Source organism: Streptococcus sp. AM43-2AT, from assembly GCF_003603405.1.
Classification (GTDB): Bacteria; Bacillota; Bacilli; order Lactobacillales; family Streptococcaceae; genus Streptococcus; species Streptococcus ilei.
In genome coordinates, this window is the sequence record NZ_QTND01000001.1 from 288,712 (window position 1) to 404,054 (window position 115,343).

At 40.5% G+C, this 115,343-nt stretch carries 108 protein-coding genes, 1 pseudogene, 1 riboswitch and 1 other annotated feature (2 of these 111 only partly in view); of the genes and pseudogenes, 96 read left to right on the plus strand and 13 right to left on the minus strand.

Annotation, left to right across the window (positions count from 1 at the left end):
* Together DW930_RS01390 and DW930_RS01395 are read right to left on the minus strand one after the other, a co-directional pair.
* Positions 1-342, minus strand: partial view of an amino acid ABC transporter ATP-binding protein gene (locus tag DW930_RS01390; protein WP_123159131.1) — the start only. Its footprint begins 399 nt before the window's first position; only the first 342 of its 741 coding nucleotides appear in the window; the start codon lies at positions 340-342; the stop codon falls past the left edge of the window.
* Positions 342-2,546, minus strand: a complete 2,205-nt coding sequence (locus DW930_RS01395) for an ABC transporter substrate-binding protein/permease (RefSeq protein WP_123159132.1) — start codon at positions 2,544-2,546, stop codon at positions 342-344. Before DW930_RS01395 ends, DW930_RS01390 begins: the two co-directional genes overlap by 1 nt.
* A gap of 261 nt (positions 2,547-2,807) precedes the next feature.
* Between DW930_RS01395 and DW930_RS01400 the strand changes: the two genes are divergently transcribed.
* Entirely contained in the window at positions 2,808-3,755 is a 948-nt protein-coding gene (locus DW930_RS01400) for a CPBP family intramembrane glutamic endopeptidase (protein ID WP_123159133.1), read from the plus strand.
* A gap of 110 nt (positions 3,756-3,865) precedes the next feature.
* On the opposite strand, the gene DW930_RS01405 is transcribed toward DW930_RS01400, so the two are convergent.
* Positions 3,866-4,939, minus strand: coding sequence for a HAMP domain-containing sensor histidine kinase (locus tag DW930_RS01405; protein ID WP_123159134.1), 1,074 nt, complete (start codon positions 4,937-4,939; stop codon positions 3,866-3,868).
* Positions 4,924-5,595, minus strand: coding sequence for a response regulator transcription factor (locus DW930_RS01410; protein WP_049514999.1), 672 nt, complete (start codon positions 5,593-5,595; stop codon positions 4,924-4,926). Before DW930_RS01410 ends, DW930_RS01405 begins: the two co-directional genes overlap by 16 nt.
* Before the next feature lie 158 nt (positions 5,596-5,753).
* Here DW930_RS01410 and DW930_RS01415 point away from each other — a divergent pair, with 158 nt between their 5' ends.
* From DW930_RS01415 to DW930_RS01495, 15 genes are all read left to right on the plus strand, one after another.
* On the plus strand, positions 5,754-6,464 hold the full coding sequence (locus DW930_RS01415) for an ATP-binding cassette domain-containing protein (protein WP_003007544.1): 711 nt from the start codon (positions 5,754-5,756) through the stop codon (positions 6,462-6,464).
* A gap of 1 nt (position 6,465) precedes the next feature.
* Entirely contained in the window at positions 6,466-7,275 is an 810-nt protein-coding gene (locus DW930_RS01420; RefSeq protein ID WP_123159135.1) for a hypothetical protein, read from the plus strand.
* Entirely contained in the window at positions 7,259-7,948 is a 690-nt protein-coding gene (locus DW930_RS01425) for a hypothetical protein (protein ID WP_123159136.1), read from the plus strand. Before DW930_RS01420 ends, DW930_RS01425 begins: the two co-directional genes overlap by 17 nt.
* Positions 7,949-8,245: 297 nt before the next feature.
* Positions 8,246-10,234, plus strand: coding sequence for an excinuclease ABC subunit UvrB (gene uvrB, locus DW930_RS01430; RefSeq protein ID WP_123159137.1), 1,989 nt, complete (start codon positions 8,246-8,248; stop codon positions 10,232-10,234).
* 12 nt (positions 10,235-10,246) lie between these two features.
* Positions 10,247-10,870 carry an NAD(P)H-dependent oxidoreductase gene (locus DW930_RS01435; protein WP_123159138.1) on the plus strand — a complete coding sequence of 208 codons (624 nt, stop codon included), beginning with the start codon at positions 10,247-10,249 and terminating at the stop codon, positions 10,868-10,870.
* A 101-nt stretch (positions 10,871-10,971) separates the two neighbouring features.
* Positions 10,972-11,325: a diacylglyceryl transferase gene (locus DW930_RS01440; protein WP_123159139.1), complete on the plus strand. Its 354-nt coding sequence runs from the start codon at positions 10,972-10,974 to the stop codon at positions 11,323-11,325.
* Between the two features lie 1,514 nt (positions 11,326-12,839).
* On the plus strand, positions 12,840-13,307 hold the full coding sequence (locus tag DW930_RS01455; RefSeq protein WP_174705355.1) for an 8-oxo-dGTP diphosphatase: 468 nt from the start codon (positions 12,840-12,842) through the stop codon (positions 13,305-13,307).
* A gap of 105 nt (positions 13,308-13,412) precedes the next feature.
* Positions 13,413-13,817, plus strand: coding sequence for a PaaI family thioesterase (locus DW930_RS01460; protein WP_120701885.1), 405 nt, complete (start codon positions 13,413-13,415; stop codon positions 13,815-13,817).
* A complete protein-coding gene (locus DW930_RS01465; RefSeq protein ID WP_123159141.1) occupies positions 13,792-14,544 on the plus strand; it encodes an HAD family hydrolase in 753 nt (250 codons plus the stop codon). Before DW930_RS01460 ends, DW930_RS01465 begins: the two co-directional genes overlap by 26 nt.
* 126 nt (positions 14,545-14,670) lie before the next feature.
* Entirely contained in the window at positions 14,671-15,006 is a 336-nt protein-coding gene (locus DW930_RS01470; protein WP_009731127.1) for a zinc ribbon domain-containing protein YjdM, read from the plus strand.
* A gap of 43 nt (positions 15,007-15,049) precedes the next feature.
* Positions 15,050-15,691: a Pr6Pr family membrane protein gene (locus tag DW930_RS01475; protein WP_123159142.1), complete on the plus strand. Its 642-nt coding sequence runs from the start codon at positions 15,050-15,052 to the stop codon at positions 15,689-15,691.
* Positions 15,692-15,930: 239 nt separating this feature from the next.
* Positions 15,931-16,452, plus strand: a complete 522-nt coding sequence (gene pyrR, locus DW930_RS01480) for a bifunctional pyr operon transcriptional regulator/uracil phosphoribosyltransferase PyrR (RefSeq protein WP_123159143.1) — start codon at positions 15,931-15,933, stop codon at positions 16,450-16,452.
* A 93-nt stretch (positions 16,453-16,545) separates the two neighbouring features.
* Positions 16,546-17,463: an aspartate carbamoyltransferase catalytic subunit gene (locus DW930_RS01485; protein ID WP_023023366.1), complete on the plus strand. Its 918-nt coding sequence runs from the start codon at positions 16,546-16,548 to the stop codon at positions 17,461-17,463.
* Positions 17,464-17,551: 88 nt separating this feature from the next.
* A complete protein-coding gene (locus DW930_RS01490; protein ID WP_120701888.1) occupies positions 17,552-18,649 on the plus strand; it encodes a carbamoyl phosphate synthase small subunit in 1,098 nt (365 codons plus the stop codon).
* Positions 18,646-20,373 (plus strand): ATP-grasp domain-containing protein, encoded by a 1,728-nt coding sequence (locus DW930_RS01495; protein ID WP_243635751.1) that lies wholly within the window; start codon positions 18,646-18,648, stop codon positions 20,371-20,373. The genes DW930_RS01490 and DW930_RS01495 overlap by 4 nt, the downstream gene beginning before the upstream one ends.
* Positions 20,374-20,581: 208 nt before the next feature.
* Here the strand turns inward: DW930_RS01495 and pepT are convergent, their stop codons facing one another.
* From pepT to DW930_RS01515, 3 genes are read right to left on the minus strand one after another with little or no spacing between them, the layout of a single operon-like run.
* Positions 20,582-21,802 (minus strand): peptidase T, encoded by a 1,221-nt coding sequence (gene pepT, locus DW930_RS01505; protein ID WP_123159145.1) that lies wholly within the window; start codon positions 21,800-21,802, stop codon positions 20,582-20,584.
* A 14-nt stretch (positions 21,803-21,816) separates the two neighbouring features.
* Complete coding sequence (locus tag DW930_RS01510; protein WP_123159146.1) at positions 21,817-22,635, minus strand: Cof-type HAD-IIB family hydrolase; 819 nt, start codon at positions 22,633-22,635, stop codon at positions 21,817-21,819.
* On the minus strand, positions 22,632-23,384 hold the full coding sequence (locus tag DW930_RS01515) for an XRE family transcriptional regulator (RefSeq protein ID WP_023023357.1): 753 nt from the start codon (positions 23,382-23,384) through the stop codon (positions 22,632-22,634). Before DW930_RS01515 ends, DW930_RS01510 begins: the two co-directional genes overlap by 4 nt.
* 192 nt (positions 23,385-23,576) lie before the next feature.
* Between DW930_RS01515 and lepA the strand changes: the two genes are divergently transcribed.
* The 48 genes from lepA (at position 23,577) to DW930_RS01775 (ending at position 80,295) form a co-directional block, all read left to right on the plus strand.
* Positions 23,577-25,400 carry a translation elongation factor 4 gene (lepA, locus tag DW930_RS01520; protein ID WP_023023355.1) on the plus strand — a complete coding sequence of 608 codons (1,824 nt, stop codon included), beginning with the start codon at positions 23,577-23,579 and terminating at the stop codon, positions 25,398-25,400.
* 139 nt (positions 25,401-25,539) lie between these two features.
* Positions 25,540-26,199, plus strand: a complete 660-nt coding sequence (locus DW930_RS01525) for a hypothetical protein (RefSeq protein ID WP_123159147.1) — start codon at positions 25,540-25,542, stop codon at positions 26,197-26,199.
* Between the two features lie 283 nt (positions 26,200-26,482).
* Positions 26,483-27,124, plus strand: a complete 642-nt coding sequence (locus tag DW930_RS01530; RefSeq protein WP_123159148.1) for a hypothetical protein — start codon at positions 26,483-26,485, stop codon at positions 27,122-27,124.
* Between the two features lie 234 nt (positions 27,125-27,358).
* On the plus strand, positions 27,359-27,853 hold the full coding sequence (locus DW930_RS01535; RefSeq protein ID WP_023023349.1) for a YkgJ family cysteine cluster protein: 495 nt from the start codon (positions 27,359-27,361) through the stop codon (positions 27,851-27,853).
* A complete protein-coding gene (locus tag DW930_RS01540; RefSeq protein WP_023023347.1) occupies positions 27,853-28,539 on the plus strand; it encodes a YjjG family noncanonical pyrimidine nucleotidase in 687 nt (228 codons plus the stop codon). Before DW930_RS01535 ends, DW930_RS01540 begins: the two co-directional genes overlap by 1 nt.
* A gap of 50 nt (positions 28,540-28,589) precedes the next feature.
* Positions 28,590-29,339 (plus strand): hypothetical protein, encoded by a 750-nt coding sequence (locus tag DW930_RS01545; RefSeq protein WP_123159149.1) that lies wholly within the window; start codon positions 28,590-28,592, stop codon positions 29,337-29,339.
* A 124-nt stretch (positions 29,340-29,463) separates the two neighbouring features.
* On the plus strand, positions 29,464-29,736 hold the full coding sequence (gene rpsP / locus DW930_RS01550) for a 30S ribosomal protein S16 (protein ID WP_123159150.1): 273 nt from the start codon (positions 29,464-29,466) through the stop codon (positions 29,734-29,736).
* 19 nt (positions 29,737-29,755) lie between these two features.
* Entirely contained in the window at positions 29,756-29,995 is a 240-nt protein-coding gene (gene kphA / locus DW930_RS01555; protein WP_003001620.1) for an RNA-binding protein KphA, read from the plus strand.
* A 150-nt stretch (positions 29,996-30,145) separates the two neighbouring features.
* On the plus strand, positions 30,146-30,928 hold the full coding sequence (locus tag DW930_RS01560) for an alpha/beta hydrolase (RefSeq protein WP_123159151.1): 783 nt from the start codon (positions 30,146-30,148) through the stop codon (positions 30,926-30,928).
* Between the two features lie 36 nt (positions 30,929-30,964).
* Positions 30,965-31,483 (plus strand): ribosome maturation factor RimM, encoded by a 519-nt coding sequence (rimM, locus tag DW930_RS01565; RefSeq protein WP_123159152.1) that lies wholly within the window; start codon positions 30,965-30,967, stop codon positions 31,481-31,483.
* Positions 31,473-32,189, plus strand: coding sequence for a tRNA (guanosine(37)-N1)-methyltransferase TrmD (trmD, locus tag DW930_RS01570; RefSeq protein WP_023026860.1), 717 nt, complete (start codon positions 31,473-31,475; stop codon positions 32,187-32,189). The genes rimM and trmD overlap by 11 nt, the downstream gene beginning before the upstream one ends.
* 132 nt (positions 32,190-32,321) lie before the next feature.
* Positions 32,322-34,529 (plus strand): CAP domain-containing protein, encoded by a 2,208-nt coding sequence (locus DW930_RS01575; RefSeq protein ID WP_123159455.1) that lies wholly within the window; start codon positions 32,322-32,324, stop codon positions 34,527-34,529.
* A 530-nt stretch (positions 34,530-35,059) separates the two neighbouring features.
* A complete protein-coding gene (locus DW930_RS01580; RefSeq protein WP_023026859.1) occupies positions 35,060-36,877 on the plus strand; it encodes a cell wall protein in 1,818 nt (605 codons plus the stop codon).
* A 435-nt stretch (positions 36,878-37,312) separates the two neighbouring features.
* Positions 37,313-38,056, plus strand: coding sequence for a DeoR/GlpR family DNA-binding transcription regulator (locus DW930_RS01590; protein ID WP_023023334.1), 744 nt, complete (start codon positions 37,313-37,315; stop codon positions 38,054-38,056).
* Positions 38,053-38,964 (plus strand): 1-phosphofructokinase, encoded by a 912-nt coding sequence (gene pfkB / locus DW930_RS01595; RefSeq protein WP_023026858.1) that lies wholly within the window; start codon positions 38,053-38,055, stop codon positions 38,962-38,964. Before DW930_RS01590 ends, pfkB begins: the two co-directional genes overlap by 4 nt.
* Positions 38,961-40,928: a fructose-specific PTS transporter subunit EIIC gene (locus tag DW930_RS01600; RefSeq protein ID WP_123159153.1), complete on the plus strand. Its 1,968-nt coding sequence runs from the start codon at positions 38,961-38,963 to the stop codon at positions 40,926-40,928. Before pfkB ends, DW930_RS01600 begins: the two co-directional genes overlap by 4 nt.
* A 198-nt stretch (positions 40,929-41,126) precedes the next feature.
* Positions 41,127-41,501, plus strand: coding sequence for a DUF1149 family protein (locus tag DW930_RS01605; RefSeq protein ID WP_048788860.1), 375 nt, complete (start codon positions 41,127-41,129; stop codon positions 41,499-41,501).
* A 3-nt stretch (positions 41,502-41,504) separates the two neighbouring features.
* Entirely contained in the window at positions 41,505-42,353 is an 849-nt protein-coding gene (locus DW930_RS01610) for a DegV family protein (protein ID WP_123159154.1), read from the plus strand.
* Between the two features lie 9 nt (positions 42,354-42,362).
* Positions 42,363-43,130, plus strand: coding sequence for a 4-hydroxy-tetrahydrodipicolinate reductase (dapB, locus tag DW930_RS01615; protein ID WP_123159155.1), 768 nt, complete (start codon positions 42,363-42,365; stop codon positions 43,128-43,130).
* A complete protein-coding gene (locus DW930_RS01620; protein WP_123159156.1) occupies positions 43,127-44,347 on the plus strand; it encodes a CCA tRNA nucleotidyltransferase in 1,221 nt (406 codons plus the stop codon). Before dapB ends, DW930_RS01620 begins: the two co-directional genes overlap by 4 nt.
* Entirely contained in the window at positions 44,344-46,215 is a 1,872-nt protein-coding gene (locus DW930_RS01625) for an ABC-F family ATP-binding cassette domain-containing protein (protein WP_123159157.1), read from the plus strand. Before DW930_RS01620 ends, DW930_RS01625 begins: the two co-directional genes overlap by 4 nt.
* 10 nt (positions 46,216-46,225) lie before the next feature.
* Positions 46,226-46,756 carry a DUF308 domain-containing protein gene (locus DW930_RS01630; protein ID WP_123159158.1) on the plus strand — a complete coding sequence of 177 codons (531 nt, stop codon included), beginning with the start codon at positions 46,226-46,228 and terminating at the stop codon, positions 46,754-46,756.
* Positions 46,757-46,889: 133 nt separating this feature from the next.
* Entirely contained in the window at positions 46,890-47,849 is a 960-nt protein-coding gene (locus DW930_RS01635; RefSeq protein WP_117744290.1) for an ROK family glucokinase, read from the plus strand.
* Between the two features lie 94 nt (positions 47,850-47,943).
* Entirely contained in the window at positions 47,944-48,783 is an 840-nt protein-coding gene (locus DW930_RS01640) for a thymidylate synthase (RefSeq protein ID WP_117744289.1), read from the plus strand.
* 245 nt (positions 48,784-49,028) lie between these two features.
* The gene (locus tag DW930_RS01645; protein ID WP_123159159.1) at positions 49,029-55,724 is read left to right on the plus strand and encodes a CshA/CshB family fibrillar adhesin-related protein; all 6,696 of its coding nucleotides are present in this window, start codon (positions 49,029-49,031) and stop codon (positions 55,722-55,724) included.
* A 149-nt stretch (positions 55,725-55,873) separates the two neighbouring features.
* Positions 55,874-56,386 (plus strand): dihydrofolate reductase, encoded by a 513-nt coding sequence (locus tag DW930_RS01650; RefSeq protein WP_123159160.1) that lies wholly within the window; start codon positions 55,874-55,876, stop codon positions 56,384-56,386.
* Between the two features lie 210 nt (positions 56,387-56,596).
* A complete protein-coding gene (gene clpX, locus DW930_RS01660) occupies positions 56,597-57,829 on the plus strand; it encodes an ATP-dependent Clp protease ATP-binding subunit ClpX (protein ID WP_117744285.1) in 1,233 nt (410 codons plus the stop codon).
* An 11-nt stretch (positions 57,830-57,840) separates the two neighbouring features.
* Entirely contained in the window at positions 57,841-58,437 is a 597-nt protein-coding gene (gene yihA, locus DW930_RS01665; protein WP_120701913.1) for a ribosome biogenesis GTP-binding protein YihA/YsxC, read from the plus strand.
* 173 nt (positions 58,438-58,610) lie between these two features.
* Complete coding sequence (locus tag DW930_RS01670) at positions 58,611-59,282, plus strand: glucosaminidase domain-containing protein (protein ID WP_243634249.1); 672 nt, start codon at positions 58,611-58,613, stop codon at positions 59,280-59,282.
* A gap of 190 nt (positions 59,283-59,472) precedes the next feature.
* Positions 59,473-60,270, plus strand: coding sequence for a formate/nitrite transporter family protein (locus DW930_RS01675; protein ID WP_123159161.1), 798 nt, complete (start codon positions 59,473-59,475; stop codon positions 60,268-60,270).
* Positions 60,271-60,333: 63 nt separating this feature from the next.
* Positions 60,334-60,469, plus strand: a sequence feature (ribosomal protein L10 leader region).
* Between the two features lie 38 nt (positions 60,470-60,507).
* On the plus strand, positions 60,508-61,008 hold the full coding sequence (gene rplJ, locus DW930_RS01685) for a 50S ribosomal protein L10 (protein ID WP_006596316.1): 501 nt from the start codon (positions 60,508-60,510) through the stop codon (positions 61,006-61,008).
* Between the two features lie 76 nt (positions 61,009-61,084).
* On the plus strand, positions 61,085-61,453 hold the full coding sequence (gene rplL, locus DW930_RS01690) for a 50S ribosomal protein L7/L12 (protein WP_001196965.1): 369 nt from the start codon (positions 61,085-61,087) through the stop codon (positions 61,451-61,453).
* 638 nt (positions 61,454-62,091) lie between these two features.
* Positions 62,092-62,268, plus strand: a complete 177-nt coding sequence (locus DW930_RS10430) for a hypothetical protein (RefSeq protein ID WP_165851206.1) — start codon at positions 62,092-62,094, stop codon at positions 62,266-62,268.
* A 370-nt stretch (positions 62,269-62,638) separates the two neighbouring features.
* Positions 62,639-65,209 carry an SEC10/PgrA surface exclusion domain-containing protein gene (locus tag DW930_RS01695; RefSeq protein ID WP_123159162.1) on the plus strand — a complete coding sequence of 857 codons (2,571 nt, stop codon included), beginning with the start codon at positions 62,639-62,641 and terminating at the stop codon, positions 65,207-65,209.
* A 498-nt stretch (positions 65,210-65,707) separates the two neighbouring features.
* Positions 65,708-66,772 carry a hypothetical protein gene (locus DW930_RS01705; protein WP_123159163.1) on the plus strand — a complete coding sequence of 355 codons (1,065 nt, stop codon included), beginning with the start codon at positions 65,708-65,710 and terminating at the stop codon, positions 66,770-66,772.
* 291 nt (positions 66,773-67,063) lie between these two features.
* Positions 67,064-67,420, plus strand: coding sequence for a hypothetical protein (locus DW930_RS01710; protein ID WP_117281336.1), 357 nt, complete (start codon positions 67,064-67,066; stop codon positions 67,418-67,420).
* Positions 67,407-68,678, plus strand: a complete 1,272-nt coding sequence (locus tag DW930_RS01715; RefSeq protein ID WP_123159164.1) for an FtsK/SpoIIIE domain-containing protein — start codon at positions 67,407-67,409, stop codon at positions 68,676-68,678. Before DW930_RS01710 ends, DW930_RS01715 begins: the two co-directional genes overlap by 14 nt.
* A gap of 164 nt (positions 68,679-68,842) precedes the next feature.
* Positions 68,843-69,688 carry a replicative protein gene (locus tag DW930_RS01720; protein ID WP_347736319.1) on the plus strand — a complete coding sequence of 282 codons (846 nt, stop codon included), beginning with the start codon at positions 68,843-68,845 and terminating at the stop codon, positions 69,686-69,688.
* Positions 69,675-69,899, plus strand: a complete 225-nt coding sequence (locus tag DW930_RS01725) for a DUF3173 family protein (RefSeq protein WP_123159165.1) — start codon at positions 69,675-69,677, stop codon at positions 69,897-69,899. The genes DW930_RS01720 and DW930_RS01725 overlap by 14 nt, the downstream gene beginning before the upstream one ends.
* A gap of 18 nt (positions 69,900-69,917) precedes the next feature.
* Positions 69,918-71,096 carry a site-specific integrase gene (locus DW930_RS01730; protein ID WP_123159166.1) on the plus strand — a complete coding sequence of 393 codons (1,179 nt, stop codon included), beginning with the start codon at positions 69,918-69,920 and terminating at the stop codon, positions 71,094-71,096.
* Positions 71,097-71,340: 244 nt separating this feature from the next.
* A complete protein-coding gene (locus DW930_RS10545) occupies positions 71,341-72,240 on the plus strand; it encodes a hypothetical protein (protein WP_243635752.1) in 900 nt (299 codons plus the stop codon).
* Between the two features lie 233 nt (positions 72,241-72,473).
* Positions 72,474-72,926 carry a hypothetical protein gene (locus DW930_RS01745; protein ID WP_023023308.1) on the plus strand — a complete coding sequence of 151 codons (453 nt, stop codon included), beginning with the start codon at positions 72,474-72,476 and terminating at the stop codon, positions 72,924-72,926.
* 185 nt (positions 72,927-73,111) lie between these two features.
* Positions 73,112-74,848, plus strand: a complete 1,737-nt coding sequence (locus DW930_RS01750) for an ABC transporter ATP-binding protein (RefSeq protein ID WP_123159167.1) — start codon at positions 73,112-73,114, stop codon at positions 74,846-74,848.
* Positions 74,849-74,861: 13 nt separating this feature from the next.
* A complete protein-coding gene (locus tag DW930_RS01755; RefSeq protein WP_123159168.1) occupies positions 74,862-76,643 on the plus strand; it encodes an ABC transporter ATP-binding protein in 1,782 nt (593 codons plus the stop codon).
* A gap of 121 nt (positions 76,644-76,764) precedes the next feature.
* The gene (locus DW930_RS01760; protein ID WP_023023302.1) at positions 76,765-77,319 is read left to right on the plus strand and encodes a GNAT family N-acetyltransferase; all 555 of its coding nucleotides are present in this window, start codon (positions 76,765-76,767) and stop codon (positions 77,317-77,319) included.
* 194 nt (positions 77,320-77,513) lie between these two features.
* Complete coding sequence (gene brnQ, locus DW930_RS01765; protein ID WP_123159169.1) at positions 77,514-78,833, plus strand: branched-chain amino acid transport system II carrier protein; 1,320 nt, start codon at positions 77,514-77,516, stop codon at positions 78,831-78,833.
* Between the two features lie 159 nt (positions 78,834-78,992).
* Entirely contained in the window at positions 78,993-79,700 is a 708-nt protein-coding gene (gene ccdA2 / locus DW930_RS01770) for a thiol-disulfide oxidoreductase-associated membrane protein CcdA2 (protein ID WP_023023299.1), read from the plus strand.
* Positions 79,701-79,722: 22 nt separating this feature from the next.
* Positions 79,723-80,295, plus strand: a complete 573-nt coding sequence (locus DW930_RS01775; protein ID WP_123159170.1) for a TlpA disulfide reductase family protein — start codon at positions 79,723-79,725, stop codon at positions 80,293-80,295.
* Between the two features lie 32 nt (positions 80,296-80,327).
* Here DW930_RS01775 and DW930_RS01780 read toward each other — a convergent pair whose 3' ends face one another.
* The 3 genes from DW930_RS01780 to DW930_RS01790 are packed head-to-tail and all read right to left on the minus strand — an operon-like array spanning position 80,328 to position 83,144.
* Positions 80,328-81,572 carry an NAD(P)H-dependent oxidoreductase gene (locus DW930_RS01780; protein WP_123159171.1) on the minus strand — a complete coding sequence of 415 codons (1,245 nt, stop codon included), beginning with the start codon at positions 81,570-81,572 and terminating at the stop codon, positions 80,328-80,330.
* A gap of 18 nt (positions 81,573-81,590) precedes the next feature.
* A complete protein-coding gene (locus DW930_RS01785; RefSeq protein ID WP_006596326.1) occupies positions 81,591-82,196 on the minus strand; it encodes an NADPH-dependent FMN reductase in 606 nt (201 codons plus the stop codon).
* A gap of 24 nt (positions 82,197-82,220) precedes the next feature.
* The gene (locus DW930_RS01790) at positions 82,221-83,144 is read right to left on the minus strand and encodes an FAD:protein FMN transferase (protein WP_123159172.1); all 924 of its coding nucleotides are present in this window, start codon (positions 83,142-83,144) and stop codon (positions 82,221-82,223) included.
* A gap of 215 nt (positions 83,145-83,359) precedes the next feature.
* Between DW930_RS01790 and DW930_RS01795 the strand changes: the two genes are divergently transcribed.
* The 14 genes from DW930_RS01795 to DW930_RS01855 all read left to right on the plus strand — a co-directional run bounded on the left by DW930_RS01795 (position 83,360) and on the right by DW930_RS01855 (position 97,478).
* Positions 83,360-84,736: an FAD-dependent oxidoreductase gene (locus DW930_RS01795; protein ID WP_123159173.1), complete on the plus strand. Its 1,377-nt coding sequence runs from the start codon at positions 83,360-83,362 to the stop codon at positions 84,734-84,736.
* Positions 84,737-84,843: 107 nt separating this feature from the next.
* Positions 84,844-86,385, plus strand: a complete 1,542-nt coding sequence (locus DW930_RS01800) for a ClC family H(+)/Cl(-) exchange transporter (protein ID WP_123159174.1) — start codon at positions 84,844-84,846, stop codon at positions 86,383-86,385.
* A 94-nt stretch (positions 86,386-86,479) separates the two neighbouring features.
* Positions 86,480-87,349, plus strand: a complete 870-nt coding sequence (gene efeO, locus DW930_RS01805; RefSeq protein WP_123159175.1) for an iron uptake system protein EfeO — start codon at positions 86,480-86,482, stop codon at positions 87,347-87,349.
* Positions 87,350-87,351: 2 nt separating this feature from the next.
* The gene (gene efeB / locus DW930_RS01810; RefSeq protein WP_123159176.1) at positions 87,352-88,560 is read left to right on the plus strand and encodes an iron uptake transporter deferrochelatase/peroxidase subunit; all 1,209 of its coding nucleotides are present in this window, start codon (positions 87,352-87,354) and stop codon (positions 88,558-88,560) included.
* Positions 88,538-90,220: an FTR1 family protein gene (locus DW930_RS01815; protein WP_123159177.1), complete on the plus strand. Its 1,683-nt coding sequence runs from the start codon at positions 88,538-88,540 to the stop codon at positions 90,218-90,220. The genes efeB and DW930_RS01815 overlap by 23 nt, the downstream gene beginning before the upstream one ends.
* A complete protein-coding gene (gene tatC, locus DW930_RS01820; RefSeq protein WP_123159178.1) occupies positions 90,210-90,929 on the plus strand; it encodes a twin-arginine translocase subunit TatC in 720 nt (239 codons plus the stop codon). The genes DW930_RS01815 and tatC overlap by 11 nt, the downstream gene beginning before the upstream one ends.
* 2 nt (positions 90,930-90,931) lie before the next feature.
* Positions 90,932-91,132, plus strand: a complete 201-nt coding sequence (locus DW930_RS01825; protein ID WP_123159179.1) for a twin-arginine translocase TatA/TatE family subunit — start codon at positions 90,932-90,934, stop codon at positions 91,130-91,132.
* Between the two features lie 251 nt (positions 91,133-91,383).
* The gene (locus DW930_RS10635) at positions 91,384-91,509 is read left to right on the plus strand and encodes a hypothetical protein (protein ID WP_023023285.1); all 126 of its coding nucleotides are present in this window, start codon (positions 91,384-91,386) and stop codon (positions 91,507-91,509) included.
* Between the two features lie 57 nt (positions 91,510-91,566).
* Positions 91,567-92,127, plus strand: a complete 561-nt coding sequence (locus tag DW930_RS01830) for a sugar O-acetyltransferase (RefSeq protein WP_123159180.1) — start codon at positions 91,567-91,569, stop codon at positions 92,125-92,127.
* Complete coding sequence (locus DW930_RS01835) at positions 92,124-92,846, plus strand: alpha/beta hydrolase (protein ID WP_123159181.1); 723 nt, start codon at positions 92,124-92,126, stop codon at positions 92,844-92,846. The genes DW930_RS01830 and DW930_RS01835 overlap by 4 nt, the downstream gene beginning before the upstream one ends.
* A gap of 179 nt (positions 92,847-93,025) precedes the next feature.
* A complete protein-coding gene (gene guaC, locus DW930_RS01840; RefSeq protein ID WP_123159182.1) occupies positions 93,026-94,009 on the plus strand; it encodes a GMP reductase in 984 nt (327 codons plus the stop codon).
* Positions 94,002-94,097: riboswitch (purine riboswitch) on the plus strand. Its footprint overlaps the gene before it by 8 nt.
* Before the next feature lie 74 nt (positions 94,098-94,171).
* Entirely contained in the window at positions 94,172-94,753 is a 582-nt protein-coding gene (locus DW930_RS01845) for a xanthine phosphoribosyltransferase (RefSeq protein ID WP_123159183.1), read from the plus strand.
* Positions 94,753-96,015 (plus strand): nucleobase:cation symporter-2 family protein, encoded by a 1,263-nt coding sequence (locus DW930_RS01850; RefSeq protein ID WP_123159184.1) that lies wholly within the window; start codon positions 94,753-94,755, stop codon positions 96,013-96,015. Before DW930_RS01845 ends, DW930_RS01850 begins: the two co-directional genes overlap by 1 nt.
* A 116-nt stretch (positions 96,016-96,131) precedes the next feature.
* Positions 96,132-97,478, plus strand: coding sequence for an MATE family efflux transporter (locus tag DW930_RS01855; protein WP_123159185.1), 1,347 nt, complete (start codon positions 96,132-96,134; stop codon positions 97,476-97,478).
* 37 nt (positions 97,479-97,515) lie between these two features.
* On the opposite strand, the gene DW930_RS01860 is transcribed toward DW930_RS01855, so the two are convergent.
* Positions 97,516-97,698 (minus strand): 4-oxalocrotonate tautomerase, encoded by a 183-nt coding sequence (locus DW930_RS01860; RefSeq protein ID WP_001117401.1) that lies wholly within the window; start codon positions 97,696-97,698, stop codon positions 97,516-97,518.
* Positions 97,699-98,121: 423 nt separating this feature from the next.
* Between DW930_RS01860 and DW930_RS01865 the strand changes: the two genes are divergently transcribed.
* The 9 genes from DW930_RS01865 (at position 98,122) to DW930_RS01905 (ending at position 105,872) form a co-directional block, all read left to right on the plus strand.
* Positions 98,122-98,703 (plus strand): thymidine kinase, encoded by a 582-nt coding sequence (locus DW930_RS01865; RefSeq protein WP_023023272.1) that lies wholly within the window; start codon positions 98,122-98,124, stop codon positions 98,701-98,703.
* A gap of 15 nt (positions 98,704-98,718) precedes the next feature.
* On the plus strand, positions 98,719-99,798 hold the full coding sequence (prfA, locus tag DW930_RS01870; RefSeq protein WP_023023270.1) for a peptide chain release factor 1: 1,080 nt from the start codon (positions 98,719-98,721) through the stop codon (positions 99,796-99,798).
* On the plus strand, positions 99,798-100,634 hold the full coding sequence (gene prmC, locus DW930_RS01875) for a peptide chain release factor N(5)-glutamine methyltransferase (RefSeq protein WP_123159186.1): 837 nt from the start codon (positions 99,798-99,800) through the stop codon (positions 100,632-100,634). Before prfA ends, prmC begins: the two co-directional genes overlap by 1 nt.
* The gene (locus DW930_RS01880; RefSeq protein WP_123159187.1) at positions 100,621-101,220 is read left to right on the plus strand and encodes an L-threonylcarbamoyladenylate synthase; all 600 of its coding nucleotides are present in this window, start codon (positions 100,621-100,623) and stop codon (positions 101,218-101,220) included. The genes prmC and DW930_RS01880 overlap by 14 nt, the downstream gene beginning before the upstream one ends.
* Position 101,221: 1 nt before the next feature.
* The gene (locus DW930_RS01885) at positions 101,222-101,653 is read left to right on the plus strand and encodes a GNAT family N-acetyltransferase (RefSeq protein WP_123159188.1); all 432 of its coding nucleotides are present in this window, start codon (positions 101,222-101,224) and stop codon (positions 101,651-101,653) included.
* Between the two features lie 11 nt (positions 101,654-101,664).
* Positions 101,665-102,921: a serine hydroxymethyltransferase gene (gene glyA, locus DW930_RS01890; RefSeq protein WP_123159189.1), complete on the plus strand. Its 1,257-nt coding sequence runs from the start codon at positions 101,665-101,667 to the stop codon at positions 102,919-102,921.
* Positions 102,922-102,929: 8 nt separating this feature from the next.
* Positions 102,930-103,904 carry a nucleoid-associated protein gene (locus DW930_RS01895; RefSeq protein WP_123159190.1) on the plus strand — a complete coding sequence of 325 codons (975 nt, stop codon included), beginning with the start codon at positions 102,930-102,932 and terminating at the stop codon, positions 103,902-103,904.
* Positions 103,904-104,506 carry a lysozyme family protein gene (locus tag DW930_RS01900; protein WP_042507458.1) on the plus strand — a complete coding sequence of 201 codons (603 nt, stop codon included), beginning with the start codon at positions 103,904-103,906 and terminating at the stop codon, positions 104,504-104,506. Before DW930_RS01895 ends, DW930_RS01900 begins: the two co-directional genes overlap by 1 nt.
* A 346-nt stretch (positions 104,507-104,852) precedes the next feature.
* Complete coding sequence (locus tag DW930_RS01905; protein ID WP_123159191.1) at positions 104,853-105,872, plus strand: DUF1002 domain-containing protein; 1,020 nt, start codon at positions 104,853-104,855, stop codon at positions 105,870-105,872.
* A gap of 177 nt (positions 105,873-106,049) precedes the next feature.
* On the opposite strand, the gene DW930_RS01910 is transcribed toward DW930_RS01905, so the two are convergent.
* Both DW930_RS01910 and guaA read right to left on the minus strand, forming a co-directional pair.
* Entirely contained in the window at positions 106,050-106,355 is a 306-nt protein-coding gene (locus DW930_RS01910) for a hypothetical protein (RefSeq protein WP_120701939.1), read from the minus strand.
* Between the two features lie 299 nt (positions 106,356-106,654).
* Positions 106,655-108,220, minus strand: coding sequence for a glutamine-hydrolyzing GMP synthase (guaA, locus tag DW930_RS01915; protein ID WP_006596353.1), 1,566 nt, complete (start codon positions 108,218-108,220; stop codon positions 106,655-106,657).
* Between the two features lie 138 nt (positions 108,221-108,358).
* Here guaA and DW930_RS01920 point away from each other — a divergent pair, with 138 nt between their 5' ends.
* From DW930_RS01920 to ffh, 9 genes and pseudogenes are all read left to right on the plus strand, one after another.
* On the plus strand, positions 108,359-109,057 hold the full coding sequence (locus DW930_RS01920) for a GntR family transcriptional regulator (protein WP_117744249.1): 699 nt from the start codon (positions 108,359-108,361) through the stop codon (positions 109,055-109,057).
* Positions 109,058-109,100: 43 nt separating this feature from the next.
* Positions 109,101-109,241: pseudogene (locus tag DW930_RS01925) on the plus strand (glycosyl transferase); the annotation flags it as partial.
* A 65-nt stretch (positions 109,242-109,306) separates the two neighbouring features.
* Positions 109,307-110,284 (plus strand): NAD(P)-dependent oxidoreductase, encoded by a 978-nt coding sequence (locus DW930_RS01930; protein ID WP_123159192.1) that lies wholly within the window; start codon positions 109,307-109,309, stop codon positions 110,282-110,284.
* Positions 110,259-111,074 (plus strand): MBL fold metallo-hydrolase, encoded by an 816-nt coding sequence (locus tag DW930_RS01935; RefSeq protein ID WP_123159193.1) that lies wholly within the window; start codon positions 110,259-110,261, stop codon positions 111,072-111,074. The genes DW930_RS01930 and DW930_RS01935 overlap by 26 nt, the downstream gene beginning before the upstream one ends.
* Complete coding sequence (locus tag DW930_RS01940; RefSeq protein ID WP_123159194.1) at positions 111,052-112,320, plus strand: F390 synthetase-related protein; 1,269 nt, start codon at positions 111,052-111,054, stop codon at positions 112,318-112,320. The genes DW930_RS01935 and DW930_RS01940 overlap by 23 nt, the downstream gene beginning before the upstream one ends.
* A gap of 11 nt (positions 112,321-112,331) precedes the next feature.
* Positions 112,332-113,276, plus strand: coding sequence for a 3-oxoacyl-[acyl-carrier-protein] synthase III C-terminal domain-containing protein (locus DW930_RS01945; protein ID WP_123159195.1), 945 nt, complete (start codon positions 112,332-112,334; stop codon positions 113,274-113,276).
* A 101-nt stretch (positions 113,277-113,377) separates the two neighbouring features.
* Positions 113,378-113,710, plus strand: coding sequence for a putative DNA-binding protein (locus DW930_RS01950; protein WP_003001435.1), 333 nt, complete (start codon positions 113,378-113,380; stop codon positions 113,708-113,710).
* A 2-nt stretch (positions 113,711-113,712) separates the two neighbouring features.
* Positions 113,713-113,928: a 2-oxoglutarate:acceptor oxidoreductase gene (locus DW930_RS10550; RefSeq protein WP_123159196.1), complete on the plus strand. Its 216-nt coding sequence runs from the start codon at positions 113,713-113,715 to the stop codon at positions 113,926-113,928.
* 17 nt (positions 113,929-113,945) lie between these two features.
* A protein-coding gene (gene ffh, locus DW930_RS01960) for a signal recognition particle protein (RefSeq protein WP_009731038.1) crosses the window boundary here: on the plus strand, positions 113,946-115,343 show its 5' portion. It continues 174 nt past the right edge of the window; the window shows 1,398 of its 1,572 coding nt (coding positions 1-1,398); it begins with the start codon at positions 113,946-113,948; its stop codon lies off the right edge, out of view.

Below are 115,343 nucleotides of genomic sequence, written 5' to 3' on the forward strand. Positions count from 1 at the left end.
ACGACTCATCCGTTTGTGCTCTACGGGAGCAAACATGATGTTTTCGATGACACTCATATGGGGGAAGAGGTTGAAGTGCTGGAAGACCATCCCGACATTTTCACGAACGATATCAATATTAGTTTTAGGATCAGTAAGGTCATAGCCGTTCACGGTAATTTGTCCCTTGGTTACTTCCTCAAGAAGATTGAGACTGCGTAGGAAGGTTGACTTACCAGAACCAGATGGACCGATAATACAAACTACATCTCCTTCGTAGAATTTTGTTGAGATGCCTTTTAGGACCTCATTTTCACCGTAATATTTATGGAGGTCATGGACATCAATTTTTAATTTAGCCATTAGTTAGCCCTCTTTTCTAATTGTTTTGCAAAGCGTGTCAATAAAGTAATGATGACGAGGTAAAAGACAGCAAGGATTGCGTACATCTTGAAACTTTGATAGTTTCGAGCGATGATAATCTTACCAGTCTGGAAGAGCTCGACCAAACCGATAGCTGACACGATGGTCGTATCTTTTAGTGCAATGACAAATTGGTTGACAAAGTTTGGAAGCATCAATTTCGTCGCTTGAGGCAAGATGATCTTGCGCATGGTCTTGCTGTAAGAGATTCCGAGGCTTCGACTGGCTTCCATCTGACCAGCTGGCACCGCTTGAATCCCTCCGCGAACAATCTCAGCGATATAAGCAGCAGCATTGAGGGAGAGAGCGATGGTACCTGCAAGGAAGTCATTGATTGGGGATTGGTGGCCAGTCATGGACTCGATCAAATTAGGAATTCCCCAGAAGATAAAGGCAGCGAGGATCATTAGTGGAATACCGCGGATGACATCGACAAAGATCTCAGCAGTCCAACGAAGCCATTTATAGGGACTAACACTAAACATTCCAAAGATGATCCCAATCACCATCGCGATCGCGAAGGATAGAAGGGCTAGTGCAATAGTGACACCTAATCCACTTAACAATTGTTTGTAGTTGTTTTGGAGCAAGCCCCAGATAGTCGTTTCATCTACCGAAGTAGAGTCTGTAGTTTCTTCACTATCACTTGAAAGGTACTTATCCAATATTTTTTGGTACTGGCCACTTTCTTTTAAGTTAGCTAAGCCGTTGTTAAACATTTCAATCAATTCGGGATTCGAATCTTTTTGAACTGCAAAGGCAATTTGACCACTTGGAGTTCCTTCGATAGGCGTTTTGAATTTACGTCCTTGTTTGATGGCGTATTTAATAACCGGTTCGTCATCCATGATGGCGGCTACAGAACCAGAGTTCAAGCTGTCGTACATAGAAGCACCATCTGAGAAGGTTTTGATCTTATAGCCATACTTACTCTTGTTTTCTTCGAGGAAGGTTTGTGAAGCCGTACCATTTTTGACACCTACTGTTTTTCCTTTTAGGTCTTCGTAGGAAGAAATGGTACTACTGTCTTGAACAGCTAGGATCGAATTCGTTGTATAGTATGGATCTGAGAAGTCAAATGTCGCCTTTCGTGCATCTGTAACAGTCATCCCTGCAATCATTCCATCGGCATTACCATTCTGAACATCACTAACGGCAGCATCAAAACCAGGGTTGCTGATTTCTAGTGTAAATCCTTGGTCTTTGGCAATGGCCTTAATCAATTCCATATCAATCCCAGTGTATTTACTTTGATCATTTTGGAAGACGAAGGGAGCAAAAGAGGAATCACTAGAAATCTTGTAGGTTTTCTTCTTAGGAGTTGCCTTTTGTCCTGCTTCAGTGGTCGTTTCTGGAACAGCAGAAGTACTTGCGGTGGTTGTTGCTGAAGAGGAAGATTGGCTACTACCAGTCCATTTCTCAATGATTTGGTCAAGTGTACCATCTTTCTTCATTTGAGCAAGAGCAGTATTGAACTGTTTGATGAGATTTTCATGGGAACCATCTTTCTTGACCCCAAAGGCAAAGCTTCCAACGGCTTCCCCTTCCATATTAATAGAAAGATCTTGTCCTTGCTTAATCGCGTATTCGATAACAGGTTGGTCATCCATCACAGCATCTACTGCACCAGTCGATAAACTGTTGTTCATCAAATCACTGGTATCGAAGGTTTTAATGGTATAACCGTACTTGTCCTTGTTCTTTTGAAGGAAGCGTTGAGCGGCAGTCCCGTTTTTCACTCCGACTGTTTTGCCTTTGAGCTGGTCATAGGAAGTGATCTTGTTAGCTTTCTTGGTTGCGATCACGACTTTTGTATCATAGTAGGTATCGGACATCGCAAAGACTTGTTCGCGCTCTTTGGTCTTGGTCATCCCTGCCATAATGGCATCGGCTTGCCCGGATTGGACCATGTTGACGGCTGCGTCAAAGCCTGGGAAAGACTTTTCTAAGGTCCAACCGTTGATTTCAGCGACCTTATCCAAGATTTCAACATCAATTCCTTTGTATACTTGGTCTGAGTCTTTGAATTCGAAGGGCGCATATGCCGTATCGAAAACGACTTTAACAGTTTCAGCCTGTGCTTGACTTGCAAAGGTGAATAGTGGAAATAAGAAAAGCAAACATGCTAATAGTTTTTTCTTCATTTCGTTCTCCTTTATATCTAATCCATTGTCTAATGAAGAGCAATGGAAGGAATACCCTAAGAGGGTTTAAAAAAATAAAGAATTCATACCGAAAACGAGTATGAATTTCATCATTTATTTTTTACAAGAACCATTATATCATAAATAAATCTTAAAAACAAGAATCTCCACCACTTCATGTTAGGTTTTCTGACATACATTGGTGTTGCAGTCCCAGCCTTTCTTTGCTACAATGGATCTATTAAATAATGGAGGTTACTGATGAAGAAAGGAAAGATTATTCAGGATATAAAAACTAACACGTCTATATCAGCCTTTGTTTCTACGCTATTTTATGTCTTTTTAACCTTCCTCTTTGTTGAAGGTGGGCTTTGGTTTGGGAGTGAGTTTGTGGGACCATTTTCTTTGGTCATAGAGTTTTTAACAGAGCTCTTTTCACCAGGAAATGGAGGCGCAAGTGTTCAAGAGTTCTTCTATCATTATTTTCTTTATTATGAGCTCTTCAGTTTTGTATTTATTCTGTTACTCTTTATTTTTTGGGTGAAGTTCATTGAGAAGAATCCCTTATCGACTTTAGGTTTTGTAAAAAAGAACTGGCTTAAATACCTAGGTTGGGGGATCTTGCTTTCCATTCTTCAAATGGGGCTCATTGCTCTTGTCTACCAGGTAGGTGGAATCGGAACTTTTGAGCTAAATGAATTAAGTTTAGAACCTATCCTCTTTATTCTAGGTTTATTTCCATTTTGGCTCCTTCAAGGAGGAACGGAAGAAGTAGCGACCCGGGGTTGGCTCCTAACTCGGATTGCTGCAAGAACTAATCTACCCTTAGCGATCGCGATTTCTAGTAGTCTCTTTGGCTTTCTCCATCTGGGAAATTCAGGAGTGACCTTTTTATCCGTCCTGAATATTGTCCTTGATGGGGTGCTAGCTGCTCTGCTCCTTATCTACACAGATAGTATCTGGCTAGTGGTCGCCCAACACGGGACTTGGAACTATGTACAAGGGAATCTCCTTGGTTTTCAAGTCAGTGGGACGGGAGCAGATACCTCTATATTTAGCTTTACCATGGGATCAGGACCTGATTGGCTGACCGGAGGAGCATTTGGAGCAGAAGGGTCGATCATCACCACTCTGGTTCTTCTTTTATCCCTAGTGATTGTTTATCGCTTAGGGGAAAGAAATGAAAGAGTTGTTAAAGAACAAAAGTGAAATGGCTGATAGGACATGATGATGAATACGAAAACAGGCTCAAGAGCCTGTCTTTTTTATCAATTATAAATGAAGGAAAGCCGAACACATATTGATGAGTTCGGCTTGTTCTATATAATGGGAATGATTAGCTGGACTTGTGCACCATGATTAATATTTTCTAAATGCATCGTTCCATTATGAAGTTTCATGACGCGTTTCACGAAAGATAAACCAAGTCCATAGTGACTTTCTTGAGAGGGTGTTCTTGCTTGGTCATCTTTATAGAAAAGATTTCCAGCATTCTGTAATATATTTTTTGAAAAACTAGATTGGTTATTCCATATAGTTAGAACTAATTGACTATTTTCTTGTGAAATTGTTAGGTTGATTTGTGCATCATTTTCTTTTTGATGTTGTATTGCATTATTAATAATATTTGTGATTGCTCGGAAAAATAGATTGGAATGAATTGCAATATGTGTCGATGGAGTTACTGTATTTGAAAAAACAAATTGTGTATATCTAGGGAGTAAGGGAGTGATGTGTTCTTTCAATTGATAAGTTACTTGTTTAATTGATATCTTTTCAAGTTGAATATCATGGTCGTAAAAGGTTTTGGAGTATTGGATGAAGTCGTTAAAATAATCGTTTAATTGAATACTTGCTTGCTCAAGATCTTTTAGACATTCTATTACTTGAGGTGTTTGCTCGGTGGATTGTAAGAATTCAGCATTTCCTCTGATGACAGTTAGAGGAGTTCGAAGATCATGTGCAGCGCTAGATACTTGAAACATGAGTTCTTTTTTTTGTTCTTTTTCATGTTCAATCCTATTTTTTATATCAGATTGCATTTTTTCGATCAGATCGTTTGTTTCAATGAATTCTTTAATCTGCAAATGGTGATGTTCATTTTTGGTGAAATATAGACCACTATGATAAACCATGTTCATTTCTTTTTGAATCTTGGTTAATAACTGTCTAATATTTATTACAATGATAACAATTAAAATGATGCAAAGATAAATCCAAGAACTGACGCTAAAAAATAAAGCAAAGCGATTGGCATTTTTCTCATTGATTCCAGACACAGAAGATAGAAGAGCTGGAACTATGTAAAAAAGTATAAGACATAGAAGAAATTGCCAAATAATTGTAAGGTAGGTACGCTTAATGAGTCGCTTGATCGTCAATTCTTTTTCCATTTGTATCCTCCTCCCCATACTGTTTTGATTGGATCAATTTGATGAGTTTTAAATTTTTGTCTAATTTGATAGATGTATTCGGTGATTGACCGTAGTTGAGCATCAGAGCTTACAGGATAAAGATAATTGTAAAGTTCTTCTATGCTAAATATTCGGTTTTCATTTTTGGCTAAAAGATAAAGTAAATCAAACTCTCGCTTAGTTAGTGATATTCTCTTTGATTGATAATAAACTTCTTGACGATCTCGATAAAAAGTAATATCTGAATTCATTTCTTCTTTAGAGGCAGGATGAGATCTTTCTTCTCTACGAAGATGCATTTGAATTCTTGCAATCAATTCTTTAATGCTGAATGGTTTTGTGATGTAATCATCGGCTCCGGCTTGTATTCCTTTTAGTAAATCTTCTTCAAAATCTTTAGCGGTTAGAAATAAGATTGGAGTAGCAATTTGTGGACGAATGGAACGACAAATTTCTAAACCAGAAATAGGCATCATGACGTCAAGTAAAATTAGATCAAATCCAGTAAAGTCACAGATATTGATCTCCTCTATATTTTTACGAGTTTCCACGTGAAAGTTGTTTGCTTCTAATGCATTCCCTATTAATCGTAAGATTTTTTCATCATCGTCAATGGCTAAAATTTTATACTTCATAGTTCCTCCAATTATATGAGCATATTATAGCAAATATAGAATGTAATTTGTTGAAAATAAAAAAAATAATTATTCTGAGAATTTCCTGATTTTCTCCTGTTATACTTGCTCCAAGTGAAGGTGGAATTTCACTAAAAGTCAGAAGGGAAAAAGAATGAATGATAACAATTCAAAAGCTACATAAGGAATATAATAATAAAATTGTCCTTCAAAACGTGTCTTTCAAAGCTAAGAAAGGTGAGATTACTGGATTGATTGGACCGAATGGGTCTGGAAAATCAACTTTAATCAGAATTTTACTTGGTTTAGAAAATAGTCAAATGGGAATGGCGTTGATCGATGGAAAAAAATACTCTCAATTGGGAGATAATCCTTTTTGTATTGTTGGATCGTTCCTTGACAGTTGCCAACCTTACCCAACCAGAACTGGATTTCAGCATCTTCGGTGGATTGGCTTGGCCTGTGGGGTTGATAGAAATAGGTGCAAGGAATGTTTAGAGTTGGTGGGGTTAAGTGAAGCTAAAAATAAAAAAGTAAAAGACTATTCATTAGGAATGAAGCAACGTCTTGGTTTAGCAACAGCCTTATTAGCAAATCCTGACATCTTAATTTTAGATGAACCAATCAATGGACTAGATCCAGAAGGAATTCGCTGGGTACGTAATTTTTTACAATCTTTTGTCAATGAAGGTAAAACTGTCTTAATGACAAGTCATTATATGAGTGAGTTAGAATTAACTGTAGATCATTTGGTTGGTATTTCTAATGGGAAAATCGTTATTGATGCTCCTACAAAAGACATTTTGAAAGAGTTTGGATCTTTTGAGGAAGCATATTTTAAGGCGCTCGAAGGGAAAGAAGGTGCATAATATGTTGAAGCGTTCCTTTTTTAGTGACCTCTATAAATATTGTAGTTTACCTACTTTTAAAGTTACTTTTTTTCTTATTTTGGGAGTCAGCATATTTTTTACAATTCAAAATATCCAGGTGATAAATGCCTTAGCAGAAGGAAATGGCCAAGCGGTTAACCTTGATCCATCTATGTTATCATCGAATCCAGTGTATACAGTCAGGGATGCTCTCTTATCTTCACCCTACCAAGCAAGTGTTATTTTCTTGCCAATTCTTGTTTCACTTGTTTATTCAACCCATTATCAATTTGGTGATGATTTTTTTAGCCAGTTATTGATTCCTAACTGGAAAGTTCGTCTTACTGGGTTTATTGCAAGTTCGATTGTCCTATCGTTACTCTCTACTTTAATATTTTCTATAGTAAACGCTGTTATTTTATTCGTTTTTCTAGATTCAACTCTAAAGAATTTTTTAGAATTGACATTGTTTTTAGACGTCACGGTAAGAGTTATGATATTTGCAATCGTTCTTACTTTATTAGCTTTACTTTTCGTAATCGTAACGAAAAAATCAATGACTGCATTAATTGCAGACGTTTTATTATTGGTAATCACCTTATCAGGTATTCTAAGAGGAATTTCTTCTAACATAGAGAATCTGTTACCTTTGATTGGGGCTAAATCATTTGCTTTTGGTCGAATTGAAGGGACTCAAATGAGTCAATTGTATGGATTTACTCTTCTAGTTGTTGAAGGAGTCGTATTCTTAGTATTGATAATTGTTGTAGAAAAGATTCGAATGGGGAGGAAGAATGGCAAGTTTATTTAGAAGTCTTATCATCAAAAAATATAGTTTAAAACCCGTGAAGTACCAGATAACTATACAGTCATTTTTGATAGGTTTTGTGTGTCTTTTAAGTGTTTTACCAGTTACAATCAATGATACTGTTGTACAATTATCTATAAAGCAAGCTCTTGTTTTTGCATCAATGCTTTCTGTTGGTATTGGATGTGTTAATGCATTTGTTGAGTTACAATCACACGAAACAAAACTAGTTTATTTGGTAAGCGGAAAAAGGATCTTAAGTTCAATTAGGATCCTGTTCATAGAGTTATTTGATGTATTACTACAATCAACCTTATATTACATTGTACTGCTTATATGGTTTCATTTTTTTAGGAGCGAAAATGGTGTCAGTTTAGAAATTTTCTGTTTCTTTTTGATTGGCTCCATCCAATACTTTTTGATTTCTTACTTTTTAAGTTATTTTTTCAAAAGTCCAATGGGGAGTTTAGCTATCTTGCTGCTATTTCCTATTTTGGTACAACCATTCATAGAAAGAGTGGTGGAACCGTTGACCAGTTACCTATTTTATAATATTGTTGCAGATACCATTTTAGGTAGTACTTCCAATTTGCAACTCTGTACTTACATTATTGGACTGGTATGTTCACTTGGAGCAACTCTCTACCTCTTGGTAAGGAATCAAGAAGTTAAGTAGTAAAGCGATTCCGAAAAATTGTTACTGATGTGTAAGCCTTAATCATTTGTAAGTTATTGATAATACAGTTTATTACATATTGCATTGTTTTATAATAAAAGACAAGACTTTCGAATTAATTTCGAGAGTCTAATTTAGTTTTCATGCTAAGATGTTTCCAATTTATAATTTTTTAAATTAAGCAGTACTGAATTAATGGATTATGTTGTTACATCTTGTATCTCCCTGTCATTTCCCATCTCAGAGAAATTTGGTAATTTATGGTAAAATAAGGTCTATATATGTGAGGACAAAGAGATGATTAACCGAATTACAGACAACAAATTTAAACTCGTCTCCAAATACCAACCTTCTGGGGATCAACCGCAGGCCATCGAACAGTTGGTGGATAATATCGAGGGGGGCGAGAAAGCCCAAATCCTGATGGGGGCAACTGGTACAGGGAAGACCTATACCATGAGCCAGGTCATTGCCCAGGTCAATAAGCCGACCTTGGTCATCGCCCATAATAAAACCCTAGCTGGCCAGCTTTATGGGGAGTTCAAGGAATTTTTCCCTGAAAATGCGGTCGAGTATTTCGTCTCTTACTACGATTACTACCAGCCAGAAGCCTATGTGCCATCGAGCGATACCTACATCGAAAAAGATAGTTCGGTCAATGATGAGATTGACAAGCTTCGTCACTCAGCAACCTCCGCTCTTTTAGAACGAAATGACGTCATTGTCGTCGCGTCTGTTTCCTGTATCTATGGTTTGGGTTCGCCTAAGGAATACGCGGATAGCGTAGTGAGCCTGCGTCCAGGTCTGGAAATCTCTCGTGATAAATTGCTGAACGACTTGGTGGATATCCAGTTTGAGCGCAATGACATCGACTTTCAACGGGGGAAATTCCGTGTCCGTGGGGATGTGGTGGAGATTTTCCCAGCCTCTCGTGATGAGCATGCCTTTCGGGTTGAGTTTTTCGGGGATGAGATTGACCGTATCCGTGAGGTTGAAGCTCTGACTGGTCAAGTCCTTGGTGAAGTGGACCACTTGGCGATTTTCCCAGCCACTCACTTTGTGACCAATGACGACCATATGGAAGTAGCTATTGCCAAGATTCAGGCTGAGTTGGAAGAGCAGTTAAAGGTCTTTGAAAAAGAAGGCAAGCTTTTGGAAGCCCAACGCCTGAAACAACGGACTGAGTACGATATTGAAATGTTGCGGGAGATGGGTTACACCAATGGGGTGGAGAACTATTCCCGCCATATGGATGGACGAAGCGAAGGAGAGCCACCGTACACCCTCCTGGACTTCTTCCCAGAAGATTTTCTTATCATGATTGACGAAAGCCACATGACCATGGGACAGATCAAGGGCATGTATAATGGAGACCGCTCGCGCAAGGAGATGTTGGTCAACTATGGCTTCCGTTTGCCATCTGCCTTGGACAACCGGCCTTTGCGTCGGGAAGAATTTGAAAGCCATGTCCATCAGATCGTCTATGTGTCTGCGACACCAGGTGACTACGAGATGGAGCAAACAGACACCGTGATCGAGCAGATTATTCGTCCGACTGGCCTTCTGGATCCCGAGGTGGAAGTACGCCCTACCATGGGGCAAATGGACGATCTCTTGGGTGAGATCAATGCACGTGTGGAACGTGGAGAGCGGACCTTTGTCACGACCCTGACCAAGAAGATGGCGGAAGACTTGACGGACTACTTCAAGGAAATGGGCGTCAAGGTCAAATACATGCACTCGGACATTAAGACCTTGGAGCGGACAGAAATCATCCGTGATTTGCGTCTGGGTGTTTTTGATGTCTTGGTCGGAATCAATCTCCTTCGTGAGGGAATTGATGTGCCAGAAGTCAGTCTGGTTGCCATTCTCGATGCTGATAAGGAAGGCTTCCTCCGTAATGAACGCGGATTGATTCAGACCATTGGTCGTGCTGCCCGTAATAGTGAAGGCCATGTCATCATGTATGCGGACACCATAACCCAGTCTATGCAAAAAGCCATTGATGAAACGGCTCGTCGTCGTCAGATCCAGATGACCTATAATGAAGAGCATGGCATCGTCCCACAAACCATCAAAAAGGAAATCCGAGACCTTATCTCCGTCACCAAGGTGGTGGCTAAGGAAGAGGACAAGGAAGTGGATATCACCAGTCTTAATCGCCAAGAGCGCAAGGAACTGGTCAAGAAACTGCAAGGCCAAATGCAAGAAGCTGTCGAAGTGCTTGACTTTGAATTGGCAGCCCAAATCCGTGATATGATGTTGGAAGTCAAGGCCTTGGATTAGAGAAGGAAATATATGAAAATTTTAGTCATCCATGGGCACCCTGATAAGGAAAGTTACTGCCAAGCGATTTTTCAGACAATTGTAAGCAATTTGGATACAAGCCGTCATGAGATTATAACTATTAATCTTAATGAAGAGGATTTTGATCCTGTTTTACGTTATGGTTACCGAAAACGGATGGAGGAAGATCCTTTTATCCTTCGTTCCCAAGAATTGATCCAGTGGGCGGATCACCTGATCTTTGTTTATCCCATCTGGTGGAGTAGTATGCCCAGTCTCCTGAAAGGTTGGATTGATCGGGTCTTTACACCGGGGATTGCCTACTCGGCCAATGATCAGGGCAGCTTTATCTGGAATTACCTCAGAGGCAAACAATTTAAGAAGTTGCTCAAAGGGAAAACAGCCAGTATTTATGCGACTTCCATGGCCCCTACTTGGTGGTACAAGATTTTTTCGGGACCTCTTAACATTCCTGATAGTTACGGCATTTCTGTCTTGAAAAATGCTGTCTTGAACCATTGTGGGATTAAAACCAAGCGTGTCTGTATTTTGGGAGAAGTCGGCCGGGATGTTAATACAGCTAGCGTCCGTGAACAGCATCTCCAAAAGGTAGCAGTAGAAGTGAAGAAACTCTGATGAAAAGTCAGTTTCTTCTTATAAGTTAGTGTCTTTAGTTGTGTTTTGAATAGGATTTAGTTAAACTATCAATATAATATAAAAAATAGGGATGATCCAATATGTTGCTATTTATCTATATAATCTATGTCATTTCTTCAATTTCAAAAATGAAAAGAGAAGGTCAAAGGGTTTCTATTTTTACTTATTTGATTGTTTATGGCCTATTGATTCTATCTACGTTTATGCTCTATTTTAGTTTATTGTCATTTTTATTTAGCCCATTGCCATTTTTTGGCTTTGTAGCTGCTCTTGCTATTGGTGGTATGATGCTATCGCTTAAAATAGTTATTGCTCTTGCTTTGCTTTTGTTATCTCTTAGCCTATACTTAGATAGCAAAAAAAGTGATCCGGAAGCGCCTCTCGTTGATCATTGGTTGCGATTGGGAGTTCATATCTTATTGATCATTATTTAAGGCAGAACTCTACTTTCAAGCCTGAATGTGGAGTTCTTGTCCCTTGAAATTTGCGACCCAGTAGAAAAGGAAGTAAAAAATCTCAAATGAAGATATTCATTTAATGTACATTGACGTTGTTATGGATTAGCTTTATAATATGGTTAGTTATAGCATTTCTAAATAAGGAGCCTTCTCTATGCTTAAGCAGTTAAATGGTTTTAAAGTCTTTTATATCTGTTGGTTGGCCTTTTTAGTGATTGAATTGATTTTAATTGTCTTTGGTCTATCATTTACCCCTCTACTTAGTTGTCTCTGGTTTGATTTCTTATTTCTAGTTCTTTTTTTCCATCTTTGGTCTATCTTTTATAAAAAGAGAGAGTTCAAGTTTTTTCATCTAATCTTACAATTTTTGAGTGTCATTCTAGCATTTTTCATTTGGCTCATTCTCCAAGTGTCTTTTACAGATTCAGCTGATACCATAATCCCTCCAATCCATCATAATGCGGAGATACGAGGGAATTATGTTGAAATTCCCCATGGAGCGATCCCTATACGGAGTCGTGATTACTATGAACTAGTCAATCCCTTCATCATGAAACTAGAAGTGAAATATACTCATGAAGGGTTCTAATCAGAAAGCTGTTTTTTTCTAATTCATTATTTCTACTATCTCATTGATAACTAAATGTTCATCTTTAGCGCTTTTGTTGGAAACTAAGGGATAGTAGAAAAATTTTTTAAACTATTTCTGTCGTTCCCCTCAGGGAATTGCTGTATAATGAAACACCTAATTAATTGTATTTTTGAGGAAGATTCATGTTGAAACGATTAAATGGTTTTAAAAAGTTTTATTTATTCTCTCTAGTTTTTTTCGTCCTTGAATTACTATTAGTAGTTTTTGGTCTATCCTTTATTCCGATTATCTGCTGTTTGTGGTTTGACTCTCTAGTTTTAGCATTATTTTGGCTTTTTTGGACCTGCGTTATAAAGAGAGAAACTGAATCAAATCATGTTTTCTCATTGATTTTTAGTTTTATTTTGCTTTTGTTTTTTGGTTTCATGTTAAACATGTCAATATCTATGTCGCCTAATACAATAATCCCACCAATTTATCACAACGCAAGAATGGAAGGGAACTACGTGATTATCGACCACGGCTCTTACGAACATGGCATTGGCTCATGGAGTGTCTATAGAACTATGTATCATAAGCTAGTTAATCCTCTCATCATGGAGTTGTAATGCCTTTCGCTATGAATCTGGTACTAGAATATTTGGGAAAAGTAGAAATGAAGACGGTATTTTATTCTCATTTCTTATTTTCAACTATCTTATTTGCATGTACAAGTTCCGGTTAATACAGTTAATGGCAACCAATAGAAAGTATTTTTTAAACTTTTGCTGTTGTTTTCCTTTAAAGGACGGTAGCATGCCGAAAAATCAAAGCATTGTAAAAAGGAGTTTCAATCCCTTTATTATGTAAAAAGAAACGATGGACACATTTTAAAAATTAAACGAGAAGAAAGGTTTCTATGTCACGCGCAACATCTACTATTCTAACAAATCTATGTCTGATCGAAGACTGTACATCGAATAAAGTAGTCCTCCAATACCGCTCACCTGAAAAGACTCACTGGGCTGGCTATGCTTTTCCAGGGGGCCACATTGAAGAAGGAGAGAGTCTGGTCGAGTCTGTCATTCGAGAGATTAAGGAAGAAACCGGCTTAACAATCTCCAATCCCCAACTAGCAGCTGTGAAAAACTGGCAGTTGGAGGATGGAACTCGCTACATCGTCTTTTGCTACAAAGCGACAGAATTCACAGGCCAGCTAAGATCGTCTGAAGAAGGGGAAGTATCTTGGGTTCCTAAGGACCAATTAGAAAAGTTGGACTTGTCCTATGACATGCTTCCTCTGCTGGAGGTCATGGAAGACCCAGACTTATCCGAGTACTATTATCGCAAACGGACAGATGATGGTTGGGAAAAATTTCGCTATTAAGGAGTTGGCTTCCACCAGCTCTTTTCTTATTCTTGTAAGAAGTGGAAAAAAGTAGTATGATGGAAGGGTTTAGGAATACCTTATATAGATGGAAGAGGGTTTAACATGAAGGATTTTCACTTTGACGCCATAGCAGCATTTGAAAATTATGAGATCGAAACCATGAGAGATGGTCATGTCGTTGTGACTACTAAGGTGGTCGAGTCGTCTCTCAATTATTATGGAAATGCGCACGGCGGCTATCTCTTTACCCTGTGTGATCAGATCAGTGGCTTGGTCGTTATTTCACAGGGAGTAGATGGTGTGACTTTGCAATCGTCGATCAATTACTTGAAAGCCGGACGTCTAGGAGATGTCTTGACCATCCACGGGGAATGTGTCCACAGTGGGCGGACGACTCGAGTTGTGGATGTCGATATTACCAATCAGGAAGGTACCAATGTCTGTAAGGCCACCTTTACCATGTTTGTAACGGGAGAAAGAGATGAATCAGCAAAAGTACGCATTTAAAAACTATATTTTTGATTTTTATGGAACCTTGGTCGACATTGAAACTGATGAGTCGAGTCCAGTCTTATGGGATACCATGGCCCAAATCTACCAATCCTATGGGGCTCATTATACAGGAGAAAGCCTGCAAGTCCGTTATAAGGAGTTGGTGCGGCAAGCTGAGGAAAGTATCGCGAAAGAAAAACAAGTGACCTATCCGGAGGTTGATTTGACAGTGATCTTTGTTCAACTCTATCTAGAGAGTCATCCAACTGGAGCAAGTGTCCATCATCTCAAAGAGTGGGGACGCTTGATGGCACGGACCTTCCGTGTCCTCTCTCGCAAACGCTTGGAGCTTTACCCACAAACGAAAGAAGTCTTAGAAGATATGAAAGCTGCAGGTTGTCGAATCTATCTCTTATCTAATGCACAAGCTGATTTTACCAATCCAGAGATTGATTTGCTTGGCTTGAGAGAAATTTTCCATGATATTTATCTGTCGTCAGATGCAGGGATTCGCAAACCTCAGCAGGAATTCCTCGTGAAAGTGATCAAAGAACACCAGTTGAATCCTGATAAAACGGTCATGGTAGGGAATGACTTCAGTACAGATGTCGCTGTAGCGAAAAGTATTGGCATGCAAAGTATCTTGATCAATACCTTCCCGTACTCTGACGAAGAACTACGAGACAAGAGACAAGCAGGTGTGCGCGTGATTCATGAGATTCAAGAATTACAAGAAGATTAAAGTTTATCATCGATTTTAGGAGGCCAAGTTGCCTCCTCTTTTAAAAAATGTTGCAGTTAAGCTGAATTTGTCAAAATTCCCCTTTCATGGTATACTATGGGAGTTAATTTTGCTAAGGAGATTGAAATGAATAACCTACCAAATTGTCCAAAGTGTAATTCTGAATATGTTTATGAAGATGGTGCCCTCTTGGTCTGTCCAGAGTGTGCTTATGAATGGAACCCAGCTGAAGTCGTAGAAGAAGAAGGTGTCGTAGCGATTGATGCCAACGGAAACAAATTGGCTGACGGTGATACTGTTACCTTGATCAAAGACTTGAAAGTCAAAGGTGCACCTAAGGATTTGAAACAAGGAACGCGCGTGAAAAATATCCGTATTGTTGAAGGCGACCACAACATCGATTGTAAGATTGATGGCTTTGGCGCAATGAAACTCAAATCAGAATTTGTGAAGAAGATCTAAAAATAAGAAGAAGGGCCTGGCCCTTTTCTTTCAGGAGAATACTATGAAATTCAAACTATTGTTTAGCTATCGTTTTCTATTGTTTATCTTGAGTGTCATTGGCGTTTATCTGCAACTCACCAAGCATGGTGGCTTTGGGATGATGCTCTATTACACTATTTTATCCAACATGTTGGTCATGGTCTTCATGGGTGACATGGTTTGGCGCATGCTTCGTGGTCGTTCGACCCAAACCCAGGGCTATCTTCGCTTGAAGGGTGGGGTTACCATGTCTATCATGATTACCTGTGTCATCTACCACTTTATGCTAGCACCAATTGCGACACCTGAGAAGTTTTACCGTTTGGAAAACTTCCTCTGTCACTACATTGTTCCTTTGATGTTCTTCTTTGACACTCTGGTGATTGATAAACCAAAACAGTACCGGAAGTTAGATCCTTTGGCTTGGACTGTTCTTCCCGTTCTTTATATGCTTTTTGCTCTTCTCAACGGTTTGGTTCTTAAATGGCCAGTACCTGGCGCGAAAGACAGTCCTTTCCCTTATTTCTTTATCAATGTCAATCGTTTCGGCTGGCTCTATGTCGTTAAGATGGCGTCTATCATTTTTGTCGCTTATTTAGTCGCTGGTTTTGGTTTGTTTGCCTTGAAGAAAATTGGTAAAAAGGAACGGACCATCATTGAATAGAAGGATTGTGACCATAAATCCGAACATTACAAGAAAAAAATAAGTTTTTTCTTGCATCGCTCTATAAACTGTGATATAGTATGGATAATTAAATAGTCCTTTAATCCTGTCCCGTGAGGCAGGCAAGGAGTCTGATCAAAATAAGGGGTAGACTGGATGCGTTCTAGATACTATCTCTTAGCATTTTTCTGAAGCCTCCTTGCAAAGGGAGGCTTTTTTCTATCAATTAGGAGGAAAAGATGAAGATCAAAGAAGTCGTTGATGATTTAACGATGAAACGGGCCATCACCCGTATCACCTATGAAATCATCGAACGGAATAAGGATCTGAGCCAAATTGTTTTGGTAGGGATCAAAACTCGTGGCGTATTCATTGCCAATCGCATCAAAGAACGGTTAGCACAGCTAGAACAAATAGAAGTTCCAGTCTGTGAATTGGATACCAAGCCTTTCCGTGATGATATTAAAGTAACAGAAGATTCAACCTTTTTACCAGTAGATATTACTGGCAAAGATGTCATCCTGATTGATGATGTCCTTTATACAGGTCGGACTATTCGAGCTGCCATCGATAATCTTGTCAGTCGTGGACGTCCATCGCGCGTCAGCCTGGCTGTCCTAGTGGATCGTGGTCATAGAGAATTGCCGATCCGACCAGATTATGTTGGGAAGAACATTCCAACAAGTCGATCAGAGGAAATCATTGTCGAAATGACGGAGCTAGATGGTCAAGATCGTATCTTGATCGAGGTGAGTGAATAAGGTAGTTTTCAAATCGTCGCTATATACAGGAGCGACTGAGGGAGCTTCCTGTATCGTTTTCACATATGCATATCTTTGGAATGGAGTTACAACATGTCTACAAATCAAATCGCACTTAAAAACCTTGTCTCAATGGAAGCTTTATCAAACGAAGAAGTTATGGCCTTGATTAAGCGTGGGATTGAGTTTAAAAATGGAGCAAAAGCTCATTATGACGAGCAACATATCGTGGCTAACCTCTTCTTTGAGTCGTCAACACGTACGCACAAAGCATTTGAAGTGGCTGAGTTGAAATTAGGTTGTGATCTCCTTGACTTTGATGTGAAAACGAGCTCTGTAAACAAGGGTGAAACTCTCTACGATACAATTTTGACCATGTCAGCTCTCGGAGTTGATATCTGCGTCATCCGTCACCCAGAAGTAGACTACTACAAGGAATTGATTGAAAGCCCAACCATCACAGCCTCTATTGTTAACGGGGGCGATGGATCTGGTCAACACCCAAGCCAAAGTTTACTAGACTTGATGACCATCTACCAAGAGTTTGGTCACTTTGACGGTTTGAAGGTTTGTATCGCTGGTGACTTGGATCACTCACGGGTTGCAAAATCCAATATGCAAATCTTAAAACGCTTGGGGGCAACCCTTTACTTCGCTGGTCCAGACGAGTGGAGAAGTGAAGAGTTCGAAGAATATGGTACCTTTGTGACCATTGATGAAGTCATTGAAGAGGTTGATGTGATGATGTTCCTCCGTGTTCAACATGAACGACATGATTACGAATCACTCTTCTCAAAAGAAAACTACCATCGTTTGCATGGCTTGACACAAGAACGCTATGATCGCATGAAAGACACAGCCATCTTGATGCACCCAGCTCCAGTAAACCGTGATGTGGAGATTGCCGACCACTTGGTAGAAGCTCCTAAATCACGTATTGTGGAGCAAATGACCAACGGTGTCTTCGTCCGCATGGCTATCATTGAAGCAGTATTAGCTGGACGTAAATAATAGATTAGAAAAAGAAAGGAGAAGTGAGAGGGTCTACAATCTGGTGGTCTTTTCTCACTTTTCTTTTTGGAGTTTGTAAGGAGAATTTATGGTAAAACGTCTCTTGGTATTAGAAGATGGGACGGTTTTTGAAGGAACTGGTTTTGGAGCGGATACCTATGTTAGTGGCGAATTGGTCTTGAATTCTGCCATGACGGGTTATCAGGAGTTGATCACCGACCAGTCCTATAAGGGGCAAATTTTAGCCTTTACATTTCCAGTTATCGGTACAACAGGGATTAACCGAGATGATTATGAATCGATTTTTCCAGGTTGTCTAGCAGTGGTAGTGCACCAATTAGCAAGCCATCCAAGTAATTGGCGCAAACAGCTGTCCTTAGATGCTTACCTGAAAAAACACAACATTCCAGGGATTCAAGGAGTGGATACTCGAAAGCTAGCTAAAATTGTTACAGAACATGGAAGCATGAAGGCTACAGTGGTTAATGAAGGGGATGCGATTGAGCATATCCTAGATCAACTTCGGGCAACCGTCTTGCCTTTTGACCAAGTCCGTCAAGTATCGACTAAAACCCCTTATGCTGCACCAGGATTTGGAAAGAGTATTGTCTTGATCGACCTGGGCTTACGCCATTCCGTTTTACGTCAATTAATCGCGAGAGGATGTAATGTAACAGTCGTTCCCTATTCCGTTAAATTAAAAGAATTGAAGGATTTGCAGCCAGATGCGATCATTCTATCGAGTGGTCCAGGGAATCCCCATCATATTGATAGTATTTGCCAGGTTATTGCTAATATCGATCCACATATTCCGATCATGGGGATCGGCTTGGGGGCAGAATTACTGGCCCTTGCCCACGGAGGAAGCCTCACCAAACTAAAAAGTCCTCATCGAGGACTCAACATTCCTGTAAAAGAGGTTGCTACTGGGAAAGTCGAAATCACTAGCCAAAATCATCAGTACAACATCGAACGCGATACTCTTCCACGTGATTTTCTGATCACGCATGAGGAGCTTCATGATCACTCTATTGAAGCCTTTCGTCATCGCTACCTTCCTTTAATTGGTGTCCTCTACCATATTGAGTCCAGTCCAGGACCAAGGGAAAGTCTCTATTTCTATGATGAATTTATGGATCTGATTGAAAGTAAATCGGACGAAAGAAGGGAGGAGATATGGTCATGAATCAAGTAACGCTTTTGTGTGCAGAATCTTTTAACGATGTCAGTTTGCTCGGAGCACTCACTTCTTGTCCCTTATTAAAAGAACGTGGCTACCATACTGAAATCCTCTATTGTGGAGACGAGAATGGTATCACCAAAGAAGCAGGGGAAGATGTTAGAGTCATCCGTTTAAAGTTAGACAGTCTGAAAGGTGCTCTTCTAGCGACGAAAACAAAGAATCTACTGTTATCTTTTGCGGATAAGCAACTTCTTGGGCTTTTATTCAGATTGGAGGAAATCGGATTTCTTAAAGAGCATAAAATTCGTATTTTAGGAACTTCGCTTAGGCAGTACCGAACTTTTTATCATCAGGCAGACCAAAAGTCATTTTTACAGGATCTGGGTTATCAAGTTCCTTCCTCTTCCTTGGTTTCAACAGTCAGAGAGGCCATTGAGTTTTCGGAACAGATCCAATTTCCAATTGTTGTTTGGCCACTTGCCAGCAAGCATGGGCAAGGTCGTCGGATCGCTAATAACTTGGATGATCTATGTGATGCTGTCGAAAATGGGCTAGAAGTATCGCCACAAGGCCAGTGTTTGTTGGAGTTCTCGACAGTTGGCTTCAAGGAGTTGGAATACATCGTCGTCCGAGATCGCCAGGATAATTATTATCTTGCGGGTAACATTGAAAGTGTCGACCCGGTGGGGATCCACTCCAGTGATTCCTATCAAGTCATCCCTAGTTTGACCTTGACGGATACAGAGCACCAGGCATTGAGAGAGGCAGCTTTGTCTATTGTACGCCATTTGAGATTGGTTGGAGCGACCTCTATCAAGTTTGCTCTAGATCCAAAGAGTTACCAATTTTATATTCTTGAGGTCAATCCTTTTGCATCCGATTCTTTCTCGACCATGTCGACGGCTTTGGGTTATTCGATCTACCATCAGGCTCTATGCTTAAAATTAGGCGACCATCTGTTAGATCTTCCTCACCCTACCATGAAGGGTCTGACAGCCCTATTTGAACCCACTCTAGATCGTATTCTCTTTAAACTCCCTGTCTTTCCAATTGAGAAAGTTTCAAGAGTCCTCAATACTCAGATTCATTCAATCGGTGCTCTTTATGGATTTGGAACGAGTCTAGAAGAAGCCTATCAGCAAGCTGTTGAAAATTTTGGTTCGGATCAGTGGCCTAAGAATATTCTGAAGGATGTTTCGGACGATGAATTGATTCAACGGATTGCCAAACGGATGCCCTATCGTTTCTCATCAATCTTAGAGGCTTTCCATAGAGGCTTCGAAATGGAAGAAGTAAGTGACCTGAGTCGAATGGATCCTTTCTATCTCCAGTTTTTGTATAATATCTACTTGTACGAGAGACAAGAACAGCCCCAAACAAATCATTCTTTAAAGTTTCACCCTTTGGATTTAACTGCTGGATTTGGGCAAGTTGGAGAAGGAGTGACCTTCTTTAGTTCTATTTTTGGAGACGACGAGGCATCAGATTGGAGTGACTGGACATTGTTGGTTGATCGAGGATCTCTAGACGAACCTAGAAGGATTCTACAAATCATTGAACGTTTAAGAATAGAGAAGGAAGCTGGAAGAAAAGTAGCCCTTCTTAGTAATCTACCTTTCGTTGGCCAAGTGGCTCATGCCTGCTTGCGAATCCCTCTTTCAGTTTATGAAAGTTACCAGAGTCAAATCGATGGACAGTTTGCTAGGGTAGAATACATGAATGAATAGAATGAAAAATGAGGCTGGGACAAAAGTCCTAGCCTCTAAATTGTCTTTGGATTGTCGAGTAAGACGCAGTGGTTGAGTGGGCTCTACTACGCTGATTTCATCAGCTTTTAAAGCCCTACTCAACTGTGCGGAGGTGGGACGACGAAATCGAATTCTAACGAAGTACCGATTTCTGTCCCACTCTCATTTTTTTGAACAATATAGTGAATTAGGAATGGCTAACAATACCGATAATGGTATCAACTGCACGTTCCATAGTTTGAAGGCTGACGTATTCAAAGCGACCATGCATATTTTCGCCACCAGCGAAGAGATTTGGAGTTGGAATTCCCATGAAGGAAATCTTAGAGCCATCTGTCCCACCACGGATTGGTTCGATAATAGGTGTGATGCCCAGATCTTCCATAACTTCCTTAGCCAAGTTAACAGGTGTCATATCTTTCTCAATAACCTGTTTCATGTTGTAGTACTGGTCTTTAAGGGTCAAAAGGACTCTTTCTGCACCAAGTTCTTGGTTCATCTTGTTTGCAATCTCTTCCATCTTTGCCTTACGAGCTTCGAAATTCTCTGTCTCGAAGTCACGAATGATGTAGCTAGCATGAGCTTCCTCAACAGTTCCATCCACATTCATCAAGTGGTAGAAACCTTGGTAGCCATCCGTTTTTTCAGGTCGGTCTTCTTCAGGGAGTTGATTGTGGAAGTCAATTGCTAACTGAAGTGCATTAACCATTTGGTTCTTAGCGGTCCCTGGATGAACATTACGCCCTTTGAAGGTGATTTCAGCGCCTGCAGCAGAGAAGGTTTCGTATTGCAATTCACCAAGAGGCCCACCGTCTACAGTATAAGCGAAATCAACATTAAAGTCTTCTGCATCAAATTTGTCCGCTCCAATCCCAATTTCTTCGTCAGGTCCAAAACCAACTCGAATTTCACAATGTTTGATTTCAGGATGTGCAGTCAAGTATTCAATGGCTGTCATGATTTCAGCGATCCCTGATTTGTCATCAGCACCAAGCAGGGTCGTACCGTCTGTCGTAATCAAGGTTTGACCTTTGTAGTTATGGAGGTTAGCAAAGTCAGCAGGATCTAGTGAATAACCAGAATCACCAAGAGCAATAGTGCCACCATCATAGTTTTCGATAACTTGGGGACTGATGTTTTCCGCATTGAAATCAGCTGTATCCATATGTGAGATAAAGCCAATCTTTCGTGTGAGACTTGGATCGTTTGCTGGAAGAGTTCCAATAGCAAAACCGTTTGGAAGATAATAAACATTTTGCAGTCCAACTCTTTCCATTTCAGGAAGTAACACATTCTTTGCAAACTCTACTTGTGATGGTGTGCTAGGAGTTGTTGTTGAAGTCTCATCAGATCGAGTATTGACTTTGACATAGGTTAAAAATCGTTCTAGTAATGTTGGGTATTTCATCTGTTTTTCCTTTTCTAGTTCTGTGCTTGTAAAACATAGCGCTTGATAGCAGTGGCGACGCCGTCTTCTTCGTTAGAAGTTGTTGTGACATCAGCCAAGGCTTTGATAGCATCTGGAGCATTGCCCATAGCTACTCCAAGACCTGCGTACTCAATCATTTCAATATCGTTGTTCTCATCGCCGATAGCCATGATCTGTTCTCTAGGAATACCGAGGTGTTCAGCAAGAGCTTTTAAACCAGTCGCTTTGTTTACGCCTTTGGGAAGAATTTCAAAGAGAATAGGTTGAGAGCGAATGGTGTGGAAGCGCTGGGCTAATGCTTCCTCATAGGTCTCTTGAAAGGCATCAATCTGCTCTTTCTGATCAATAAACATCCCTTGGAAAATTGGTTGTGCCTCAAGGACTTCTTGCAATCCCAATGATACAGGCACAGCAGAAACGATACTAGCGTCCATTTTGGCTATTTCTGAAGGATCCCGATTCAAAATGATATAGCGATTTAAATCGAATAAACTTAATTGAGGATGAATTTCCTGAGTCAATTGATCGAGATAAACCAAATCTTCTTCAGATAAGGCATCATAGGTAATGACGGACCAATCTGAAGATTTGACAGTGGTACAACCGTTATTAATCACCGAATAGGAATGGTTGCTTTTGAAACCAATTTCTTCAAAGATTGGACGGACACCAGATAGGGGGCGTCCCGTACAAATGACGACGTCTACGCCAGCAGCTTCAGCGTTTAAAAGAGCCTGCCGATTAGCAGGGCTAATGGTTTTATCTGGTGATAAAAGAGTTCCATCTAAATCGATAGCAATCAATCGGATCATAACTCATCCTCCTTAGCAGGAAGAAAGCTAGCAATGACTTTTCCAATTACTCTTGGTTCCTCTTCTAAGGGGATGACCTTGTCACTATACTTTTTATTAAGGGAAACAAGACGGATTCCTTGGGCTTCACGGAAGACACGCTTAATCAAGGTCTGCCCATCGTACTCAATAGCATAGATGGCACCAGCAGTATCATAGAAAGTTTGCTTGATTAAGGCAACAGATCCTTTTGGATATTTTGGCTCTAGCGAGTCAGTATGAATCCAAAGTGCTAAATCATAGGCTAGTTTTTGATCAAACCAAACTAAATCTCCCTTAGAAGCACTTTGACTCGCAGCATAACTGTCAAAGACTGTATAGGGTGTATATTTCTTCTCAATACGCTTGCGCTCCGCTTGTAAAACCAATAAGCGATTGGCTTCCTCTAAGAGAGAGTCTTGAAAATCCTCATCTAGTTGCTTATAGATAAACTCAATCTTAGAATCCTCCAAGGTATCTGGTTGACCATAACGTGGGTCTAAATCAGAAATAGGAATTTCAAAGAAGCTAGCAATCTTTTCTAAGTTCTCACTAACTGGGAGAGAAGTTCCTTTAACATAGCCCGTCAAGGTACTAGCTGGAATACCAGTTGTACGAGATAAATCGACCTGTTTCTTATTTTGAACCTTTAATAGTTCTCTTATTTTTTCGGAAATAATGCGCAAAGCCTCTTTATCCTGTGGGCTTGCTTTTCCACGTCCTCTTGCCAAGAGCTTCACCTCCTTTTACATTACAATTCATTATAGCGAATTAAATCGAAAAAGTAAATAAAAACCTTATCTAAATAAAGATTTTATTAAACTTCGATATAAATCAAAATTCAGGTGATTTGATTCATTAAAACTAGCCAAGAAACAGGCTTTTTGTTATAATATACTGAATAGTTTTATAAGGATGAAAAAATGAATTTAGAAGAATTAAAGAAACGACAAGAGAAAATTCGGAACTTCTCGATTATCGCCCACATTGACCACGGAAAGTCAACCTTGGCGGACCGAATCTTAGAGAAAACCGAGACCGTTTCTAGTCGGGAAATGCAAGCTCAGCTCCTAGATAGCATGGATCTAGAACGGGAACGTGGGATTACTATCAAGCTTAATGCTATTGAGTTGAACTATACGGCTAAAGATGGGGAAACCTATATCTTCCACTTGATTGACACACCGGGACACGTGGACTTTACCTATGAGGTTTCTCGGTCGCTCGCAGCCTGTGAAGGGGCGATTTTAGTAGTTGATGCAGCTCAGGGGATTGAGGCCCAGACCCTAGCCAATGTTTATCTGGCGCTAGACAATGACTTGGAGATTCTGCCAGTCATTAACAAGATTGACTTACCAGCTGCTGATCCAGAACGCGTTCGCACAGAAGTGGAAGATGTCATTGGTCTGGATGCCAGTGAGGCAGTCCTAGCTTCTGCCAAGGCTGGAATTGGGATCGAAGAGATTTTGGAACAAATCGTCGAGAAGGTTCCAGCTCCTACTGGGGACGTTGCTGCTCCATTGCAAGCCCTGATCTTTGACTCGGTTTACGACCCATACAGGGGAGTCATTCTTCAAGTCCGTGTGGTCAATGGCCTAGTGAAGCCAGGCGACACCATCCAGTTGATGAGTAATGGTAAGACCTTTGATGTGACTGAGGTTGGGATTTTTACTCCTAAAGCAGTGGGTCGTGACTTCCTTGCGACTGGAGATGTTGGTTATATTGCAGCCTCTATTAAGACGGTTGCGGATACTCGTGTCGGGGATACTGTGACCTTGGCTACTAATCCAGCAGCTGAGCCTCTTCATGGATATAAGCAAATGAACCCAATGGTCTTTGCTGGTCTTTACCCGATCGAATCCAACAAATACAATGATCTTCGGGAAGCACTGGAAAAGTTGCAACTCAATGACGCCAGTCTTCAATTTGAACCTGAGACTTCTCAAGCCCTTGGTTTTGGTTTCCGTTGTGGTTTCTTGGGTCTCCTTCACATGGATGTTATCCAAGAACGTTTGGAGCGCGAGTTCAACATTGACTTGATCATGACGGCACCGTCAGTTATCTACAAGGTCAATTTGACAGATGGAGAAGTGCTGGATGTGTCCAACCCATCTGAGTTTCCAGATCCAACCAAGATCGCTTCGATTGAAGAACCATATGTTAAAGCACAAATCATGGTACCACAAGAGTTTGTCGGAGCTGTGATGGAATTAGCCCAACGCAAACGTGGGGACTTTGTGACTATGGATTACATCGACGAAAATCGGGTCAATGTCATCTATCAAATCCCACTAGCAGAAATTGTCTTTGATTTCTTTGATAAATTGAAATCCTCTACTCGTGGCTATGCAAGCTTTGATTACGAGTTGTCTGAATACCGTCCTTCTAAATTGGTTAAAATGGATATCCTTCTCAATGGCGATACCGTCGATGCCCTCAGCTTTATCGTTCACAAGGACTTTGCCTATGAACGTGGTAAGTTGATTGTTGAGAAACTCAAGAAGATTATCCCTCGTCAACAGTTTGAAGTGCCTATCCAAGCAGCGATCGGTCATAAGATCGTGGCCCGTACAGATATCAAGGCCCTTCGTAAGAACGTCTTGGCCAAGTGTTATGGTGGGGACGTCTCACGGAAACGCAAGCTTCTTGAAAAACAAAAAGCTGGTAAGAAACGGATGAAAGCGATTGGATCTGTAGAAGTACCACAGGAAGCCTTCTTATCTGTCTTGTCAATGGATGAAGAATAAGCTATTCTCTTAAATCATAGAACAAATCGAACGTCCCGATAGGGGCGTTTTTCTATCGGGTTAGACAAATAGCGCTTTCAAATCTAAGTAGAACATGTTAAACTAGAGGTATCAAAATCCATCACAAAGGAGAGAAAAGATGAAAAATAAGTTCCTACTAGCGACCGTTTCGGTCTTGTCAGCTCTTGCTCTTGTAGCTTGTAGCACTCCTAAAAAAGAGTCTAGAAAACCGTTGTCATCTGAATCTAGTTCCACTGAGGTGGTAAAAAAGAGCAAAAAATCCTCTAGTAAAAAAACCTCTAGCAAGGTGGAGTCGAAATCATCGGATGATACCAAGAGTACTGTCGAAACCAAACGGGTTGGTTCGGCTGATTATGGCTATATCGATATCCCGAGCAAGTGGATTAAATTTACAGACATAGACGGTGGAGATAGCATTCAATTTACGGATGGTAGTGCCTATAATATCGTAACAATGAACGGGTATACCAAAGAGAAAGCGAATGTCGGTGAAGGAGAAGTCTTCAACGCAGAGTTGATTGCGAACCGTATTGCTTACTATTGGAAGGACAATAAAGAAGTAGACAAAATGTGGGGAGCTAAAACCACTGTCTCAGGTAATGAAGCTTTGCAGCTGAATATTATCCTCAAATCTGGGCAGTACCTCATTACTTGGGTCTTCCAAAAGGATGATAAGGTATACTTGATGTCTTTTGAAGGGGATAAAGAGACTTTGGCTCAATTCATTCCTTACATTGAGGAAACTTGGAGTTTGGATGAGAAAGGTCCAAAAGCCTAATGCATTCGTGAGGAAGTTGGTAACATTATCACCAATTTTCAATACATGATAGAATAAGATTTGGACGCAGTCATTAAGTTCTATTTCTTGGAATAATTAACTTCTTACAACCTGGTTAGCAAAGAATTTCTCAGGTTGTTTATCCTTAAGAAAGCAGGGACTAATTCAAACAGTTCGTCAGTTTGAATTAGTTCTTTTTTTGGTAAGAAATTAAACTGGTCCTTTTAAAATAGAGTATAAGATGTTAGACTAGTGTATATAATCTATCATATAGGAGAGAAATATGAAAAATAAGTTCTTACTGGCGTCAGTTACTTTTTTGTCTGTTGTCAGTCTCTTTGCTTGTACTAGCCCAAAGAAAGAGTCTAGTAAATCGTCAGCACCATCTAGTTCCACGAATGTGACAAAAGAAACAACAAAATCAGGTAGCAAGGTAAGGGAAGAAATATCAGATAATGATAAGAGTTTCGCAGAAACGAAACGAATTGGATCAGCAGATCAAGGGTATGTCAATATTCCAAGTGACTGGGTAAAATATACAAATGAAGAAGGTGGAAATAATATCCAATACTCAGATAAAAGCGTGGATAATGCGATTATTTTGAACGCTACTACTAGAGAAAGAGTGGGTGTCGCCGAAGAAGAAGATTTTAATGAAGTGATGGCTCAAAGATTTGAGAATGACTTGAACAAAATAAATAAAGTAGTAAAATCGTGGAGATCTACTAGCAAAGTTGGAGGAAATGTAGCCATCCAATTAAACATGATTCTTGAGTCGGGTCGATATGTTACTTGCTGGTTTTTTCAAATAGATGGGAAGTTGTATTACATTGCCTGTCTTGGAGATGAAAAAACATTAGCTCAATTAACCTCCTATGTAGAAAACACTTGGAGCCTTGATGGAACAGGTGCCGTGACGGATTAATCAAGTGAGAGTTTGGCTTAAACTATTCAGTAATTAATGTTTAATAGAAATAACTACATGACGCAGTGGTTGATTGGTATCTTTGTTCGCTTTTTAGCTCCAAAGATAACCTAATCAACTGTGCGGGGGTGGGAAAACGAACTCTTCTTAATTAGTCGGAGTTCTGTCCTATTCCCTTTTTTACGACCCCTATGGTATAATGCTCTTATCCATTTAGCAATTAGAAAGTAGTTTATGTCTCAAGAAATTGACTTAGAAAAATACCATCAGTTAGCGCTCCAAAAACAAAAGGAGCACCGCAAGGTATTGGCGAATCTGAAAAAGAAACCCCCTAAAAATCTAGATAAAATAGCCCAAGAGATTCACGATGAAGTCTTTCAAGAAATTGATTGTACCGCCTGCGCCAACTGCTGTAAGACCCTAGGACCCGATTTTAAAGAAGCTGATATCACGCGCATTGCCAAGTATTTCAAGATGAAGTTGCCTGCCTTTGAAGCAGAGTTTTTAGAAGTCGATGAAGATGGAGATAAGGTTTTTAAATCCATGCCTTGCCCTTTCTTGGGTGGCGACAATCTCTGTTCCATCTACGATGTTCGGCCTAAAGCTTGTCGAGAGTTTCCTCATACAGACCGCAAGAAGATCTACCAGATCAATCATTTGACCATCAAGAATACCCTCACTTGCCCAGCAGCCTATTTATTTGTAGAAAAATTAAAGGATCGTTTGTAATGACATATTCATTTTTACTATTTGACCTAGACCACACCTTGTTGGACTTTGATACAGCGGAGGAAGTGGCCTTAACGCAATTCCTCCAAGATCAAGGGGTTCAAGATATTCAAGCCTTTAAGGATTACTACAAACCCATGAACCAAGGCCTCTGGAAAGATTTGGAACAAAAGAAAATTAGCAAAAAAGACTTGATTAACAGCAGGTTTGCGATCGCCTTTGCCCATTTTGGTAGAGAGGTAGATGGTGAAGAGATGGCTCTTCGTTACCAGGACTACATTAGTCAACAGGGACAGAGTTTCCCAGGAGCAGAAGACATGTTAGCCAAGCTAGTAGAAAGGGGTTGCCAGCTCTATGGTGCTACCAACGGCGTTACCGCTATTCAGCAAGGACGCTTGAAGCAGTCAGCCATTACCCCTTATTTCAAGGAGATCTTTATTTCTGAACAATTAGGAACTCAAAAACCGGAAGTAGCCTTTTATGAAAAGATCGGCAACTTGATACCTGGTTTTACCAAGGAGCAAGCCCTCATGATCGGAGATTCTTTGACAGCGGATATCGCTGGGGGCAATGCTGCGGGGATTGATACCGTCTGGTATAATCCGGATCACAAAGAAAATACCAGTCCAGCAGTACCGACATATGTCGTTGCTGACTATCAAGCGTTACTGGATATCCTTAAGTAAAAACTTATTTCAAACTAGCTGTTAAGCTAGTTTTTTGGTATCATGGTGGAATGAATAAATTTAAATCAATAAGGGTTACCATCAAAAGATGGCTTCGCTATCTGCTTCTTGCATTCGCCACAGTGGTCGCTCTCTTAATTTGTTTTCTCTTTTATTTTACTAATCAAGAAGAAAAAGAAATCCAAGAGCAAATTTCTGGCTTTTATCAGGAAGCGGGATTTAAAGGAGACATAAGGTTTAAAGCAGCTGAACTCCATGGGATGTCGACTAAATATGCCTATAGCTATCAAGAAAGGGTTGAGGGAAAAACGGTTCAGTTTGACTTTCCCTATGCAAGTCTCCTATCCAAAGAAGAAAGTGGGGAAAACTATGACACGGCAGAAGAACTAGCCCACCGTTCCAAAAGCTGGCTTGTGGCACCATTTTTTGAAAGAGCCTTTACAGAATCTCAAGGTTTTCAAAAACTGACTCAGGAAATAAAAGAAGAGCTTCGTAAACAGGGCTTAGAGGTAAGCGAGGTTCGTCTCCAGTTCCCAATCGAAAATCCCGATTTCGAAAATCAATTGGCAACAGATTTACTAGCTGCTGAAAAAGCTGGAGAAACAGATCTTAGAGGGATTCTGACCTTGGATTATGCTAACTACCGCCATATAAAGGGCTTCTCCTTTACCATCACAGTGACGTCTCTCTCTAAAGAATTTGAAGGGAAGCGCTTGGATGTAACCGGACTTCCTTCTGGAAACTATGTGATTGAATCTAATTCCCCAAAGGCTGAATCTTATAGCTTTGAGATCGAATAAAAAAAATTTTAATAGTGTCAAGTTTTTTTCTTGACAGGTCCTTAAAATGTGTTATAATAGATTATGTGCTAAATAGCTAGTCTATTTCACCGAAAATTAAAATATAGAAAAGAGACTTATAAAAATGGCAGTTAAAATTCGTTTGACTCGTATGGGTTCTAAGAAAAAACCTTACTACCGTATCAACGTAGCAGATTCACGTTCACCACGTGATGGACGCTTCATCGAAACAGTTGGAACTTACAATCCACTTGTTGAAGAAAACCAAGTAACTTTGAAAGAAGACCGCGTTCTTGCATGGTTGGCTAACGGAGCTCAACCTTCAGATACAGTTCGTAACATCCTTTCAAAAGAAGGTGTATTGAAGAAATTCCACGATTCTAAATTCTCAAAATAATCATAAAGTAGGTTGATGTATGGATACGATTGAAAATCTTATTATTGCAATTGTGAAACCTTTGATTTCACAACCGGATGCCTTAACCATCAAGATCGAAGATACTCCTGAATTCTTGGAGTACCACCTTGACCTTGATCCTAGCGATGTTGGTCGAGTGATCGGTCGGAAAGGTCGCACCATTTCTGCGATAAGAACGATTGTCTACTCTGTCCCAACTGAAGATAAAAAAGTAAGAATCGTTATTGACGAAAAATAAAAGGCGGGACTCTGTCCCGTTTTTTTGTTGCAAGGAAAGGTTTTGGAGAAGTTTCTGGGTGGGAAGTCCATTTGAGAAAATCCTATGAACGTGATAAAATAAAACGTAAGGTTGTTAAGTGAATTGTTGTTTAGAAAGAGTTGTTTTGATATGAACCGATTTGAAGTAACTACAAAGATTGGTTGTTTCTCTGTTACTTATAAAAAGAGAAATAAAGTTCTAGTTTGTTTAAATGGTGCTGGTTTGATACCGAGTTATGAAAATTTTCTACCAATTCTTGAAAAACTTCCTTCTTCAATAGGTTACCTAGCGATTGATTTTCCGAATACAGGTAGGAGTCCGATTCATAGTCAAACAGGAATTAATTTGGATAATCTTGTTGAAGCGATATACGAAATCTTGAAAGGATTGGAAATTTCCGATTATATACTTTGTGTTCATAGTTTAAGTGGTATTTTGGCTTTAAAGTTAATGAGTCAACCAATTAAGTGTCAAGCCTTGATAGCAATTGAACCAACAACAAAAAATATAATGTTTGCTGATTTTTCAATAAATCCTTATCCAGAAATGGAAGAGCAAATCAGGATGATTGAAGAATGTGGTCAGGAAAAATATTTTAAGGGACTAACTCAAGCAACATTTGAACCTGAAACTGATAGACTGATTTGGGGATTGATGGAAGAAAAGGGCTTGGAATTGGAAAAGCAAGTTCCTGGATTTCAGATATCTGTAAATATTACTGCTGAAGATTTTGATAGTTTGTCCTTAGCAGATAATATTCCTGTTTTCATATTTTGTCAGGCGTACAGAGAAAAAGAGTACAGAGATTCAGAATATTGGAATTCTAATACAAAACTCATTCTAGGTGGTAACCACCACTATCTACACTGGTCAGAATCGGAAAAAATTGCAACTCTTATTAGAAAACTGTAAAGATAGATTAATCAAAAGAGGAATGTAAAGAATAAAATGAATTATTATAACGTTGGGAAAATCGTCAATACGCAGGGTTTGCAGGGTGAGATGCGGGTCTTGTCTGTGACAGACTTTGCGGAAGAGCGCTTTAAAAAAGGAGCAGAGTTGGCTCTCTTTGATGAGAAGGATCAGTTTGTCCAAACGGTGACCATTGCCAGTCACCGCAAGCACAAGAACTTCGATATCATCAAGTTTAAAGATATGTACCATATCAATACCATTGAAAAATTCAAGGGTTTTAGCCTCAAGGTTGCCGAAGAAGCCTTGACTGATTTGGATGAGGGCGAGTTTTACTACCACGAGATCATTGGCCTTGATGTTTATGAAAATGACCAACTCATCGGTCAGATTAAGGAGATCCTTCAACCGGGTGCCAATGATGTTTGGGTGGTGAAGCGCAAAGGAAAACGCGACCTTCTCTTGCCTTATATCCCACCAGTAGTCCTCAATATTGATATCCCAGGAAATCGGGTGGATGTGGATATCTTGGAAGGGTTAGACGATGAAGATTGATATTTTAACCCTCTTTCCAGAGATGTTTTCACCCCTGGAGCACTCCATCGTCGGAAAGGCGCGTGAAAAGGGACTCCTTGAGATTAACTACCATAATTTCCGCGAAAATGCAGAGAAGGCACGACACGTGGATGATGAACCCTATGGTGGCGGGCAAGGCATGCTCTTACGTGCGCAGCCGATCTTCGATGCCTTTGATGCCATTGAGAAAAAGAATCCGCGCGTGATCTTACTAGATCCAGCTGGGCGGACTTTTGATCAAGGTTATGCAGAAGAGTTAGCTCAAGAAGAAGAATTGATCTTTATCTGTGGCCACTATGAAGGCTACGATGAGCGGATCAAGTCCCTGGTGACAGATGAGATTTCTCTTGGAGACTATGTCTTAACCGGTGGTGAGCTAGCTGCTATGACCATGATTGATGCGACAGTACGCTTGATTCCAGAAGTGATCGGAAAAGAGTCCAGCCACCAGGATGATAGTTTCTCGTCCGGCCTTCTAGAATACCCTCAATACACACGGCCCTATGAATATCGAGGGATGACAGTTCCAGATGTCCTCATGAGTGGGCATCATGAAAATATCCGTCAATGGCGTCTCTATCAGAGTTTGAAAAAGACACTAGAGCGTCGTCCAGACCTGCTTGAAAACTATGACTTGACTCCAGAAGAAGAGAAGATGTTGGAGCAAATTAAACAAGAAGAATAACAGCATTTGCTGTTTTTCTTTTGCCCTAAAATTAATAGAAAAAATCTTCCTCATCCTACTAGTTATTGGTAACAAAATGTGGTATCCTTATGGAGAGATAACAGATATGAAAAAGTGTTGGTGGTGTTTGCAATGGGCAAAAAAATAGGAAAATCAGTCTTTACAACGGGTGTCGCAGCGACAACCCTCTTTTCAGGTTTGTCCGGCCATAAGGCACAGGCTGAAGAGATTGTCCAGAACGATCCTGCCGATCAGCAATCGACGGATGTGACTGAAATGGATTCAAGTTTTATGGATAAAAATATCTTACATGACCAATTGCAAAAAGCTGAAAAAAGAGTCGAAGACCAACGGTTACGGCTGAACCAGGCTCAATCTGAATACAATGTCGCCAAATCAGGTCTGGAAGCTGCTGAAGCAAACCTAGAGACAACTGAAACGATGATTGAAGAATCCAATCAAACATCCCTTGGCAAAACTGAAAATGAAATTGCGGTTGCTGAGGCAGTTGTTACTCTAGAACAAGAAAAGGTACGCCAAGCAAGTGAGGCTGATAGTCAAGTTCGTTCTGCCATAAAGAGTCAAGAGAATAAAATTGCTGCCCAGCAGTTACTTGTTGATATCGCAGGAAATGAATTAAGAAAAGCCAAACAACCCATCCAGAATGATGAGGCAGTATTAGCACAGGCACAGCTAAAAGAGGAGCAGGCGCAAAACGAATTAAAAATAGCTCAAACCTTAGTGCTAAATCTGACAGAAACTCAATCCAAAGCGCCCTATGTCTTAAAGCAAGTTTCCAGCGAAATTGCGGGAGTACAGAAAAAAGTTGAAAAATTAACTTATCAAATCTCCCAAAAATTAGTAGAGTTAGAAAAAGTCCGTGAAGCGGCCATGGCTAGTCCAATCAATCTTCAAGAGACAAGCTATGAGACTTTGTTAGAGGAGTGGGCCAAGGCTGGTGACCAAGGTGCTGTTGAAGTTATGTCGCTTTATCATCGTGGGCGTGTAGAGGACCAGCTGACAGGTGGAAAGGCCACTAGATTAGATAACGTCCTAAAAGCGTTAGAAATTGTAGATACCATTAATCAGTACCGTCGCCAGGCAGGTTTAGGTGAGCTCTTGGTCGCTCCTTATCAATTACCGGTTAGTCAACTTCAAACGCACTATCATCAAAACCATGGACAAGCCCTGTCCAACTGGCAAGAGAATGAATTGATTGCTTGGGGCTATCGGCCTAGGGAGGCTGTTGCCTTCTGGTATAGTGAAAAGGAACTGTATCATCAAATTGCTCATCAATACGGTTTACCAATAGATGAAAGTCAACTAGATCCTAGCCAAATCTCTAAGAAAGTGGGAGCGGAGTTATTTGCTAAGATTGGACACTATGTCCAAATGATGGGGAATCAATATAAGGCCATTTCAGTTGCCTATGATCCAGATTTAGAGGTATCTCAAGTAGCTTTCTTTGAAGAGTCATCCCCCCTTTATACCAGTGAAGAACTGACAAAGTGGGTGAGAAACGTTGCCAATGCAAGGACGACAAAAGCGGATGTAAAGACTGTCAAAAATGCTTTGGAGAGTCTAAAAGTTGAAAGAACAAATCAAGAATCCCGCATCAATATCCTTTCTGGTCATTTATTCGATGTCAAGACTTCTCTTGCAAGTCATGAGCAACTATTAGCGCGTGCTCAAAGTAACCTAGCTTTAGCGATGAAGAAATGGCAGGCTGCGTCGACAGAGGCCAAGGAAGCAGCAAGCTCACTGGCGGTTTCACGAGCTCGGATACAAGGAGCGATTATCCCAAAAGAAGAGGCCTTAAAAAATGCCACTCTAGCATTAGAAGAAGATAAAAAGCAATTAGAAGTTTTACAAAATGCGGCGAGAGAGACTGCATCTAAGCTTGAAGGAGCACAGGCACAACTTCAACTTGCAAAAAATCAATTAGCACAAGTCAAAGGGCATCTGAAACTGTTCACCGATGCATCTGAATTGCTAGTAGATGCGCAAGCCTTGGTTGCCTCTGCTAAAACTGAAGTCGAGGAGAAAAAAGTACAATTTGAGGCAGAGTTTGAAACCTTTATGGCTTATCAAAAAGAGGCTAGAGATTTCAGGAGTCGGATAGAGAAGATTCAGTCAATTGAGGATGGAGAAAAAACTGCAGTAGGAGAAGAGGAGGAAGCAATTGATCCGGCTCAACTTTCTCTAGCTGATTCTAGTCAAACAGAGTATCCGTTACAAGTCGAAGATGACTTACCAGAAGTTGCAGGAAGAGCAGAACACAAGAGTAAAAAAGGCTTATCCAAATGGTTCCGAGGACTTGGGTTTAAAAAAGACCAATAGCTGTAAAAATGTCATCTAGCAACTGCTTAAAAGAGAGAGCGAATTCGTTCTCTCTTTTTGTATATTCTAGATGATTGTAGAAACAGCAAAAAATTACATAGGCGTGAAGCCTAATCTGCTCTTCTAAAACAATAGTATAATACTATCCTATTGTTTTATCCTTTATAACCATACCATTTGAAAGGCTAAAAATGAAGTAAATAATAGCTGTATAAAGAATGAGTATAGTTCTATGAGTAAAATAAGAAGGTTCTCAAATTATTTGCTATTCAAAACTTTCTGTGTTATAATTCTCACAAAGGAAGAAAAAGTGTCGATACTAAATATGCTGTTGTTATCAGTTTTTTAGGCAAAAATATGTGGGAATCTGACTGAAGTGTTCATTTTAAAAATAGGCCTTAGAAATAAATGAATATCTCATTCAGGAGCTCTCAAACCCTATATAAACTGGAAAAACAGCCAAATTAAACTTATGCATAGGTATTTTCATCCTTTTTATTTATAATACTATCCTAATGGAGATTATTGATATGGATAAAAAATATAGATATGTAACTCGGGCTATCTTGGCCTCTGCTGTAGCAGTTCCAGTTTTTGCTGCGTCAAACGTTCAAGCTGAAAGCTATAGCTGGAATACAAGTCGTTATGCCTATAGCTACTATACCCCAAGCTACAGTAACTATGGATATAATAATTACAACTATAACTATGGGTATAATAATTATGATTATTACTATGGTTACAACAATTATAACTATGGAAATTACGGCTATAACTATGGAAATTACGGCTATAACTATGGTTATAACAATTGGAATAACTACTATGGCTACAACAATCTCACACGTGATGAAAACTACATCTACTGGAATGGTAATCACTACTATCGCATGAATGATGGCACTTACCGGATCTACCGTAATGGCCAGTGGCAACCGTTGACCAATCGTAATAACTCTAGAAATAATCTAGCCAACGACCCGCATTACCTTTATGAGAATGGTTACCATTATTATTTATTAGAGAATGGGGATTACTATTACTATGAGAATGGTAAATGGGTATTTGTAAAAAATTCTAGTGAAACAGAAAACCCTGTAACGCCGGATACTCCAACACCTACTCCAAATCCTACTCCAACACCAGAGGAACCAAACCCAACTGATAAACCGGACCAACCGGTGGAACCTTCAGAACCGGCTACACCAGAAGATACTGGTAACTTGGTCTTCCCTGAGAATCCTCCATTTGTAGGTGCAGATGGTGAGTTTGATCCATTCACCCCAACTCCAGAGAATCCAGCGGATCCGAAGCCAGAAGTGCCGGTTCAACCTGAAGTACCTGGTAATGATGGTTTAGTAACAACAGATCAGCCAAGTGAAAACCAAATTCCACCATATGTTGAAGCACCAGCAGAAGGATTAGAACACCTTCCTTGGGCACCAAACGGACGTGTTCCTAAGTTGGTCTACCCACCTGGTAAGCCTGGATCAGCTGCATTGCGTAATGATAAGAACTATTACTTTGATGGGACAACTCATTACTACTATGTACCATCTGATACTGAAGCTACAGGATATTCTGCGTACTGGAAGTGGATTGATGGAAAATGGAAACTTCAAGGTATGACTGATCCAACTGACCCTGCCATCGATCCAAAATTCCACGAAGATGCAAAAGATGACGAGTATGCTTATAGCGATCGCGACTCAAGCGTGAAACTATACTCTACCAATGTGGTGGAAACAGTCAAAGCCGGCCAACCTTTACCGTTTAAAAACGTCGAAGAGTTTAAGGACTATGTCATTAAGAAAATGAATCCTAAGTTCATTGACAATGCTGGCTGGGATGCAAAAGTAGAATGGGAAATTGAAGACCCTGAACTCTTTGAACAATCAAAAGATAACCCATGGGCAAAAGACTATGTCTTAATTGCTAATCTAAAGAGTGGTGTTGACGAAAAAGAATACAAAGACGTTGAATTCGGCTATGTGAAATTCGTATTCCGTGTAGAAGCAACAGACGACACTAACTATATTTCTTTAGATAAGGCTAAAGAAGCATTTACCAAAATTAATGAACTAAGAAAAGCTCAAGGCTTGAAAGAGTTGACTTGGTCTGATGATATCTACAACAATCTTGCTCTTCCAAAAGCAAATCAAATCTCAAGACAGTACGATAGTACTGGATTTGTAGCTCGCCGTGAAGAAGATTCAGCAACTGTGGCAACAAAATGGTTCAACAGTGGCTTGCGTGAATTGTTACTAGATCCAAACGCAACTGAAGGAGCTGTAGCAGCAGTTGTAAATGGAGATGGATACTATTATTGGGCTTACAATTATAAATAATAGTCATGATGGATCATAACTTCCAATGGAAGAAGGATTATTCTGATGACAAAAAGAGGCTGGGACAAAAGTCCTAGCCTCTTAATTGTCTTTGGATTATCGAGCAAGACGCAGTGGTTGAGTGGGCTCTATGACGCTGATTTCATCAGCTTTTACAGCCCTACTCAACTGTGCGGAGGTGGGACGACGAAATCGAATTCTAACGAATTACCGATTTCTGTCCCACTCTCTTTTTCACGTGAAGAAAGTTGAAATTGGAGATTTTTAAAAGGATTTACAGGACTATGATAATGGTTAAATAGGTAGTTTAAAAGAGATAATGAAAGAAATTGATAGAAAAAATGATAGAAAATGAAAGAAAATGATATTTAATGCTTGACTTTGAAAGATAATAGAGTATAATAGTCCTTGTAATCGTTTCCGAAAGGAGCTTGTATGTTAAAATCTGAACGAAAACACATCATTTTAGAAAAGGTTATCAAAGAGCGAATCGTCTCTATTGAGGATTTGGTTCAAGAGTTAAACTCTTCGGAATCAACCATTCGACGCGATTTAGATGAATTAGAAGCAGAGAATAAACTGAGACGAATTCACGGTGGAGCTGAAAGTCTTCATTCCTTGCAGGAAGAAGAAAGCAATAAAGATAAAGCAATCAAAAACGTGCAAGAAAAATCTGCCATTGCAAAAAAAGCAGCAGAATTGATCAAAGATTTTGAAGTTGTCTTTATCGATGCAGGAACCACCAATGAATTATTGGTTCATGAATTGGCCAATCCAACCGTTACAGTTGTGACCAATTCCATTCACCATGCAGCTAGTTTAGTAGAGAGAGACATTCCAACGGTCATCATCGGCGGGATGGTCAAGACTTCGACTGACGCTAGCATCGGAGGAATGGCTTTGAATCAAATCGGCCAGTTGAGCTTTGATCGAGCTTTTATTGGAATGAATGGCGTAGACCTAGAGTCGTATAGCACACCGGATCTTGAAGAGGGGGCCGTTAAACGTGCCATTCTAGAGAATGCAAAGAATACTTATATTCTTCTAGACTCGTCGAAACTTGGACGGACATCTTTTGTCAAGGTAGCTCCGGTTAAGAGAGCAACCATTATTACTAATACTTCGGATACGGAAATCCTTTCTAAATTAAAAGAGAAAACGGAGGTTATAGAGGTTTGATTTATACAGTAACACTGAATCCTGCCATTGACTATATTGTCCGTCTCGATCATGTAGAGACAGGGGCGGTCAATCGGATGGCTTCGGAAGATAAATTCGCCGGTGGTAAGGGAATCAATGTCAGTCGTGTCTTGAACCGACTCGATATCGAGAACACAGCAACTGGGTTTATAGGTGGTTTCACAGGACGCTTTATCGAAGACGTGCTAACAAGCGAAGCTATTTCAACTAACTTTGTGACCGTGGACCAAGACACCCGGATTAATGTCAAGATCAAAGCCGATGAGGAGACAGAGATCAATGGCAATGGTCCAGAAGTGACAGAAGGTCAGTTGCAAGAACTACTCAGTATCCTATCCAACTTGACAGCAGATGATGTGGTAGTATTTGCAGGCTCTGCCCCATCTTCACTTGGAAATGCTGTTTACAAACAATTGATTGCAGCAACCCGTGCGACAGGCGCACAAGTGGTTTGCGACTTTGAAGGGCAGACCTTGATTGACTCCTTGGAGTTCAATCCCCAATTGGTCAAACCAAACAACCATGAATTGGGAGCCATTTTTGGAGTGACCTTGACGGAATTGCCAGAAATTGAACGCTACGCCAAAGAAATCTTGGCCAAAGGAGCACAAAACGTCATTATTTCCATGGCGGGCGATGGAGCACTTCTAGTCAGTCCAAGTGGTACTTATTTCGCAAAACCAATCAAGGGTCAAGTGAAGAATTCGGTCGGGGCTGGCGATTCTATGGTAGCAGGCTTCACTGGGAAGCTCGCAACGACAGGAGATGTCATCGAAGCCTTCAAATGGGGCGTGGCTTGTGGAACAGCGACCACCTTCTCAGATGATTTGGCGACAGCGGACTATATCAAAGAAATTTATGAAAAAGTAGAGGTAGAAAAACTATGAAAATTCAAGACGTTTTAAATAAAAACGTGATGTTGTTTGATCTTCAAGCAACAGATAAAGAAGGCGTGATCAATGAGATGGTCCAATCGCTCGTCGACAATGGTGTGGTGAAAGATTTTGAAGCTTTCAAAGCTGGCATCATGAACCGTGAAGCGCAAACTTCCACTGGTTTGGGTGAGGGGATTGCTATGCCTCACAGCAAAAACGAAGCTGTAAAAGAAGCAACGGTCTTGTTTGCAAAATCAAATAAGGGTGTTGACTATGCATCGCTTGATGGTCAACCAACTGACTTGTTCTTCATGATCGCGGCTCCAGAAGGGGCAAACGACACTCACTTGGCAGCTCTTGCTGAATTGTCTAAGTACTTGATGAAGCCAGGATTTGCAGACAAACTTCGCCAAGTAAGCACTCCTGATCAAGTGATCGCAGTTTTCGACGCAGAAGAGCAAGAAGCTGCAGCTGAAGAAGCTAAAAAAGCAGAAGCTGGCAAAGAAGCAGCCTCATCTGACAAACCATTGATTGTTGCTGTTACAGCATGTACAACAGGTATCGCCCACACTTACATGGCAGAAGAAGCCCTCATCAAAAAAGGTGAAGAAATGGGTGTTACAGTCCGTGTTGAAACCAACGGGGCATCCGGTGTCGGCAACCGCTTGACAGCAGAAGAAATCGCCAAAGCTGAAGGAGTGATCATTGCAGCAGATAAAGCAGTTGAAACGGCTCGTTTCAATGGCAAAAAATTGATCTCTAAACCAGTCGCAGCCGGTATCCGCCAGACAGAAGAATTGATCCAAACCATCTTAGACGGCAAAGCAGATGTCTTCCACGCTGAAAATGCAGCAGAAGCTAGCGCTAGCCAAGAAAAATTGAGCTTGGGTGGAGCCTTCTACAAACACTTGATGAGTGGGGTTTCTCAAATGCTTCCATTCGTAATCGGTGGTGGTATTTTGATCGCCCTTGCCTTCTTGATTGACCAAATTCTTGGAGTTCCTCAAGATCAATTGTCTCAACTTGGTTCATACCATGAATTAGCAGCTCAATTTAAAACAATCGGTGGTGCAGCCTTTGGCTTTATGCTTCCTGTACTTGCAGGTTACATCGGATTCTCCATCGCTGAAAAACCTGGTTTTGTAGCAGGGTTTATTGCAGGATCTATTGCTAGCTCAGGGTCAGCCTTTGGTAACATCGCTTTCGGTGCTGCTAAAGGTGAATTACCAGCAGCCGTATCATCTGGCTTCCTTGGCGCTTTGGTTGGTGGTTTCCTTGCAGGTGGAGTCGTTCTCTTCCTTCGTAAAGCACTTGCAGGTCTTCCACGCTCACTCGATGGGATCCGCTCTATCCTTCTCTTGCCATTACTTGGTGTTGGTTTGACAGGTTTCTTTATGTTCCTCATCAATATTCCAATGGCTGCTATTAATACTGGTCTTAACAACTTCCTTTCAAGCTTGTCAGGTAGCTCAGCTGTCCTTCTTGGACTTCTTGTCGGCGGTATGATGGCTGTCGATATGGGTGGACCAGTTAATAAAGCCGCTTATGTCTTCGCTACAGGTACACTTGCTGAAACTGTTGCTTCAGGTGGTTCTATTGTGATGGCAGCCGTTATGGCAGCTGGTATGGTTCCTCCATTGGCAGTATTTGTGGCAACCGTCTTGTTCAAAGATAAATTCACACAAGAAGAACGCGATTCTGGTTTGACAAACATTGTTATGGGTCTTTCCTTCATCACAGAAGGTGCCATTCCATTTGGTGCAGCTGATCCAGCTCGTGCTATCCCAAGTTTCATCGCAGGTTCAGCCTTGACAGGTGCCCTTGTTGGTCTCGCAGGTTTGAAACTGATGGCTCCTCACGGAGGAATCTTCGTCATCGCCCTTACTTCAAATCCACTTCTTTACATCTTGTTTGTATTGATTGGTGCAGTCGTAAGTGGTATCTTGTTCGGCTTGCTTCGCAAACCTAAAAACTAAATATACATAAAAGAGGCTGGGACAAAAGTTCTAGCCTCTCAATTGTATTTGTATTGTCGGGCAATACGCAGTACTTGAGTGGGCTCTACTTTCTTGTTTCTTTGATAGAAAACAGAGTGAAAAGACATGGTTCTGCAATAGAATCTTGATTTAATTTGTGGTATAATTTTCATAACGCTTATTTTTAGGAGAACAAGTATGGATATTCAACGTGAAAAAGAATTTGTCAGCCAGTATCATTATGATGCTCGTAACTTTGAATGGGAAAAAGAAAATGGTACTCCCGAGACAAAAGTAGACGTCAACTTTCAATTGATTCAACGCGATACAGAGTTAAAGACAACCTCTTTAATCGTTATTTTAACCTATATGATTGTCTTTGATGGCTTTGTCATCAGCGGGACCATTACCCAAATCAACCACATTCACAATCGTTTAGTCAACGAGCCAAGCGAATTCAGCAAAGAAGAAGTAGAAGAATTAGCTCGTCCTTGCTTAAATATGCTGAATCGTTTGACTTATGAAGTTACTGAAATCGCACTTGATTTACCAGGGATCAATTTGGAGTTTTAATGCATGAAATTAGCAGTCATCACAGATTCTTCTGCTTATCTATCAGATGAATCGAGAGGACACGATAATTTATTTGTCCTAGATATTCCAGTTATCATTGATGGAGTATCTTACGTAGAAGGTAAAAACCTAACAGCAAAAGAGTTCTATCAAAAGATGGAATCTTCTTCTGAACTTCCGAAAACTAGTCAACCTAGTATCGCGGAATTAGAAGAACTCTTAGCGAAACTAGAATCTAAAGGCTATACCCATGTTTTAGGAATTTTCCTATCTTCAGGTATTTCTGGTTTCTATCAGAATATCCAGTATTTGAAGGATGAGTTCCCGAACATGACCATCGCTTTTCCAGATTCTAAGATTACCAGTGCCCCACTTGGGTGGATGGCTGAAGAAGCTGTCAAATGGTCAGGAGAAGGTCGGTCATTTGATGAAATTCTAGCTAATATCCAGATGCAAATCGATGGGACTTCTGCCTACATCATGGTAGATGATCTCGACCATTTGGTCAAAGGGGGCCGTCTTTCTAATGGAGCTGCGATCCTTGGGAATCTTCTCAGCATCAAGCCAATCCTCTATTTTAACGAGGAAGGCGTGATTGAAGTGTATGAGAAAGTTCGTACCGAGAAAAAAGCGATCAAACGCTTAGCTGAGATTATCAAAGAAGGGACTGCGGAAAAAGACTATCAGATCATTATCATTCATGGGAATGCACTGGATAAAGCAGAAACTCTTCGCGATATTCTTCATCAAGATGGTTTTGCTGGTGAGATTCCATTTGCGACCTTTGGCAGTGTCATTGGTACGCATTTAGGAAATCATAGCGTTGCTATTAGTTTTGTACCGAAAATATAAGGAGAAAACATGCCAATTAAAGTAGTGATTGCGGGTTTTAAAGGTAGAATGGGCCAAGCGGCTTATCACATGGTGTTAGAAGATCCTGAGCTTGAACTAGTTGGCTTGATTGATCCCCATGCCTCTGAGAATGAGTTGGCGGGTGTTCCAGTCTTTCATGACAAGGAAGGGATTTTGAACCTGGATGCGGATGTGTGGATTGACTTCACCATCCCTAAAGTTGCCTATGAGCATACCCGTTTTGCTTTGGAGCATGGACTGGCGCCTGTGGTCGGGACGACAGGATTTACAACAGAAGAAATCACTGACTTGATTGATTTGTCTCGTGAGAAGAATATTGGAGGGCTCATCGCGCCAAACTTTGCCATTGGGGCGGTCTTGCTCATGCAATTTGCAGCGCAGGCAGCTAAGTACTTTCCAAATGTAGAAATCATTGAGTTGCACCATGATAAGAAGAAGGATGCTCCTAGTGGGACTGCTGTGAAGACGGCTGAGCTTATCAGTCAGGTCCGTCAACCGCAAGAGCAGGGTGCACCGGACGAAGAAGAAAGTCTGCCAGGAGCTCGTGGTGCCAACTACCAAGGGATGCATATCCATTCAGTTCGCTTGCCTGGTCTGGTAGCCCACCAAGAAGTGATTTTCGGTAGTCAAGGAGAAGGATTGACCTTACGCCACGATTCCTATGATCGGGTGTCCTTCATGACAGGGGTTAATCTAGGAGTAAAAGAAGTAGTCAAGCGTCATGAGCTTGTCTATGGTTTAGAACATCTATTATGAGATTAAAAAAACTGCCTTCTGAATTTCAGGAGGCTTTGCCAATATTAGAAAAGATTCGAAAAGCTGGGTATGAAGCTTATTTCGTAGGAGGCTCTGTGCGAGATGCTATTTTAGGTCGTCCAATTCACGATGTAGACATCGCTTCTTCCTCTTACCCAGAAGAGACTAAGGCTATTTTCGAGCGGACCATTGATGTAGGGATTGAACACGGGACGGTCTTAGTTTTAGAGAACCATCAGGAATATGAAATTACCACCTTTCGGACAGAGGATGTCTATGTGGATTATCGGAGACCCAGCTCGGTAAGTTTTGTGCGCTCGCTAGAGGAAGATCTTAAGCGCCGAGATTTTACTGTCAACGCCTTTGCTTTGAGTGAAGAAGGGGAAATCATTGATCTGTTTAATGGTCTGGAAGATTTGGAGAATCGGATTTTAAGAGCTGTTGGAGTGGCAACAGAACGCTTTAACGAGGATGCTCTTCGGATCATGCGTGGATTTCGTTTTCAAGCCAGTCTTGGCTTTGATCTAGAAGAAGAGACCTTTAAAGCTATGACAGATTGCGCCCCCTTGCTAGAAAAGATCTCTGTCGAGCGCGTCTTTATTGAGTTAGATAAGCTCCTCTTAGCCCCTTATTGGCGTAAGGGCTTAGAAGGGCTGATTGCTAGCCATAGCTATCAGTATCTTCCTCTCTTGCAGAATAGTCGCTCTTCACTAGAGAAACTTTTCCAGCTAAGGATGGACTATAACTTTACGAGTTCCGAGCAAGCATGGGCTGCCTTACTCTTGACCTTAGATGAGAATAAGGTTTCTGCTTTTTTCAAGAAATGGAAAACGTCTCGTGACTTCGCTAAGAAGGTCGAGCAGTTGGTTGAAATCTACCGCTTACGAGAAAAAGCTCGTTTAAATCGTCGGGACGTCTACCGCTATGATAAGTCTCTGCTCTTATCAGCGGAAGAACTACGTCAGGCTCATGGATTGTCCGTAGATTTTCAAGTCATTGAGGAATTGTATGATTCTCTAGCTATTCATGATAAGCATGAAATTGTAGTCAATGGTGGGATGTTGATCAAGGAATACGGCCTAAAACCAGGTCCAGCTCTAGGACAAGTGCTTTCTGCCATTGAATGGGCCATTGTAGATGGAATATTAGAGAATGACATTCAAGCGATTGGAGATTTTTTGAGCGACTATCTTGAAGCTAAGAAGGGGGAAGCATGAGCGATTTTATCGTTGAAAAACTAACCAAGTCCGTCGGGGACAAAACGGTCTTTAAGGATATTTCTTTTATCATTCATGAGCTAGATCGGATTGGCCTAATCGGGGTTAACGGGACAGGGAAAACAACTCTCTTAGATGTTTTATCTGGTCGTTCAGGCTATGACGGAGATCGTTCTCCTTTTTCTGCAAAGAATGATTATAAGATTGGCTATCTCACCCAAGAACCTCAGTTTGATGATAACAAAACTGTCCTCGATACAGTGCTGTCAGAAGATGTGAAAGAACTCCAATTGATTCGTCAGTATGAACTGTTGACGAGCCAGTACGATGAGAGTCAGCAAGCTAAACTGGAAAAAGTGATGGCAGAGATGGATTCTCTCAATGCATGGGAAATTGAAAGCCAGGTCAAAACAGTTTTAACTAAACTGGGGATTCAGGATCTATCTGCTAAGGTTGGTAGTTTGTCTGGAGGGTTGCGTCGCCGTGTCCAGCTAGCACAGGTTCTCCTAGGAGACCATGATTTGCTCCTGTTAGATGAACCGACCAACCATTTGGATATTGATACCATCGAATGGTTGACCAATTTTCTAAAGAACTCTAAGAAAACCGTTCTTTTCATCACCCATGACCGTTATTTCTTGGACAATATTTCAACTCGAATTTTTGAACTGGACCGTGCTGGTCTAGTCGAATATCAAGGGAACTACCAAGATTATGTCCGCTTGAAAGCTGAGCAGGATGAGCGAGATGCGGCTCTTCTTCATAAGAAGCAGCAACTGTATAAGCAGGAATTGACCTGGATGCGTCGGCAACCGCAGGCGCGTGCTACTAAACAACAGGCGCGGATCAATCGTTTCCACGACCTCAAGAAGGACCTATCTCACCAGACTACAGAAACAGATCTGGAAATGTCCTTTGAAACCAGTCGGATCGGTAAGAAAGTCATCGAATTTCAAGATGTCGATTTCGCCTATGACCAGAGCCCTATTCTGCAGCAGTTTAACCTTTTGGTTCAAAACAAGGATCGAATTGGAATTGTGGGAGATAATGGTGTTGGGAAATCGACCCTGCTCAATCTCATTGCTGGGAAACTCCAACCGACTGCTGGCAAGGTTGTTATTGGAGAAACAGTGAGAATTGCTTACTTCTCGCAGCAGATCGAAGGTTTGGATGAAAGCAAGCGGATGATCAACTTCCTGCAAGAAGTAGCGGAAGAGGTCAAGACTAGCGCAGGCTCTACGTCGATTGCTGAGTTGCTGGAGCAATTTCTCTTTCCACGTTCCACTCACGGTACCTTGATAGAGAAACTTTCTGGTGGTGAAAAAAAACGCCTCTATCTCTTGAAACTTCTCATCGAAAAACCAAATGTCTTGCTCTTGGACGAGCCGACCAATGATTTGGATATCGCGACTTTGACGGTGTTAGAGAACTTCCTACAAGGCTTTGGTGGACCAGTCATCACGGTTAGTCATGATCGCTATTTTCTAGACAAGGTCGCTTCTAAGATTCTAGCTTTTGAAAATGGTGGTATCCGCGAATTCTTTGGAAATTATACGGATTACCTAGATGAGAAAAAGTTTGAGCTAGAAATGGCTACAGAAAATAGAAAGCCAGAAAAAGAAAAGGTAGTCAAGATCCGGGAAGAAAAGAAACGGATGAGCTACCAGGAAAAGCAGGAGTGGGCAACCATTGAGAGTGAGATCGAAGCGATTGAAAACAAGATTGCAACTATCGAAGCTGAGATGAATGAGAATGGTTCTGACTTCGGGAAGTTGGCCAGTCTTCAACGTCAGATGGATGAAGAAAATGAGCAACTCTTAGCCAAGTATGAACGGTATGAGTACTTGAGTGAGTTGGCAGAAAACTAAAGGAGGCAGAATGCAGCATATTAGTAAATACAGTCTATTATTGTCATCATTTTTATTTTGTGGCATTGGATTTATTCTCTTTGTAAATCCAATCGAAAAGATTGCCACCTTTAGCTGGTTGATTTCACTGGGCTTTTTCTTGATTTCAGTTTCGCGTTTGTCACGTTACTACCGTCTACGGACCCAAGCGAGCTTGTCAGATCCCTATTTGTTCCAAAGTGCGGTTTCACTGGTCTTTGCAGTCTATCTTTTGCTCTATGGCTACAAGACCTTGCCAATTGTCTTTCCGATGACACTTGGTATTTGGCTCTTGTATAAGTCTGCTTTGAGTTTGAAAAAGGCCCATTACCTTTCCAAACGATCTGAAGAATTATCCAAGAAATTTACATTTTGGGGGCTTATTCAACTGTTTACAGGATTGTTTCTCATTGTTAGTCCTCTATCTATTAGTATCTTCTTGTTACATATTTTGGGATTGTTCTTCTTCATAATTGGCGTTCAATCCTTGAGACTCTTTTTAAAACTTCATAACGAAGAGTAAAGAAATCTGTCTGTGTTTTTGCAGACAGGTTCTTTTTTGCAAATGAAATTGAGAGAATTCTTGAAAAATGATTGAAACCCTTTTCACATTTTGGTATACTAGTGTCAAGAGAATAGGAACAAAGGAGTGTAAAATGTCCAAGAAAATTATTGGTATTGACTTAGGTGGAACATCTGTCAAATTTGCCATTTTGACGCAAGAAGGTGAAATTCAAGAAAAGTGGTCTATTAAGACCAACATCCTCGACGAAGGAAGCCACATCGTTCCTGATATCATCGCTTCCATTCAACATCGCTTGGAACTATTAAACCTTTCAGCAGAAGATTTCATAGGAATCGGAATGGGATCACCTGGTGCAGTTGATCGCTTCGAAGGAACGGTTATCGGGGCCTACAACCTTAACTGGAAGACTCTTCAGCCAATCAAGAAAGATATTGAGTCTGCCTTGGGAATTCCTTTCTTCATCGACAATGACGCTAACGTTGCTGCCCTTGGTGAACGTTGGAAAGGTGCTGGCGAAAATCAACCAGACGTCGTCTTCATGACACTTGGTACAGGTGTTGGTGGCGGTATCGTGGCGGAAGGAAAACTCTTGCACGGTGCTGGTGGTGTAGCTGGTGAACTTGGCCATATCACAGTAGACTTCGATCGTCCATTTGATTGTACCTGTGGTAAGAAAGGTTGCTTGGAAACAGTAGCTTCAGCAACTGGTATTGTCAATTTGACTCGTCGCTATGCAGATGAATATGCAGGAGATGCGGAGTTGAAACGCTTGATTGACGATGGAGAAGAAGTCACAGCTAAGACTGTCTTTGATTTGGCTAAAGATGGGGATGATTTGGCCTTGATTGTCTACCGTCATTTCTCTCAATACTTGGGTATTGCTTGTGCCAACATCGCAAGTGTCTTGAACCCAGCAAACATCGTCATCGGTGGTGGTGTATCAGCAGCAGGTCAATTCCTCTTGGATGGGGTTCAAAAAGTCTTTGATGAAAATACCTTCCCACAAGTTCGTACTTCAACCCAACTGGTGCTTGCTAATCTTGGAAATGATGCAGGAGTTATTGGAGCTGCGTCACTTGTCCTACAATAGAATCATACAAAAAGAGTTCTAAATTGAATCATTTAGAACTCTTTTTATTTATCCTATGTTATAATGAAAGTATTAAAGTATTTAAGGAGAATGAATGACAAAAGCAGATATCCTTTTTAAAGAAAATATTCGAAGAATTATGGAAGAAGGCGTCTGGTCTGAGCAGGCTCGGCCTAGGTACAAGGATGGTACAACTGCCAATTCCAAGTACATTACTGGGGCTTTTATGGAATTTGATCTAGCCAAAGGCGAGTTCCCTATTACGACGCTTCGTCCTATCGCCATTAAGTCGGCTATCAAGGAGATGCTCTGGATTTATCAGGACCAGTCTAATAGTCTGGAACTCCTAAATGACAAGTACCAAGTCCGCTACTGGAATGACTGGGAAGTGGGAGATACGGGAACAATTGGAGAGCGGTATGGTGCCGTCGTTAAAAAGCACGACATCATCAACAAGATTCTCAAACAGTTAGAGGAGAATCCTTGGAATCGTCGCAATATCATTTCCCTTTGGGACTACCAAGCCTTTGAGGAGAGCGAAGGACTCTTACCTTGTGCTTTTCAAACCATGTTTGATGTGCGTCGTGTCGATGGGGAAATCTATCTGGATGCAACCTTGACCCAACGTTCCAATGACATGTTGGTAGCCCACCACATCAATGCTATGCAGTACGTGGCTCTTCAAATGATGATTGCCAAGCACTTTGGCTGGAAGGTTGGCAAGTTCTTTTACTTTATTAACAACCTACACATCTATGATAACCAATTTGAACAGGCAGAAGAATTACTTCGGCGTGAGCCATCTGATTGCCAGCCTCGTTTGGTATTGAACGTACCAGATGGCACCAATTTCTTTGAGATTAAAGCTGAGGATTTTGTACTGGAGGACTATGATCCTGTCAAACCTCAATTGAAGTTTGATTTGGCTATTTAGGCTTTAAACAAAAAAATCACTATATAGATATATAGATAGGAAGAAAGTTTAATTTTTTCATAAAAATGAACCATACTTCCTATTATTTAAATTTAATGATTAGTAATATCATCAAAAATTTTAAAAATGATTAGTTTTTGAGTCATTTCACTTTGATATTTTTAACTAATCTGATAGAATATATAAGGTTTAAAAAATAGGCCAATAAATTAGCTTATTAATTGTAAAAAATTATGGAGGAGAATATGGGCAAAGATTTATTTAATGATCGCATTAGCAGATTTTCGATTCGTAAATTGAACGTCGGAGTTTGCTCTGTCCTTTTAGGAACACTCGTTATGGTTGGTACAGCGTCTAGCGTAGCAGCCGAAGAAAACGCAGAGAACCCAGCAACTGTTGCAAAGGTAACAGAAGAAGGGGCTCAACCTGCTACACCAACTGAAGCTCCAGCTTCTACGACAACTGAAGCACCCGCTACAACAAGTGAAGCTCCAACTTCAGCTACCACTTACAATGCTGAAGCACCAGTAACTCCAGCAGGTGCAACACCAACAACAACTACTGAACCAACAACTGCAGCTACGACTGAAGAAAAACCAGCAGCAACTCCTGCAGCAACAGAAGCTTCAACAAACCCTAACAACAAGGCAACTGAAGCAGCTGCAACAGATAAGAAAGAAGAAGTGGCTGCTGGTGTCGTAGCACCAGCAACTGAAACTCCTGCTGTAACAGCAGAAACTTCTGGCAAACGCCGTACTCGTCGTGCTCTCGGTGACGCAAATGATCCAAGTTTGATTGGGGATGACGTTGAAGACGCAACATCAACTCCAAAGGTTGAAAAACCAGGATATACAACAGACCTTGACGCAAAATCTTTGACTAGCCAGATTACATGGTTGGACTTTGGAGATGTAGCCAACTGGACAGGAACCACTACGACATTAGTACCTGCCGCCGAAACTAAACCAACTGAAAACTTACAAGAGAAAATGGCTCTTCAAGTTGGGGCTACCTATACTAAGGAAATCATGCCTGGATATGTGGTAACCATCAAAGTTAAGTCTTTGAAACCCTTCCAAGCAACAGAAATCTATAAGAAGCGACTAGAAAGCCAAGGAGCTACTGACGCAGAAAAAGCAACCTATGATCCAAATGCTCGAAACGGTTTTGTCAATAATTCAAGTTCACCTACTTCTAAGTTACATTTCAATAACGGTGATGAGGCCATGATTACCGCAGAGCCTCAAAATGGTTATACCGAAATTAGACATGAAGGAATTGATACCAAAGCCAAGAAGACAACCATTGCTTCAGCGATAAATGGTGGAAATATCGGAGTTCAGTTTGAAATCTCTGCAACCTTCCGTGGTAAGACAGTTAAGCCAGCTATTGTTATGGCTGATGGAGAGTCTGCCAACCCTGGTGAATTTGTTATGTTCACTACCAACGGAGAAGGTTGGCAACATCTTGGAGAATGGAAAAAAGATTATAAAAGAGATAGTGTACCGTACATGATACAAGATACGGATAATCTTTTTGGCCCTAACCCTACTACTACTATTAATGGTAAATCATTCTACGGAATTAACCTTAACCAACTTCGCGGGTCTACTTTAGTTGGCCCAGATAAGAAACCAGTCGCTTGGAAGTATTTTGGAAACCCTGACCAAGTAACTGGTGGTCTTGGGACTGGTGTCTTTGGGCCAAATATTTCTGCAGGCGTTTCCTCTGTTCCCCTTGTTATGACGCGTGGAGCATCTGAAGTGGGACTTTACATCGCTTCGGGTGGTAAACAGTCTGCTATGCTAGGGTTCTTCCCACTTGATGAAGGGGATGCTCCTGAGTCATATGGTAAAGCAGTCCATACCATTGCAACTGTTGACGGTGTTACTGGAGCTAAAGTAAATCAACCGTATCTTGGTAACGTGAGTCCTGATATGGATGAAAACACGACTCTTGACTGGTTCGGTGATGATAAGGCAACTACGGCCGATGAAGGAATTGACCAATTACTTCCAGATGAACTCAAAGGGACAACCAATGAGATGATCAAGATGGATCGTACACGCCCAGGGAACTACAAAATGTCAGTTCAAGCCCATTTGGATGGAGCTTCAGAAGCAAATATCTATGGTTGGGTAGACTTTAACCAAAATGGTAAATTCGATGAGGATGAACGCTCAAATCTCGCTACAATCACACAAGATGGCACTGTTGAGTTGACCTTCGCAAACAGTAAGACTTTTATTGATCCAAGTATCAACGAATTAGGTGCTCGTGTCCGGATTGCTAAGAAAGCAACTGAGATTGAAAGCCCAACGGGTATGGCTTTCTCAGGGGAAGTGGAAGACTTCAAGACTCAAATCACCCACCCACCAAAAGGGGAATTCAAGGAAACTTCTGGCCCTCAAGGTGCCAAACAAACAGCAACTGTAGCCTTTACAGCACGAGGAGAACACAAGTATCAACGTAACTCTCAGGCAGTTATCGACGAAACTGTAGAACCATACATCGTTGATAAAGATGGCAATCGTGCAACCCTTGATGCGGATGGTTATTACGTAGTTCCAGGTCAAGGGAAATACAAGATAACTGCCAACGGTAAAGACGTAGATGTTGAGTTTATCCCAGAAGATAACTTCCTTGGAACTGCAGATGGTATTTCTATCCGTCGTTCAGATAATAATGGCTATGATACTGGTTGGTCAACAAAATTCCCAGACCAAGAACCAAACATTGATGGTCAATTGAATACCATGGATGGTCTTTACATCCCAACAGTTACTCCTATTGATATTGAAGCTGTTGACAAGACATCGACTGATGTTCAAGGTGCAACTCAAAAAGAAACACCAACCTTTAACACAACTGAAACTAACGCAAATGGAGATAAGATTTCGGTCACTCCAAGTGCAGAATACCCTGCTAAGTTAGTAGATCCAGCAACAGGACTTTCTACTGATGCGCCATCTGTAACAGTAGATGGAGAAGGAACATATACGATCAATCCTACAACGGGCGAAGTAACCTTTACTCCAGATCCTAGCTTCACTGGTACTGCAAAAGGTGTGGAAGTTACATTGTCAGCGCCAGTTGGTCGCAATAAAGACGGTAAGGTTCAAGCGGAATACATCAAGACAGCTACAGCTAAGTACACTCCAACTGTAACTCCAATTGCCATCACTCCAACAGACAAGGTTTCTGAGGATATCCAAAATGTTCCACAAACTCAAACTCCTACATTTGAGTTGAGCAACGACAAGACTGCGAAAATCACAAGTAAGAAATTGGTAGATCCAGCAACTGGTCAACCTACTGATGAAACTACTGTGACAGTAGAAGGTGAAGGAACATATTCAATTGATCCTACTACAGGTGCGGTAACCTTCACTCCTGAGAAAGACTTTGTCGGAACTGCTAAAGGTGTTAAAGTCCAAGCAACTGCGACTGTTACAAATGCTAATGGTAAAACTGCAACTATCACTTCTGATGCAAGCTACACACCTACTGTAAAAGCAGCTGTGCCAACAGCAGATCCAGCTACATCTAAAGATATCCAAGGTGCTACTCAAACAGGTAAACCAACCTTTGCGGGTACAACTGTTTCTGTAAATGGTGAAGACAAAGAAATCACTATTAAAGATAACAGCTACAAACTTTTGGATAAAGATGGTAACGAAGTTTCAACTACAACAGCTTACGCGGAAGATGGAACAACACCAATCGGTACATTCACGATCGACCCAGCAACTGGAACTGTAACCTTCACACCAACTGATAAGTCTTACACAGGTAAAGTAACGCCTGTTAAGGTTCAAGCTGAAAGCTCAAACGGAATCAAGGTTGATACAACTTACACTCCAGAGATTGTTCCAGTAACTCCAACAGCTACACCAGCAGAAACAACTGACATCCAAGGTGCTACTCAAAAAGGTAAGCCTGAATTCAAAGGTGGAACTGTAACGGTTGATGGCGTTGAAAAGACTGTTGAAATCAACGAAGATGTTCCAGCGACATTTGACGATGGATCTACTACGAAGACAGTAGAAGGTGTTGGTACTTACACAGTAGCTCCAGATGGAACAGTGACATTTGTACCAGAAAAATCATTCGTAGGAACTGCCCCAGCCGTGACAGTTGTCCGCGAAGATAAGAACGGAACAAAAGCTTCAGCAACCTACACTCCAACTGTAACTCCTGTTAAACCAACTGCTACACCAGCAGAAACAACAGATATTCAAGGTGCCACTCAAACAGGTAAACCTGAATTTACTGAAGGTGATAGCCGTGTACCAATCAACGAAGATGTTCCAGCAACATTCGACGACGGTTCAACAACTAAGACTGTTGAAGGTGTTGGTACATACACAGTAGCTCCAGATGGAACAGTGACATTTGTACCAGAAAAATCATTCGTAGGAACTGCACCAGCCGTGACAGTTGTCCGCGAAGATAAGAATGGAACAAAAGCTTCAGCAACCTACACACCAACTGTAACACCAGTAACACCAACAGCTGAAGATGCAACTTCAACTGACAAACAAGGTCAAACACAATCTGGTAAACCAACCTTCACACCAGGTAACGAAAACGTCCCAATGGATGATGATACACCTGCAACCTTTGAAGATGGTTCAACTACGAAAACAATTCCAGGTGAAGGAACCTACACAGTAGCTCCAGATGGAAGTGTAACCTTCGTACCAGAAAAATCATTCACAGGAACGGGAACAGGCGTGACTGTTAAACGTGTAGATAAGAACGGTACACCAGTAACAGCTAAGTACACACCAACTGTAACTCCAGTAACACCAACAGCAACTCCAGCTGAATCAGAAGCTCCTCAAGGTGTGGTACAAACAGGAACTGTAACCTTCACAGAAGGTGATCCAGTAGCACCAATCGACAAGGATACTATTACTCTTCTTGATGAAAATGGTCAACCAGCTGAATCAGTCGTTGCTAAATCTCCAGAAGGTAAAGAAATCGGTACTTTCACAGTTGATAAGGAAACAGGTGTTGTAACCTTCACACCAACTGATAAATCATACTCAGGTGAAGTCGTTCCAGTTAAGGTTCAAGCCAAGGATGCAAACGGCACTCCAGCTGAAACAACCTACACTCCTAAGATTACTCCAGTTGTTCCAACTGCTGATCCTGCAACATCTACAGATATCCAAGGTAAAACACAAACAGGTACACCAAGCTTCACACCTGGTAACCCTGCAATCCCAATGGATGATGAAGTTCCAGCAACCTTTGAAGATGGTTCAACTACGAAGACAATTCCAGGTGAAGGAACTTACACAGTAGCACCAGATGGAACAGTTACTTTCGTACCAGAAAAATCATTCACAGGAACAGGTACAGGTGTAACAGTTAAACGTGTTGATAAGAACGGTACTCCAGTTACTGCAACCTACACACCAACAGTAACTCCTGTGACTCCAACAGCTGAACCTGCAACATCTACAGACATCCAAGGTCAAACCCAAACAGGTACACCAAGCTTCACACCTGGTAACCCAAGTGTGCCAATGGATGATGATGTGCCAGCAACCTTTGAAGATGGCTCAACTACGAAGACAATTCCAGGAGAAGGAACTTACACGGTAGCTCCAGATGGAACTGTAACCTTCGTGCCAGAAAAATCATTCACAGGAACAGGTACAGGCGTAACAGTTAAACGTGTTGATAAGAACGGTACTCCAGTTACAGCTAAGTACACACCAACAGTAACTCCTGTGACTCCAACAGCTGAACCAGCTACATCTACTGATGTACAAGGTGCTACTCAAACAGGTAAACCAAGCTTCACAGAAGGTGACAGCCGTGTGCCTATGAACGATGAAGTTCCAGCAACATTTGATGATGGTTCTACAACTAAGACAGTTGAAGGTGTTGGTACTTACACAGTAGCTCCAGACGGAACAGTTACATTCGTACCTGAGAAATCATTCGTCGGAACTGCACCAGCAGTAACAGTAGTTCGTGAAGATAAGAACGGAACAAAAGCATCTGCAACCTACACACCAACAGTAACTCCTGTGACTCCAACTGCAGAATCAGTAACTTCAATTGGTAACAAGGGACAAACCCAAACAGGAAAACCAACCTTTACTCCTGGTAATCCAAATGTTCCAATGAATGATGAAGTTCCAGCAACATTTGAAGATGGTTCAACAACTAAGACAATTAAAGGTGTTGGTACTTACACTGTGGCACCAGATGGTACAGTAACTTTCACACCAGAACCAGAATTTGTTGGTGAAGCACCATCAGTGACAGTTGTTCGTGAAGACGTAAACGGAACGAAAGCTTCTGCAACTTACACTCCAACTGTTCTTCCTGTGACTAAGTTTGTTGACAAAGAAGGCAAAGAAATCCCAGGATATCCTACAGTTGATGGTGAACAACCAAAAGCTGAAATTCCAGGTTACCGCTTCGTTGAAACGAAGAAATTACCAAACGGTGATACAGAGCACGTCTACGAGAAAGTTACAACTTCACACGTAGATGAAAATGGAAATCCAATTCCTGGTTATCCAACAGAAGATGGTGAGCAACCGAAGAAAGATATTCCAGGTTACGAGTTTGTGAAGACAATTGTAGATGAGAACGGTAATACTCAACACATCTACAAGAAGACGGTGACACCAACACCAGTTCCTACACCAACTCCAACCCCAACACCTACTCCGGTTCCTACACCAACTCCAACACCGGTTCCAACACCGGCACCAACTCCGGATCCAGTTCCAACACCAGATCCAAAACCAGTTCCAGAAACTAAGGAAACTAAATTCATCAATCCATCTGATGAAACAGCAGTTCTTCCTGAAACTGGTACAGAGGAAAGTTCAAAAACTGGTCTTGCTATTCTTAGCGCTTTGACAGGTCTCTCATTATTTGGACTTGCTAAACGCAAAAAAGAAGACTAAGATCTAGGATTTGCCTCATTAAAACCGCGAGAAATCGCGGTTTTTTTGACGGAAAAAATAAGAAGTTTTGCTCAAGGAAGCAATAGTTGGAAACAGTCTTTTCTTGAAAAATTTGATAAAATAGAAGTATCAGTGTAAAGGATGTAAAAATGAGTAAGAAAGTAATTGGTATTTGGGCTCAGACAAAGAATGGGGTAATCGGCAAGGACCAGGTGATGCCTTGGCATTTGCCAGCTGAATTGCAGCACTTTAAACAAACGACTACAGGCCATGCGATTCTCATGGGAAGAGTTACCTACGAAGGTTTAAACAAACGCGTCCTCCCAAATCGGACCAATATCATTCTCTCTAGAGATGACAAATATGATGTAGAGAATGAAAAAGTTTTGTTAAAAACCTCAGTTGAGGACGTTTTCAACTGGTATAAGGATCAGGATTTGTCGCTCTTTATTATCGGTGGTGAGAAGGTCATTCGTCTTTTCGAGCCTTATCTAGAGGAGCTCTATCAGACTGTCATCGATGCCGAATTGGAAGGTGATACTTACTTCCCAGAAGACTTCCAGTGGGATCAGTTTCGCTTACTAGACGAGCGGACAATCGAAAAAGATGAAAAAAACCCTTACGACTTTACCATTAGACATTTTGAAAGAAAGGAAGACTAGTTCATGGAACGTAGTATTTTTGGCTTTTTTACAGCTGTTTTATGCGTGATTTGCCTAGTATGTGCTTCCCAGACCTTTCGGAAAAAGCGCTATGGCTTAGCTACGCTCTTCTTGTTAAATGCCTTTACTAATCTTGTGAATTCTATTCACGCCTTTTATATGACTTTATTTAGATAAATTACAAACAGACTTTAGAATCGGGAGAAGAAAATGCCTACAAATCAATCAAACGATATGATGGTTTATTGTTCCTTCTGCGGGAAAAACCAAGACGAAGTACAGAAGATTATCGCTGGGAACAATGCCTTTATCTGTAATGAATGTGTTGAGTTAGCTCAAGAAATCATTCGAGAAGAACTTGCTGAGGAAGTCTTGTCAGACCTTTCAGAAGTTCCAAAACCAATCGAACTCCTCAATATCCTTAACCACTATGTCATCGGTCAGGATCGTGCTAAACGAGCGCTAGCAGTAGCTGTCTACAATCACTACAAACGGATTAACTTCCACGAAAATCGTGAAGAAGACAACGATGTAGATCTACAAAAATCAAACATTTTGATGGTCGGTCCTACAGGCTCCGGAAAAACTTTCTTGGCTCAAACGCTTGCTAAGAGCTTAAACGTACCATTTGCTATCGCCGATGCAACAGCCTTGACAGAAGCGGGTTATGTCGGAGAAGACGTTGAGAACATCCTTCTTAAGCTGTTGCAAGCAGCTGACTTCAATATTGAACGTGCAGAGCGAGGCATCATCTATGTTGATGAAATCGATAAGATTGCCAAGAAGAGCGAGAATGTCTCTATCACCCGTGATGTGTCTGGTGAAGGGGTACAGCAAGCCCTCTTGAAGATCATCGAGGGAACTGTTGCCAGCGTGCCACCTCAAGGAGGACGCAAGCATCCACAACAAGAGATGATCCAAGTCGACACCAAAAACATTCTTTTCATCGTAGGTGGAGCCTTTGATGGGATTGAAGAAATTGTGAAGCAACGTCTAGGTGAAAAGATTATCGGATTTGGCCAAAACAACAAAGCCATTGATGAATCCAGCTCTTATATGCAAGAAATCATTGCAGAAGATATCCAAAAATTCGGTATTATTCCTGAGTTAATTGGTCGTCTTCCTGTTCTTGCTGCTTTGGAGCAACTGACAGTTGAAGATCTGGTCCGTATTTTGAAAGAACCAAGAAATGCCTTGGTGAAACAATACCAAGCTCTCTTATCCTTTGATGATGTTGAATTAGAATTTGATGACGAAGCGCTTGAAGAAATTGCAAGTAAGGCTATTGAACGCAAGACAGGTGCTCGTGGATTACGCTCTATCATCGAAGAAACTATGATGGATGTCATGTTTGAAGTTCCAAGTCAAGAAGATGTCAAACTGGTTCGCATCACCAAAGAAGCAGTTAAGGGAACTGAAAAACCAATTTTAGAAACTGCCTAGAAAGAAATTTTATGAAAGTAAATACTCATAATGCAGATATCTTGTTGAGCGCTACCAATAAAAGTCATTATCCTCAAGATGATATCCCAGAAGTTGCACTTGCCGGTCGATCAAATGTCGGCAAGTCTTCTTTTATTAATACCATGCTGAATCGCAAGAATTTGGCTCGTACATCTGGAAAACCAGGAAAAACACAATTGTTGAACTTTTTCAATATCGATGATAAACTTCGTTTTGTCGATGTACCTGGCTATGGTTATGCACGTGTCTCCAAAAAAGAACGCGAAAAATGGGGCAAGATGATCGAAGAATATCTGACAACTAGAGAGAATTTAAGAGCTGTTGTCAGCCTGGTCGATCTTCGTCATGAACCCTCAGCAGATGATGTTCAAATGTATGAATTTTTAAAATATTACGAGATTCCTGTTATCTTAGTTGCGACCAAAGCTGATAAAATTCCAAGAGGGAAATGGAACAAGCACGAATCCATGATTAAGAAGAAGTTGGATTTTGATAAATCAGATACCTTTATCATCTTTTCATCGGTTAATAAAACTGGAGTAGAAGAAGCTTGGGAATCAATTTTTGATTTTAGTTTTTCGGAATAAATCGTATTATTACTTGACTGTTATTAATTTGTTTGATTTATCTCGATATTGTAATTAAAATGTAATATTTAACTCAACATTTTAGGGTTTTTCTGTGCTATAATCATCTTAAAGACTATTCATTAAAACATTAGGAGATTATCACATTGAAAAAAATACTAAATAAATCGAAATTGATTGGATCATTAGTGGCTCTGGTTGCTGTAGGAACAGTAGCGGCAGCCATGAGTGAGCATGTAGGGAATGTTGGTGCTAACGACGAGGCTTATTCTCAATACGCAGATCCAACAGAAGCTTTCATCTCACAAATCGGTGAATCTGCTCGTCAACTTGGTCAAGAAAATGATCTTTATGCATCTGTTATGATTGCTCAAGCCATCTTAGAAAGTGGATCAGGTCAATCTGGTTTGTCATCGTATCCACACTATAACCTTTTTGGTATTAAGGGGAGCTATGCAGGTCAATCAGCAGTGATGCAGACTTGGGAAGATGATGGTAATGGAAATGCCTATACAATCAATGATGCTTTCCGTTCATACCCTAGCTACTATGAATCATTACAAGACTACGTTGCAGTTTTGAAACAAGGTCATTTTGCAGGAGCTTGGAAGAGCAATACAACAAGCTATCAGGATGCAACAGCTGCTTTAACGGGTGTTTATGCTACTGACACTAGTTACTATGCAAAATTGAACCACATTATTGAAGCTTACAATCTTACTCAATATGATTCACCAAGTGTTTATGGTGGATATGAAGGGACAGTTTACAACCCTTATCGCCAACAATATACGACCCAAGAAATCTTGAACTTGGATATCGCTTGGGCGAATCGTTTCTTATAATATATGAATTAAATTGAATTATAAACAGACTATCATAGTCTGTTTTTTTATTTCATCGTTTTAAATCGTTTTATTGATCTTTGTTATGGAACACAGTATTTTTATTTAAATTTTTCTGAAAACCTTTTCAGGAATTCCATTCTATGATATAATGAAGAAGTTCACAAATCCAATATATAAGGAGATTCAGATGGGAGAATCAAATTTTGTTCTTAAGGTAGAAGCAGCATGTCAGAAGAAGGAAGAATTGTATACAGCTTCTAAAGCTCGTTATGCGGTTCGATCTATGTTTGCGGGTGCGTTTTTGACAATGAGTACTGCAGTAGGGATTGTGGGGGCAGACCTTCTCAACACCTTCTTGCCAGGTTCTGGTCGTTTCTTATTCCCGTTTATTTTTGCGTGGGGATTGGTTTATTTACTATTCTTAAATAGTGAGTTAACGACTTCCAATATGATGTACCTTACTGCTGGTGTTTATTTAAAGAAGATTAATTGGAAAAAAGCTTTAGAAATTTTACTCTATTGTACATTCTTTAACCTTGTCGGTGCTTTGTTCCTGGCTTTCCTCTTTTCACAGACTAGTGCATTTGCAAACTTAAATCCAAAAGGCTTCCTTGGCTCGGTTGTAGAGATGAAGCTCCAACGTTCGAATCAATTGGTCTTCTTCGAAGGAGTTATTGCCAACATCTTCGTTAACATAGCAATCTTGTCCTACCTTTTCTTTAAAGATGAAACAGCGAAAGTTTTGTTGGCTTTGTCAGCTATTTATATGTTTGTCTTTCTTACAAATGAACACATTGCGGCAAACTTTGCTTCTTTCTCACTGGCTACCTTTAATTCTATTTCTAAAGATTTGCCTCATTTAGAGTTCTTCAATGTCCTTCGTCATTACGCTGTCACTTTTGTAGGTAACTGGGTAGGAGGAGGAGTACTCATGGGCTTGGCCTATGCATGGCTCAATCGTACAAAGACTATTTATAAAGATTAAATATTTTTTAAAAAAAGTTTGCAAAAACACTTGCATTCTTTTTTTTTATGTGATACACTAAATAACGGTTTGAAAAAACTGCCTAAGACAGTAGGGGAGCTAGACTCATAAATATCCTACCGAGGACAAAACGTATCATGTAAAAAGAAGCGTATTGTACTTTCGTGTCTAGGTTTGGGCGCGTTTTTCTTTTGGAAAAATTCCCCAAGCAAAATAATTACGGAGGTGAACACACTAATGAGTGAAGCAATTATTGCTAAAAAAGCGGAACTAGTTGACGTAGTAGCTGAGAAAATGAAAGCTGCTGCATCAATCGTCGTTGTAGACGCTCGTGGTTTGACAGTTGACCAAGATACAGTTCTTCGTCGTGAGCTTCGTGGAAGCGAAGTTGAGTACAAAGTTATTAAAAACTCAATCTTACGTCGTGCAGCTGAAAAAGCTGGTCTTGAAGAATTGGCATCAGTATTTGTTGGACCATCTGCTGTAGCATTTTCTAATGAAGATGTTATCGCACCAGCGAAAATCTTGAACGACTTTTCTAAAACTGCTGACGCACTTGAAATCAAGGGTGGTGCAATCGAAGGCGCTGTCGCATCAAAAGAAGAGATCCTTGCTCTTGCAACTCTTCCAAACCGCGAAGGACTTCTTTCTATGCTCCTTTCTGTACTTCAAGCGCCAGTGCGCAACGTTGCTCTTGCAGTCAAAGCGGTTGCAGACAACAAAGAAGACGCAGCTTAATCTTAAGCTACGCAGCGTAGCCTAGCTACAAAAAAATATAAATAAAAAATTTAAAACTTATTTGGAGGAACTAACAATGGCATTGAACATTGAAAACATTATTGCTGAAATTAAAGAAGCTTCAATCCTTGAATTGAACGACCTTGTAAAAGCTATCGAAGAAGAATTTGGTGTAACTGCAGCTGCTCCTGTAGCTGTTGCTGCAGCTGGTGCTGCTGACGCTGGTGCTGCTAAAGATTCATTCGACGTTGAATTGACATCTGCAGGCGACAAGAAAGTCGGCGTTATCAAAGTTGTGCGTGAAATCACTGGTCTTGGTCTTAAAGAAGCTAAAGAACTTGTTGATGGAGCACCTGCACTTGTTAAAGAAGGTGTTGCTACAGCTGAAGCTGAAGAAATCAAAGCTAAATTGGAAGAAGCTGGAGCTTCAGTTACTCTTAAATAATCGTTTATTGATTGTTTAAGGCTGAAAGCCGAGTTTAATAGCCTTTAGTTATTAATAAAGGTGATATAATAGGAGATGTTTCTTTTGAAACTTCCCCATAAACACCCCCACAATTTTTTGTGGGGGTGTTTATGAATTTTATTAAGGATTTTAAATTATGGTAAATGTTTCTTTCTATAGTCAAGTTAATAATTATATAAAAAAACCTCTCATATTATTATTCTATAAACGTTAAAAAATTAGATTTTATTAGATATTTAGTTACATTAGGTTCTTTTTATAACCAGAGTATTAGTTCTGACGGAATTGATTTTTATTATCATTTAGTAAAAAAGACTTTTGATACCCGTAACGGAGTTTTTAAAATTTCTGATGATTATTATAATTCAGAGTCCTCAATAAAAACGTCAATTTCTTATTTTATTGGTAGTCTATCTGCTTTTGCAATAGCTGAAAAACATTATAAACTCTCCTATTTATTCCATTCGAAGGATCCTGTTATTGATAATATAATGCATTATAATCCTAATAATAATAATTTTCCTGATTATGTATGTTTTTATAATATTATTTTTAATTCTGCTTTTTGATTGAAGCTAAAGAGATATACTAGAGAAAAACAAAATAAAGGAGTAGCTATGGCTATTGAAAAGATTATCGAATTTAACAAAGACAATAAATTCAAGGCCAAATTAGAGGCGAGAAATATTGACACTTCTACGGTTGTTGATGTTGAAATCGAAGATAGAGAATTGGAGCGTAGAGCATCAGATGAATTTTCTTTTGGAGCAGTTGAAAAGTTTGTGTCAGAATAAGGCTACAACTTTAAAACTACAGCAACATGGGTTGTTTACCTAGAAGATGATGATGAATTGGCCGTATATAAAGATGGGACTAATGGTTTTAGTTTTACAGGGAAAGTCCCAGAAGGAGCATCAGTTGACGACCTTTACCTAGACTTTGAACCCTACCTATGGGTTGAAAAAGAGGGGGCGATACCTCTCTTTTTTTTATTTTTTAAATCGACAGAAAGCCTGTCAGTACAATAAATAATAACAGTCTACAAAAAAATTACTAATTAATAAAAAAAGTGTTGACAAATAAAAAAATAGTATATAATATAGTCATAAAAGATAATTAAGGGGTTGTCTTAGAAAAACGTTAAAGGAAAAGGGAAAATCTTTTATGGAAAACAAAAAATTATTTATAACAGTTGCTTCAGGTATGGTTGCCTTTGGAGTTGCAGGGAATACCACAGTAAAAGCAGATGAAATCAAACCAGTTGAATCAACAGAGGCAGTTGTTCCTGAAACAGTAGAGAATAAAGAGGTGACAGAAGCGCAAGTCGCTACTGCCCAAGTATCATACAACCAAGCTGAAAAAGAAGTCGCAAATCAACAAAACGTAGTGGAGAAGGCTGAACAAGTCGTTGCTGAAAAGACAACAGCAACAGAGAACGCCAAAACCGCTTATGAAGAAGCTGAAAGCAAAGCAAAAGAAGCTACACCTGAAAATGTGGCAAAAGCAGAAAAAACTATTGCTGATACAGAAAAAGAAGTTGAAACCAAAGAAACAGCTATCAAAACAGCTAAAGGGGAAGTTGCTAAAGCTGAAAACGAAGTTGCAGGGCAAAAACCTAACGTTGCAAAAGCACAAGAAAAAGTAGGAGAAGCCCAAGCAGATGTGAACACAGCCCAAACAGATGTGAACACAGCTCAAAAAGCACTTGATGGCACAGGGGCGAAAGAAGTAGTTGCTAAAGCAGAAGCTACAAAAGCTCAACAAGAAAATGACCAAAAGAAAGTTGATGAAGCCAAGGCAAATCTTGATAATGCTAAAAAAGCAGATGCAACACGCCAAGAAGCTATCAACAAAGCTACAAAAGAAGTAGCTACCAAAGAAGCAGAAGTCAAAAAAGCAGTTACAGCTCTTGATGATGCAAATAGCAAAATGCAAAAAGCAGGTGAGGTACTAGCTACAACAACTGGTGAGTACACAGATGCTAAAAACGACTACGAAAGCCTTATTAACTTCACAGTCCCTACTAAGTATGTAGAAGCCTTGAAGAAGTATGCTGACTACAATCTAAGCGAGGCAGAGCGTGAGAAAGCTGAAAATGACCTGAAAGCAATGAACGCTGAAATGAGTTTGCTGAACCAATTCAAGTCAAATCCAAAAGACAACGAAGTTGTAATGACGATTGGTGAGTTCACGAATGGACAAAAAGACGAACTTACTTTCTTTGCGAATGATATTTTGAACCAAATCCGTAAAGCGTTTGGAACAAAAGAAGCGGTCATTACAAAAGGAGCGAAGACTTTTGCGAATGATGTTGCAAAAGGTTACACCAACGATAATTGGGGTTGGGATAAAGTAGTAAAAGAGGGGCATGACGTACCTGCGATTATTGATGCTTCTAAGAAACACGGTTTGTATGAGGGTCAATACTACGAAAACCTATTCACATTATATGGTGGACGTAAAACAATCACAATGAACCGTGCTAAAGAATTGATTTTTGATGCCTTCCAAAACTACCTCTTTAATGGTGATGAATGGTTACACGCTAAGTCTGTATCAGGAGTTGACAATGAAGATAACGAAAATCAGTACATGGGTGTTGAAATTACCTCACGGGAAAATGCTACAAGCGTACACTTGTTGACTGTTCCAGATGGGCATATCAAATCAGGTTCAACATTTGATAAGACTATTGAACGCAATCCAAAAACCAAAGAGCAGATTGTTTCACGCTACAATGCTACTAAAGGTGCTTATGAAACTGCAAAAGCTGACTACACGAAAGCTCAAACAGTCGTAGAAACTGCAAAAGCAAATAAAGCTACTGCTGATATTGAATTTATCAAAGCGACTAATGAACTAGCTACCAAGCAAGCTGTCAAACAACAAACACCAGAAGCACAGGCTGAACTTGACAAGGCACAGGCAGAATTGGTAAAATCTACTGCTGAAAACAAGAAAGCCCAAAAAGCTGTCGAAAACCTAAATGCAGATATTCTGGTTAAGAAGTCTGTCCTTGAAAATGCTAAAAAGGTTCTTGCTGAAAAAACTCAAAAACTTACTACAAAACAAGCAGAATTAAAAGCAGAACAAGACAAACTTGCTGAACTTGAAGGTGTATTAGCTACTGCTAAAGCAAACCTTGAAAAAGCGAAATCTGAATTGGTGGCAACAAATCAAAAACTTGTAGAAGCAAAAGCACACTACCAAGCTCTTGTAGATGCACCAGTTAAACTTGATGAAGCTAAAAAGGCTTACGAAACATCACAAGCAGAGCTAGACGAAGCTGAAAAAGTTGCAAAAGTCGCACAATCTAAGTTGCAAGAATTGGTTGCAATCCGTGACGAAAAGAAAGCAACATTTGAAAGTCTTAAAACACAATTTGAAGCACAAGAAGAAGCGAAACGACAAGTTGAGTTGGAGCGTAAACGTGTAGAAATTGCTAAACAAGGACTTACAAGTGTTCCAGTATTCTCACAAAAAGGTGAAATCATTGACTTTGTACCAGAAGTGAAAGCTACCCCTGTTGCCCTTTCAGTTGGTGAAAAAATTGTAGATGAAACGGTTGACACAAACTACCAAGCACCTACTAATTTGCCACAAACAGGCACACAAGGAAACGCCTTTGCACTTGTAGGATTTTCATTGATGGCTATTCTAGGGCTAGGCTTAAAAAAGAAAACTAAACTATGTCATTTTTCAACGTACTACCAAAGGATAAGAAACGCCCTGTAAGCAAAATCTAACCAGAACCTATCATCCTAGAAAAAGAAGCTGTAAAGGAAATTCAAGTTACAGTAGGGGAAAGTGTCGCAAAGGCAAAATATGGAGTGAAGAGTAAAAAATCTCCTTACTCAGAAGAAGAAACAAACTTTCTACCACACCAGAGAAACCAGTTGAACCAAAACCACAAGAACCTAAGAAGTTTTACCACATACAGGTGAAACAGCCAGCATGGCATTGATGTTAGGAGGAATAAGTGTAGGTTTGGTTGGACTTGGGTTTGCTAAACGCAAAGAACTGCAATAATTTCAAGATCCTTTATTGGTAAAATAACAGTCTATGTTTTAAAGACATGGGCTGTTTTTTTTATGTTTTTTGAACAAAGCTGTTGTTTTTTTATTTAACATGATATAATCTTGATATTGATAATCTAGTCATGGATTTATTTGATTTAACAGAAAATGAGAAGAAAATTGTTTCTGAATTTACTTTATAAGTATTGGAGTTGTAATGAGTTTTTTTGAAGATGAATTAATAAAAAAGGTTTCAGTAAGATTTCGAGAGTTAAGAGGATCAAGACAAATAGAAACAATTTCGTACGGACAAAAATCTACAATAAAAAGAATAGAATCAGGGAAGAATATAAAAAGTGGAAATTTTATTCCAGATAGCTTATTGGAAGACTACTCCCGAATATTTAAAATAAAAAAAGATCGATTAATATTTGGGACAGACAATGAAATAGCCGACCTTCTTGAATCTACTTTTTATAATTACTTTCAAGAAATCTTACTTAATAGAAAAGTTAGTGGTAACTTATGTGAATTTAATAGATCTTTTATAGATTATTTATGTATTTTTGCCGAATTTTCAACGTGGTATAACTTTAATTTTAATAAAAAATGTAGTTTATTATTTTTTACACCTTGGATTATTATTAAAAGGAGATTAGTAAGTTCCTTTAAACATTATGTGATTGAAGTTATCTTTAATGATGAAGGACAATCATTTAAATTTGTTGAAATAAATAGACAATTTCATAGATGGCTTGAATTTGAACTTGCTAATTTTTTCTTTCCAGAGATTATTGAATTATTAAAAAAAGATACTATTTTCAAAATTGGTTATATGGTTAATACTTTAGCAAAAGAATTTATAGAGTATGATTTACCAACATTAAATGATGATTCAATACCATTCAATTATTTAAGATTAAAAACACATATTTCCCCAATTACTGTAAAGCTTAAAATAGATGAAAAATATATAACTATATTGAAACGCATTCATCCTAATAAAGATAATAAAGATAATAAAGATAATAAAGTAGGTATGAAAGAATTAGTTCCTGTATATAAAATTTTAAATAGAAATGAGTTTTTGGATCATGTAAAAAATAATTCAATTAAATTCGGTGGAAAAGTACCTGGAATTTTAAAAATAAATAGTAAAGCATCAAAATTTGTACAATTGGAATTAAATGATCTATTTTTAAATGAAATTAAAACACTCACTAAATATCAGAGTTATCTTTTAAATCTAATCAGATATCAGGAATTAGAAGATTTTTTATAACCCTTTATATACTTAAAAAAGAGATATATTTTATATATTTCTTTTTTAATTTCTAATTTAATAACTTATATAACGAATTATCAATTTTAATAGTCTATCTTTTCGTCTAAAATTCTTAATTTAAAAGTATACCAAATTTTATACTAACTATGTAATTTCTAGTTATATAATTATTTTATCAGATCACAGCAATGATTTGATAGAAAATTGAAAATAGAGTTGCAAATCTATTTTCAAATGAATAAAGAAGTTGCTGATTCTTTAATTCAAAATAAAGAGAGGTAAAAAATTATGACACTAAAAAATTTAAGAAGTTTTTTAAAATTCGATAAATCATTCTTCGAAAAAAAAGAATTTGTATATTTAAATTGTAGACTTACACAAGATAATCATTTAAAAGTAACGTTACTTATTGTTGAAGATAATACCGAGTATCAAAACGAACAGAATAACCTTGGTGAACAAGTGGTCATTACTGTTTTGAACAAAGGAATTGATGATTATTCTTCATTTAAACCACTTCAAACAGTTTGTAAAGTTGTAAATATTAGTAAAGCAACTGTCTATGGCGAGTATCAAAATCAATTGTCAATTACTGCCGATGTAATTTTAGATTCACAAGGAAATAAGCAACATGAAAAGAGTTAGTATAAATTGGGTGTATCCTTTTTGGGGAAGTCGAATAATATTTTTTCTCTTTATAGTAGTAGTTCTTTTTATTGATTTATATTTTCTACCATTGATCGCTTTGAAATTAAGTATAAATCAAATTTTACTTATATGTTCTATAGAAATATTACTAAGTTCTTTGTTTGTTTTCGGTCAGTTTAACAGAAGTAAATATTTAAAACAGAAAAAATTATTTAAATTTATTAAATTAAACCAATTATATATTACACAGATAACTGAAACTAAAGAAAAAAAATATATTGAAACTTTGGAAATGGAATGGATTGAAAATAAAGAAGATACGAGTACATTTACAATTAGAGTATACAATATAGGTGGACTTCTAAGCCATAAAGTTAATGATCTTGGAAGCAAGCTGGAAGCATATTTAGGGAAAAAATTGATATCTAATACAAAACAGTTAACATACACCGACTATACTTTTGAATTAATAAAAGATGAACGTTTAAAAGTATCGGATTTAAATTTAGAAAAAGACAGAAATTCGACAGTAATTCAACTCACAAAAAAAATATCATACGATATTAGCAAATCTCCGCACGGTTTAACAGTTGGTACAACTGGTTCAGGAAAAAGTATGTTTTTGAACTATAAAATTTTACAATATGCATCGATAGGGGCTGATATTTATATCTGTGATCCGAAAAATGCAGATTTAAGTTTATTGAGGTATGTTAGTGGTTTTCCAGAAGATAATGTTGCTGTTACTTCTAATCAAATCTGTAAAATACTTAGAGTTGTAAATACTAAAATGATGAATAGGTACGATAAATATTTTTCTGGTCAAGGATCATTTGGTAAAGATTTTACAGATTTTGGACTAAAACCAATCGTAGTTTTTATTGATGAAGTTACAGCTTTTGTAAAAGTATCTGATAAAAAAATTGCTGAAGAAGCTATGTCTTATCTTTATAACTTAGTTATGATGGGAAGACAAGTCGGAGTACTAATCGAGGCCTCTTTGCAGCGTCCAGATGCGAGTATTCTTGATGGTGCTATTAGGGATCAATTAGGTTGTCGAGTTGCGCTTGGCAATCTATCAGAAGATGGATACAGAATGGTTTTTGGCTCAAATTTTAAGGACTATAAATCGATTCAAATAAAAGGAGGAGGCCATGTACAGATTGATGGGAAAATGACTTTACCAACTTATTTTGAAACTCCATTTTTTGACAAAAATTTTGACTTTTTAAAAGAATTGCAAAAATATTATTAGAGCACTTTCGAAAGTAAAGAATAGGGGTGCTCAGCTCAGAGAGCTGGAGCAAGTGGAGCGTCCCTCTTTCTTTACTTTGAGAAATGTGCCCAGCAATAGAAGCTTGCTTCTATTGCTTTTAACTTGATAAACGTCAAACAATAGAACAATAAGGAAAGTCAGGAGTGAAAATAAATAATTCAAAAGTACATTCAGGAGCTATCGTAAAATCTTATAGATATGGTAATACCCTAGAATTAACAACTTCTAATGGAATACACAAGCAGACCATAAAAGTACTTCCGAATAAAAAATATGTTGTTTTGGATACCGGGGAAATATTTGATATGAATACAAGTGGAGAGACAAGAAGTGATAATTTAAAGTCAACTCGTATTACAATGAGGAAGTTAAGGCGTCTTATTTCTCATAACTTCAATGGTACTAAAAATGAACTTTGGATAACGTTGACCTATGCTAAGTACACTAATGAACTTGAAGTTGTATATAGAGACTTTAAATTATTTATAAGAGATTTAAGAAAACAATATTCAGATTTAGAGTATATCAATGTTATTGAACCACAAGCTAGTGGGAGCTGGCATTGTCATCTTCTTATCAAAGCACCTAAAAGAAGTTCTCTTTATATTCCAAACAAAATTATTGAACAATGCTGGAAAAAAGGTTTTACCAAAACTAAAAGGCTTAAAAATAGTGATAAAGTGGGCAATTATGTTATTGCATATTTAACTAATTTAGAAATAGATGATAATCAGAATATAAAAAAATACGTCAAAGGTGCACGACTATATTTATATCCAAAAGGTGTCAGGATTTATAGGTGTTCTAGAGGAATAAAAAAACCAATTGAAATAACAGCTACTAAAGGAGAAGTAATGACTATCAATGGACTAGATATCGATTTAGATGCCAATTATTCAAAAAAAACAAATCATATTATTAGAACAGGAGATGAAATTAGTTATATTACAGAATTCTACAATATAGGAGATAAGAATGAAGACAGTTAATCATAAAGATATTATGAAGCTTGGTTTTTCTAAGACAGCTTCAAAAGAAATAATTAAGCAAGCTAAAAAGATTGCTATAAATCAATTTGATGAATCTTTGAATTCTTCAAATAATATGGTAAAATTAAGTAAATCGCCTTTCGATAACAAAAGACTTGATCTTGCACCTATTTCTATTGTGGAAGAATTACTCGGCTTTCAATTTACTTAATGAAAGGAATTGAAAGCAATGTCAAAGAAATATAAAGGAGTATTTAGAGATAGTAAAGGAAGGATTTACTGTCAGACAGAATTCAAAGCATCAGCTACAGGTAAACGTCAAAGATTTAAAAGATATCGAAATATATGGGGAAAATCTTTTTCAACTGAAAAAGAGGCATATGATGAATTATGTCGAGCAAGAGTTGAATTTTACGATAAATTTGATTATAGCGACTATAATCTCAATTTTGAACAGTATATGTTTGAGGTTTTTTTACCTTACTACAAACAAACGGTACAAGATAGCACATATAGAACCGCAATCACTCAATTTGATACATTTATTGAGAGATTTGGAAACATGAAATTACGAGACATTAAACCTCGTGATTGTGAAAAATTTCGTTTAGAACTTATTAATAAGTATTCTGCGAATTATGCAAAATGTGTTTGGATACGATTTAAACAATGTTTAGGTTATGCAGAGAGAATGGAATATATTAAAACATTCCCATGTAAGAGTCTGGATAATCCAAAAGGTAAAAGACCAGATACAAAATTCTGGACTTTTGAAGAGTTTAAGAAAGTGATTTCAACTTTTGATTTAACTGATTATGAAGATCTTCACCGTTTTACAACCACTTGGTTGTACTATATGACTGGTGTACGTGTTAGTGAAGGTTTTGCTTTACTTTGGTCAGATTTTGATAAAGAGAATAAACGTATCTTTGTTCACTCAACTTTAGAAGCTTTAAAAGGTGGTGTCTATAAACGTAAAGAGCAGACAAAAACCGAAGCAGGAATAAGATATATAGACTTAGATGATGAAACAATAAAAGTGCTTGAACGTTGGCGCACAATTCAGATTTCTAATTCTAATCAAGATTATATTTTATCCAAGTTTGGTGAACCAATGGTAAAAAGCACTTTGACAAGAATGTTGAAGCGTCATGCAAGGTTGGCTGGAGTTCCAGAAATAACTGGTAAAGGATTGCGTCATTCACATGATTCATTTATGATCAATGTTCTGAAAAAGGATGTTTTAGAAGTATCTCAACGTTCTGGAAGAATTGATAAAGCTACAACATTAAACACATATAGTCATTACTATAATGCAAACAATACAACTCTTGGAAATGAAATTACTCAACTTCTTAAACAGGAAGGAGTTGGAGCGACCCCCCCATATACACCCCTACAAAAATAAAGTAATAAAAAATAAGCTTTACACTTAGTCTTTTGAGTATCACGCTCAAATTACTCTTAAATAATAGAGTTTCCAATCAAAATGAAAACCGAGGTTTAGACCTCGGTTTTTTTAATTTCTTTAGGAATTGTAAATAATTATCAAGTTCAAGAATTCCTTATTAAAAATTCTCCAACAATCAATATATTGAAAACGTTTTATTTATTTGTTAAAATAGTTTTAATTAGTAAAAAGGAGATTACTTATGAAAATTTTTAAACGTCTGGTGTTTGTTGCTTTGTTTGCTTTTAGCGCTTTGTTTTTAGCTTCATGTAGTGGGGGTGGCTCTAGCGATAATGGTGTTTATGTATTTGAACCTACATCAGAAGAAATCCTAGAAATGGTGGAAAAAGAAACTGGGACTAATAGTGCTGCCAACCTTTTCGTTGATCAGCTAAAAATTAAATTGGTACTAGAAATTAAGGATAACACTGGGACAATGTCTGCCTCAGTTAGTATCTTTGGCAATGACCAAGAAAAAACAGTAGATTTAAAAGTAGATCAAAAGAAAAAAATTATATGGTCAGAAGAGGATCCTGAGAAAAAGATAACATATAAGATCGAAGGTGATGTTTTAACGCTTGAAAATCCTAACCTTAATATTGGTGATGAAAATACGGCGAAATTCCTCAAATCTGTAAAATTCAAACGAGCAAGTTCCCTTACATCTAAGGGGGCTACTTCATCTAAGAGTTCTACATCTAAGGGTTCTACCTCTAAGAGTCCTATAGCTAACGACAATGGAAAATATGTTTATAATGCAGATAAGGAGAAAATAGAAAGTATCCTAAAAGAAGAAGGGGCCACTGATGAGCAACTTGAGCAAGTTGCTGGTCAAATTTCATTAACAATGACAATCGAAATTAAAGATAAAGAAGCAAAAATGACTGTTGAAATGAATGCTCTTGGAGATAATCAAAAGAAATCATTTGACCTGAAAGCTGATCAAAGCAGCAAAACTCTTGAGTCAAAAGAAGGCGGTAATGATAAAGTCAAGTATAAGATTGACGGGGATGTTTTAACTTTGGACTTGAGTAAATTCGAGGCAGAGGATAGTGAAACATTTGCTTTCTTCAAAGATGTAAAATTCAAACGTCAAAAATAACATATAAAAAGTAGATGGTATAGGACTATCTACTTTTTTATGAAATAAGGATTGTACTGTTAAAATACAGTTTTTAACTCATACAATAAACTTTCACCCTTAAATCTCGTTTAGCGATTCTATAATCACAAGCCATTTCCATATCTTTTCAAGTTCTTACTAATTTATTATGTTGTTAGACTTCTATTTTTTTGATAGAATAGTCCTTATCAACAAATAAAGGGAGATTTCTGATGAAATACTTTAAACGTCTTGTCTTTGCTGCTTTGTTGGCAGTTGGTGCGATTTTCCTTGTAGCTTGTGGTTCTACAACTAGCGATAATGGGAAATATGTCTATAAAGCTGAGAAGGATCAAATTAAAAGCATCCTTAAAAAGCAAGGGGCTAGTGAGGAACAACTTGAGCAGGTTATTGATCAATTTGATTTGACAATGACAATTGAAATTAAAGATACAAAAGCTAAGATGATTATCGAAATGAAAGCTCTTGGTGAAAGCAAAAAGAAAACAATTGACCTGAAAGCTGATCAAAATGCTAAAACTCTTGAATCAGCAGAAGGTGGTAAAGATAAAGTCAAATATAAGATTGATGGTGATGTTTTGACTTTGGATGTATCAAAAGCAGAATCTAGTGATTATGAAGTTTTTGCTTTCTTCAAAGATGCAAAATTCAAACGTCAGAAATAATCGTATCTTGAGGGGATGGCTTAGGCTATCCTCTTTTTTCTTCATGGTTTTCATTAGCTCTTTTCCTTGCTAGCCACCTAGGGTAATGATATAATGAGGTTACTGTGAAGAAGGCGTGTGAGCTTTCTAGAATCATTTAAAAAGTACTTGACGGTGCTTTTTTATTGTATAGGGAGGAGAAAGGTATGGGATATATTTGGTCTTATTTGAGAAAATATCCAAAATGGTTGTGCTTGAATTTTACAGCAGCCATCTTTTTTGTGATTGTTAATCTCGGTTTGCCAACTGTTTTGGCCCGTATGATTGATGAGGGAATCAATCCGAGAGATATAGAGCGTGTTTATTTCTGGGCCTGGGTTATGTTTGGTGTGATCATCGTCGGAATTCTTGGTCGAATCGTTCTGGCCTATGCGGTTGGGAAGATTACTACAACCATGGTTATGGATATGCGGAATGATCTTTATGAGAAGCTTCAGGAATATTCTCACCATGAATATGAAAAGATTGGCGTTCCTTCTTTAGTGACACGGATGACGTCTGATGCTTTTGTCCTGATGCAGTTTTCTGACCAGATGTTAAAACTTGGGGTCATTACTCCCATCATGATGGTGTCGAGTATTCTGTTGATTTTACAAACGAGTCCATCTCTTGCCTGGATTGTGGCGATTTCGATGCCTTTTTTGGCCGTGGTGGTCTGGTATGTAGCTGTTAAGACCAAGCCTTTGTCAGAGAAGCAGCAGGAAACCCTAGATAAGCTCAATCAATATGCACGTGAGAATCTTACAGGCCTTCGTGTCATTCGTGCTTTTGCACGTGAGGAATTCCAAGAGGAAAAGTTTGGCCAAGTTAATGCAGTCTATGCGGACAACTCTAATAAACTCTTTAAACTGACTGGTTTGACGGAGCCACTCTTTGTCCAAATCATCATCGCTATGATTGTAGCTATTGTGTGGTTTGCCTTGGATCCTCTAGGGGATGGGAGTTTAGAAATCGGTAATCTTGTCGCCTTTATCGAATACAGTTTCCATGCCTTGCTTTCATTCCTTTTCCTAGCCAATCTCTTTACCATGTACCCACGGACAGCTGTCTCCAGTCATCGTTTGAAAGAAATAATGGACATGCCCATTTCCATTGATCCAAATGAAAATGGGGTAACTGAGACAGAAACCAAGGGTTATCTGGAATTTGATAATGTCACTTTTGCCTATCCTGGTGAAACAGAGAATCCAGTCCTTCACAATATTTCCTTTAAGGCTAAACCGGGTGAAACCATCGCCTTTATCGGATCGACCGGTTCTGGGAAATCCTCTCTCGTTCAGCTCATTCCTCGATTCTATGATGTCACCTTAGGGAAAATCTTGGTTGATGGCGTGGATGTTCGTGATTTTAACGTTAAAGCCTTGCGCCATAAGATTGGATTTATCCCGCAGAAGGCCCTGCTCTTTACAGGGACCATCGCTGAAAACCTTCGTTATGGCAAGGAAGATGCGAGTATAGAAGAACTAGATAAGGCAGCAGATGTAGCCCAAGCCAAGGAATTTATCGAGAGTAAGGAAGAACAGTTTGACACTCATTTAGCAGAAGGTGGTAGCAACCTTTCTGGAGGTCAGAAGCAACGTTTATCGATTGCACGTGCAGTTGTTAAGGAGCCGGATATCTATATCTTTGATGATTCCTTCTCGGCTCTGGATTATAAGACAGATGCAACGCTTAGAAAACGTCTAAAAGAAGTAACTGGAGATGCGACCGTTTTAATCGTAGCCCAGCGGGTTGGGACCATTATGGATGCGGATCAAATCATTGTCTTGGATCATGGAGAAATCGTTGGTCGTGGAACCCATGAAGAGCTTCTGGAAACAAATGAAATCTACAGTGAAATTGCTCGCTCTCAGTTGAATAACCAATCATTGACAGAAGAATAGGAGGGAGGAGAAAATGAAAGAAAAACGTTCCAGTTTTGTACGCCTTTGGGGCTACTTAAAAGCTTATCGCTTTGCCGTTATTTTCGCTACGCTTCTAAAAATTCTGAGTGTGGTCATGAGTGTCATCGAACCCTATATTCTAGGACTCGCTATTACGGAATTGACTGCTAACCTGATAGATATAGCTAGAGGAGTTGCAGGAGCTCAGATTAATGCTGGCTATGTTGGCTGGGTCATGGCTGTCTATCTCTTCCGTGGAGTCTTGTATGAACTCGGCTCTTACTATTCGAATTACTTCATGACCAATGCTGTTCAAAGCATGATTGAGGATATGCGTAATGACCTATCTAAAAAAATCAATCGTATCCCCGTTTCTTACTTTGATCAGCATCAATTTGGGGATCTCCTTGGTCGCTTTACCAGTGATGTCGAAACGGTTTCCAATGCCTTGCAACAGTCTTTTCTTCAAATTGTAAATGCGATCTTCACCTTAAGTTTGGTCATTGCTATGGTGCTTTATCTTAACCTCACTTTGGGGTTAATAGTGATTGCTTCTATTCCGATTACCTTCTTCGGTGCCCAGTTGATTATGAAGAAATCCCAGCCTTATTTTAAAGAGCAGGCTGATGTTCTTGGAGCTCTAAATGGTTTTGTTCAGGAAAACTTGAGTGGCTTTAACGTCTTAAAACTCTATGTACGTGAAGAATCATCGCAAGAAGAATTCCGTGACATTACTCGTCGTCTCCAACAAGTTGGATTTAAAGCGAATTTTATTTCTGGACTGATGATGCCAGTTCTTAATGCCATCTCTGATTTGACCTATCTTTTGGTCGCAGTTATCGGAGCTATTCAAGTTCTTGCTGGTCGTCTTACAGTTGGGAATATGCAGGCTTTTGTTCAGTATGTCTGGCAGATCAATCAACCTATTCAAAATTTGAGCCAGTTAGCTGGCACCTTGCAAAGTGCCAAATCTTCACTAGACCGGGTCTTCCAAGTCCTTGATGAACCAGATGAAGTGCTCGGTAAAAATGAATCTCTGGACAAAGAGCTGACAGGGCAGGTTAGCTTTAACCATGTAGACTTCCAATATGTGGAAGATAAACCGCTGATCCGTGATTTTAACCTAGAGGTTAATCCTGGTGAGATGGTGGCTATTGTCGGACCGACAGGAGCAGGGAAAACGACCCTCATCAACCTCCTCATGCGTTTCTACGATGTGACTAAGGGGGCTATTACAGTGGATGGTCATGATATCCGTGACCTATCTCGCCAAGACTATCGTAAGCAGTTTGGGATGGTTCTTCAGGATGCTTGGCTCTATGAAGGGACCATTAAAGAGAATCTGCGCTTTGGAAACTTGGATGCGACAGATGAAGAGATTGTCGCTGCTGCCAAGGCCGCCAATGTGGACCACTTTATCCGGACCCTTCCGGGTGGCTACAACATGGAGATGAACCAGGAGTCTAGTAATATTTCTTTGGGGCAAAAACAATTGTTGACCATTGCGCGTGCCCTTCTAGCTGATCCAAAGATTTTAATTTTGGATGAGGCAACTTCTTCAGTGGATACGCGTCTGGAACTCTTGATTCAAAAGGCTATGAAGAACTTGATGAAAGGGCGAACTAGTTTTGTCATCGCTCATCGCTTGTCAACCATCCAAGAAGCAGATAAGATTTTAGTTCTTAAAGAGGGTCAAATCATCGAACAAGGAAATCATGAGTCCCTCTTGGCTGCACAAGGATTTTATCACGACTTGTACATGAGTCAATTCTCCAAAAAAGAAGAAACTGAATAAAAGCGTCAAAAAAGAGCAATAGCTCTTTTTTTGTTAAGCTACATACTTGCTTTTGAAAGAAGACGGATTTCTTGAATATGTTTATTTTATTTGCTATAATCGTAGCAGAAATGGAGGCTTTATGCGCTTAACAAGCCAATTAATCACTGAAACATTCCCAGATCTGGATAAGGTCGAGCGGTTGAATACCGAGGCTTTCCCTGAAGAGGAACGGATTCCTATATCTGAGTTTTTACGCTATACAGACAATGATGATGCTCATTTTTTTGCTTTTTACAATGAGGAAGAATTTGTTGGATTTGCCTTTGCTATTTCAAATGCCAAGGCCTTTTATGTCAGCTTCTTTGCCATTATGCCTCACTTGCGAAGTCACGGCTATGGTCAAGAAATCATTGAAAAATTAGTGGAATTTTACCAACGGACCATGTTGTTAGAAGTTGAGCGATTGGATGAAGAATGTGATAATCTAGAGCAACGTCAAGCACGGATGGATTTCTATATTCGAAATGGCTTTAAAACAGCCAATGCTTTTCTTGAATACGAAGACCTTAGTTTCGAGATCCTCTACCGAGGAGAGGGCTTCGATGAGGAGGCCTATCGTGATATCTTCCGTAAACTTCAGGAAGAGAATTATTTTGATTTCCGCATCCAATACCGACGCTTTAGTGAAGATTAAAAACAAAAGGTGCTCCTCTGTTAGATAGCAGAGAAGCACTTTTTAATTAATGGATGAAGAAGTATATAAGAATCTACAGTAGAGTCTTTTTTGTCTTAAGTTATTTTTAAATGCAATTATTCCAGTAAAAAGAATTGCCGTGGTGGAAGAAAGCTGTTATACTAGTTAAGATTGAAAAATGTAAAGGAGAACACATGTTACGAAAAGGTTCCTTAACAGGTTTGCTGTTATTTGGTATTTTCTTCGGTGCAGGGAATTTGATCTTTCCACCTGCGCTAGGTGCCCAATCGGGTATCCATTTTTGGCCAGCTATTGCTGGATTTGTCTTATCAGGAGTAGGAATTGCGATTATTACCTTGATCATTGGGACGCTCAATCCTAAAGGCTATATTCATGAGATTTCACGTAAAATCGCCCCTTGGTTTGCTATCGTTTATCTAGTAGCCTTGTATCTCTCTATTGGCCCTTTCTTTGCCATTCCGAGAACGGCTACCGTTTCCTACGAAGTTGGGATTGCCCCCTTGTTAGGAAATTCAAGTGGAAAACTTAGTCTCTTCGTTTTCACCTTGGTTTATTTCTGTTTAGCCTATTTGATTGCCCTTCACCCTTCTAAAATCTTAGATAGTATTGGTCGGATTTTAACTCCTGTCTTTGCTATCTTGATTGTTGTATTGGTTGTCCTCGGCGCCCTCAAATACAGCGGACACGCGCCACAAGTGGCAACAGAAGCCTACCAAGCATCTGCCTTTGGTCAAGGTTTCCTTGAAGGGTATAATACCTTGGATGCCCTCGCTTCAGTGGCCTTTAGTGTGATTGCGGTAACCACCCTCAATCAACTTGGTTTCACCAGCAAGAAGGAATACATTAAAACCATCTGGATCGTTGGGATTGTCGTAGCCATTGGCTTTAGTATTTTATACATTGGCTTGGGTTACCTTGGAAATCATTTCCCAATTCCAGCAAAAGTAATGGCATCTGATGCCAATAAAGGGGTCTATGTCCTTTCAGAAGCGACCAAGGCTATCTTTGGCCCAGCTGCTCAAATCTTCCTTGCGGGTATGGTGACAGTGACTTGCTTCACTACAACAGCCGGTTTGATCGTGTCAACAGGGGAATTCTTCCATAATACCTTCCCTAAAATCTCTTACAAGGTCTATGCGACAATCTTCACTTTGATTGGTTTTGGGATTGCCAATCTTGGCTTGAGCGCCATTATTGCCTATTCATTACCTGTCTTGATGATCCTCTATCCAATCACCATTACTATTGTGTTGATTGTGATTATAAACAAATTTACTCAACTATCAAAACCAGGAATGCAACTAACTATTTTCTTAGTTAGCTTGGTGGCGATTGCAGATGTTCTGGCAAGCACCTTCAAACTTACAGTTCTGGCAAACGTCATTAAAACTTTACCATTTGCCGCTCAATCCCTCCCATGGTTACTCCCCGCAGTAGTCGGGATTATCCTCTCTCTTTTCTTGCCAAATAAACAAAGTGCAGAAGAAGAATAAGTCGTCAATTGAACTCCAGAGTGAAATACTTTGGAGTTTTTGTTTGGCATTGAAACTAGTTTCTAAATGATCGTTTAGAAATCAAAGCGTAGCAGAAATTTTTAATTTAGGAGCTGGAATGTTATACTAGTTGTAGCATATCAATATACGGAGTGTTTTATGAATCAAATCGTTTTCTCCTTTACTGTCTTTCTGGCAGGGATTCTTTCCTTTTTCTCTCCCTGTGTCTTTCCTTTGCTTCCGGTATACATCGGGGTCTTGCTAGGAAGTGATCAGGAAAAATCCATTCAGATTTTTGGGAAGAAGATTCGCTGGCATGGTCTTGTAAAGACCTTGTGTTTTATCGCAGGGATTTCTGTTATTTTCCTTATTATTGGTTTCGGGGCAGGTCTACTTGGTCAAATCATGTACACCAACTGGTTCCGATACTTGATGGGCGCGCTGATCATTATCCTTGGTCTTCATCAGATGGAAGTCTTTCACTTTAATTTCTTAGAAAAGCAAAAAACAATGGATTTCGGGGCGAACAAGCACAAGAATGAATTACTTTCAGCTTTTCTGCTTGGGCTTGGTTTTAGCTTTGGCTGGACGCCATGTATCGGTCCGGTTCTAGGCTCTGTACTTGCCTTAGCAGCATCCAATGGTCAAGATGCCCTCATGGGTGCTCTCTATCTCTTTATCTATACACTAGGGATGGCTATTCCGTTTTTACTTTTGGCCTTAGCGTCTGGGATTGTTCTCCCATACTTTAATCGTCTAAAACCCCATCTCTTGTTACTGAAGAAAATTGGTGGCTTGATCATCATCATTATGGGGATTTTGTTACTCTTGGGACAATTGAATAGCTTGTCTGCTATCTTTTCATAAATCAAATGGAGGTTTACTCATTATGAAAGTTATTAAATACGCCTGTTTTTCGCTTCTTTCTCTATCCATCTTGACTGCTTGCTCTATGAATCAGTCCGAAAGTGGCATGAACAATCAATCCATGGATAATCAATCAATGACCAATACTAGCACAAGTAAACATCCTTTAGTAGGAAAAGAAGCTAGTGACTTCGAGCTAAAGGATATGAAAGGGAATACGGTCAAACTTTCAGACTATAGAGGGAAAAAGGTTTACTTGAAATTCTGGGCGACTTGGTGTGGTCCTTGCCGACAAAGTATGCCTGAACTGAATAAACTAGTCGAAGAAAAGGACCGGGACTTTGAGATTCTTACCGTTATGGCACCAGGGATGCAAGGAGAAAAAACAGAAGAAGAGTTCGTCAAATGGTTTGCCCAACAAGACTATCAATCAGTTCCTGTTTTGTACAATCCGGACGGATCTGCCTTTATGAATTACCAAGTCCGTTCAATCCCTACGGAAGTCTTTATTGATAGCCAAGGAAAAATTGGACATGTTCAATTAGGGGCAATTTCAAACGAAGATGCCAAGAAGATTATCAAAGAGTTGAAATAAAAAAAATGAAGCATAAAGCTTCATTTTTTTTATTAGTTGCTTGCACCAGAAGTTGCATCTGCATCTCCGTGACCTCCGTCACCGTGTCCTCCAGCATCTGAAGCACCAGAAGTTGCATCTGCATCACCATGACCACCAGCAGGAGCAAATGGCCCGCTTCCGCCCACAAGGCGTTGACCAGTTGTTTGAAGGTACCAGTCCAACCATGGTTTGAAGTTGAAGACAATTTCGTTAATACCAGCATATGAACCATCTTCATAGTACATAGCTTGATAGTTGTGAGTATTGATCACGCCTTCAGGAGATCCTGGAACAATGGTACGAACATATTCCTGGTTTCCGTTGCGAAGAGTACCGATGACCCATTCAACGTTTTTCATACGTGCTGGTGGAAGAGAACCGTGAACGGTTGACATCCGGCTACCTGATTGAGGTGGCACGCGTTTCGCAAACATGGTATCTGGATCTTGGTGGGCATTGTTGTAGTAGAGGAACTGGTTGTTATCATCAGCGTATGTCAATTCGAAAGGCATAGCTTTCAAGAACATATCGATTTGATTAACAGTCAGGATACCGTGGTCCAATTTGACGTATGTATCACCAGATACAGCCCCTGTAATTTCTGCAACTTTTTCTACCCAATCTGGATCATCTGGATCAACCTCGGTAACAGTAGTAGCGATTGGTTTTCCGCAATCCAAATCTTCTGGTTCAATTGGTTTTGGTTTTTTCAATTTAGAAACGACTCCTACGTATTTCACAAAGTTATCTAAACAAGTTTCAAGGAATTTTACAGTTCCTTCGTTGATTATGTTGCCATCTGCGTCAAAAGCTTCTTTCGCTTTTCCGAGAAGGAATTCGTTCCCTGGAAGGGTATAGGCATTGACACCTGGAGCATCCAGAATCTTACGAAGGTGGACTTGGGCACGAGAAGTCCCTTGGTCATAGTAAGAAGCACCCACGATCATGACCGGTTTGCTTTCAAAAGGATGCACTTCATAGGAAAGCCATTCTAAAACAGATTTTAATCCTGCTGAAATGGTGTGGTTGTGTTCAGGTGTTGCGATAATCACACCATCAGCACGGGTAATTTTATTGTTAAGGAGACGCAATTGGAAGCTTTCGTCCCATTTTTCATCTTGATTAAACATTGGAACTTCGTCGATTTCAAGAACTTCCAATTCAAATTTGATCTTGAAGTGACGACGGATGAATTCCAAAAGTTTGCGGTTATATGATTGGTCGTAGTTTGATCCTACAAGTCCTACAAATTTCATGCTAGTATGTCTCCTATCTTACAAGTTTTCCCAGTCGAAGTCTTCGGCATCTTTGCGAAGCAATTCTTGAGCGTTGCGCAGTTTTTCAGTAACTTTAACAAAGATACGGAAATCATCAAAGATGGCGTCGAGTTTCTTGATGACGTCAAGATCTACCAAGTCACCATTTTGATCAAATGCTTGAAGAGAGTGAGAAAGCAAGAATTCGTCTGGAAGGACAGTTGCCTTGATTTCTGGTGAGTTCAAGATTTGACGAAGCTGCAATTGAGCGCGAGATGAACCAAGCGTACCATAAGAAGCACCTGTAATCATCACTGGTTTGCTTAAGAGTGGGTAAATCCCATAAGATAGCCAAGCAAGGGCGCTCATCAAGACAGCTGGGATGGAATGATCGTATTCTGGTGTGCCAATGATGACACCATCAGCTTCCTCGATTTTCGCAGCAATCTCTAAGATAGCTTCAGGGACTTGTTTGTTGGCTGGCTTGTTGAAGACAGGGATATCTTTAATCTCAACCAATTCAATCTCTGCCTTATCAGCAAAATGCTTTTGCATGTATTGAAGTAGTTGGCGGTTTGTTGAACGTTTGGAGTTTGTTCCAACGATCGCAATAAGTTTTGTCATGGAAATTCCTTTCTGAAATTAAAATTACAAATAATGATGTAGCCCACTGGTATAGGCGAGGCGACCTGACTGATAGACTAGAATAGCATCCATGCCAGGTAAGGTTTCAACAATATTTAAAATGTTGGTCGGTTCTTCACCGAACAAGCGGGTGGTCCAAATCTCCCCATCGACTGATCGTTCAGAAATAATCGTGAGACTTGCCAGTTCTGTTTCGACAGGATAGCCAGTTTGAGGATCAAAAATATGATGGAAGGACCGGCCGTCAACCTCAAGGTGACGAACATAAGTACCTGATGTCACAACGGACTTATCTGTAACAGATAGAACTAGTAAATGTTCCCCTCTTGGAAGCTGCGGATCTTGAATCCCGATTCGCCAAGGGCGATGACTGACAGGGTTTAACCCAAGGGTAAGAATATTTCCGCCCAAATCAATTAAAGCCTGCTCAATCCCCTGACTCCTGATATAACTAGCTAGTAAATCCGCACTAAACCCCTTAGCTAAAGCACCTAGATCAATTTTCATTCCTTTTCTTTTGAGAAAAACAGTTTGTTGATTCGAATCTAAGCAAATCTGATGAGGGTCAATGACTGTTAGGGCTTGTTCAATTTCTACTTGATCAGGCTTCCTAGCATCTGAAAAACCAATTCTCCAGCTTTGGACAAGTGGACCAATCGCAATGTTTAAATGACTTCCTTGCGCCTGACTATGGCTAGTTCCTAGAGCAATCAGTGAAAAAAGATCCGGATGAACCTTTACGGGTTCAATGCCAGCTTTTTGATTGACCTCCATCAATTCAGAAGAAGGGTCATTAGCACTAAAGCGATGCTCATAGGATCGCAGGAGATTAAAGCAATCGGCCAGCATTTGGTCAGCTTGTTGATGAGAAATCGAAACGGTTATGGTGGAGCCCATTAGGCGTTCGGATCGACTAGTTAGTTCCACAAATAGTAAACCACCTTTCCAATATTCACCTACTTCAAGTTTATCAAAAAGAAAGCCATTTCACAATCCCCCCAAGCAAATTTATTGACATTTTTCAGGACTTATGCAAATTGATTTGAAAATAAAATCACAAAATGTAAGCAAAAAATTTGGAAACGATATCATTTTCATGTTATAATTGTATGGTAAATAAAATTAAAGGTAGGATTTTTTCTATGAGTAAAATCGTAGTTGTGGGTGCTAACCACGCTGGAACTGCATGTATCAACACAATGTTGGATAATTTTGGAAACGAAAATGAAATCGTTGTCTTTGACCAAAACTCGAACATCTCATTCCTTGGATGCGGAATGGCTCTTTGGATTGGTGAACAAATTGACGGACCTGAAGGCTTGTTCTATTCTGATAAAGAAAAATTAGAAGCTAAAGGCGCTAAAGTTTACATGAACTCACCAGTTCTTTCAATTGACTACGACAACAAAGTTGTAACTGCAGAAGTAGATGGTAAAGAACACAAAGAATCATATGACAAATTGATCTTCGCAACTGGTTCAACTCCAATTTTGCCACCAATCGAAGGTGTTGAAATTGTCAAAGGGAACCGCGAGTTCAAAGCGACTCTTGAAAATGTACAATTCGTTAAATTGTACCAAAACGCTGAAGAAGTTATTAAAAAACTTGAAGACAAGAGCAAACACCTTGAGCGCATCGCTGTTGTTGGTGGTGGATACATCGGTGTTGAGCTTGCTGAAGCATTCGAACGTCTTGGAAAAGAAGTAGTTCTTGTTGATATCGTTGACACAGTATTGAACGGATACTATGACAAAGACTTCACACAAATGATGGCTAAAAACTTGGAAGACCACAACATCCGTTTGGCACTTGGTCAAACTGTTAAAGCTATCGAAGGTGACGGTAAAGTAGAACGCTTGGTAACTGACAAAGAAACATTCGACGTTGATATGGTTATTCTTGCTGTTGGTTTCCGTCCAAACACAGCGCTTGCTGATGGTAAGATCGAACTCTTCCGCAACGGTGCCTTCCTTGTAGACAAGAAACAAGAAACATCAATCCCAGGTGTATACGCTGTTGGTGACTGTGCGACCGTATATGACAACGCTCGTAAAGACACTAGTTACATTGCTCTTGCATCAAATGCGGTACGTACTGGTATCGTAGGAGCTTATAACGCTTGTGGACATGAGCTTGAAGGAATCGGTGTGCAAGGATCAAACGGTATCTCTATCTATGGTCTTCACATGGTTTCAACTGGTTTGACTCTTGAAAAAGCAAAAGCAGCAGGCTACAACGCTGTTGAAACTGGCTTCAACGACCTTCAAAAACCAGAATTTATCAAACATGACAACCATGAAGTTGCCATCAAGATCGTTTATGATCAAGACAGCCGTGAAATCCTTGGTGCTCAAATGGTATCACGTGATGCTGCAATCTCAATGGGTATCCACATGTTCTCATTGGCTATCCAAGAGCACGTTACAATTGAAAAATTGGCATTGACAGACCTATTCTTCTTGCCACACTTCAACAAACCATACAACTATATTACTATGGCAGCACTTACTGCTAAATAATGTTGTCCAAAAAACGCTCATTAGAGCGTTTTTTTGCTGTTGTCTTACTCAAGAGCTATAAAAAATAGTATAATAAAAGCAAGAAATCTGGGAGTTGAAGAGAATTTATGAAACAAAGTCAGCAAATCCAAAGAGAATTTCAATCGACCTCGAGATCTATTTTATCTCAGGTTAGTAGAGGTGTTTTAGTAGGGCTTGTAGTCGGTGCGATTGTCTCGAGTTTTAGATTTTTTATTGAGCATCTCTTTCATGTTGTCCAGGGATTGTATAAGGATCTAGGAAGAAGTCCGATCAATTGGGTCATTATCCTCTCTATGTATCTTTTTATTATTTTGCTAGCTAGCCAGCTCATCAAAAAGAACAAAAACGTTAAAGGATCTGGTATTCCTCAAGTAGAAGCAGAATTAAAAGGATTGCTTCAGATAGACTGGTGGGCTACGCTTTGGCAGAAGTACATTTTAGGGATTTTAGCAATTGCAAGTGGTTTGATGTTGGGTCGTGAAGGCCCCAGTATCCAACTTGGCGCCATGGGAGGAAAGGGGCTGGCTAAGAAACTTGCGCTTAGTCCAGTAGAAGAAAGAGCCTTGATAGCCAGCGGTGCTGCGGCAGGTTTGGCAGCAGCCTTCAATGCGCCGATTGCGGGTCTTCTCTTTGTAGTAGAAGAAGTCTACCATCATTTTTCTCGTGTCTTCTGGGTATCGACCTTGGCTGCTAGTTTGGTCGCAAACTTTGTCTCTCTCAATATTTTCGGTCAAACACCTGTTTTAAACATGCCGGACCACATCCCCCATATCGATTTATCCAGTTATTGGATTTTCTTAGTCATGGGAATTTTTCTGGGCCTAACTGGTTATTTCTATGAAGTTGCTGTTTTAAATATTGGTCGTGTTTATCAAAAGCTTGGTAGCTGTTTCAAGGTGGCGGCACCCTATTACCCACTCTTTGCCTTTCTTTTGATCATACCAATCGGTTATTATTTCCCTCACTTACTGGGTGGCGGCAATCAGTTGGTTTTGGATTTAGCCCATGTCCCACTTAGTATCCAGACACTAGTCTTTTATTTTGGGATACGGTTTATCTGGAGTATGATCAGTTACGGTAGTGGTCTTCCTGGTGGCATCTTCCTTCCTATCCTAGCTCTTGGATCAGTCTTAGGAGCCTTGGTTGCTGCGGTGTTATTGCAGTTTGGTCACATACATTCTAATCAACTCCCCTTGTTTGTCATTTTAGGAATGAGTGGTTATTTCAGTGCCATTTCAAAAGCGCCCCTGACAGCCATGATTCTAGTGACCGAAATGGTAGGAGATATTCGAACCTTGATGCCGATTGGCTTGGTGACTTTGACAGCCTACATTACCATGGATCTACTAAAAGGAGCCCCTGTCTATGAGGCTATGTTGGAACAATTGATGCCTGAGGTGACCAGTGGTTCGGATGTCTTAACCTTAATCGAAATTCCTGTATCAGAGAAAATAGCAGGCCGTCAAGTACGTGATTTGGACCTGCCGAGAGATCTCCTGATCACAACTCATCAGCACAATGGCAAAAATAGCACGGTGCACGGCAGCACCCGTCTCTATCTTGGAGATAGCATCTACCTTGTCGTAAAAGAGACAGACATTGGTCGCGTGAAAGAGTTACTCCTCTAATTTGTTTTATTAAAGTTTTCTGACAATTGTTGAAAAATGAGAAAATCTTTGCTATAATAGACCACGTAAAAAACGAATCTAGGAGAAAAGACTCATGAAAAAACTTGCAGTAGCACTCTTATCCGTTGCTTTATTAGCAGGCTGTGCCAATACATCTTCAAAAAACACAACTACAAATAGTTCCTCTTCGACAGTGAAATTGTCTAAAGAAGACCAAAAAGCCTTGGATCAAGCGACAAGTGAATACAAGGAGTTTGTGCAAGGCCAAATCGATCAATTGTTAAAAGATACAGAGGAATTTCAACGAGTCCTTAAAAGTGGTGATTTAGAGGAAGCCAAGAAGGTCTATCCTTTGATTCGGATGTCTTATGAACGATCTGAACCGATCGCTGAAAGTTTTGGGGAGTCTGATGTCAAGATTGACTTCCGTTTAGTTGACTATGTTGACGAAAACAAATCCGAAGAAGGATGGTCAGGCTTCCACCGTATCGAACGCATCTTGTGGGAAGAAAATACAACTGAAGGCACTGAAAAATATGCAGAGCAATTGGTCAAGGATATCAAAGAGCTGAAAGCTAAGATTGCGACAGTAGAAGTGACGCCTGATTTGATGTTGACAGGTGCGGTTGACCTCTTGAATGAAGTGGCGACACAAAAAATCACTGGGGAAGAAGAAATCTTCTCTCATACAGACCTTTATGATTTCCGTGCCAATATTGAAGGGGCTGAAAAGATTTTTGCTCTCTTCAAACCTCTTATTGAGAAGAAGGATGCCAAGCTAGTGAAAACCCTTGAAACAGAATTCAAGGCTGTGAATGACCTGTTAGACAAACATATGACGGATGAATCCAACTATAAATCATATACTGATCTAACAGAAAAAGATACTAAAGAACTAGCAGAAGCAGTAACAAAATTGGGGGAACCACTCTCTCAAATGGGAATCATTTTAAACGGTAAATAACAATGACAAAAGACGATAAATTTTTTGAAAAGAAGATGGATCGTCGCGAATTTCTGAAAAAAGCAGGTATTGGGGGAGCAGGCTTAGCACTTGGTCTATCCGGTGCTTCTGCTTTTTTCGCTAATAAGGAACAAGGTTCCAAAAATATCGCAGACGGTCAAGAAGAAATTAGTTTTTACGGCAAGCATCAGGCAGGGATTACCACGCCCATGCAGAAGAATATCTATTTTGTGGTGCTCGATCTCCGGACGACAGATAAAAACGAATTGATTCAGTTGTTTAAAGAATGGACAGATTATAGCCAGAAATTAGTTAATGGCGAACTGGTCAAAAAGGATGGGTCCAACGCTCTCTTGCCACCAAGTGACACTGGGGAAACTGTCGGACTAAATCCTTACCGCCTCACCTTAACATTTGGTGTTTCGGCTAGTTTTTTGACAAAATTAGGACTTGAGAAGAAACGTCCTAAACTCTTCCGGGATCTGCCAGCTTTTCCTAAGGAACAGTTGAGAGAGCAGTATACAGGTGGTGATATCGTTATCCAAGCATGTGCAGATGATGAGCAGGTGGCCTTTCATGCTGTCCGCAACTTGATCCGTAAAGGACGCAATAAGGTGACTATGAAGTGGAGTCAATCAGGCTTTGCTGCTATTGGGGATCGCATGGAAACACCGAGAAACCTCTTTGGTTTTAAGGATGGAACTGCCAATGTCACGACAGAGAAAGATTTTGATAAGGTAGTCTGGTCTGATAGTCAAGACTGGATGAAAAACGGCTCTTATATGGCTGTTCGCAGGATTATCATGCACTTAGAGACCTGGGACCGCACCAACCTGCAGGAGCAAGAAAATACTTTTGGGCGTTATAAAGAAAGTGGTGCACCATTTGGAAAGAAAAACGAATTTGACGAAGTGGATCTCTCCCTCTTACCAGTTGACTCTCATGTCCGTTTGGCCAAAGAAGTGGATTTACCCATTTTACGCCGCTCTTATTCCTACTCTGATGGGATTGATCCGAAAACGGGGCAGTTTGATGCTGGATTACTCTTTATTGCCTTCCAAAAGGATCCAGACAGCTTTGTAAAAATCCAAACCAATCTTGGGGCAGTCGATAAGATGAATGAATACGTGACCCATATTGGCAGTGGCCTCTTTGCCTGCTTTGGAGGTGTGAAGAAAGGAGGCTACATTGGTCAAGACTTATTTGAATAAACTTCTAGTTGTCTTTGTAGCCTGTCTCTTTTTCATCGTATCGCCTGTCCAAGCAGAATCTTATAGCGATCTTTTTATCAAAATTACCGACGCGACGACAGCAGTTCGGGACAAGGATCAAGAGAAGGCTCACACGCTAGTAGCAGAGATAAAAGAAGAGTTTTTGAAGAAAGACAATCATGATTCTAAGGCAGGAAAGGAAGTTCAGAAAAGTCTGGACTTGGAGGGCGAAATCACAGAAAAACAATTGGTGACAGTTTCCGCTTCCTTGCTAGCCTTTGAAAAAGAGCAAAATCCAGTCGACCTGGATGCTGAAAAAGAGAAGCTAGAAACTCGCTTACAACCTTACTTTGAGAAGCTTCAAGAGGCGATTTCTGCAAAGGATCTCCAAGCAACACGTAAGGCCTACGCTGATTTAAACAATACCTGGACTCGGAATGAAGCAGTTGTCAGAGATCATAGTACCGCTTATTACGGAAAGGTAGAAACAGCTATCTCCTTCTTGAGAAGTGCGATCGAAACAGAGCCTACAAACTTTGACTCCATCCAATCTTCTTACGATGACCTAAAGAATGTGCTGGATCAATTTATCAGTGGGGAAAAGATCGAAGAAACATCCACCAATCTGACCCTTTCAGACGGGATTAAGCTCCTCAAGAAAGCTCTTGGTCTCTTCCGAGCCAATGATGCTAGTCAAGCTAGTCAAGTGATGAAAGAGTTCATTACCATTTGGCCAACGATCGAAGGGGACGTAAGCACGACCAACCCCTCTCTCTATACCCGAGTGGAAAGCCAAAGTCCAGTCATTATGGTCAAGGGGAATGAAAGCAAGTATCAAAAGCAGCTAGAAACCCTGATTAGGGATCTGTCTGCCATTGATACCACTGCCTCCTATTCGGCGGTTGACGCCATGTTGATCCTCTTGCGTGAAGGAGTCGAAGCGCTATTGATTGTCATGGCCTTAGTGACAGTTCTCAAGTCAGCTAAATTGACCAAAGGACTGAAATGGGTCTATGCAGGAGCTCTTCTGGGAATCCTTGCTAGTGCCGCCATTGCAGTTGCTCTTCAATATTTGTTCCCAGCTGTGACTTCAGCTTCCAACCGTGAGGTGATCGAAGGGGCAGTGGGGATCATTGCAGTAGGGATGATGATTGTCATTGGGATTTGGCTGCATCGCAAGTCCTCTGTTCAAAAATGGAACCAATTCATGGAGACGCAGATGAAGGCTGTGACTGCAACTGGAAGTTTCATTTCGATGTTTGCTCTCAGTTTCTTAGCTGTCTTCCGAGAGGGAGCTGAGACCATTCTTTTCTATGTAGGGATCCTCCCTCGTATTCGTTCCTTTGATTTCTTCCTAGGGATCGGCTTAGCTCTTGCAGTTTTAGCCATTCTTGCTATTCTTATGACAAAGGCAAGTCATTTGGTCAAGCCGCATAAAATTTTCTTCCTCTTGACTTGGATGATCTATGCTCTGGCCTTTAAGATGCTAGGGGTGAGCCTACACGCGCTCCAATTAACCAATATGCTTCCCAACCATGTCTTGAGTAATTTCCCAACCATTGATTGGGCAGGGATCTACCCGAGCTTGGAAGTTCTTGGTTGCCAAGTTTTATTTGTCCTGATTATCGGGATTGTGACGGTGAAGCAGCATGAAAAATGAAGATAGAAGGCTCACGATTGTAGAGCATTTAAGCGAGTTTAGACGACGCTTCATTGCTTGCATCCTTTGTTTTTTCCTTGTCTTTTGTGGAGCCCTCTTGTTTTCTGATCAGCTTTATTCATACTTGACAGCTGGCTTTCGGGAAAAACTCTTAGTACTTGGACCTAATGATATTTTAAGCATCTACTTGCAATTGGCAGGTTTAATGGCTTTCACCATCACCCTGCCCTTCACCCTCTTTCAAGTCTGGCAATTTGTAAAGCCAGCTTTGAGAAAGGGGGAAGCAGGAGCTATTCTGCTCTATGTGCCAGCCAGTTTGATTTGTTTCTTACTAGGCTTATTCTTCGGCTATTATCTGGTAAGTCCGGCTATCTTAGAGGTCCTCTTGAAGTTGGGACAAGGCCAGTTTACTATCCAGTTAACGGCACAGAACTATTTGACCTTCGTCTTTCATACAACCGTTCCTCTGGGTGTCTTATTTGAATTGCCGGTCCTTGTAGCCTTTTTGACCTCGATTCATATCTTAACACCAGACTGGTTAAGGCGCTATCGCCGAATAGCCTACTTTCTATTGCTGGTACTAGCCGTCATCCTGACCCCTGCTGATTTTATCAGTGATCTAGCAATGACTGTGCCTCTTATCTTGCTCTATGAAGTGAGCCTGGGCATCAGTCGCATCATCTATAACCGTATACAAAAAAGGAGATAAATATGGGAATTTTACGTGATATCGGTGCACCAGGTCTGATTATTATTATCCTGGGAGCCCTCTTAATCTTTGGACCAAAGCGTTTGCCAGAGTTAGGACACTCACTTGGAAAAATGTTCTCTGAATTCAAGTCGGCCGTCAACAATGGTGCCGCTGAAAAAGAAGAGGATAAAGACAGGACCGATAAAAAAGAAGAAAAATAGCTTTCCTTTCATGATATTTTCTGACAGAACGATTATGTCTTCTTTCATTTTCCATAATAGCAAAAGCAGGAGGATAGAGTTAAAACGATATCTGAGCAAGAATCCTGCTTTTTGTTATTTTTGAACAGTCTGAAAATTTTTGTAAATTACAAATTGAAAACAAATCAAAAAGTGATAGCGTTTTCCTTGAATCTTAAATAGGCCAGGAGTATAATGGAGGGTGGAAAAAGTACATTAAAAAGGAGTGTGTCATGATGATCATTAGTGTGATTTTTGCTGTAGCTTACTTCTTGCTGGTTGCCCTTGTTGCGGCTCTTGTTTTCCGAGCGATAGGAAAAATATTTGAGCTCTTCGATGGTTACCTGATGTACCATTAAGAGATAAACAAGCCCACTCACTATGAGTGGTTTTTTACTATTAGACGGGAGATGACTATGAAAACTGAATATGAAAAGATGATTGCTGGTGAGTTCTACAGTCCCATGGATCCAGAATTGAGGAGGTTGGCGCAAGAAGCTCGGACCAAGCAATTTGTCTTTAACCAAGAAGCAGACGGAGATAAGCGAAGCCAAATCATAAAAAGTTGGTTCGGGTCCACTGGGGAAAATCTTTCCCTGCACCCTTTTTTGGCTTGCGATTTTGGGGTGAATATCCACTTAGGAGAGAACTTTTATGCCAACTGGAACCTAACCATGCTGGATGTCTGCCCGATCAGGATTGGGAAGAACGCCATGATCGGTCCCAATTGTCAATTTCTCACTCCTCTTCATCCCCTGGATCCACACGAACGAAATGCAGGAAAAGAATATGGTGCTCCAATAACGATTGGAGATAACTTCTGGGCAGGTGGAGGAGCCATCATTCTTCCAGGTGTTACCCTAGGCGATAATGTCGTCGTCGGAGCAGGAGCTGTGGTGACAAAATCCTTTGGGGATAATGTAGTCTTAGCAGGTAATCCGGCCAGAATCATCAAGGAAATAGAGGTGAAAGGATGAGGTTTTACTTTATCGGAGGACTTGGAAGTAACGAGAATCATATGACCGAATTTGCTCACTGTTTTCCATTTCCCATCACGTATCTAGACCCCTATAAGGTAAACCTGGAATCTGCAAAAGATTTAGTAGATTGGTTTGAAGCCTATGCGGATACTAATGAAAAAACTTGTATCATTGCCCATTCGTTTGGTGGAGATTTGGCTCGGTACCTAGCATCCAATATGCCACAAATGACACACCTGGTCCTTCTTGACGGTGGCTATCTTAACATGGATCAGATCTTACCACTGGAGCAGGAAATTGAGGAGACACTTACCTATCTGAAGCAACAGGTCTTTTCATATCTAGAAGAAGCGGTTGCGAGTGAACTTGGAGATACTGACAATGCTTCGCCAGCGACTATAAAAGCCATCCAAGCCAGTTATCGTTGGAATTCTGACCTCCATCATTATGAACTGGATTTGGATCCACAAGCTGTTCTTTCTTTGCTGAGACTCAGACGGGAACTTCGATCTTTTCAAGCTCCACTAACGGATACCAAGGCCTTATTCATCGGTCCTAAATACGAAGATGAGCCCGATTGGAGAGCTAGAGCACTTGAAAATTTAGATCCTTCTCTCAAGAAGCTACTCTTAAAGGATCTCAGTCACGATTTTTATACAGCAGTCCCTAAGCTTGTCAGCAAAGAAATCATCAATTGGATTGGTGTTTGTTCATAAATAACTCATATATAGAAGTTGTTCTAAATAATCGTCTAGTAATTTCCGAACATTATTTAGATAATCAGCATTCTAATTGAATCGACTCCGTATCTTTGTTATAATCTTGAATGGAAACGTCGGAAGGCGTAGTGATGAACCATCACGATTTAAAATTTAGAAACGAGATTTCAATCCGTATGTTAAACGAATTTCCAATCTTTGATTACGAAGATATTCAATTAATCCCTAACAAGTGCATTATCAAAAGTCGTGCAGAAGCTGACACCACAGTTCAGTTTGGTAAGCACACTTTCAAGTTGCCAGTCGTACCTGCTAACATGCAGACCATCCTAGATGAGGACGTAGCTGAGCAACTGGCTAAGGGGGGGTATTTTTACATTATGCACCGCTTTGACGAAGATGGACGCACTCCCTTTATCAAACGTATGCACGATCAGGGATTAATCGCTTCTATCTCAGTTGGAGTAAAAGACTATGAGTACGACTTTGTGACTCAACTCAAGGACGATGTCCCTGAATACATCACCATCGATATCGCTCACGGACACTCAGATAGTGTCATCCAAATGATCCAGCATATCAAGAAGGAGTTGCCAGATACCTTTGTCATCGCAGGAAATGTCGGAACACCTGAGGCCGTTCGTGAGTTGGAAAATGCTGGAGCGGATGCTACCAAGGTCGGGATCGGTCCTGGTAAGGTCTGCATCACCAAAGTGAAGACTGGCTTTGGTACTGGCGGTTGGCAGTTAGCAGCCCTTCGTTGGTGTTCAAAAGCAGCTCGCAAGCCGATTATTGCGGACGGGGGGATTCGGACGCACGGAGATATTGCGAAATCCATTCGTTTTGGTGCCAGCATGGTCATGATTGGCTCACTCTTTGCAGGCCACATTGAAAGCCCAGGGAAAACCGTTGAAGTCGATGGGGAATCCTTCAAAGAGTATTATGGATCTGCTTCTGAGTACCAAAAAGGGGCCTATAAAAATGTTGAAGGCAAGAAAATCCTCCTACCAGCCAAAGGTCACCTGCAAGATACCTTGACGGAGATGGAGCAAGACTTGCAAAGTTCTATTTCCTATGCTGGAGGCCGTAAGGTTGCTGATCTGAAGCATGTCGATTATGTCATCGTAAAGAACTCTATCTGGAATGGTGACTCTCATTAAAACTACAATTACTTATTTATCTTGCGAATTGGCGCAAGGTCTCTACAAGGTGCCGGAACACCTAACAATAAGTAAGTCTAAGATTGATGCAGGGATTCCTGTATTCACTAGAGGCTTACTTGGTAAGTCTCTATTTTTGTTCCAAAGAGTTTAGGAGTAAACATGAAATTATTAGAAGAACGTATTTTAAAAGATGGAAATGTCCTGGGAGAGAATATCCTCAAGGTCGATTCTTTCTTGACCCACCAAGTGGATTACCAGCTGATGAAAGAGATTGGGAAGGCATTTGCGAATCGCTTTAAAGATACTGGTCTGACTAAAGTTGTCACCATCGAAGCATCCGGAATCGCTCCTGCCCTCTATGTCGCAGAAGCTTTGGAACTTCCTATGATCTTCGCTAAAAAAGCAAAAAATATTACGATGAATGAAGGGATTTTGACAGCAGAAGTCTATTCTTTTACCAAGCAAGTGACCAGTACCGTTTCCATTGCTGGCAAGTTTTTATCACCAGATGATCGCATTTTGATCATCGATGACTTTCTAGCAAATGGCCAAGCAGCTAAAGGCTTGATCCAGATTATCGAACAAGCTGGGGCGCGTGTAGAAGCAGTTGGCATCGTTATTGAAAAATCCTTCCAAGAAGGCCGTGGACTGTTAGAAGAACTCGGCTACCCAGTTGTATCCCTAGCTCGTTTGGACCGTTTTGAAAATGGTCAAGTTGTATTCAAGGAGGCAGACATCTAATGCAAAAGCAAGAAAACCATTCACAGGCAGCCATTCTAGGCTTGCAGCACCTATTGGCCATGTATTCGGGTTCTATTTTAGTGCCAATCATGATTGCGGGTGCTTTGGGCTATAATGCCCACCAACTAACCTATCTGATCTCTACAGATATCTTTATGTGTGGGGTCGCTACCTTCCTGCAATTGCAGTTAAACAAACATTTCGGGATTGGTCTACCGGTCGTCCTCGGGGTGGCCTTCCAGTCTGTGGCACCTCTTAGCATGATTGGGGCTAGCCATGGTAGTGGGGCTATGTTTGGTGCCTTGATTGTTTCAGGGATTTACGTCGTTCTGGTCTCAGGATTCTTCTCTAAAATCGCCAACCTCTTCCCATCTATTGTGACAGGATCTGTCATTACCACAATAGGTTTGACCTTGATTCCAGTTGCGATTGGGAACATGGGAAACAATGCAGCAGAACCAACGGTTCAAAGTTTGTTTTTGGCCGTGATTACCATTCTCATCATTCTCGTGGTTAATATCTATACGACAGGCTTTATCAAATCCATCTCTATTTTGATTGGGTTGATCGTTGGGACAGCTATTGCAGCTTCTATGGGCTTGGTGGACTTTACGCCCGTGGATCAGGCCCCTATTCTTCATGTTCCAACACCGTTCTTCTTTGGAGCTCCTAAGTTTGAAATCACCTCAATCGTTATGATATGTATCATCGCAACTGTTTCAATGGTGGAATCGACTGGTGTTTATCTTGCACTTTCGGATATTACAAAAGATCCAATTGATAGCACGCGCCTCCGTAATGGCTACCGCGCTGAAGGGTTGGCCGTACTTCTCGGTGGTATCTTCAATACCTTCCCTTACACTGGATTCTCACAAAACGTAGGCTTGGTGAAATTGTCTGGTATCAAGACTCGTCTTCCAATCTACTATGCAGCTGGCTTCCTCGTTCTCCTTGGTCTCCTTCCTAAGTTTGGAGCTTTGGCACAAATCATTCCAAGTCCAGTACTTGGTGGAGCCATGCTGGTTATGTTTGGTTTTGTATCTATTCAGGGGATGCAGATTCTGGCTCGTGTCGATTTTGAACACAATGAGCACAATTTCCTCATTGCGGCTGTATCGATAGCAGCAGGAGTCGGTTTGAACAATAGTACTCTCTTTAACGGCCTTCCAAGTGCATTTAAAATGTTCTTTGCAAATGGAATTGTCGTTGCCAGCGTCTTGGCAATTATTCTCAACGCCATCTTGAACCGCAACAAAAAGTAATCTTAAAGAACTGAGGATCAGTTTGATCTTCAGTTCTTTATTTTTTTGACATTTAAGGTGACATATAGTAGAGTGGTAAGAGAAAATTTCAAATTGACAAGAAGAGAGTATCATCCGTGTATCTAACCCATCATTTTAAAGAGCGCTTGCGTTTGTTTATCAGTCTATTTATCCCTCTCCTGGTCTATCAACTAGCCAACTATTCTGCTAGTTTTGTCGATACAGCCATGACAGGACAATACAATACCTTGGACTTAGCTGGCGTGTCAACCGCCACCAGTCTTTGGAATCCCTTCTTTACCTTTTTAACCGGGATTGTATCTGCTTTAACGCCCATTATTGGTCATCACTTAGGGCAGGGGAATAAAAAAAGAATCGCTTCTGATTTTTATCAATTCATTTATCTCTCTTTCATGATGGCTGTCCTCTTGATCGCTTTTGTCTTGCTGATTGCACCGATTGTCTTAAGTGAAATTGGTTTAGAAAGTTTCGTAGAGGGGATTGCAACCCATTACTTAGCCTTTCTCTCTCTAGGAATTTTGCCTCTCTTGCTCTTTAGTGTGGTCCGTTCCTTGCTGGATACCTTGGGGCTCACTCGCTTGTCCATGTACCTCATGCTCCTCTTATTGCCTTTAAACGCTAGTTTTAACTACATGTTGATTTATGGAGCTTTTGGTCTTCCTGAGCTAGGAGGAGCAGGAGCGGGACTAGGAACATCTTTGGCCTACTGGGTTCTCCTCATCATTGCCTTTTTGATCCTTTTCAAACATCCGAAAGTAGCCATCTACCAACTATGGAAGGTTCAACCTATCAATCTCAAAGAGATGAAAGAGACGATTCGCTTGGGCTTACCGATTGGTGGGATTGTGTTTGCAGAAGTCATCATTTTCTCGGTAGTGGGCTTGCTCATGGCTAAATTCCCATCTATGACCATTGCCAGTCACCAGTCGGCCATGAATTTTTCAACTCTCATGTACGCTTTTCCAGCTAGCATCTCCAATACCATGGCTATTATTGTGTCCTACGAGATTGGGGCTGGTCGTCCCGATGTGGTTCGTCAATATTGCCGGATTGGACGATGGACAGCCTTTGGGTTTGCCTTCTTTACCCTTACCTTCCTCTATCTTTATCGCTATCAAGTAGCAGGGCTCTATGGCACTGATCCGGAATTTATCCACCAGACAGCTATTTTCATGACCTATAGCCTCCTTTTTCAAATAGCGGATACGGTCGCAGCACCTATCCAAGGGATTCTACGCGGTTACAAGGACACCACCGTTCCCTTCTTGCTCGGAGTTTTTAGCTATTGGTGTGTCTCTATTCCATTGGGGATCTTTTTAGACCATGTCACTAACTTAGGTCCGTATGCTTACTGGATTGGCTTAATTTCTAGCATTGTCGTTAGTGGTATTTGTTACCAGCTGCGTCTCTGGCAAATTCAGAAGAAATACCAAGTTTCTTAAACAAAAACAACCAGAATAGTCTTCTGGTTGTTCTCATTTATTTAGTTCGCATCTCACCTTGAGGGAAGTAAGTTCCTTCAGGCATATCATTGATGATGACGTGAACGGCGGATTGGGGAGCACCTGTATTCCGAACAACAGCTTCGGTTACTTCCTTGGCCAAAGCTTTCTTTTGTTCCAATGTGCGTCCTTCAAATAAATCAATTCGTACAAATGGCATCGGGCCACCTCCTCTATCTATCTTAGGTCTATTTTATCATATTTTGAATGAAAAGTAGCAGACTAGTAAGATTCGAATCACCTAATGGAAAGGTTAAAATAGAGTATAAAAATTTTTTACCAATATTTAGTACTATCCACTTACATAACTCCAGGTATTATGGTATAATTAATTTGTGAGAAGTGGTCTCTCACGATGCGTTTGTCATTTTGTCAGGGAAATGATAGACGCTTTTTTTATTCTCAAATTGCAAAATACAAATAATATTCTGCTAGAGCGAACAAGAGAAATGAGACTTTATAGGGTTCAGAATCTCCTTATTAGAAGAGCAATCACCCAATGGAGAAGCTCTCTATAAGTTGCCCTAATTTACGGCCCGTGTTATAATATAATGAAACACATTTTAGAGAGAATAGAAGGAAAATGGCACAATTATATTATAAATATGGGACGATGAATTCTGGTAAGACCATCGAAATTTTGAAGGTAGCCCATAATTATGAAGAGCAAGGAAAAAGCGTCGTTATCATGACCTCAGCAATCGATACGCGCGATGGATTTGGAGTTGTTTCTAGCCGGATTGGTATGAAACGGGAAGCCATTGCGATCGAAGACGATACAGACGTCTTCGGTTATATCCAAAGCCTGAAAGAGAAACCCTACTGTGTCTTGGTCGATGAAGCACAGTTTTTGAAACGACACCATGTCTATGATTTGGCTAGAGTTGTAGATGAACTAGATGTGCCCGTCATGGCTTTTGGTCTCAAAAATGATTTCCGCAATGAACTCTTTGAAGGTTCCAAACATTTGCTCTTGCTAGCTGACAAGATTGAAGAGATCAAGACCATCTGCCAATACTGTTCCCGCAAAGCAACCATGGTCTTGCGCACTCAAGCGGGTAAACCCGTCTACGATGGAGAGCAGATCCAAATCGGTGGACACGAGACCTATATCTCCGTTTGCCGCAAACATTATTTTAACCCAGACATTCACCAAGAACATTAATCTTAAGGAGACAACATGAATATCTATGATCAACTACAAGCTGTAGAAGACCGATACGAAGAGTTAGGAGAATTACTGAGTGACCCAGATGTGGTCTCTGATACCAAACGCTTTATGGAGCTTTCAAAAGAAGAGGCTTCTACTCGTGACACGGTAACAGCTTACCGAGAATACAAACAAGTACTCCAAAATATCGTCGATGCTGAAGAAATGATTAAGGAATCAAGCGGCGATGCAGATTTGGAAGAAATGGCCAAGCAGGAACTCAAAGATGCTAAGGCTGAAAAAGAAGAGTACGAAGAAAAACTAAAGATTTTGCTTCTTCCAAAAGATCCAAACGATGACAAGAACATTATCTTGGAAATTCGTGGGGCAGCAGGAGGGGACGAAGCCCAGTTGTTTGCTGGTGACCTCTTGCAGATGTACCAAAAATACGCGGAAAGCCAAGGCTGGCGCTTTGAAGTCATGGAAGCATCCTATAATGGCGTTGGTGGGATCAAAGAAGTAGTGGCCATGGTTTCTGGTCAATCTGTCTACTCAAAACTCAAGTATGAATCGGGTGCCCACCGGGTACAACGGGTTCCTGTGACAGAAAGCCAAGGTCGTGTCCATACATCGACAGCAACTGTTCTGGTCATGCCAGAAATCGAAGAAGTTGAATACGACATTGATCCAAAAGATCTTCGGATCGATATCTACCACGCATCTGGTGCGGGCGGACAGAACGTCAACAAGGTTGCGACAGCTGTCCGTATTGTCCACTTGCCAACCAATATCAAGGTAGAGATGCAGGAAGAACGGACCCAACAGAAGAACCGTGAAAAAGCAATGAAGATCATCCGTGCCCGTGTGGCTGACCACTTTGCTCAGATCGCCCAAGACGAGCAGGATGCTGAACGGAAGTCAACTATCGGTACAGGTGATCGTTCAGAGCGGATCCGGACTTACAACTTCCCTCAAAACCGTGTGACCGATCACCGGATTGGCTTGACCCTTCAAAAACTGGATACCATCTTATCTGGTAAATTGGATGAAGTGGTCGATGCTTTGGTCTTGTATGATCAAACTCAAAAACTAGAAGAGTTGAACAAATAATGTTGTTGGGACAATTAGTAGCCCAGTATGAAGAAGCATTAATAGCCGTTGGAGAGGAAGCAGAAAGCCTCTCCTTCGCATATCGTGCTTTAAAAAACTGGACCTTTACGGACTTTGTCCTTGCTTTGCAAAAAGAAGTGGAAGCAGAGGATAAAACCTTGCTGGATTCCATCTTTGAGCAGTTGAAACATCACGTCCCTGCCCAGTATATTATTGGGAGCGCAGAATTCTGTGGTCATGTTTTTACAGTTGATGAGCGCGTGCTGATTCCTAGACCTGAAACAGAGGAACTCGTTACCCTCATTCTTGAGGAAAATAATCAGGAATCCTTACGAGTTCTGGATATCGGAACTGGAAGTGGTGCCATTGCCATTAGCTTAGCCCTTGCTAGACCTAATTGGCAGGTTCAAGCCAGTGATGTGTCAGTAGATGCCTTGGAGCTTGCTCAAGAAAATGCCCAGCAGTTAGAAGCGGTTGTGTCCTTTAAAACATCAAATGTACTGGATGAACTAGAAGGTCCTTACGATCTGATTGTTTCCAACCCTCCCTATATCTCTCGGGAAGATGTAGAAGAAGTTGGAGCCAACGTTTTAGCCTCTGAACCCCACTTAGCTCTCTTTGCGGATCGTGATGGCTATGCCATCTATGAAAAGATCGCTCAGCAGGCTCCAAGTGTTTTAACACCAGATGGAAAGATTTATCTAGAGATCGGCTATAAGCAAGGTAACAAAGTAAAAGATCTCTTTCAAAAAGCATTTCCTGACAAACGAGTTCGAGTTCTAAAAGACCAATTTGGACAAGATAGGATGGTAGTAGTAGACAATGGATCTATTTGAGAAAGAATTAGAAGCTGGTCATGCAGTTGTCTTACCGACTGAGACTGTCTATGGCCTCTTTGCAAAGGCACTGGATGAAGCAGCGGTTGATCAGGTATACGCTCTTAAGCACCGCCCTCGTGAAAAGGCTATGAACCTCAATATTTCCAGCGAAGATGATATTCGATTTTATTCTAAAAATCAGCCACCTTATCTATCAAAACTAATCGCAACCTTTTTACCAGGTCCCTTAACCATCATTCTCGAAGCCAATGAAGAGGTACCAGCTTGGATTAATTCCGGGATGGCTACGGTTGGTTTTCGGATGCCAGCTCATCCAAAAACATTGGAATTAATTCGTAAAACGGGTCCCTTGATCGGACCTTCTGCCAATCTCTCTGGGAAAGCTAGTGGGACCCAGTGCCAGCAAATTCTTAAAGAACTTGGTCATGGAGTGATAGGACTTGAAGACGATAGCTTTCTAACTGGTCAAGATTCGACTATTTTAGACTTATCTGGCGACAAGGTAAAGATTCTACGTCAAGGAGCGATTACACGACAAGATATCCTTGCCAAGATACCTGCAATCCCTTTTGAGGAGGTCTGATATGCTACGTGCTTTAAAACCAACAGATACTGTATCTATTTACGAGATTAACAAAGAGGCTTTAGGTTATGCTTTTAGTCCAGAGGATACGGCTAGTCAACTAGCCAAGTTGTCTCAAGACTCCCATCACTTCCTACTAGGTTATGAGGATTCAACCAACCATGCCTTACTTGGTTATGTCCATGCTGAAGTCTACGAATCCCTCTATTCCAATGCAGGATTTAATATTTTGGCATTAGCTGTGATCCCCCAAATGCAAGGCAAAGGAATCGGAAAAGCTTTGCTTAAAGGACTAGAACAGGAAACCGAAAAACGTGGCTACAAGTTTATACGTTTAAACTCTGCAGACCATCGTATTGGCGCTCATGCCTTCTACGAACAGGTCGGTTATACCTGTGACAAGCTACAAAAACGTTTTATAAAATTTATTTAAGGAGAAGACCTATGATTTTTGACAAAGAAGATTACAAAGCATATGATGCAGCTCTATGGGATGCCATTGCGAAAGAAGAGGAACGCCAGCAAAATAACATCGAGTTGATCGCTTCCGAAAACGTCGTCTCCAAGGCGGTTATGGCTGCCCAAGGGTCTATCCTGACCAATAAATACGCAGAAGGATATCCGGGACGTCGTTACTACGGAGGGACTGATGTCGTAGACATCGTCGAAAGCCTCGCCATCGAACGCGCTAAGGAAATCTTTGGGGCTAAGTTTGCCAATGTTCAACCTCACTCAGGTAGTCAGGCCAACTGTGCTGCCTATATGGCTCTGATTGAGCCAGGAGATACGGTTATGGGGATGGATCTGGCTGCAGGTGGCCATTTGACTCACGGTGCTTCTGTGAGCTTCTCAGGTCAAACCTACAACTTTGTATCTTACAGTGTAGATCCGGAAACTGAACTCTTGGATTTTGATGCTATCTTGAAACAAGCTCAAGAAGTGAAGCCAAAGTTGATTGTGGCAGGTGCTTCAGCCTACTCTCACATCATTGATTTCTCAAAATTCCGTGAGATTGCGGATGCAGTAGGAGCTAAGCTCATGGTCGATATGGCCCATATCGCCGGTTTGGTGGCAGCAGGCCTTCACCCAAGCCCAGTTCCTTATGCACATATCACGACCACGACCACTCACAAGACCCTTCGTGGACCTCGTGGTGGCTTGATCTTGACCAATGATGAGGAATTGGCTAAAAAGATTAATTCTGCCATCTTCCCTGGTATCCAAGGAGGACCACTAGAGCATGTCGTTGCAGCCAAGGCTGTTGCTTTCAAAGAAGCCCTCGATCCTGCCTTTAAAGAGTATGCAGCTAACGTGATTAAAAACAGCCAAACTATGGTTGATGTCTTCTTGCAAGATCCAGATTTCCGTGTCATTTCAGGCGGAACAGAGAACCACCTTTTCCTTGTCGATGTGACGAAAGTCGTTGAAAATGGAAAAGTGGCTCAAAATTTACTGGACGAGGTCAACATTACCCTCAACAAAAACTCCATCCCATACGAAACTCTATCACCATTTAAGACCAGTGGCATTCGGATTGGGACAGCAGCTATTACCGCCCGTGGCTTTGGAGAAAAAGAAAGCCGCACCGTAGCTGAATTGATTATCAAAGCGCTGAAGAACGCAGACAACCCGGCTGCATTAGAAGAAGTACGTGCTCAAGTCAAAGCCTTGACAGATGCCTTCCCACTTTACGAGGACTAAACCATCTTATGGACATTTACGTAAAAAAAGCCATCATTCATCAATTTAGCCCAGATGATACCGATCTCTATCTGGCGGACAAGTTCCTCAATATTACACCAAAAATTGAGGAATACTTGCGCAAAAAGATAGAACGGGTCTATTCTGATGAGGCAAAGACCGGCATTTTTGAGGAAGATAATCCATTCCTTGAGATGATCACGGATGATCTCCTAAAAACTTCAGTAGCCGTAGCCAACCGCTGGAAAGAAGAATTTATCGTCTCTGAGAATCAAAAGACTAACGATTTGGTGTTCATCCAATTCTCAAAAGAGGGAGTGGACCACTTTGCCTTTCTTCGGATTGCCTTGCGGGAAACCTTGACACACTTAGGTGGCGAAGTGGACAATCCAATCAAACTGACACAAAACAATCTGCCTGGTTTTGGTACTGGTGCCGACGAAGCCTTGGTTATTAATCTTCAAAGCCGTAAGTACCACTTGATTGAAAAACGGATCAAGTACAACGGAACGTTCTTGAACTATTTCCCTGAGAATCTCCTCCAGGCACAACCAAAGATTTCACCTAAAAAATCAATCAAAGAAATAGAAAAAACGGCCCAACGGATTGCTGAGAATTTCCAACAAGACGATTTTCAGTTCCAATCCAAGGTCAAATCAGCTATTTTCAACCAACTGGAAGAAGAGAATGAGCTATCTCCAGAGAAGTTAGCTAATGATTTATTTGATAACAATTTAACAGCTCGACTCAGTTTTGTCGATCAAGTAAAAGAGTCCATTCCAGATCCTGTTCGCTTTGATGAAATAGATGCCAGTCGCCAATTAAAAAAATTTGAGAACCAAAAACTCTCCCTTTCAAACGGGATTGAGCTTTTAGTTCCTAACCATGTTTACGAAGATGCTGAATCGGTAGAGTTTATCCAAAATGAGAATGGGACCTACTCGATCCTCATCAAGAATATAGAGGACATTCAGAATAAATAATGATGAAACGAATAATAAAAATTTTCTTTTGCCTCTTGCTCGTCTTTTTCATATACAAGGGCTATCAGATACACCGGGATGTCAAGCAGGTCATGACTTATCGCACCTTAGTGCGTGAAGTACTGGCTGAGGAAGACACTGGTACCAATGAAGATCTGATCCTTGCCATGATTTATACCGAGACCAAGGGGAAGGAAGATGATGTCATGCAGGCCAGTGAAAGTGCAACAGGCCAGACAAATTCTATCACCAATAACAAAGAAAGTATTCGCCAGGGGATTCAAACGCTCTCTGAGAATCTGCGAATAGCAAAAGAGAAGGGGGTTGATCCCTGGACCGCTGTCCAAGCTTATAATTTCGGACAGGATTACATTGAATATGTAGCTAAAAATGGCGGAAAAAATACGCTAGAATTAGCCCGTCAATATTCAAAAAAAGTGGTTGCACCGAGTCTTGGAAATGTCACAGGTAAGACCTATCTTTATCTCCATCCTATCTCATTTTTACACGGCTCAGAGCTCTACGTTAATGGGGGGAATTATTATTATTCACGTCTCGTTGAAATGAATCAGTTCATCATGAAATTATTTTCTTGGTTTTAATATAAACAGCACTTTAAGAGGCTGGGACAAAAGTCCTAGCCTCTTAATTGTCTTTGGATTATCGAGCAAGATGCAGTGGTTGAGTGGGCTCTACTACGCTGATTTCATCAGCTTTTACAGCCCTACTCAACTGTGCGGAGGTGGGACGACGAAATCGAATTCTAACGAATGACCGATTTCTGTCCCACTCTCTTTTTATAGATCAAACTGTCATCTGTTTTTAAAGAAGCTGTAAGCCAGTCTTAAGATAAAAAGGGTAAACTAAAAAGGAGGCAAAGAGATAAAATCTGCTTCCTTTTTATTGTCCGATAGCGTATTAATATCCTAGAAGGAGTTAAGAAAAAGTATGAAACCAGTCAGGAAATTTATTGGAATCTTTATCGCTAGCTGGTTTGCACTTCTTGCAAGCTCTTCGACGGCATTTGCCAACTCAAGCATTCAGAAAGTTATTGATCAAAAATACAAGCAACCTGACTATGTCATCGGATCATCATTGAATGAATTCGAAGTCAAGCAAACCCTCAGTCTCTTGATGTATAACGAGGAACAAGAGAAGGAATGGAAAACCATGAACCCTTCTGCTTATACAAGTTTTAGGATCGATGAGAATGGAGATCATTCTTCCTCCGTTAAACTACAGAAACAAGCCAAAAAAGCACCAGTTAGCGTGCACATTGTCACTCCTCAAAATATAACAGAAGTAACAGCAGATATGCATCGCAATGCACTGACCACTCTTGGGCTCGAACACGCCGATATCACAATTGCCTCTCCAACAGAAGCATCAGGCCTGAGTGCCATTGCAGCGGTATCATACTCTCTTGAGCAAAATGGTAGCACCATATCTGATGAAAACAAAATACTTGCCCAAGAAGAATTATCTCTGCTTGCAGCTATCTATAAAGAAAATGCCCGTAAAAATAACTTCCATGAAGATAAACTTAATGTAGCCGTCATCGATCTTAAAATCGCAGCGCTAAAGGGAAGCAATCAAGATAAAAAGCTTGAGAAAAAAGATTTTCAAAAGCTGGTAACAAGGATTCTAGAAACTTACCAATTAAATGGCGCTATAACGGATAAACAAACCAAACAATTAGTTGATTTCACTAGCAAGCTTGCGAATAGTAAGCTAAACTCTGATAAAAACCTTGTCAAATCCTTCAAAGCTCTAAAACAGGATATCATTGAAAAGGCAGGAGATAGCTTTAATACGATTGATACCAAGCACGATACGGAGTCACTATTGAAAGAAAGCAACAATCTTCCCTTATACCCTATGATTGGACTGGGCCTCCTGATTCTCCTAGGAATCGGATTAATGTCTTATCATGTTCATCGTCATCAAACCAAGAGGAATAAACTATAAAAAGAGGCTGGGACAAAAGTCCTAGCCTCTAAATTGTCTTTGGATTGTCGATCAAGACGCAGTGGTTGAGTGGGCTCTACTACGCTGATTTCATCAGCTTTTACAGCCCTACACAACTGTGCGGAGGTGGGACAGAAATCGAATTCTAACGAATGACCGATTTCTGTCCCACTCTCTTTAATCTGTAACTTCGATTGAGAGATAAGGAATACCCAAGATTCTTCCGAAGAATCCTAGAAAGGTCTTCCAAGCTGAACCTTTAATAATAGCAGTTTGACCAGCTTTTACGATAACTTCTTTAGAACGAGTAAAGGCTCCTCTTTGATCTACGTAAACCTTAACCATATTAAGTCCTTCAGGAAGCGGAAGTGTAACGGTTTCGTCTTTGCTTAAATTGGCAACACATTCTCCATTGATATAAACGTTTACCTTCATTAACATACCTACGAGGCCAGTTTGACGCGATACTGTAATTTCCGACATGTTGTTTCTCCTAACTTTATGAATTCCTTACTCAAAAGGAATAGTTTTAAACTATCATAACATAAGTAGTCGATTCATACAAGATATTGTTTCATTCTAGATTGTTTGATAATCATCTAACACCCAAATAGTGATGACAAGTCCTATTTAGATTTTCTTTGTCTTTAAATTATGGAATCTTTCTCCTTGGATCAACTCACTGAAACTGGTCTAGAGAGTCATTTTGATAATAAATGTGCCTTACATATATAAAAATAACGCTGAAATTATTGATTTCAGCGTTATTTGAATAATTCATTTTATTCCCACTCAACGGTTGCAGGTGGTTTACTTGTGATATCGTAGACGATGCGGTTAACATGGTCAACTTCGTTTACGATACGGACTGAGATTTTTTGGAGGACTTCCCAAGGAATCTTAGCGAAGTCAGCTGTCATTCCATCGATAGAAGTGATAGCACGGATGGCAATGGTATAGTCGTAAGTACGACCATCGCCCATCACACCTACTGAACGAACGCCAGTGTTAACAGTGAAGTATTGCCAGATGTCGCGGTCAAGACCAGCCTTGGCGATTTCTTCACGAAGGATAGCGTCTGATTCACGGACTGTTTCTAGTTTTTCTTCAGTGATTTCACCCATGACACGGATGGCAAGCCCTGGACCTGGGAATGGTTGGCGCCATACGATATGGTCTGGCATACCAAGTTCAGTACCAAGGGCACGAACTTCATCCTTGTAAAGAGTGTTGAGCGGCTCAATCAACTCGAACTGCATGTCTTCTGGAAGTCCACCCACGTTGTGGTGAGACTTGATGGTTTGAGCAGTATCTGTACCAGACTCAATCACGTCTGTGTAAAGTGTTCCTTGTGCCAAGAATTTCACATCTTTGAGCTTGCTTGCTTCGTCATCAAAGACATAGACAAATTCGTTACCGATGATCTTCCGTTTTTGCTCTGGATCAGACACACCAGCCAATTTATCAAGGAAACGTTTGGCAGCGTCTGCTTTAACGATATTGAGACCAAACTTACCACCAAGCATGTCCATAACTTGGTCAGCTTCCCCTTTACGAAGAAGACCGTGGTCTACAAAGATACAGATCAATTGATCACCGATAGCTTTTTGGAGAAGAACCCCTACAACTGAAGAGTCAACACCACCAGAAAGACCAAGGAGAACACGTTTGTCTCCAACTTTTTCTCGGATTTGTTTGATTTGCATCTCAATAAAGTTATCCATGGTCCAATCGCCCTTAGCACCACAGATGTTCAAGGCAAAGTTACGCAAGATATCATATCCATGAACAGAGTGACGAACCTCAGGGTGGAATTGGATACCGTAGATTTTCTTGTCTGGATTTTCAATCGAAGCATACGGACAGTCAGCAGAAGTACCAGTACGGACAAAGTCAGCAGGAATTTCTGTAACAGCATCTCCATGACTCATCAAGACCAACTGTTTATCAGGTGTTCCCTCAAAGAGGGCAGAAGATTCAGCTAAGTTTAGCTCAGATTGGCCGTATTCACGGTTACCTGCATCCCCTGCAGGTACAACCTTCCCACCAAGTTTGTGAGTCAGGAGTTGCATGCCATAGCAGATTCCTAAAATTGGAATTCCAAGTTCAAAAATTTCAGGATCAATGTCAAAAGATCCTTCTTCATACACTGAGTTTGGTCCGCCTGAAAGAACGATCCCAACAGGATTGATTTCACGCACTTCAGCCGCTGTAATTTTGTGGCTCTTCAGTTCTGAAAAGACACCAATCTCACGAATACGACGAGAAATGAGCTGATTGTACTGGCTACCGTAATCAAGCACGATAATTTTTTCAACATCATGCAAATCAGTTGATAGGTTTGTCATCTTTTCCCCTTTTTCTAGAAAATTCTTTTCCTCTATTCTAACACAAAAGCCCCTTCATTACCAATCAATACTGACTACGATTGAAGATTTGACAAAATTGCGCTACAATAGTTTGTAACACACAGAAAGAGTAGCAAAATGATTCCAGCTTACATTCAAATTCACGATCAAATCAAGGCAGAGATTGACCAGAAAATCTGGAAAATCGGTCAACGCCTGCCAAGCGAACGGGACTTGGCAGAAAAGTTCCAGGTCAGCCGCATGACCCTCCGTCAAGCAATCACTCTCTTGGTAGAAGAAGGAGTGTTAGAACGTCGTGTAGGCAGTGGTACCTTTGTCGCTAGCACGCGCGTCCAGGAAAAGATGCGAGGAACGACTAGTTTTACTGAAATTATGAAAGCGCAAGGAAAGGTTCCTTCGACACAGGTTATTTCCTACAAACGGACCATTCCAAGTCTTCAAGAAGTGGATAAACTAGGGATTGACAAAACTGAAACGATTGTACGTATGGAACGGGTTCGTTACGCAGATGGAGTCCCTGTTGTCTATGAAGTTGCCTCAATTCCAGAAAAATTTATAAGAAACTTCAAAAAAGAAGAGGTGACCAGCCATTTCTTCCAAACCTTGGAAAAGCACGGCTACCGTATCGGTAAATCCCAACAAACCATCTATGCCCGATTGGCCAAAGAAAAGATTGCTCATTACTTAGAAATACCAAAAGGACATGCTATTCTTGGTTTGACCCAGATTTCATATTTCGACAATGGTGTCGCTTTTGAGTATGTAAAAAGTCAATACGTCGGAGAACGGTTTGAATTTTACCTAGAAAACAATTAGCTAACACAATCCCTATGGTGTCAATTCAACACAGGGAGGTTTTATGTCTCTGATAAAAATCGATGCTGTTGTGGTGCCTCTTAGTGGGCACCTTTATCCAGTTCTTTTGCTTTTAGCCCCATTGTTGAATGATTCCAACTATAAGATTCGAATTTTTACAGGACCACAAAAGCAAAAAATAGCCCTGGTCTATGATGCTAGCAGCATTTTAAAAAAAGAAATTCATCGCTTAGTTAAAAAGGAGGCGCCATGAAAGTACTCGTAACAGGAGCAACAGGTTTTCTTGGAAAATACGTGGTAAAAGAGTTAGTAGCAGAAGGCTACTTTGTCCGCGCTTTTGGTCGGAATGAAGCAGTAGGACAAAGCTTGGTTTCAGAACAAGTGGAATTCTTCAAAGGAGATCTGAGTTCCAAGCAAGCAGTAGAAGAGGCATGTAAGGGCGTTGAAATGGTCGTCCATGCTGGAGCTTTATCCACTGTTTGGGGGCCTTGGGAGAGTTTTTATCAAGCTAATGTCCTCGGTACTCAACATGTTTTAGAAGCTTGCCGTACTAATAAAATCAGTCGCTTGGTCTATGTTTCTTCACCAAGTATTTATGCTGCTCCGAAAGATCAAATCGGCATCAAAGAAGAAGATGCTCCAACTGAAAATCATTTAAACAACTACATCAAAAGCAAGTTACTATCAGAGAAGCTCTTTCCTGCATACCCGGATGTTCCCAGCATTATCCTTCGTCCTCGTGGGCTCTTTGGCATTGGGGATACAAGTATCCTTCCACGTGTTCTCAAGCTAAGCCAAAAAATTGGAATCCCCTTAATCAAGGAAGGCAAGCAATTGATGGACATGACCTGTGTTGAGAATGTTGCTTTGGCTATCGCTTTGGCTCTGAAAGCTGATAGGGTAGAAGGTCAAGTCTATAACATTACCAACGGCGAGCCGACTCCTTTTAAAGAACTCATCGAAGAAGCCTTGCAGGGCCTGGAACTTCCTATTCGTTATAAAAAATTACCTGCCTTTCTTCTAGGTGGCTTGGCTTCTAGCTTAGAGGTTCTTTATCGGTTCTTACCTCTAAAGGGTGAGCCACCATTAACTCGCTATACCTACTACCTATTGCGTTATAGCCAGACACTTGATATTTCAAAAGCAAGAGAAGAGTTGGGCTATAAGCCACGCATCAGCATCAAGGAGGGAATTGCCCAGTATGTCCAAGATTATCGAAAGCATTAAGTACTTCCCTGCTGGCTATTGTACCAGCAATCTTGCCTTGCTCTTTAAGGGGCAGAAAAGAAAGAAGATGGTTTTTCCAGCCGGCGTCTATCTCCTCAAACACCGAGAGCATGGTTATATTCTCTACGATACTGGCTATCATTATGAGATCAAAAGTAAACTCCGTTATCTTTATTACCGTCTTGGCACTCCTATGCAGATGAAAAAGGAAGACCAGATTGATTGCTTGCTTCAAGCGACTGGGATTTCACCAGATGACATTTCTTATGTCATCCTCTCACATTTTCACCCAGATCATCTAGGAGGAGCGGCTTGCTTCAAAAAGGCGCGCTTCTTGGTTACCGAGAGAGCCTATCAGGTCTACCAGAAGCCCAGCTTTAAGGATTTAATTTTTAAAGAGTTTTTGCCGGATTATTTTGAAGAATCCGTCCAAATCATGCAACTTCAAGAAACCAATCCTCTTTTTCCTTATACGGCAACAGAGGATGTCTTTGGAGACGGCAGTATTCTCCTTAGTTCCCATGATGGGCACGCTAAGGGACAAGGCTGTCTTTTCCTTCCGGAATATCAATTGTTTATTGGTGCTGACCTCTGCTGGGGAATTGACCTTCTTCCTTTGACAGAGCAGATGCGCTGGATTCCTAGTCAAGTTCAGGATAATGGGAAGGACTATTTAGAAAATGTCAATTTCCTCCGTACCTTGTTAAATCAAGGAATCGCTGTTCTCGTCAGCCATGATCCGATTGAACGGGTAGAAAGAATACTAAATGAAAAAATGGACCTTTCTTAAAACCTTTTACCAGACCCGCTGGGGGCATCGCTTCAAGAACCGTGAGGAACTGGAGCGCTACCAAGAAAAAGAACTACAAAATTACCACAGCTTCTTACTCCAGCATTCCCCCTATTTCTCTCAAGGTGTTCCAAAAGACTTCCGCTATATGGACAAGACCTTTATGATGGAGCATTTCAATGAGTTAAATACCCAAGGAATCGACCGGGATCAGGCTCTTGAAATGGCGATTCGCGGTGAGCAGTCTCGTGATTTTACAGAGATGCAAGGAGAAGTAGCAGTTGGTCTTTCCTCTGGTACCTCCGGACACCGGGGAATCTTTATCACGACAGAAACAGAACGTAGTATGTGGGCAGCCGCTATACTCGCTAAAATGCTCCCCAAAGGAAAGCTCCTTGGTCACCGCATTGCCTTTTTCCTCCGTGCTGATAACCAGCTCTATCAAACCATCAATTCTCCCTTGATTCGCCTAGAGTATTTTGATATTTTCAAAGATAGCCAAGAGCACATCGGGCGTTTAAATGACTACCAGCCGACCATCCTTGTGGCTCCAGCCTCTACCTTATTAGATTTAACCAAGTATCTGGAAAATCAGACCCTGGAGATACAACCCCAAAAGGTCGTTTCCGTCGCTGAAATCTTAGAGGATCGGGACCGGGACCTCATCCGTCAAGCATTTGATCTTTCTAAGGTCGATCAGGTCTATCAAGCAACAGAAGGTTTCTTAGCTTGTACCTGTTCTGAGGGGAACTTGCACCTCAACGAGGACATTTTATCAGTGGAAAAAGACTATTTGGATGACCACCGCTTTTATCCTATCATTACCGATTTTAAACGTAGTAGCCAGCCGATTTTCCGCTACCGGCTCAATGATATTCTGGTAGAGGATCCAGAGCCTTGCCATTGTGGTTCTGTCTTTACAAGGATTGCTAAAATTGAGGGCCGGTCGGACGATATCTTTTATTTCAAAAAAGCAGACGGCGAGCTACAGATGGTTTATCCAGACTTCATTCGACGTTGTATCCTCTTTGTTGAAGGGATTCAAGACTATCAAGTAACTCAAACTGAAGATGGACAGGTCCAGGTTGCACTTAGCAAACGTTCACCTGATATAGAAGTGGCTATCCTCAACCAATTTCAACTCTTAGCAAATCAAAAGGGCTTTATCATGCCCAAACTCACTTTTATTGACTACCAATGGGACACGACATGCAAACTCAAGCGCGTACAACGTCTTCACAAATAGGAGGAAGCATTATGACAAGTGTACAAAGACATGTTCGTATTAAGGGCTATGGAACAGCCTTACCCAAGCATCAAGTTACCTTTAAGGATCAGACACGCTACCGAGTAAAAGAAGATGAAGAATCTCAGATCGACCTTGCCACTCGTGCTATTGAACAGGCCCTAGAGCAGGCAGGATTGACCATGGCAGATATTGACTGCCTAGTTTCAGCCAGCGCCGTAGGGGTTCAGCCGATTCCATGTACAGCAGCTCTAATCCATGAACGGGTTGCCAAGGACTTGACCATTCCCGCTATGGATATCAATACCACTTGTACCAGCTTTATTTCGGCCCTCAGTACCATTTCATATCTGATCGAAGGTGGCGAGTACAAGCGTGTCCTCATTGTGTCCAGTGAAGTAGGAAGTCTCGGTCTCAATCCCAAGCAGAAAGAAAGCTATGAACTTTTTAGTGATGGGGCAGCTGCCTTTATCTTTGAAAGTACCACAGAAGATCTGGGAGTGATGGCAAGCCTTCAACGGACCTGGTCTAAGGGAGCCCATGATACAGAGATTCGTGGTGGTTTAACCGCATACCACCCAAAACATTATAGTGAATCAACCAAAACCGACTTCATGTTTGATATGAAGGGGAAGAAGATTTTGCTTCTATCTGCGCGTGTTATTCCTGACATGTTCCAAGAATTTCAAGACAAGGTCGGCCTATCGCTTGCTGATGTAGACTATATCATTCCTCACCAAGCCAGTCGTGCCCTTCCTTTGGTCATGGAAAAATTAGGGGTACCAGACCATAAGTATCTTAACATTGTTAGCGATTACGGAAACATGGTTTCAGTAGCTGTACCTTTTGGTCTAGCTTACGCCATGGAACATGGCCTTGTCAAAGAAGGAGATACCATCTTCTTAATGGGAACTGCAGCGGGTATGACGGTCAATATGTTGGCTCTGAAAATCTAATTCTTTGCTTAGATAAAAAATAGTGTCTACTCCTAAAAACACAGGCAAAAAGCATGAAGTCCCGCTAGTCTTTGGCGGGCTTTTTTGATATAATGAAAGGTATGGAAATTGAGAAAACCAACCGAATGAATGCGCTCTTTGAGTTTTATGCTGCGCTCTTGACGGACAAGCAAATGAACTACATCGAGCTTTATTACGCAGATGACTACAGCTTAGCTGAGATTGCGGAAGAGTTTGGAGTGAGCCGTCAGGCGGTTTATGACAATATTAAGCGGACAGAGAAGATTCTAGAGGATTATGAGATGAAGTTGCATATGTACTCTGACTACATTGTACGCAGCCAGATTTTTGATCAGATTTTAGAACGCTATCCGGAAGATACTTTTCTACAAGAGCAGGTTGAAATTTTATCAAGCATTGACAATCGGGAGTGATTATGGGCAGTCTGGTCGTTTATCAAGGAATATCTTGCAAACTATTAGTAGCAGAGGAAGTATTTCCTACTCGACTACAGATTATCTCGCCCAATGATATCTCCAAAGCTATGCAAATAGGTTTTAGCTGTTGGGGATATCCAAATGAAATCATGAAAGAAGTCACACCCGAAGAACTAGAATGTTTGCAACATTTCGGACGATATCCACTGAATTGAAAAAATAGGAGAAAATAATGGCATTTGAAAGTTTAACCGAACGTTTACAGAACGTCTTTAAAAATCTTCGTAAGAAAGGGAAAATCTCTGAAGCAGATGTCCAAGAGGCGACCAAAGAGATTCGTCTAGCCCTCTTAGAGGCTGACGTTGCCCTTCCAGTTGTAAAAGACTTTATCAAACGCGTCCGCGAGCGTGCTGTAGGTCATGAGGTCATCGAAACCCTCAACCCTGCCCAACAAATCGTAAAGATTGTCGATGAAGAATTGACAGCGATTTTAGGTTCAGAAACAGCAGACATTATCAAATCTCCAAAGATTCCAACCATTATCATGATGGTCGGTCTTCAGGGGGCTGGTAAAACAACCTTTGCTGGTAAATTGGCCAACAAATTGGTCAAGGAAGAAAATGCGCGTCCTTTGATGATTGCGGCCGATATTTATCGTCCAGCAGCCATTGATCAGTTGAAGACGCTTGGTCAGCAGATCAATGTCCCAGTCTTTTCACTCGGTACAGAAGTCCCTGCAGTAGAGATCGTTCGTCAAGGTTTGGAGCAAGCGAGAGCCAACCACAATGACTATGTCTTGATTGATACGGCTGGTCGTCTGCAAATCGATGAAAAACTCATGGGCGAATTACGCGACGTCAAAGCCCTTGCTGAGCCAAATGAAATCCTCTTGGTTGTCGATGCCATGATTGGTCAAGAAGCGGCCAATGTAGCGCGTGAGTTTAACGAGCAACTCGAAGTAACCGGGGTGATCTTGACCAAGATCGATGGGGATACCCGTGGTGGTGCGGCCCTTTCTGTCCGTCAGATTACTGGGAAGCCAATCAAGTTCACTGGTACTGGTGAAAAAATCACTGATATCGAAACCTTCCACCCAGACCGCATGTCTGGTCGGATCCTCGGTATGGGGGATATGCTGACGCTGATCGAGAAGGCGTCTCAAGAATACGATGAGAAACGGTCTCTTGAACTCGCTGAAAAGATGCGGGAAAATACCTTCGACTTCAACGACTTCATCGATCAATTAGACCAAGTTCAAAACATGGGACCAATGGAAGACCTGCTCAAGATGCTTCCAGGTATGGCCAATAACCCTGCCATGAAGAACCTCAAGGTCGATGAACGAGAAATTGCTCGCAAACGCGCGATTGTATCATCCATGACACCAGCTGAACGGGAAAATCCAGATTTGTTAAATCCAAGCCGTCGTCGTCGGATTGCGGCTGGATCAGGAAACAGCTTTGTCGAAGTCAATAAATTCATCAAGGACTTTAACCAAGCCAAACAGATGATGCAAGGCGTCCTCTCCGGCGATATGAACAAGATGATGAAACAAATGGGGCTCAATCCAAATAACATGCCGAAGAATATGCCTGGTGGAATGCCTGATATGTCTGCCCTCGAAGGCATG

Bases quoted from the DNA above. Each gene is read 5' to 3' on its own strand.
- DW930_RS01475 (WP_123159142.1), top strand. From the start codon at position 15,050: ATGAAATTCAAACTATTGTTTAGCTATCGTTTTCTATTGTTTATCTTG.
- DW930_RS10430 (WP_165851206.1), top strand. From the start codon at position 62,092: ATGGCTATTGAAAAGATTATCGAATTTAACAAAGACAATAAATTCAAG.
- DW930_RS01625 (WP_123159157.1), top strand. From the start codon at position 44,344: ATGAGCGATTTTATCGTTGAAAAACTAACCAAGTCCGTCGGGGACAAA.
- DW930_RS01845 (WP_123159183.1), top strand. From the start codon at position 94,172: ATGAAATTATTAGAAGAACGTATTTTAAAAGATGGAAATGTCCTGGGA.
- brnQ (WP_123159169.1), top strand. From the start codon at position 77,514: ATGTTACGAAAAGGTTCCTTAACAGGTTTGCTGTTATTTGGTATTTTC.
- DW930_RS01930 (WP_123159192.1), top strand. From the start codon at position 109,307: ATGAAAGTACTCGTAACAGGAGCAACAGGTTTTCTTGGAAAATACGTG.
- DW930_RS01460 (WP_120701885.1), top strand. From the start codon at position 13,413: ATGAAGGATTTTCACTTTGACGCCATAGCAGCATTTGAAAATTATGAG.
- DW930_RS01755 (WP_123159168.1), top strand. From the start codon at position 74,862: ATGAAAGAAAAACGTTCCAGTTTTGTACGCCTTTGGGGCTACTTAAAA.
- DW930_RS01640 (WP_117744289.1), top strand. From the start codon at position 47,944: ATGACAAAAGCAGATATCCTTTTTAAAGAAAATATTCGAAGAATTATG.
- DW930_RS01605 (WP_048788860.1), top strand. From the start codon at position 41,127: ATGGATATTCAACGTGAAAAAGAATTTGTCAGCCAGTATCATTATGAT.
- DW930_RS01940 (WP_123159194.1), top strand. From the start codon at position 111,052: ATGAAAAAATGGACCTTTCTTAAAACCTTTTACCAGACCCGCTGGGGG.
- DW930_RS01825 (WP_123159179.1), top strand. From the start codon at position 90,932: ATGGGAATTTTACGTGATATCGGTGCACCAGGTCTGATTATTATTATC.
- kphA (WP_003001620.1), top strand. From the start codon at position 29,756: ATGGATACGATTGAAAATCTTATTATTGCAATTGTGAAACCTTTGATT.
- DW930_RS01830 (WP_123159180.1), top strand. From the start codon at position 91,567: ATGAAAACTGAATATGAAAAGATGATTGCTGGTGAGTTCTACAGTCCC.
- DW930_RS01525 (WP_123159147.1), top strand. From the start codon at position 25,540: ATGAAAAATAAGTTCCTACTAGCGACCGTTTCGGTCTTGTCAGCTCTT.
- DW930_RS01465 (WP_123159141.1), top strand. From the start codon at position 13,792: ATGAATCAGCAAAAGTACGCATTTAAAAACTATATTTTTGATTTTTAT.
- DW930_RS01715 (WP_123159164.1), top strand. From the start codon at position 67,407: ATGAAAAGAGTTAGTATAAATTGGGTGTATCCTTTTTGGGGAAGTCGA.
- DW930_RS01420 (WP_123159135.1), top strand. From the start codon at position 6,466: ATGTTGAAGCGTTCCTTTTTTAGTGACCTCTATAAATATTGTAGTTTA.
- prmC (WP_123159186.1), top strand. From the start codon at position 99,798: ATGTTGTTGGGACAATTAGTAGCCCAGTATGAAGAAGCATTAATAGCC.
- DW930_RS01705 (WP_123159163.1), top strand. From the start codon at position 65,708: ATGAGTTTTTTTGAAGATGAATTAATAAAAAAGGTTTCAGTAAGATTT.
- DW930_RS01545 (WP_123159149.1), top strand. From the start codon at position 28,590: ATGAATAAATTTAAATCAATAAGGGTTACCATCAAAAGATGGCTTCGC.
- guaC (WP_123159182.1), top strand. From the start codon at position 93,026: ATGTTAAACGAATTTCCAATCTTTGATTACGAAGATATTCAATTAATC.
- DW930_RS01540 (WP_023023347.1), top strand. From the start codon at position 27,853: ATGACATATTCATTTTTACTATTTGACCTAGACCACACCTTGTTGGAC.
- DW930_RS01485 (WP_023023366.1), top strand. From the start codon at position 16,546: ATGTCTACAAATCAAATCGCACTTAAAAACCTTGTCTCAATGGAAGCT.
- DW930_RS01510 (WP_123159146.1), bottom strand. From the start codon at position 22,635: ATGATCCGATTGATTGCTATCGATTTAGATGGAACTCTTTTATCACCA.
- DW930_RS01495 (WP_243635751.1), top strand. From the start codon at position 18,646: ATGAATCAAGTAACGCTTTTGTGTGCAGAATCTTTTAACGATGTCAGT.
- DW930_RS01905 (WP_123159191.1), top strand. From the start codon at position 104,853: ATGAAACCAGTCAGGAAATTTATTGGAATCTTTATCGCTAGCTGGTTT.
- DW930_RS01935 (WP_123159193.1), top strand. From the start codon at position 110,259: ATGTCCAAGATTATCGAAAGCATTAAGTACTTCCCTGCTGGCTATTGT.
- guaA (WP_006596353.1), bottom strand. From the start codon at position 108,220: ATGACAAACCTATCAACTGATTTGCATGATGTTGAAAAAATTATCGTG.
- pepT (WP_123159145.1), bottom strand. From the start codon at position 21,802: ATGAAATACCCAACATTACTAGAACGATTTTTAACCTATGTCAAAGTC.
- DW930_RS01470 (WP_009731127.1), top strand. From the start codon at position 14,671: ATGAATAACCTACCAAATTGTCCAAAGTGTAATTCTGAATATGTTTAT.
- rplL (WP_001196965.1), top strand. From the start codon at position 61,085: ATGGCATTGAACATTGAAAACATTATTGCTGAAATTAAAGAAGCTTCA.
- DW930_RS01725 (WP_123159165.1), top strand. From the start codon at position 69,675: ATGAAGACAGTTAATCATAAAGATATTATGAAGCTTGGTTTTTCTAAG.
- DW930_RS01800 (WP_123159174.1), top strand. From the start codon at position 84,844: ATGAAACAAAGTCAGCAAATCCAAAGAGAATTTCAATCGACCTCGAGA.
- DW930_RS01760 (WP_023023302.1), top strand. From the start codon at position 76,765: ATGCGCTTAACAAGCCAATTAATCACTGAAACATTCCCAGATCTGGAT.
- DW930_RS01395 (WP_123159132.1), bottom strand. From the start codon at position 2,546: ATGAAGAAAAAACTATTAGCATGTTTGCTTTTCTTATTTCCACTATTC.
- DW930_RS01710 (WP_117281336.1), top strand. From the start codon at position 67,064: ATGACACTAAAAAATTTAAGAAGTTTTTTAAAATTCGATAAATCATTC.
- glyA (WP_123159189.1), top strand. From the start codon at position 101,665: ATGATTTTTGACAAAGAAGATTACAAAGCATATGATGCAGCTCTATGG.
- DW930_RS01880 (WP_123159187.1), top strand. From the start codon at position 100,621: ATGGATCTATTTGAGAAAGAATTAGAAGCTGGTCATGCAGTTGTCTTA.
- DW930_RS10635 (WP_023023285.1), top strand. From the start codon at position 91,384: ATGATGATCATTAGTGTGATTTTTGCTGTAGCTTACTTCTTGCTGGTT.
- DW930_RS01435 (WP_123159138.1), top strand. From the start codon at position 10,247: ATGAAAATTTTAGTCATCCATGGGCACCCTGATAAGGAAAGTTACTGC.
- DW930_RS01795 (WP_123159173.1), top strand. From the start codon at position 83,360: ATGAGTAAAATCGTAGTTGTGGGTGCTAACCACGCTGGAACTGCATGT.
- trmD (WP_023026860.1), top strand. From the start codon at position 31,473: ATGAAGATTGATATTTTAACCCTCTTTCCAGAGATGTTTTCACCCCTG.
- DW930_RS01530 (WP_123159148.1), top strand. From the start codon at position 26,483: ATGAAAAATAAGTTCTTACTGGCGTCAGTTACTTTTTTGTCTGTTGTC.
- DW930_RS01885 (WP_123159188.1), top strand. From the start codon at position 101,222: ATGCTACGTGCTTTAAAACCAACAGATACTGTATCTATTTACGAGATT.
- DW930_RS01575 (WP_123159455.1), top strand. From the start codon at position 32,322: ATGGGCAAAAAAATAGGAAAATCAGTCTTTACAACGGGTGTCGCAGCG.
- DW930_RS01910 (WP_120701939.1), bottom strand. From the start codon at position 106,355: ATGTCGGAAATTACAGTATCGCGTCAAACTGGCCTCGTAGGTATGTTA.
- yihA (WP_120701913.1), top strand. From the start codon at position 57,841: ATGAAAGTAAATACTCATAATGCAGATATCTTGTTGAGCGCTACCAAT.
- DW930_RS01745 (WP_023023308.1), top strand. From the start codon at position 72,474: ATGAAATACTTTAAACGTCTTGTCTTTGCTGCTTTGTTGGCAGTTGGT.
- DW930_RS01860 (WP_001117401.1), bottom strand. From the start codon at position 97,698: ATGCCATTTGTACGAATTGATTTATTTGAAGGACGCACATTGGAACAA.
- DW930_RS01775 (WP_123159170.1), top strand. From the start codon at position 79,723: ATGAAAGTTATTAAATACGCCTGTTTTTCGCTTCTTTCTCTATCCATC.
- rpsP (WP_123159150.1), top strand. From the start codon at position 29,464: ATGGCAGTTAAAATTCGTTTGACTCGTATGGGTTCTAAGAAAAAACCT.
- DW930_RS01895 (WP_123159190.1), top strand. From the start codon at position 102,930: ATGGACATTTACGTAAAAAAAGCCATCATTCATCAATTTAGCCCAGAT.
- DW930_RS01945 (WP_123159195.1), top strand. From the start codon at position 112,332: ATGACAAGTGTACAAAGACATGTTCGTATTAAGGGCTATGGAACAGCC.
- tatC (WP_123159178.1), top strand. From the start codon at position 90,210: ATGAAAAATGAAGATAGAAGGCTCACGATTGTAGAGCATTTAAGCGAG.
- rplJ (WP_006596316.1), top strand. From the start codon at position 60,508: ATGAGTGAAGCAATTATTGCTAAAAAAGCGGAACTAGTTGACGTAGTA.
- DW930_RS01900 (WP_042507458.1), top strand. From the start codon at position 103,904: ATGATGAAACGAATAATAAAAATTTTCTTTTGCCTCTTGCTCGTCTTT.
- DW930_RS01490 (WP_120701888.1), top strand. From the start codon at position 17,552: ATGGTAAAACGTCTCTTGGTATTAGAAGATGGGACGGTTTTTGAAGGA.
- lepA (WP_023023355.1), top strand. From the start codon at position 23,577: ATGAATTTAGAAGAATTAAAGAAACGACAAGAGAAAATTCGGAACTTC.
- DW930_RS01415 (WP_003007544.1), top strand. From the start codon at position 5,754: ATGATAACAATTCAAAAGCTACATAAGGAATATAATAATAAAATTGTC.
- DW930_RS01785 (WP_006596326.1), bottom strand. From the start codon at position 82,196: ATGACAAAACTTATTGCGATCGTTGGAACAAACTCCAAACGTTCAACA.
- DW930_RS01950 (WP_003001435.1), top strand. From the start codon at position 113,378: ATGGAAATTGAGAAAACCAACCGAATGAATGCGCTCTTTGAGTTTTAT.
- DW930_RS01920 (WP_117744249.1), top strand. From the start codon at position 108,359: ATGATTCCAGCTTACATTCAAATTCACGATCAAATCAAGGCAGAGATT.
- DW930_RS01835 (WP_123159181.1), top strand. From the start codon at position 92,124: ATGAGGTTTTACTTTATCGGAGGACTTGGAAGTAACGAGAATCATATG.
- uvrB (WP_123159137.1), top strand. From the start codon at position 8,246: ATGATTAACCGAATTACAGACAACAAATTTAAACTCGTCTCCAAATAC.
- pyrR (WP_123159143.1), top strand. From the start codon at position 15,931: ATGAAGATCAAAGAAGTCGTTGATGATTTAACGATGAAACGGGCCATC.
- DW930_RS01650 (WP_123159160.1), top strand. From the start codon at position 55,874: ATGAGTAAGAAAGTAATTGGTATTTGGGCTCAGACAAAGAATGGGGTA.
- DW930_RS01560 (WP_123159151.1), top strand. From the start codon at position 30,146: ATGAACCGATTTGAAGTAACTACAAAGATTGGTTGTTTCTCTGTTACT.
- DW930_RS01610 (WP_123159154.1), top strand. From the start codon at position 41,505: ATGAAATTAGCAGTCATCACAGATTCTTCTGCTTATCTATCAGATGAA.
- prfA (WP_023023270.1), top strand. From the start codon at position 98,719: ATGAATATCTATGATCAACTACAAGCTGTAGAAGACCGATACGAAGAG.
- DW930_RS01410 (WP_049514999.1), bottom strand. From the start codon at position 5,595: ATGAAGTATAAAATTTTAGCCATTGACGATGATGAAAAAATCTTACGA.
- dapB (WP_123159155.1), top strand. From the start codon at position 42,363: ATGCCAATTAAAGTAGTGATTGCGGGTTTTAAAGGTAGAATGGGCCAA.
- efeO (WP_123159175.1), top strand. From the start codon at position 86,480: ATGAAAAAACTTGCAGTAGCACTCTTATCCGTTGCTTTATTAGCAGGC.
- DW930_RS01730 (WP_123159166.1), top strand. From the start codon at position 69,918: ATGTCAAAGAAATATAAAGGAGTATTTAGAGATAGTAAAGGAAGGATT.
- DW930_RS01600 (WP_123159153.1), top strand. From the start codon at position 38,961: ATGAAAATTCAAGACGTTTTAAATAAAAACGTGATGTTGTTTGATCTT.
- DW930_RS01425 (WP_123159136.1), top strand. From the start codon at position 7,259: ATGGCAAGTTTATTTAGAAGTCTTATCATCAAAAAATATAGTTTAAAA.
- rimM (WP_123159152.1), top strand. From the start codon at position 30,965: ATGAATTATTATAACGTTGGGAAAATCGTCAATACGCAGGGTTTGCAG.
- DW930_RS01400 (WP_123159133.1), top strand. From the start codon at position 2,808: ATGAAGAAAGGAAAGATTATTCAGGATATAAAAACTAACACGTCTATA.
- DW930_RS01580 (WP_023026859.1), top strand. From the start codon at position 35,060: ATGGATAAAAAATATAGATATGTAACTCGGGCTATCTTGGCCTCTGCT.
- DW930_RS01440 (WP_123159139.1), top strand. From the start codon at position 10,972: ATGTTGCTATTTATCTATATAATCTATGTCATTTCTTCAATTTCAAAA.
- DW930_RS01675 (WP_123159161.1), top strand. From the start codon at position 59,473: ATGGGAGAATCAAATTTTGTTCTTAAGGTAGAAGCAGCATGTCAGAAG.
- clpX (WP_117744285.1), top strand. From the start codon at position 56,597: ATGCCTACAAATCAATCAAACGATATGATGGTTTATTGTTCCTTCTGC.
- DW930_RS01645 (WP_123159159.1), top strand. From the start codon at position 49,029: ATGGGCAAAGATTTATTTAATGATCGCATTAGCAGATTTTCGATTCGT.
- DW930_RS01635 (WP_117744290.1), top strand. From the start codon at position 46,890: ATGTCCAAGAAAATTATTGGTATTGACTTAGGTGGAACATCTGTCAAA.
- DW930_RS01695 (WP_123159162.1), top strand. From the start codon at position 62,639: ATGGAAAACAAAAAATTATTTATAACAGTTGCTTCAGGTATGGTTGCC.
- DW930_RS01865 (WP_023023272.1), top strand. From the start codon at position 98,122: ATGGCACAATTATATTATAAATATGGGACGATGAATTCTGGTAAGACC.
- DW930_RS01590 (WP_023023334.1), top strand. From the start codon at position 37,313: ATGTTAAAATCTGAACGAAAACACATCATTTTAGAAAAGGTTATCAAA.
- DW930_RS01535 (WP_023023349.1), top strand. From the start codon at position 27,359: ATGTCTCAAGAAATTGACTTAGAAAAATACCATCAGTTAGCGCTCCAA.
- DW930_RS01630 (WP_123159158.1), top strand. From the start codon at position 46,226: ATGCAGCATATTAGTAAATACAGTCTATTATTGTCATCATTTTTATTT.
- DW930_RS10550 (WP_123159196.1), top strand. From the start codon at position 113,713: ATGGGCAGTCTGGTCGTTTATCAAGGAATATCTTGCAAACTATTAGTA.
- DW930_RS01850 (WP_123159184.1), top strand. From the start codon at position 94,753: ATGCAAAAGCAAGAAAACCATTCACAGGCAGCCATTCTAGGCTTGCAG.
- DW930_RS01620 (WP_123159156.1), top strand. From the start codon at position 43,127: ATGAGATTAAAAAAACTGCCTTCTGAATTTCAGGAGGCTTTGCCAATA.
- efeB (WP_123159176.1), top strand. From the start codon at position 87,352: ATGACAAAAGACGATAAATTTTTTGAAAAGAAGATGGATCGTCGCGAA.
- DW930_RS01455 (WP_174705355.1), top strand. From the start codon at position 12,840: ATGTCACGCGCAACATCTACTATTCTAACAAATCTATGTCTGATCGAA.
- DW930_RS01405 (WP_123159134.1), bottom strand. From the start codon at position 4,939: ATGGAAAAAGAATTGACGATCAAGCGACTCATTAAGCGTACCTACCTT.
- DW930_RS10545 (WP_243635752.1), top strand. From the start codon at position 71,341: ATGAAAATTTTTAAACGTCTGGTGTTTGTTGCTTTGTTTGCTTTTAGC.
- ccdA2 (WP_023023299.1), top strand. From the start codon at position 78,993: ATGAATCAAATCGTTTTCTCCTTTACTGTCTTTCTGGCAGGGATTCTT.
- DW930_RS01780 (WP_123159171.1), bottom strand. From the start codon at position 81,572: ATGAAATTTGTAGGACTTGTAGGATCAAACTACGACCAATCATATAAC.
- DW930_RS01750 (WP_123159167.1), top strand. From the start codon at position 73,112: ATGGGATATATTTGGTCTTATTTGAGAAAATATCCAAAATGGTTGTGC.